The 115,343-nt window shown below is 57.2% G+C and carries 94 protein-coding genes, 1 tRNA gene and 2 other RNA genes (2 of these 97 running past the window's edge); 65 read left to right on the top strand and 32 right to left on the bottom strand.

Annotated features, from left to right (window positions below; translation table 11 throughout):
* A protein-coding gene (gene glyS, locus BLS30_RS08600; RefSeq protein WP_046479509.1) for a glycine--tRNA ligase subunit beta crosses the window boundary here: on the top strand, positions 1 to 379 show its 3' portion. Its footprint begins 1,832 nt before the window's first position; the window shows 379 of its 2,211 coding nt (coding positions 1,833-2,211); its start codon lies off the left edge, out of view; its stop codon occupies positions 377 to 379.
* 240 nt (positions 380 to 619) lie between these two features.
* Entirely contained in the window at positions 620 to 1,036 is a 417-nt protein-coding gene (locus BLS30_RS08595; protein ID WP_090228083.1) for a gamma-glutamylcyclotransferase family protein, read from the top strand.
* A gap of 355 nt (positions 1,037 to 1,391) precedes the next feature.
* On the opposite strand, the gene BLS30_RS08590 is transcribed toward BLS30_RS08595, so the two are convergent.
* Both BLS30_RS08590 and BLS30_RS08585 read right to left on the bottom strand, forming a co-directional pair.
* The gene (locus BLS30_RS08590; RefSeq protein WP_090228081.1) at positions 1,392 to 3,299 is read right to left on the bottom strand and encodes an ABC-F family ATP-binding cassette domain-containing protein; all 1,908 of its coding nucleotides are present in this window, start codon (positions 3,297 to 3,299) and stop codon (positions 1,392 to 1,394) included.
* 85 nt (positions 3,300 to 3,384) lie between these two features.
* A complete protein-coding gene (locus tag BLS30_RS08585; RefSeq protein ID WP_046500987.1) occupies positions 3,385 to 4,842 on the bottom strand; it encodes a DUF4339 domain-containing protein in 1,458 nt (485 codons plus the stop codon).
* Positions 4,843 to 5,187: 345 nt separating this feature from the next.
* On the opposite strand from BLS30_RS08585, the gene ndk reads away from it, so the two are divergent.
* Entirely contained in the window at positions 5,188 to 5,610 is a 423-nt protein-coding gene (gene ndk / locus BLS30_RS08580; RefSeq protein WP_090228078.1) for a nucleoside-diphosphate kinase, read from the top strand.
* Positions 5,611 to 5,661: 51 nt separating this feature from the next.
* The gene (locus BLS30_RS08575) at positions 5,662 to 6,180 is read left to right on the top strand and encodes a dihydrofolate reductase family protein (protein ID WP_090228076.1); all 519 of its coding nucleotides are present in this window, start codon (positions 5,662 to 5,664) and stop codon (positions 6,178 to 6,180) included.
* Positions 6,181 to 6,242: 62 nt separating this feature from the next.
* Here the strand turns inward: BLS30_RS08575 and BLS30_RS08570 are convergent, their stop codons facing one another.
* From BLS30_RS08570 to purM, 3 genes are all read right to left on the bottom strand, one after another.
* Positions 6,243 to 7,598, bottom strand: coding sequence for a cytochrome P450 (locus BLS30_RS08570; RefSeq protein ID WP_090228073.1), 1,356 nt, complete (start codon positions 7,596 to 7,598; stop codon positions 6,243 to 6,245).
* A 438-nt stretch (positions 7,599 to 8,036) separates the two neighbouring features.
* Positions 8,037 to 8,714, bottom strand: coding sequence for a phosphoribosylglycinamide formyltransferase (gene purN / locus BLS30_RS08565; protein ID WP_090228067.1), 678 nt, complete (start codon positions 8,712 to 8,714; stop codon positions 8,037 to 8,039).
* Positions 8,711 to 9,829: a phosphoribosylformylglycinamidine cyclo-ligase gene (gene purM, locus BLS30_RS08560; protein WP_090228065.1), complete on the bottom strand. Its 1,119-nt coding sequence runs from the start codon at positions 9,827 to 9,829 to the stop codon at positions 8,711 to 8,713. Before purM ends, purN begins: the two co-directional genes overlap by 4 nt.
* Positions 9,830 to 10,078: 249 nt before the next feature.
* Here purM and BLS30_RS08555 point away from each other — a divergent pair, with 249 nt between their 5' ends.
* The 7 genes from BLS30_RS08555 to BLS30_RS08525 all read left to right on the top strand — a co-directional run bounded on the left by BLS30_RS08555 (position 10,079) and on the right by BLS30_RS08525 (position 18,760).
* The gene (locus tag BLS30_RS08555; protein ID WP_170832440.1) at positions 10,079 to 11,191 is read left to right on the top strand and encodes a DUF2066 domain-containing protein; all 1,113 of its coding nucleotides are present in this window, start codon (positions 10,079 to 10,081) and stop codon (positions 11,189 to 11,191) included.
* A 154-nt stretch (positions 11,192 to 11,345) separates the two neighbouring features.
* A complete protein-coding gene (locus BLS30_RS08550) occupies positions 11,346 to 11,879 on the top strand; it encodes a CDP-alcohol phosphatidyltransferase family protein (RefSeq protein WP_090228058.1) in 534 nt (177 codons plus the stop codon).
* 32 nt (positions 11,880 to 11,911) lie between these two features.
* Positions 11,912 to 13,000 carry an AI-2E family transporter gene (locus tag BLS30_RS08545; RefSeq protein WP_090228055.1) on the top strand — a complete coding sequence of 363 codons (1,089 nt, stop codon included), beginning with the start codon at positions 11,912 to 11,914 and terminating at the stop codon, positions 12,998 to 13,000.
* Positions 13,001 to 13,043: 43 nt separating this feature from the next.
* Positions 13,044 to 13,730, top strand: coding sequence for an HdaA/DnaA family protein (locus tag BLS30_RS08540; protein ID WP_046479521.1), 687 nt, complete (start codon positions 13,044 to 13,046; stop codon positions 13,728 to 13,730).
* Positions 13,731 to 13,983: 253 nt separating this feature from the next.
* On the top strand, positions 13,984 to 16,203 hold the full coding sequence (locus tag BLS30_RS08535) for an RNA degradosome polyphosphate kinase (RefSeq protein WP_082101207.1): 2,220 nt from the start codon (positions 13,984 to 13,986) through the stop codon (positions 16,201 to 16,203).
* Positions 16,200 to 17,735: a Ppx/GppA phosphatase family protein gene (locus BLS30_RS08530; protein WP_046479522.1), complete on the top strand. Its 1,536-nt coding sequence runs from the start codon at positions 16,200 to 16,202 to the stop codon at positions 17,733 to 17,735. Before BLS30_RS08535 ends, BLS30_RS08530 begins: the two co-directional genes overlap by 4 nt.
* Before the next feature lie 119 nt (positions 17,736 to 17,854).
* Positions 17,855 to 18,760: a DnaJ C-terminal domain-containing protein gene (locus tag BLS30_RS08525; protein ID WP_046479523.1), complete on the top strand. Its 906-nt coding sequence runs from the start codon at positions 17,855 to 17,857 to the stop codon at positions 18,758 to 18,760.
* A 13-nt stretch (positions 18,761 to 18,773) separates the two neighbouring features.
* Here BLS30_RS08525 and rnd read toward each other — a convergent pair whose 3' ends face one another.
* On the bottom strand, positions 18,774 to 19,943 hold the full coding sequence (gene rnd / locus BLS30_RS08520) for a ribonuclease D (protein ID WP_046479524.1): 1,170 nt from the start codon (positions 19,941 to 19,943) through the stop codon (positions 18,774 to 18,776).
* A gap of 226 nt (positions 19,944 to 20,169) precedes the next feature.
* Here rnd and aspS point away from each other — a divergent pair, with 226 nt between their 5' ends.
* The 4 genes from aspS (at position 20,170) to map (ending at position 23,812) form a co-directional block, all read left to right on the top strand.
* Positions 20,170 to 21,963: an aspartate--tRNA ligase gene (gene aspS / locus BLS30_RS08515; protein WP_090228562.1), complete on the top strand. Its 1,794-nt coding sequence runs from the start codon at positions 20,170 to 20,172 to the stop codon at positions 21,961 to 21,963.
* 79 nt (positions 21,964 to 22,042) lie between these two features.
* Positions 22,043 to 22,804, top strand: coding sequence for a ceramidase domain-containing protein (locus BLS30_RS08510; RefSeq protein ID WP_090228052.1), 762 nt, complete (start codon positions 22,043 to 22,045; stop codon positions 22,802 to 22,804).
* An 83-nt stretch (positions 22,805 to 22,887) separates the two neighbouring features.
* Positions 22,888 to 22,974, top strand: a tRNA-Leu gene (locus tag BLS30_RS08505).
* 88 nt (positions 22,975 to 23,062) lie between these two features.
* Complete coding sequence (gene map, locus BLS30_RS08500) at positions 23,063 to 23,812, top strand: type I methionyl aminopeptidase (protein ID WP_090228050.1); 750 nt, start codon at positions 23,063 to 23,065, stop codon at positions 23,810 to 23,812.
* A 46-nt stretch (positions 23,813 to 23,858) separates the two neighbouring features.
* On the opposite strand, the gene BLS30_RS08495 is transcribed toward map, so the two are convergent.
* Positions 23,859 to 24,446, bottom strand: a complete 588-nt coding sequence (locus BLS30_RS08495) for a TetR/AcrR family transcriptional regulator (RefSeq protein WP_090228047.1) — start codon at positions 24,444 to 24,446, stop codon at positions 23,859 to 23,861.
* 114 nt (positions 24,447 to 24,560) lie between these two features.
* On the opposite strand from BLS30_RS08495, the gene yghU reads away from it, so the two are divergent.
* The 3 genes from yghU (at position 24,561) to BLS30_RS08480 (ending at position 27,299) form a co-directional block, all read left to right on the top strand.
* Positions 24,561 to 25,448, top strand: coding sequence for a glutathione-dependent disulfide-bond oxidoreductase (gene yghU, locus BLS30_RS08490; protein ID WP_090228045.1), 888 nt, complete (start codon positions 24,561 to 24,563; stop codon positions 25,446 to 25,448).
* A gap of 158 nt (positions 25,449 to 25,606) precedes the next feature.
* The gene (locus BLS30_RS08485) at positions 25,607 to 26,518 is read left to right on the top strand and encodes a VHL beta domain-containing protein (protein WP_090228042.1); all 912 of its coding nucleotides are present in this window, start codon (positions 25,607 to 25,609) and stop codon (positions 26,516 to 26,518) included.
* Between the two features lie 79 nt (positions 26,519 to 26,597).
* Positions 26,598 to 27,299: a class I SAM-dependent methyltransferase gene (locus BLS30_RS08480; protein ID WP_046479531.1), complete on the top strand. Its 702-nt coding sequence runs from the start codon at positions 26,598 to 26,600 to the stop codon at positions 27,297 to 27,299.
* Between the two features lie 14 nt (positions 27,300 to 27,313).
* Here the strand turns inward: BLS30_RS08480 and BLS30_RS08475 are convergent, their stop codons facing one another.
* Positions 27,314 to 28,246 carry a DMT family transporter gene (locus BLS30_RS08475; RefSeq protein WP_244512396.1) on the bottom strand — a complete coding sequence of 311 codons (933 nt, stop codon included), beginning with the start codon at positions 28,244 to 28,246 and terminating at the stop codon, positions 27,314 to 27,316.
* A 295-nt stretch (positions 28,247 to 28,541) separates the two neighbouring features.
* Here BLS30_RS08475 and BLS30_RS08470 point away from each other — a divergent pair, with 295 nt between their 5' ends.
* Genes BLS30_RS08470 through BLS30_RS08460 form a run of 3 tightly spaced genes read left to right on the top strand, consistent with a single transcriptional unit; the run spans position 28,542 to position 31,670 of the window.
* On the top strand, positions 28,542 to 29,696 hold the full coding sequence (locus BLS30_RS08470) for an MlaE family ABC transporter permease (protein ID WP_090228036.1): 1,155 nt from the start codon (positions 28,542 to 28,544) through the stop codon (positions 29,694 to 29,696).
* A 9-nt stretch (positions 29,697 to 29,705) separates the two neighbouring features.
* Positions 29,706 to 30,482, top strand: a complete 777-nt coding sequence (locus BLS30_RS08465; protein ID WP_090228033.1) for an ABC transporter ATP-binding protein — start codon at positions 29,706 to 29,708, stop codon at positions 30,480 to 30,482.
* A gap of 9 nt (positions 30,483 to 30,491) precedes the next feature.
* Positions 30,492 to 31,670 carry an ABC-type transport auxiliary lipoprotein family protein gene (locus tag BLS30_RS08460; RefSeq protein WP_046479535.1) on the top strand — a complete coding sequence of 393 codons (1,179 nt, stop codon included), beginning with the start codon at positions 30,492 to 30,494 and terminating at the stop codon, positions 31,668 to 31,670.
* Positions 31,671 to 31,748: 78 nt separating this feature from the next.
* Here the strand turns inward: BLS30_RS08460 and BLS30_RS08455 are convergent, their stop codons facing one another.
* On the bottom strand, positions 31,749 to 32,978 hold the full coding sequence (locus BLS30_RS08455; RefSeq protein ID WP_046479536.1) for a pyridoxal-phosphate-dependent aminotransferase family protein: 1,230 nt from the start codon (positions 32,976 to 32,978) through the stop codon (positions 31,749 to 31,751).
* Positions 32,979 to 33,559: 581 nt separating this feature from the next.
* Positions 33,560 to 33,850: a GlsB/YeaQ/YmgE family stress response membrane protein gene (locus BLS30_RS08450; protein WP_046479537.1), complete on the bottom strand. Its 291-nt coding sequence runs from the start codon at positions 33,848 to 33,850 to the stop codon at positions 33,560 to 33,562.
* Between the two features lie 362 nt (positions 33,851 to 34,212).
* On the opposite strand from BLS30_RS08450, the gene BLS30_RS08445 reads away from it, so the two are divergent.
* Positions 34,213 to 36,609 (top strand): arylsulfatase, encoded by a 2,397-nt coding sequence (locus tag BLS30_RS08445; RefSeq protein WP_090228030.1) that lies wholly within the window; start codon positions 34,213 to 34,215, stop codon positions 36,607 to 36,609.
* A gap of 188 nt (positions 36,610 to 36,797) precedes the next feature.
* The gene (gene sugE, locus BLS30_RS08440) at positions 36,798 to 37,130 is read left to right on the top strand and encodes a quaternary ammonium compound efflux SMR transporter SugE (RefSeq protein ID WP_046479538.1); all 333 of its coding nucleotides are present in this window, start codon (positions 36,798 to 36,800) and stop codon (positions 37,128 to 37,130) included.
* Here the strand turns inward: sugE and BLS30_RS08435 are convergent.
* The 4 genes from BLS30_RS08435 to BLS30_RS08420 form a co-directional block, all read right to left on the bottom strand.
* Entirely contained in the window at positions 37,099 to 37,641 is a 543-nt protein-coding gene (locus BLS30_RS08435; RefSeq protein ID WP_090228028.1) for a DUF1772 domain-containing protein, read from the bottom strand. The two genes, sugE and BLS30_RS08435, sit on opposite strands and share 32 nt — an antisense overlap.
* Before the next feature lie 37 nt (positions 37,642 to 37,678).
* Entirely contained in the window at positions 37,679 to 38,230 is a 552-nt protein-coding gene (locus BLS30_RS08430) for a TIGR00645 family protein (protein ID WP_076605358.1), read from the bottom strand.
* A 116-nt stretch (positions 38,231 to 38,346) separates the two neighbouring features.
* Positions 38,347 to 39,015: an extensin-like domain-containing protein gene (locus tag BLS30_RS08425; RefSeq protein ID WP_076605359.1), complete on the bottom strand. Its 669-nt coding sequence runs from the start codon at positions 39,013 to 39,015 to the stop codon at positions 38,347 to 38,349.
* A 483-nt stretch (positions 39,016 to 39,498) separates the two neighbouring features.
* Positions 39,499 to 40,251, bottom strand: a complete 753-nt coding sequence (locus BLS30_RS08420) for an alpha/beta fold hydrolase (protein WP_046479541.1) — start codon at positions 40,249 to 40,251, stop codon at positions 39,499 to 39,501.
* A 139-nt stretch (positions 40,252 to 40,390) separates the two neighbouring features.
* On the opposite strand from BLS30_RS08420, the gene BLS30_RS08415 reads away from it, so the two are divergent.
* Together BLS30_RS08415 and BLS30_RS08410 are read left to right on the top strand one after the other, a co-directional pair.
* Positions 40,391 to 40,645 (top strand): zinc-finger domain-containing protein, encoded by a 255-nt coding sequence (locus tag BLS30_RS08415; RefSeq protein WP_046479542.1) that lies wholly within the window; start codon positions 40,391 to 40,393, stop codon positions 40,643 to 40,645.
* A gap of 91 nt (positions 40,646 to 40,736) precedes the next feature.
* Positions 40,737 to 41,921, top strand: a complete 1,185-nt coding sequence (locus tag BLS30_RS08410; protein WP_090228025.1) for an FAD-dependent monooxygenase — start codon at positions 40,737 to 40,739, stop codon at positions 41,919 to 41,921.
* Here the strand turns inward: BLS30_RS08410 and BLS30_RS08405 are convergent.
* The gene (locus BLS30_RS08405; protein ID WP_244464964.1) at positions 41,918 to 43,363 is read right to left on the bottom strand and encodes a TrkH family potassium uptake protein; all 1,446 of its coding nucleotides are present in this window, start codon (positions 43,361 to 43,363) and stop codon (positions 41,918 to 41,920) included. The genes BLS30_RS08410 and BLS30_RS08405 overlap by 4 nt on opposite strands.
* A 296-nt stretch (positions 43,364 to 43,659) precedes the next feature.
* Entirely contained in the window at positions 43,660 to 47,313 is a 3,654-nt protein-coding gene (locus BLS30_RS08400; RefSeq protein ID WP_090228022.1) for a hydantoinase B/oxoprolinase family protein, read from the bottom strand.
* A 414-nt stretch (positions 47,314 to 47,727) separates the two neighbouring features.
* On the opposite strand from BLS30_RS08400, the gene BLS30_RS08395 reads away from it, so the two are divergent.
* The 3 genes from BLS30_RS08395 to rnpB all read left to right on the top strand — a co-directional run bounded on the left by BLS30_RS08395 (position 47,728) and on the right by rnpB (position 49,673).
* Positions 47,728 to 48,435: a TerB family tellurite resistance protein gene (locus BLS30_RS08395; protein ID WP_046479545.1), complete on the top strand. Its 708-nt coding sequence runs from the start codon at positions 47,728 to 47,730 to the stop codon at positions 48,433 to 48,435.
* Positions 48,428 to 49,210: an N-acetylmuramoyl-L-alanine amidase gene (locus tag BLS30_RS08390; protein ID WP_244464965.1), complete on the top strand. Its 783-nt coding sequence runs from the start codon at positions 48,428 to 48,430 to the stop codon at positions 49,208 to 49,210. The genes BLS30_RS08395 and BLS30_RS08390 overlap by 8 nt, the downstream gene beginning before the upstream one ends.
* Positions 49,211 to 49,244: 34 nt before the next feature.
* An RNA gene (gene rnpB, locus BLS30_RS08385) (RNase P RNA component class A) lies at positions 49,245 to 49,673 on the top strand.
* 36 nt (positions 49,674 to 49,709) lie between these two features.
* Here rnpB and BLS30_RS08380 read toward each other — a convergent pair.
* The gene (locus tag BLS30_RS08380) at positions 49,710 to 50,498 is read right to left on the bottom strand and encodes an alpha/beta fold hydrolase (protein WP_160298736.1); all 789 of its coding nucleotides are present in this window, start codon (positions 50,496 to 50,498) and stop codon (positions 49,710 to 49,712) included.
* 552 nt (positions 50,499 to 51,050) lie between these two features.
* On the opposite strand from BLS30_RS08380, the gene BLS30_RS08375 reads away from it, so the two are divergent.
* The 21 genes from BLS30_RS08375 (at position 51,051) to BLS30_RS08275 (ending at position 77,715) form a co-directional block, all read left to right on the top strand.
* Complete coding sequence (locus BLS30_RS08375) at positions 51,051 to 51,539, top strand: division/cell wall cluster transcriptional repressor MraZ (protein ID WP_046479546.1); 489 nt, start codon at positions 51,051 to 51,053, stop codon at positions 51,537 to 51,539.
* Positions 51,536 to 52,606 carry a 16S rRNA (cytosine(1402)-N(4))-methyltransferase RsmH gene (gene rsmH, locus BLS30_RS08370; RefSeq protein WP_046479547.1) on the top strand — a complete coding sequence of 357 codons (1,071 nt, stop codon included), beginning with the start codon at positions 51,536 to 51,538 and terminating at the stop codon, positions 52,604 to 52,606. The genes BLS30_RS08375 and rsmH overlap by 4 nt, the downstream gene beginning before the upstream one ends.
* Before the next feature lie 25 nt (positions 52,607 to 52,631).
* Entirely contained in the window at positions 52,632 to 52,946 is a 315-nt protein-coding gene (locus BLS30_RS08365) for a cell division protein FtsL (protein ID WP_210184021.1), read from the top strand.
* On the top strand, positions 52,943 to 54,631 hold the full coding sequence (locus BLS30_RS08360) for a peptidoglycan D,D-transpeptidase FtsI family protein (RefSeq protein WP_090228020.1): 1,689 nt from the start codon (positions 52,943 to 52,945) through the stop codon (positions 54,629 to 54,631). The genes BLS30_RS08365 and BLS30_RS08360 overlap by 4 nt, the downstream gene beginning before the upstream one ends.
* Before the next feature lie 131 nt (positions 54,632 to 54,762).
* A complete protein-coding gene (locus tag BLS30_RS08355; protein WP_090228017.1) occupies positions 54,763 to 56,256 on the top strand; it encodes a UDP-N-acetylmuramoyl-L-alanyl-D-glutamate--2,6-diaminopimelate ligase in 1,494 nt (497 codons plus the stop codon).
* The gene (locus BLS30_RS08350; protein WP_244512395.1) at positions 56,222 to 57,706 is read left to right on the top strand and encodes a UDP-N-acetylmuramoyl-tripeptide--D-alanyl-D-alanine ligase; all 1,485 of its coding nucleotides are present in this window, start codon (positions 56,222 to 56,224) and stop codon (positions 57,704 to 57,706) included. The genes BLS30_RS08355 and BLS30_RS08350 overlap by 35 nt, the downstream gene beginning before the upstream one ends.
* Before the next feature lie 52 nt (positions 57,707 to 57,758).
* A complete protein-coding gene (gene mraY / locus BLS30_RS08345) occupies positions 57,759 to 58,841 on the top strand; it encodes a phospho-N-acetylmuramoyl-pentapeptide-transferase (RefSeq protein WP_046479550.1) in 1,083 nt (360 codons plus the stop codon).
* Between the two features lie 36 nt (positions 58,842 to 58,877).
* A complete protein-coding gene (gene murD / locus BLS30_RS08340; protein ID WP_090228011.1) occupies positions 58,878 to 60,353 on the top strand; it encodes a UDP-N-acetylmuramoyl-L-alanine--D-glutamate ligase in 1,476 nt (491 codons plus the stop codon).
* On the top strand, positions 60,350 to 61,534 hold the full coding sequence (locus BLS30_RS08335; protein ID WP_046479552.1) for an FtsW/RodA/SpoVE family cell cycle protein: 1,185 nt from the start codon (positions 60,350 to 60,352) through the stop codon (positions 61,532 to 61,534). Before murD ends, BLS30_RS08335 begins: the two co-directional genes overlap by 4 nt.
* Complete coding sequence (gene murG, locus BLS30_RS08330) at positions 61,534 to 62,658, top strand: undecaprenyldiphospho-muramoylpentapeptide beta-N-acetylglucosaminyltransferase (protein ID WP_090228009.1); 1,125 nt, start codon at positions 61,534 to 61,536, stop codon at positions 62,656 to 62,658. The genes BLS30_RS08335 and murG overlap by 1 nt, the downstream gene beginning before the upstream one ends.
* Positions 62,659 to 62,785: 127 nt before the next feature.
* On the top strand, positions 62,786 to 64,216 hold the full coding sequence (gene murC / locus BLS30_RS08325; protein WP_046479554.1) for a UDP-N-acetylmuramate--L-alanine ligase: 1,431 nt from the start codon (positions 62,786 to 62,788) through the stop codon (positions 64,214 to 64,216).
* A gap of 2 nt (positions 64,217 to 64,218) precedes the next feature.
* Positions 64,219 to 65,199, top strand: a complete 981-nt coding sequence (gene murB, locus BLS30_RS08320; protein WP_170832439.1) for a UDP-N-acetylmuramate dehydrogenase — start codon at positions 64,219 to 64,221, stop codon at positions 65,197 to 65,199.
* Positions 65,200 to 65,316: 117 nt separating this feature from the next.
* Positions 65,317 to 66,264, top strand: a complete 948-nt coding sequence (locus BLS30_RS08315) for a D-alanine--D-alanine ligase (protein WP_090228006.1) — start codon at positions 65,317 to 65,319, stop codon at positions 66,262 to 66,264.
* Complete coding sequence (locus BLS30_RS08310; RefSeq protein ID WP_090228004.1) at positions 66,252 to 67,178, top strand: cell division protein FtsQ/DivIB; 927 nt, start codon at positions 66,252 to 66,254, stop codon at positions 67,176 to 67,178. Before BLS30_RS08315 ends, BLS30_RS08310 begins: the two co-directional genes overlap by 13 nt.
* Positions 67,179 to 67,235: 57 nt before the next feature.
* Complete coding sequence (gene ftsA, locus BLS30_RS08305; RefSeq protein WP_160298737.1) at positions 67,236 to 68,507, top strand: cell division protein FtsA; 1,272 nt, start codon at positions 67,236 to 67,238, stop codon at positions 68,505 to 68,507.
* Between the two features lie 124 nt (positions 68,508 to 68,631).
* Entirely contained in the window at positions 68,632 to 70,266 is a 1,635-nt protein-coding gene (gene ftsZ, locus BLS30_RS08300) for a cell division protein FtsZ (protein WP_090228001.1), read from the top strand.
* A 322-nt stretch (positions 70,267 to 70,588) separates the two neighbouring features.
* Positions 70,589 to 71,533, top strand: a complete 945-nt coding sequence (lpxC, locus tag BLS30_RS08295; protein WP_090228000.1) for a UDP-3-O-acyl-N-acetylglucosamine deacetylase — start codon at positions 70,589 to 70,591, stop codon at positions 71,531 to 71,533.
* 542 nt (positions 71,534 to 72,075) lie between these two features.
* Positions 72,076 to 72,963: an outer membrane protein assembly factor BamD gene (locus tag BLS30_RS08290; protein ID WP_046479563.1), complete on the top strand. Its 888-nt coding sequence runs from the start codon at positions 72,076 to 72,078 to the stop codon at positions 72,961 to 72,963.
* A gap of 199 nt (positions 72,964 to 73,162) precedes the next feature.
* On the top strand, positions 73,163 to 73,645 hold the full coding sequence (locus BLS30_RS08285; protein WP_170832438.1) for an Mpo1 family 2-hydroxy fatty acid dioxygenase: 483 nt from the start codon (positions 73,163 to 73,165) through the stop codon (positions 73,643 to 73,645).
* Positions 73,646 to 73,704: 59 nt separating this feature from the next.
* The gene (gene ligA / locus BLS30_RS08280; RefSeq protein WP_090227994.1) at positions 73,705 to 75,825 is read left to right on the top strand and encodes an NAD-dependent DNA ligase LigA; all 2,121 of its coding nucleotides are present in this window, start codon (positions 73,705 to 73,707) and stop codon (positions 75,823 to 75,825) included.
* A 105-nt stretch (positions 75,826 to 75,930) separates the two neighbouring features.
* Positions 75,931 to 77,715, top strand: coding sequence for a hypothetical protein (locus BLS30_RS08275; protein WP_090227992.1), 1,785 nt, complete (start codon positions 75,931 to 75,933; stop codon positions 77,713 to 77,715).
* Between the two features lie 531 nt (positions 77,716 to 78,246).
* Here BLS30_RS08275 and BLS30_RS08270 read toward each other — a convergent pair.
* Positions 78,247 to 78,918 (bottom strand): GntR family transcriptional regulator, encoded by a 672-nt coding sequence (locus tag BLS30_RS08270; protein WP_046479570.1) that lies wholly within the window; start codon positions 78,916 to 78,918, stop codon positions 78,247 to 78,249.
* A 243-nt stretch (positions 78,919 to 79,161) separates the two neighbouring features.
* Between BLS30_RS08270 and BLS30_RS08265 the strand changes: the two genes are divergently transcribed.
* The 4 genes from BLS30_RS08265 to BLS30_RS08250 all read left to right on the top strand — a co-directional run bounded on the left by BLS30_RS08265 (position 79,162) and on the right by BLS30_RS08250 (position 83,426).
* Complete coding sequence (locus tag BLS30_RS08265) at positions 79,162 to 80,160, top strand: TRAP transporter substrate-binding protein (protein ID WP_046479572.1); 999 nt, start codon at positions 79,162 to 79,164, stop codon at positions 80,158 to 80,160.
* A gap of 177 nt (positions 80,161 to 80,337) precedes the next feature.
* A complete protein-coding gene (locus BLS30_RS08260; RefSeq protein ID WP_244466781.1) occupies positions 80,338 to 80,865 on the top strand; it encodes a TRAP transporter small permease subunit in 528 nt (175 codons plus the stop codon).
* The gene (locus BLS30_RS08255; RefSeq protein WP_046479578.1) at positions 80,865 to 82,181 is read left to right on the top strand and encodes a TRAP transporter large permease; all 1,317 of its coding nucleotides are present in this window, start codon (positions 80,865 to 80,867) and stop codon (positions 82,179 to 82,181) included. The genes BLS30_RS08260 and BLS30_RS08255 overlap by 1 nt, the downstream gene beginning before the upstream one ends.
* 75 nt (positions 82,182 to 82,256) lie before the next feature.
* Positions 82,257 to 83,426, top strand: a complete 1,170-nt coding sequence (locus BLS30_RS08250) for a CaiB/BaiF CoA transferase family protein (protein ID WP_046479581.1) — start codon at positions 82,257 to 82,259, stop codon at positions 83,424 to 83,426.
* 27 nt (positions 83,427 to 83,453) lie between these two features.
* On the opposite strand, the gene BLS30_RS08245 is transcribed toward BLS30_RS08250, so the two are convergent.
* The 3 genes from BLS30_RS08245 to BLS30_RS08235 form a co-directional block, all read right to left on the bottom strand.
* Complete coding sequence (locus tag BLS30_RS08245) at positions 83,454 to 85,268, bottom strand: aminopeptidase P family protein (protein ID WP_090227989.1); 1,815 nt, start codon at positions 85,266 to 85,268, stop codon at positions 83,454 to 83,456.
* A 118-nt stretch (positions 85,269 to 85,386) separates the two neighbouring features.
* Entirely contained in the window at positions 85,387 to 86,340 is a 954-nt protein-coding gene (locus tag BLS30_RS08240; RefSeq protein ID WP_090227987.1) for a 50S ribosomal protein L11 methyltransferase, read from the bottom strand.
* Complete coding sequence (locus BLS30_RS08235; RefSeq protein ID WP_244512394.1) at positions 86,340 to 87,836, bottom strand: TMEM143 family protein; 1,497 nt, start codon at positions 87,834 to 87,836, stop codon at positions 86,340 to 86,342. Before BLS30_RS08235 ends, BLS30_RS08240 begins: the two co-directional genes overlap by 1 nt.
* Positions 87,837 to 88,272: 436 nt before the next feature.
* Here BLS30_RS08235 and BLS30_RS08230 point away from each other — a divergent pair, with 436 nt between their 5' ends.
* Positions 88,273 to 89,652, top strand: a complete 1,380-nt coding sequence (locus tag BLS30_RS08230; RefSeq protein ID WP_139165308.1) for a J domain-containing protein — start codon at positions 88,273 to 88,275, stop codon at positions 89,650 to 89,652.
* A 38-nt stretch (positions 89,653 to 89,690) separates the two neighbouring features.
* Here the strand turns inward: BLS30_RS08230 and BLS30_RS08225 are convergent, their stop codons facing one another.
* The gene (locus tag BLS30_RS08225) at positions 89,691 to 92,171 is read right to left on the bottom strand and encodes an ATP-dependent helicase (RefSeq protein WP_090228552.1); all 2,481 of its coding nucleotides are present in this window, start codon (positions 92,169 to 92,171) and stop codon (positions 89,691 to 89,693) included.
* Between the two features lie 369 nt (positions 92,172 to 92,540).
* Between BLS30_RS08225 and BLS30_RS08220 the strand changes: the two genes are divergently transcribed.
* On the top strand, positions 92,541 to 96,530 hold the full coding sequence (locus BLS30_RS08220) for an AsmA family protein (protein ID WP_090227980.1): 3,990 nt from the start codon (positions 92,541 to 92,543) through the stop codon (positions 96,528 to 96,530).
* Between the two features lie 12 nt (positions 96,531 to 96,542).
* Here the strand turns inward: BLS30_RS08220 and BLS30_RS08215 are convergent, their stop codons facing one another.
* From BLS30_RS08215 to ssrA, 6 genes are all read right to left on the bottom strand, one after another.
* Positions 96,543 to 96,818, bottom strand: a complete 276-nt coding sequence (locus BLS30_RS08215; protein WP_076605360.1) for a ribbon-helix-helix domain-containing protein — start codon at positions 96,816 to 96,818, stop codon at positions 96,543 to 96,545.
* On the bottom strand, positions 96,818 to 97,069 hold the full coding sequence (locus tag BLS30_RS08210) for a DUF4169 family protein (protein ID WP_046479592.1): 252 nt from the start codon (positions 97,067 to 97,069) through the stop codon (positions 96,818 to 96,820). The genes BLS30_RS08215 and BLS30_RS08210 overlap by 1 nt, the downstream gene beginning before the upstream one ends.
* 134 nt (positions 97,070 to 97,203) lie before the next feature.
* The gene (locus tag BLS30_RS08205; RefSeq protein ID WP_046479595.1) at positions 97,204 to 98,148 is read right to left on the bottom strand and encodes a CysB family HTH-type transcriptional regulator; all 945 of its coding nucleotides are present in this window, start codon (positions 98,146 to 98,148) and stop codon (positions 97,204 to 97,206) included.
* Positions 98,149 to 98,789: 641 nt separating this feature from the next.
* Complete coding sequence (gene fumC, locus BLS30_RS08200; protein WP_046479599.1) at positions 98,790 to 100,199, bottom strand: class II fumarate hydratase; 1,410 nt, start codon at positions 100,197 to 100,199, stop codon at positions 98,790 to 98,792.
* A gap of 177 nt (positions 100,200 to 100,376) precedes the next feature.
* Positions 100,377 to 101,063, bottom strand: a complete 687-nt coding sequence (locus tag BLS30_RS08195; RefSeq protein ID WP_090227977.1) for an SspB family protein — start codon at positions 101,061 to 101,063, stop codon at positions 100,377 to 100,379.
* A 58-nt stretch (positions 101,064 to 101,121) separates the two neighbouring features.
* Positions 101,122 to 101,513, bottom strand: a transfer-messenger RNA (tmRNA) gene (gene ssrA, locus BLS30_RS08190).
* 206 nt (positions 101,514 to 101,719) lie between these two features.
* Between ssrA and BLS30_RS08185 the strand changes: the two genes are divergently transcribed.
* From BLS30_RS08185 to BLS30_RS08150, 8 genes are all read left to right on the top strand, one after another.
* Positions 101,720 to 102,460 (top strand): CPBP family intramembrane glutamic endopeptidase, encoded by a 741-nt coding sequence (locus BLS30_RS08185; protein ID WP_052744075.1) that lies wholly within the window; start codon positions 101,720 to 101,722, stop codon positions 102,458 to 102,460.
* Between the two features lie 60 nt (positions 102,461 to 102,520).
* Complete coding sequence (locus BLS30_RS08180) at positions 102,521 to 103,315, top strand: thymidylate synthase (RefSeq protein ID WP_090227974.1); 795 nt, start codon at positions 102,521 to 102,523, stop codon at positions 103,313 to 103,315.
* 51 nt (positions 103,316 to 103,366) lie between these two features.
* Positions 103,367 to 103,876 (top strand): dihydrofolate reductase, encoded by a 510-nt coding sequence (locus tag BLS30_RS08175; RefSeq protein WP_046480864.1) that lies wholly within the window; start codon positions 103,367 to 103,369, stop codon positions 103,874 to 103,876.
* 249 nt (positions 103,877 to 104,125) lie between these two features.
* Entirely contained in the window at positions 104,126 to 105,295 is a 1,170-nt protein-coding gene (gene hflK / locus BLS30_RS08170) for an FtsH protease activity modulator HflK (protein WP_046479608.1), read from the top strand.
* Positions 105,296 to 105,300: 5 nt separating this feature from the next.
* Positions 105,301 to 106,242, top strand: coding sequence for a protease modulator HflC (gene hflC / locus BLS30_RS08165; RefSeq protein WP_046479613.1), 942 nt, complete (start codon positions 105,301 to 105,303; stop codon positions 106,240 to 106,242).
* 14 nt (positions 106,243 to 106,256) lie between these two features.
* Positions 106,257 to 106,442 (top strand): DUF2065 domain-containing protein, encoded by a 186-nt coding sequence (locus BLS30_RS08160; protein ID WP_090227972.1) that lies wholly within the window; start codon positions 106,257 to 106,259, stop codon positions 106,440 to 106,442.
* 203 nt (positions 106,443 to 106,645) lie between these two features.
* The gene (locus tag BLS30_RS08155; RefSeq protein ID WP_090227969.1) at positions 106,646 to 108,142 is read left to right on the top strand and encodes a Do family serine endopeptidase; all 1,497 of its coding nucleotides are present in this window, start codon (positions 106,646 to 106,648) and stop codon (positions 108,140 to 108,142) included.
* Positions 108,143 to 108,295: 153 nt separating this feature from the next.
* Positions 108,296 to 109,009: a phosphatidylserine decarboxylase gene (locus BLS30_RS08150; protein WP_046479618.1), complete on the top strand. Its 714-nt coding sequence runs from the start codon at positions 108,296 to 108,298 to the stop codon at positions 109,007 to 109,009.
* Between the two features lie 43 nt (positions 109,010 to 109,052).
* On the opposite strand, the gene BLS30_RS08145 is transcribed toward BLS30_RS08150, so the two are convergent.
* Positions 109,053 to 111,032, bottom strand: a complete 1,980-nt coding sequence (locus BLS30_RS08145) for an ATP-binding protein (RefSeq protein WP_046479622.1) — start codon at positions 111,030 to 111,032, stop codon at positions 109,053 to 109,055.
* 46 nt (positions 111,033 to 111,078) lie between these two features.
* A complete protein-coding gene (locus BLS30_RS08140; RefSeq protein ID WP_244512393.1) occupies positions 111,079 to 111,939 on the bottom strand; it encodes a sensor histidine kinase in 861 nt (286 codons plus the stop codon).
* A gap of 315 nt (positions 111,940 to 112,254) precedes the next feature.
* Here BLS30_RS08140 and BLS30_RS08135 point away from each other — a divergent pair, with 315 nt between their 5' ends.
* On the top strand, positions 112,255 to 113,187 hold the full coding sequence (locus tag BLS30_RS08135) for a hypothetical protein (RefSeq protein ID WP_052744077.1): 933 nt from the start codon (positions 112,255 to 112,257) through the stop codon (positions 113,185 to 113,187).
* Here the strand turns inward: BLS30_RS08135 and BLS30_RS08130 are convergent.
* Together BLS30_RS08130 and BLS30_RS08125 are read right to left on the bottom strand one after the other, a co-directional pair.
* Positions 113,159 to 114,181, bottom strand: a complete 1,023-nt coding sequence (locus BLS30_RS08130) for a GumC domain-containing protein (protein WP_170832437.1) — start codon at positions 114,179 to 114,181, stop codon at positions 113,159 to 113,161. The two genes, BLS30_RS08135 and BLS30_RS08130, sit on opposite strands and share 29 nt — an antisense overlap.
* Before the next feature lie 252 nt (positions 114,182 to 114,433).
* Positions 114,434 to 114,808, bottom strand: coding sequence for a hypothetical protein (locus tag BLS30_RS08125; RefSeq protein WP_046479634.1), 375 nt, complete (start codon positions 114,806 to 114,808; stop codon positions 114,434 to 114,436).
* A 237-nt stretch (positions 114,809 to 115,045) separates the two neighbouring features.
* Between BLS30_RS08125 and BLS30_RS08120 the strand changes: the two genes are divergently transcribed.
* On the top strand, positions 115,046 to 115,343 hold the 5' end (the start) of the coding sequence (locus BLS30_RS08120) for a 2-hydroxyacid dehydrogenase (RefSeq protein WP_046479637.1). The gene runs 662 nt beyond the window's last position; the window shows 298 of its 960 coding nt (coding positions 1-298); its start codon is at positions 115,046 to 115,048; the stop codon falls past the right edge of the window.

Raw genomic sequence — 115,343 nt, 5'->3', positions numbered from 1 at the left:
CTTCCTCGAAACGGATGACGGCGCGAACCTTCTGGCAGGCGTTAAACGTGCCAACAACATTCTGGCCATCGAAGAGAAGAAGGACAAGGCGAGCTATTCGGGCGAGCCGAAGGGCCGGCTGCTTGTTGAGCCCGCTGAGCGCGAACTTGCGGCTGCCATCGCCAAGGTAAAGTTCGATACGCAGGCGGCCATCAATGTCGAGAATTTTGAAGGTGCCATGCGCGCGCTCGCGGAGCTACGAGCGCCTGTCGATCATTTCTTCGATAAAGTGATCGTCAATGCCGAGGATGCGGCCTTGCGCGAGAACCGGTTGAAACTGCTCTCGGAGATCCGGGCCGCGACGTTGACGGTTGCGGACTTCTCGAGGATTGCGGGGTAGAGACGGCACTCTCGCTGTGCGCTGAGCCGTCATGTCATACTCGTGCCCAAGGTTTGGCTGGGTCTTTATTGCGAAGGTTCTGCGCATGCCGCAGAGGTCTCCCGGTGGACAGCTGGATCCCGGCATTTATTGCCGGGATGACAGGCTTGGGGATGGGAGCCAAAATTCCCCGCCATGTGAGGAGCTAGCGGTGAGCGATGCTCGCAATTCGATCAGCGTGGGACTGGAGACTGTCCCGGCATGAGCGAGGACGACCGATATCACTTGTTCGTCTATGGCACGCTTATGCGCGCTGCTAGTGGCGCCCTCGGTGCGCGGGAGCGGCAACGTCTCGCGTGTGGAGCGACGACGTTGGGCGCAGCTTGGGTAACCGGTCAACTTTATGATCTTGGCGGCTATCCCGGTGCGGTGCTCGCGGATGAAAATCGCGGCGTTGTGATGCACGGCGAAGTCATGCGCCTTGCTGATCCCGATGCTGTGTTCAGGTGGCTCGATCCGTATGAGGACGTCACTCCTGGTGGCAGTCCTTCGGATCTCTATCGACGCATCCTGACGTGCGCGACTCTGGCCAATGGTACGCGCAGAGGTTGCTGGATCTACACGCTGCGTCGCGCGCCTGATGGATTGAAAGTTCTCTCCAATGGTCGGTGGCAATAGGCCCGCCGCTACAGTTGGGTCGGCTCGATCATGAGCCGGACTGCAACTCAATTCTGATGAAGAGAAGGCCGCGGCGGGGAGCCCTGACGAACCCGCTTTTGCCCTCTAAACAAATTCGGCACGTACCCCGCTATACGCGGTCAGGGCTTCCTCGTCGCAAATCCGTCATATCGGAAAAGGAGTGGGGTGACTATCTCACGGATGGCAAAACTGATTAGTTCTTTAGATTCGAAAAGCGTCTGGGGAAAACGTTGGTGATAGCTGTGTGTAAAGCGTCTTAAACCGCTCTGCGGAGGTATGAAGTATCCCAGATCTTATCCGTTGTTTTTAAATGATAAACATCATGATCCGCACGTCAGCTAGCTTGCTTCTGAAGTGCTTCGGCGTTTTCGTAAGCCTCGCTTGCTTCAAGCCAAGTTTCCTCAGCCTGTTGTAACTCCTTGGCTAAACGTCCGCGCTGCTGAGCCGTGCTCTGTGCGCGCGCCGGATCGGTCGTGTAGAGGGTTTCGTCGGCCAGGATTGTATCCAGTTTTACAATCTCGGCGTTGAGCTTTTCGAGTTTCTGTTCGGCGCTGCGGACCGCCTTCTTCAACGGCGCCAATTCGGCGCGCCGGTCGGCTGCCAATCGGCGTTCTGCGGCACGGTCGGTCTTGTCGTTTCCACTGTCACCTGATTTTGCAGCGGGGGCGCGCGTTGCTCGCTCTGCGAGCAAGTCCGTTCGGTAGCTCGTCATGTCGCCGTCGTAACTTTTGACGGTGCCGCCGGCGACGATCCAAAGCCGGTCGGCCGTCGCTTCGACGAGGTGACGGTCGTGACTGATGAGAATGACCGCCCCCTCATAGTCACTCAGCGCATGGATCAGGGCCTCGCGGGAATCCACGTCGAGGTGGTTGGTGGGCTCGTCGAGGATCATCAGGTTGGGACGGTGAAACGCTGTCAGGGCGAGAAGCAGCCGGGCTTTTTCGCCGCCGGAAAGATCGTCGCAAGCGGTGTCGGCCTTGTCCGCGCCGAAGCCCCAGGTTCCCAGGCGCGCGCGTTTTGCGGCCTCGGTAGCCTCCGGCATCAAGTCCGCGATGTAGTGGTAGGGCGTCCACGCGGGATCGAGTTCGTCGAGTTGATGTTGCGCGAAGTACCCGACTGAAACTTTGGCCGCGCCGAAAACTTCGCCTGATAGAGGCGCGAGCTTCCCGGCGATCAGTTTCGCAAATGTCGATTTCCCGTTGCCGTTCTGGCCGAGCAGGGCGATGCGATCGTCATTGTCGATGCGCAGATTGAGTTTTGTCAGGATAGGTTGGTCCGGTGCGTAACCGACGGAGGCTCCCTCCAGACGTAGCAGTGGACTTGCGATCATCTTTTCCGGAGCCGGCAGTGCGAAGGGTACGACCCGGTCTTCCGTCGCAGCTGCGATAGGCTGCATCTTCGCGAGGGCTTTCATGCGGCTTTGAGCCTGACGCGCCTTGGTCGCTTTGGCGCGGAAGCGATCAATGAAAGCCTGGATGTGCCGACGCTGTTCGTCTTGCTTCTTTCGCAGTTTCAACTGCAGGCGTTGCTGTTCGCGTCGAGCTTCCTCGAAGTCATCGTAGCCGCCGGCGTACATGGTGATCTTACCGCGATCGAGATGCAGGATGGCGCCGACAGCCTGGTTGAGAAGGTCGCGATCGTGGCTGACAATAAGAACGGTGTGCGGGTAGGTCCGCAGGTAGTTCTCAAGCCAAAGCGTGCCTTCGAGGTCGAGATAGTTCGTCGGCTCGTCCAGCAGAAGAATTTCGGGTTCCAGAAACAGTACGGCAGCGAGCGCTATCCGCATGCGCCAACCACCGGAATATTCTTTGCACGCACGCCGCTGCGCGTCTTCGTCGAAGCCGAGGCCGGACAGGATTTGTGCGGCACGTGCTGGTGCTGAGTGCGCGTCGATGTCCACCAGCCGTTCGTGGATCGCCGCGATACGTGCCGGGTCCTGAGAAACTTCGGCCTCTGCCAGCAAGCTTGAGCGTTCTGTATCGGCAGTTAACACCCAATCAATCAGACTGAAATCGCCGCCGGGGGCTTCCTGAGCAATGTGGCCGATACGGGCGTGGCGTGGCGCGTTGATGGTGCCGTCGTCTGGGCTCAGTTCTCCGGTGATCAGTTTGAGGAGCGTTGTCTTGCCAGCGCCATTGCGGCCCACGAGCCCGCACTTGTGGCCAGTGGGGATCGCAACCGTCGCGCCTTCGAGGATGGGTTTGCCCTCGACCCGATATGTCAAATCGTTGATATGAAGCATGGTCTACATGCAATAGAGCATATTCGTCCGACGCGAAATCGGGATGGTTGCCCTTAGCTGGAGATGCATGGAAACCGCGCCGTTTTTAGCCTGCCACGATGGGGCGCAAGGTCTCAAACAGCAAGCGCTCCTGAACTGCGGCATCGGAGATTGCAAGGTGTGCGGAGAACCAATCCTGGACCATCTTGCAGACCTTCTCGTGCTCAGTCTGAGCCAGTGCTTTTGGATCAGCAAACACGCGCAGATCAGCTTTTGACCATCCCAGCTTGGTTAGCTCGGCAGCGAGAACATCATAATCGGATTTTGTCGCTCGTACGCGTGACACCGGCGACTTGCGGCCATCGGAGACGGCTTCAAAAATCGCTGCAATTTGAGCTTCGATCGCTTCGCCATAACCGCGTTGTGGGAAGAGTTCGATTACTGCAGGACTCGATTCCCCCTGGCCAATAAACGAATAGCAGGTGGCGGCGGAATGGCTGGCCAAGCTCTTCAAATTCGCGAGAAAGGATTGTGCGACGTTGATGAGTTTCGATGTGTCGGCCGCGAGGGCATGCTCAGCGTTCTTGCGGCGCAGTTCGACAAGCTGAACGATCAAGTGCTTCGACATGTCGGCTTCTGTGCCTGCCGAGACGATCCGTGCTGCCTCTTCGATATTCGTCTGGTACCACTCCGGGAAGTCGGCCTTAAGCTGCTGCCAGAGCTGTGAGCGCTGGAAGTTCTCGTCGATCATCTGCGGCGTTACAGTCGGCTTTTGCGTGGACTGGCTCGGAGGTGTCGCCGGAGTAGGTTGAGGCGCGGGCGAATTGGCTGCTGACTGGCTGTTATCGAGCGCGGCCGTTTTGGTTTCGCCCTCAGCTTTCACGACCGGTGGGCCGTTGTCGCCGTTCGTTGTCATATTTGCCATCGCGAGGATGGTGTCCTGGTTCGTCGCAGCGAGCCAGCCGCCTGCGCCGATCAGCACCAGAATTGCGACGAGGGCGATCGCGCCGCGTGAGCGGCGGCGCGGCGGTGGCGCTTCGTCTTCAAGATATTCTTCTTCGTTTTCTGTCGGCGCGACATGTGTGCTTGCCGGATGAGGTCCCGCTTGTCTTGCAGAATAAGGGTCCTGAGATGCTCTGTTGGGTGCACCCGTGGTGGTGGGGCGATGACCTGGATGACCTCCAGCTCCTGCGTGTCCTGGCGGATTGCTGGCTGGATTGCCTGCGGCGGGCCGTGCTGCTGCCGGACTGGAAGGAGCTTGTGGAGACCGTTGTTCGGGTCTTGGCTGTGATGGCTCGCTATGATGAGGCCGCGGTCCTGGTGCCTGGTGGGCAGAAGGACTTTGCGGGGCTTGTTCTGATGGTGCCGCTGGTGGTGTGGGGGCCGGTGGCGGAAATACGCTCTGTGCCGGTTGCCACTCGGCAAAGCCGGGGCGCCAGACGAGGTCTGTCGGGCGCATATGCCCCGATTGCACGAACATGCGGATTTCAGCATCGGACAAGGGGCCATGCTGCGCACCGTCGCGGGCGATGTACCACTGAGTTGCCGTGGGTGTTTCGGTCATCCGTTTCTCACAGCCGAGCCGGCGTATTTTAAGCGATATCGCTTCATGAATATTGGGACCACTGGTGTGCCGCTTCGTTTTCCTCCGATCGGCGCGCCGCGTCAACGATCAGGCCTGAATGCCATTCACCCATTTCAGGCGCGAATGGCATGAATTTGAGCGCCCCTTCTGCTTCATCACATTAAAAACCGGGCTTTTACATGGCCATCGCGCTTAGGTTGCGATCGCAAGTCCAAACATATTGCCTCGATCCACTCGGTGCCTTCTATCGAGCCTTGTGATCAAACCAGGGCACAGCTATAAACCGCGCCGAGCCTTCAACAAACAGAAACGAGAGAGCCCGAGATGACCATCGAGCGGACCTTTTCCATTATCAAGCCGGATGCGACGAACCGGAATATCACCGGGGCTGTCAACGCCGTTATTGAGAAAGCTGGCCTGCGTATCGTCGCGCAAAAGCGGGTTCTCTGGAGCCGCGAGCAAGCTGAGAAGTTCTACGAGGAGCACGCTCAGCGCTCATTTTACGGTGAACTCTGTGACTTTATGACGTCGGCACCAATCGTGTGCCAAGTGCTCGAGGGCGAAAATGCGATCGCGAAGTATCGCGAGGTTATGGGCGCCACGGACCCAGCTGAAGCTGCCGAAGGTACGATCCGGAAGCTTTTTGCTCTTTCCAAGGGTGAGAATTCAGTGCATGGGTCAGATAGTCCGACATCGGCACAACGCGAAATCGCTCTCAACTTCAGTGATAGCGAGATTGTCGGATAATTCAGGGGTCCGGCGCCTGCTGCGGGGCAGTGCTAACGGCACGGAGTCTCGATGGCGAAGGTAAGGCTGTACGCAGCAACGAGTCTGGACGGATTTATCGCCGATAACACAGGCGATACCGATTGGTTGCTGCCTTACCAAGGTTCTATTTTCGGCACCGGCTTCATGGGAGAAGTCGGTGCCGTTATTTTAGGACGGCGTACCTATCAAATTATGCAGGCATTCAATGGTTGGCCGTATGCGGGCAAGCGCGCCTACGTCCTGAGCTCTTCGCAGATTTCCAGTTTGCCCGAGAATACAATGGTGGTGAAGACTGGCATTGGGGCGGCGGTTGAGGCTGCGCGTTGTGTCACGACGCAAGACATCTGGGTGGTTGGCGGAGCTTTGACCATGCAGTCCGCTCTTGAGGCCGACCTTGTGGATTTGGTGGAAATCTGCGTAGCACCGGTCCTGCTTGGTGCAGGCTTGACGATGCTCATGTCGCTTGAGCGGCGTGCCGATCTCTATTTCGACGGTATTCAGACGTTTGAGAATGGGGTTGTGAAATTACGCTACGTGACAAAGCGTTGACCTCGTGAAAAATAAAGGGCGACCGAAATATCGGTCGCCCCTCGTAAAAAGTTTGATGCTTTTTAGCTTAGTTCACGAATGCGGAATTTGAGTCCGCCTTTCGGCGTCAGGGTCACCGTCGCGTTGAGCGGTGCCGGTTCGGGACCGACGTACTCAGGACGGAAGCGACGCAGCAGAACAGAGAGTGCCAGGGTGTTTTCAACCTGGCTCATGGCGCCGCCGATGCACGAGCGTTTCCCGGCTCCGAATGGGATGTAGGAGTATTTGACGCGTTTTTTAGCCGCGTCACCCATCCAGCGTTCGGGGCGGAATTCCTCAGGGGCGTCCCAGAAGCGCGGGTTGTGGTGTGCTCCGTAGCTAAACAGCACGATGCGGTCACCAGCTTCGATTTTCTTGCCGTCGATCTCGTCCGGGCCTGCCGCGGTGCGGATGAGACTCCAGACCGGCGGGTACATACGCATCGTTTCCTGGATGACTGCGCGCGTATAGACGAGTGCGGAGTAATCGTGCGCCGTTGGTTCGCGGTCGCCGCAAACCATTTCGCCTTCGCGGCGGATGCGTTCGGCAGCTTCAGGATGTTTTGATACGAGATAGAGCGCCCACGCCAGGGCCAGAGCTGTGGTTTCGGTGCCGGCCCATAGGTATTGCTTGAGTTCGTCGATGGCTTGCTGATGATCGAACTCTGGCATCTCGGGGTCAGCTGCGGCAGCTTCGATCATTTTCAGGAGCGTCTGCTCGCGTTCTTCACGCGGATCGGCGCCCATAACGGCCGGCGGAACGCTCCACCAGCTCTCGACCGCTTTCGCAGTGTCGGCACCCGCAACTTCAAAGAGTTCGCCATGCTGTTTCTTAACGCGAATTTCTTTGTGGCTGCTGACGTCGGTATAGGTTTTTACGCATTTGAAAATGAAATGCGGGTTGAACGGCATATCGCGGTCGAATAGTGCCTTGCAGATCATGTCGGCTGCAAGGGTCCAGGTTTGTTCGACCATCTCGATTTCTTCACCGGACTTAGCGAGATCAGCCCATCTTTGTAGCTTTGCCTGGATTGCCTGATTGAAATACGGGATGTATTCCGCAAACATATCGGGATGAAACGCCGCCTGTTGGGGCATGCGGATCTTCTGCCAAAGAGCGCCATCCAAAGTGATCATCGATTTACCGAAGATCGGAATCAGACCGTCGAAATACTTCACGTAATTGTCGGTCTTGGTGACGAGCACATGCTTGAAGTATTCCGGCTCGCTAATAAACACGACCCGCTGCCGGGCCATGTTGACCGGAATGACCGGTCCATAGCGCTCCGACATTTGCATGAGCATGCCCATCGGATTGGTGGGATCTTTGAGAAGTGGCGACAGTTTGAACCATATGCTCTCCTCGCCAAACTGGCTGGAAGGGCTTTCGATCATACTCATGGTTCATTCTCCTAACGGGCAGGCGCGGTCTTGCATACGAGTTATCGGCACTGCAATGGCCGGGCCAACTTGAGATGCTGGCGGGGCCATGTGAAACGCGCGGTTGAAACGCGCGGTGTTACTTCGCACAAAGTAACTAATGGCGTCGTTAACGAGCGGTCGTGGACCAAGATGGAATCTAATGCCAAGTCCGCAAAAAAAGTGTGTTACGCGCGGCACAGTTAGCGAAATCATCGAACGGCAGGCATGGTTTTTCGACGTTTCCAAATTGGAAAACGGTGGAACGTGATGCGAAAGGCCCCCAATGATCCGCATTTCAATCGTGCGAAACAGACAGGCTCTATCACCTGAGGGTTGACAGAGTCTATTAGTCTCCTGGCTTCCGCTACATTTTGGCGCAATAGATTAAGTAAAGTCGTTAAGATGTTGAATGTACGGTTAAATATTCGGGGAAAATATTGCCGGAGACTCTGGAAATGAATGTTTCGTGATTACGGCATTCTCATCCAACAGGATTTGATCTGAAGCAAATAGCCGCAGTATTTGGGGATAGAGCTTGTGCTCCGCCGCCAGCACCCGCGCAGCGAGAGATTCTGCGGTGTCATTTGCAGCTACACAAACCGCTGCTTGGCCAAGAATCGGGCCCGTGTCCATTTCATGTCGAACTGCGTGGACGGTACAGCCCGATATTCTCACCCCTGCTGCGAGCGCGCGTTCGTGCGTATGCAAGCCTTTGAAACAAGGTAGTAAAGAGGGATGAATGTTGATCATCCGATTGTGCCAGTTCGCAACAAGTTCTGGGGTCATCAAGCGCATGAAGCCGGCACAGGCAACGATCTCAACCCGGGCGGCGAGTAATAGCCGGTGGAGCTGATCATCGAACTCTTCACGGGACCGAAACGTGCGGTGATCCAGCGCGATTGTTGGAATGCCGCGGTCCTTTGCCCAGGCAAGCCCCGGAGCCTCCGGACGATTTGAGACAACAACGACAATCTCAGCAGGATAGTCAGGTGCCTTTGCGGCTTCGACCAGGGACATCATGTTGGAGCCGCGGCCGGAGATTAGCACGCCTACGCGCTTTTTGACGGGTTTGGAGCCCGCTTCGGTCGAGCTCATGATGCGAATTCCAAACGACCGATATACGTTACGGCTTCTGTCTCGCCGTGGCCCTTGGCCTGCGTGCGCTGCCCGGTCGGTTCTGATATTTCCCCGATGATACTCGCTGTTTCACCAGCTTGCGCGAGCACTTCCAGCACAGCGGGCGCACCGGCCGGGTCAGCGACGATTACGAGTCCGATCCCGCAGTTGAAGGTACGTAGTAATTCGGTTTCATCGAGCCGACCTGTGCGCGCGAGCCATCCAAAGACAGCCGGTGCGTTCCAGCTGGACAGATCGATCCGTGCTCCGACGCTAGGTGAGAGAACCCGTGGCACGTTCTCTGTAAGACCGCCGCCAGTGATATGCGAGATTGCCTTGATTGGTCCGTCGATGCCGCCGGTTTCGCGTAGCGCGCTGAGGATGGGCTTCACGTAGATGCGTGTGGGTGTCAACAGCGCTTCGGCGACGGACGTGTTGGGTTGCCAAGGAGCGGGAGCCGACCATTTCAATTGTGCTTCGTCTACGAGCCGGCGCACGAGGGAGTATCCATTGGAATGTACCCCGGAAGAGGCCAAGCCAATGAGCACATCGCCAATGGCGATGTCTCGGCGAGGCAAAAGATCGCGGCGTTCGACTGCTCCGACAGCAAACCCCGCTAAGTCGTAATCGGAGCCCTGGTACATGCCTGGCATTTCAGCGGTTTCACCGCCGATGAGCGCACATCCAGCCTCACGACATCCCGAGGCAATGCCTCCAACGACGTCGCGTGCGGTTTCCACATCTAGATGGCCGGTTGCCAGATAATCGAGGAAGAACAGAGGTTCCGCGCCCTGAACGATCAGATCGTTCACGCACATTGCGACTAGATCTATGCCAATCGTATGATGGCGCCCGGTTTCAATGGCGATCTTGAGCTTGGTGCCTACGCCATCTGTTCCTGCGACCAGGATTGGATCGCTATAGCCGGCGCGCTGGAGGTCGAAAAGACCACCAAAGCCGCCGACGTCACCGTCAGCACCTGCGCGCTGGGTGGCGCGTACCAACGGTTTGATCGCGGAAACGAGCTGGTTTCCGGCATCGATATCGACGCCAGCGTCGCGATAGGTGATGGGTCGTTCGGTGTTATCTGTCATCGCGTCAGGGGGACCTCGCGTGAAGTGCGCAGGTTCTGTTATAGCAGCGGGACTGCGGAGACGGGTTAAGCTTATCGGAGTTCGATGGCTCACCCAATTTGGCCCCAAGTCCGGCGATATAGCTGGCCGGGACCGATTTGCGGAAGTTGGACGGCATGAAGCTTAATCGACGCGATCCGTCAATCGTCGAGTTAGAATTCGCGTGCACGATTGGGGCGCTTCGAGGCGTGGCAGAGGGGAGAAGGCGACGTGAAATACTGCGGGCAGTTGAACACAATCCTGCGGAGCTTGCTGCTTCTTGCCGTCGTTTTCGTGCCGGTAAGCCGGGTTCTGGCGGCCGAATCGCCTGTCTTTACTGTTGCGAATTATCCAGTGCAGGGGCAGGCCAAGGATGCGGTGACCGCCAAACGCCTGGCTATCGAGGATGGTCAGACGGCGGCTTTCAAGTCGTTGTTGAAGCGAATTGTCCCGGTGACGGCCTATGCTGGGCTGGATCGCGTCAAGGCGGTGCAGTCGTCAAAGTACATTTCGGGGATGTCGGTACGCTCGGAGCAGAACTCATCGACGCAGTATTACGCATCCTTGGATTTTTCCTTTTCCGCCAACGCCGTTCGCGACCTGCTTCAGCGTGAGGGCGTTCCATTCGTTGATGAACAGGCGCCTTCTCTTACGCTGGTGCCGATCGTTATCCCTTCGCAAGGTGGTGCCCCGGCTCAAGGGGCAAACAACTGGGCCAGCGTTTGGTCTGGGCTAGATATCGTCAATACCGTTTCGCCTTTGCGGGTGACGGGCTGGAAGGACAGTCTGCCCCCCAACACGCTGCAACAGCTCAAGAATGATGGTGCGGGCGAGGCCATGCGTCATCTCGGGTCTGCTTATGGCGGTGATCGGGTTATTGTGGCTGAAGCGGAGGTCGATCAGGCTGCGGCGCGGCTTCATGTGACGTTGAGCGGCCGCGACGCGGCCGGTCCGATCTCATGGAAGCACAGCTATCGGATCAGTGACGGCGATGTGGCGTATGCTATGGAGTACGCGGCTGTGGTATCTCTCGGCGTGCTTGAAGGGCGCTGGAAGGCGATAAAGGCACGCGATATGGGCGGGCTTGATGTAATGGCCAGTCCTGCGGCGCAGATACATATTCAGGTGCTTTTCAACAGCGCTGCTGAATGGTATCGTCTACAACAAAACATCTCGGGGCGGCCTGGCGTGCAGGATTTTCAGGTTGGGTCGGTTTCGGCGCGTGGGGCTGAAGTTGTGCTGCGTTTTCCGGGGGGCGGACAACAACTTGCCAACGCTCTGGCGCGTGAGGGTATTTCGCTCACCAACAACGGTGGACAGTGGGTTATGCGTAAGAGCTACTGATCTCCACGCTTACGCCTGCGCCAAATGCGGCATTAAACTTCAATAAGTCTCGACACGGTGGTTCAACCGGGGTGACAATTCCGGTTACAGGGCCGCGCGCCGACAATGATGGGATCTGATCGATGAATCGCAATTGTTTTTGGACCGCCGACACGTGACCATACCCAATTTGATCACGCTCATGCGGGCCATTCTGGTACCCGTCGTGTTTTGGCTGCTTCTTGCGGGCTATATCAAAGCGGCGTTCGTCGTCTTCGTTATTGCTGGTGTATCGGACGGGATTGATGGCCTGCTCGCACGGCGTTTCAATTGGCAGACGGAACTTGGTGCGTATCTCGATCCACTTGCTGACAAGCTTTTAATTGTCAGCATTTTCCTGGCCTTGGGCGTGCGAGGAGATTTGCCGTCCTGGCTCGTGGTGGCGGTTGTTTCGCGAGATCTGTTGATCCTCTTGGCGATCATCGTGTCGTGGCTGTTGAACAAACCGATCAAGATTGATCCGCTTGCGGTCAGCAAAGCGACAACCTTTGCGCAATTGGCGCTTGCGGCATTGGTGCTGGCGGATGAAGGCTTTATGCTTAATGTTGGCGCCTATCGACAGGGGCTTGTGTGGGTCACTGCAGTTTTGACCATCCTGTCGTTGGTAGCGTACCTGCGCAGTTGGCTGGTGCATATGTCGCGGGATTAAACTTCTAGCCTGGCATACGGGGGGCTTGGGCAATGCGTGTTGAGCAGCAAGCTCTGTTCTGGCTGATTGCGGCGGTGGTCCTTGTTTTGCTTATCGGACTTCTGCAAGAGATTCTTCTACCTTTCGTACTCGGCATTTTGTTTGCTTATGGGCTGAATCCGGTAGCGGATGCGCTTGAACGGATTGGTTTGCCGCGCGTGGTCAGCTGTCTTGCGATTGTCGCGCTTCTCGTCATCGCGATTGTGCTGGTGATTGTGTTTGTCGGGCCGGTTCTTGTGGAGCATGTCACGCAGTTTGCGAATGCTTTACCGACCGAGCTGCAACGGCTGCAGGACCTTCTCCAAACGTGGGCTCAAGAGAAATTGGGAACGCATTCTCCTGCAGCCCTTCAGGCTTTCAACTCGGTGCTCACCTCTTTGTCCGAGAACTGGGAGGGCGTTGCATCTTGGGTTGCTCAATCGCTGTGGACGCAGGGACGCGCGCTTTTCAACGTGCTGTCGTTGGTCCTCATCACGCCGCTTGTTGTGTTTTATCTTCTGGTCGACTGGAAGCGTATGCTGGGCGAGGTTGACCGATGGTTACCGCGAGGGCATGCGGCACCCTTGCGTCAGATGGCACGTGACATCAACGGTGCAGTCAGTGCGTTTATTCGCGGGCAAGGCACGGTTTGTCTGATCCTTGGCTGCTTTTATGCGCTCAGTTTGTGGGCCGTCGGCCTGCACTACGGGGCGCTTATCGGCTTTGCTACAGGAGTGTTGGCGTTCGTACCGGTGCTCGGCTGGGCGATTGGTACACTCATTGGGATGACGTTGGCGGTGCTGCAGTTCTGGCCCGATACACTGCCGGTGATGTTGGTCCTCGGTGTTTTTCTGGCAGGTCAAGCGCTCGACGCCGGCATCCTTAGTCCCAATATCGTAGGTTCAAAGATCGGATTACATCCGGTGTGGCTGATCTTCGCCCTATTTGCGTTTAGCTATCTATTTGGGATTGTCGGGGCGCTTGTTGCAGTACCGCTGGCGGCCGCAGTGGGTGTTATCGTCCGATATGGGCTGAAAGCCTATCTTGCCAGTTCGGTATATACGGGAGAGGCACCTGCTGCTCCGGGCGATCCGCCTGTTTGATGAACAGCATTTCGCTTGATCTAAGATTTATGCAAACGAAGCCATGACGACCGCTCCGCGCCAACTGACTCTGGATTTGTCTCATCGTTCGGCTCTGGATCGGGAAGACTTTCTGATCAGCCAGTCGAATGCTGCGGCGGTCGAACTCATTGATGAACCTCAGGCGTGGCCGCATAGCGCGTTGCTTCTGATTGGCCCACAAGGCTCTGGAAAGAGCCATTTGGCGAATGTCTTTCGCTTGTCGCACAGCTCTGATCTGATTGCTGCATCTGACCTCAATGAACAGGCGATTGGTAAGCTGGAGACGGCCGGCGCGTTGGTGGTGGAGGATTTGGAACGGGGAGTTGCCAACGAGCAAGTCCTGTTCCATCTGCTCAACATGGCTCGCCAGGGACGTGGATTGGTGCTCATGACGTCGCGTGTCGCACCCGGGCAGTTAACGTTGGCGCTGCCGGATCTTCGGTCGCGGACACGTGCTTTACCAATCGCAGAGATACAGGCTCCTGACGATTCGCTCTTGCAGGCCGTTCTGGTAAAATTGTTTGCCGACCGGCAACTGGCAGTCGAACCGGCCGTTGTGAAGTTCCTGACGCTACGTATGGAGCGGTCGATGCAGGCAGCTAACGCTGTGGTCGATGAAATTGATCGATTGGCACTCGCGATGCATCGGAAGGTGACTAAGCCGCTTGCGCAGACGGCATTGGAGCAGATGGCAAGCGGCGGTAAATAGTAGCCGGGACTTCGTCCTCGCGCCCGGCCACCGGAGGCTTAGAAATTCCCCAGCTGGCAATTGGGTGGCCCGATATTCACTTCGATTAAACGGGTCGAATACTCCCGAGTCCCAATTGAGAAGCCGATGCCGTAAGAAGGCCGGGTGGTGACGCTTGGTCTGGCTTTTGAGCGCGGGGAACCTGGCCAATCGGTAGGTGGCGGGTATGCTCGATATTCAGTTCAAGAGACGATCTTTCTGAGCGGAGATAACAATGCCTGTTAGCAAAGGAACGCCTCCCGTCAGACCGGAACCGCAAGTGATACCTGAGTCAGGGGATGTCGCACTTGAGGGTAGGTCACGCTATTACAATCGGGAGTTATCCTGGCTTCAGTTTAATAGCCGAGTGCTGGAGGAAGCGAGCAATGAACGCCATCCGCTGCTCGAGCGGCTGCGCTTTCTTTCTATTTCCGCTTCAAATCTCGATGAATTTTACATGGTGCGTGTGGCTGGTATCCACGGCCAGATAATCAATGGCGTGACCTCCTTGTCGAAGGATGGACTGACGCCTTCGCAGCAGCTTGTGCAGATCAATGCATTCGTCAACGATCTCGTTGCCAAGAAGCAGGAGACGTGGAGCCGACTGAACACAGAGCTGATAGAAGCCGGCATTTTCATTGTGGGACCTGATGAACTGACCGAGCAGGAAGAGACGGCGCTGCGTGATCAGTTCTTGTCGAACATCTACCCGCTGCTCACGCCGATTGCGGTCGATCCGGCGCACCCGTTTCCTTTCATCCCGAACAAGGGGCTGACGTTAGCTGCCTTGATGGAGCACAAGACCAAAGGGAAGCGGCAGAACGGCCTCGTTCCGATATCGAGTCAACTTACACGCTTCATTCGTCTGCGAACCGACAAGGATGACGCAAATCAGATGCGGTTCATCCGGGTCGAGTCCGTGATCGGCATGTTCATGGATACGCTGTTCCCAGGATTTAATATCCTGTCTCAGGGGGCGTTCCGTGTCTTGCGTGATAGCGATATCGAGCTGGAAGAAGAAGCGGAAGATCTGGTCCTTACCTTCGAGGAGCTGCTGAAGCAGCGCCGGCGTGGCAATGTCATTCGCCTCGAAATCGATCAGGGGATGCCGGAGAATTTGCGGCATCTTGTGATCCAGGAACTCGACGTGAGTGACGATGCGGTGTTTGTGAAGTCAGGTCTTTTAGGCCTTGCCGATACGACACAGCTCATCACACCTGAGCGTCCTGATCTGCTCTTCAAGCCGTTCAATATCCGTTACCCGGAGCGTGTCCGCCAGTTCGACGGCAACATCTTTGCGGCGATCAAGGCGAAAGATTTCGTTGTTCATCATCCCTACGAGTCGTTCGATGTCGTGGTGCAATACCTACGACAGGCTGTGAACGATCCCAACGTGATGGCGATCAAATGGACGCTTTACCGGACATCGAATGACAGTCCAATTGTGGAAGCGCTCAAGGATGCTGTCGAGGCAGGAAAGTCCGTTACCGCTGTCGTAGAACTCAAGGCACGGTTCGACGAGGCGGCGAACATTCGTTGGGCGCGCGATCTCGAAAAGGCGGGCGTCCACGTTGTCTATGGGTTCATTGAGCTCAAGACCCACGCCAAGCTGGGCATCATTGTGCGGCGGGAAGGCAGTGACCTTGTCACTTATTCGCACATTGGGACGGGCAACTATCATCCACAAACCGCGAAAATTTACACCGACCTCTCGCTTTTTACCGATGACCCCAAAATTGCGCGCGATGTCACACGTGTTCTGAATTTCGTGACCGGTTATGGAGAGCCAGGTGAGCTGGAACTCATGGCCGCAAGCCCGTACGGAATTCGGCGCCGCATTCTCGATCACATCGAAGAGGAGATTGAGTATGCCAAGGCCGGCAGGCCTGCGGCTATGTGGCTCAAAATGAACGCGCTGGTCGATACGCAGATCATCGATAAACTCTATGAGGCGAGCCAAGCAGGCGTGGAGATAGATCTGGTCGTACGCGGCATCTGCTGTCTTCGTCCGGGGGTGCCAGGGCTGTCGGAGCGAATTCGCGCGAAGAGCATGGTTGGCCGGTTCCTGGAGCACGCGCGAATCTATTGCTTCGGACGAGGCAAGGGGTTGCCATCGCCACAAGCCGCCGTCTACATCAGCTCCGCGGATCTCATGCCGCGCAATTTGGATCGGCGGGTTGAGGCATTGACCCCGATTATCAACGCGACAGTCCATGAGCAGGTGCTCAATCAAATTATGGTTGCCAACCTCAAGGATAATCAGCAGAGCTGGCGCATCCTGCCTGATGGCTCGTCGCAGCGCATAATGCCGGAACGCGGAGAGGAACCCTTCAACGCGCATGAGTATTTCATGACGAATCCAAGTCTTTCCGGGCGGGGAGAGGCTCTGCAGAAGCACTTCCCGCGTCGCTTTAGCGGTGTGGCAAAGGCGGCTGAAGTGGGGGGAGACGCGTGACGCTGGTGAAGCAGTTGTTCGAGGATCGGCGTCGGTCTTCGAATCTATCCCCTCTCGCTGTGATCGATATCGGTTCGAACTCCGTTCGGCTGGTTGTCTATGAGGGGGCTTCACGCGCACCAGTCGTGATGTTCAACGAGAAGGTGCTGTGCGGTCTTGGACGGAATGTTGCGACGACGGGTCGGTTAGGTGACGAGGCTGTCCAACGTGCTATCCGGGCCCTTGCGCGATTCCGCGCGCTTGCCGACGTTCTCAAGGTCAAGTCGTTGCAGGTGTTTGCTACGGCTGCAGCTCGTGAAGCGGAAAATGGCGCTGCATTTATCGACGAGGGTGAAAGCGTATGTGGCGCGCCTATTCGCGTGCTTACAGGTGAAGAAGAAGCACGGCTTGCCGCTCAGGGTATCGTCATGGGGATTTCCAACCCTGATGGTATCGTTGGCGACCTGGGCGGTGGCAGCCTCGAACTTATCGATCTGCGAGATAATGACTTTCGCCGAGCGACGACATTACCGCTCGGCGGTCTGCGTTTGATCGACGCAACGGGCAACAAAATCGACAAGGCCATGAGTCTGATCGATGAACAGCTCGATCGTGTCGACTGGCTCCCGGAGGGTCGGGACCGTACATTCTATGCGGTGGGCGGCACCTGGCGCGCGATTGCTGCCATGCATATGGCGCAGATCGATTATCCCCTCCATGTCATGCACGGTTATGTGGTCCCCACCCAGGAACTGATCGACTACGCCGGGATGATCCGCAAGGCGAAGAAACTCACCAGTCTGCGCGGCATTTCAGAGGTGGCCAAAGCGCGGCGTGAGGTGCTTCCCATGGGGGCGGCTGTTCTTGAGCGCCTCTTAGTGCGGCTGGCTCCACAAAAGGTACAGATCTCCGTTTTCGGCGTGCGTGAGGGCTACATCTACAATCTTCTGTCGGCAGCGGAGATGGCCCGAGACCCGCTTCTGAGTTTTTGCCAGGACTACGCGAAATTGCGCTCCCGCTCGGCGGAGCATGCACAGGAGCTTTGCAGCTGGACGGACCCGCTATTCGAGGGACCGGGTTTTGATGAAACACCTGAGGAACGCCGCTTACGCTGTGCCGCATGCCTCTTGTCGGACATCGGTTGGCGTGCGCATCCCGATTATCGCGGAGAACAGAGCCTCAACGTGGTGGCGCATGCTGCGTTGAGCGGCATCGATCATCCAGGGCGTATTTTCCTGGCACTTGCCGTTTATTTCCGGCACGCAGGGCAATCAACCGGGGGTAACGATCAACTGTCCGGACGGCTCAAAGCTGCCGCCAGCCGGCGTTCGCTTTTGCGCGCCCGGGTGCTCGGCGCGGCAATTCGCGTTGCACATATGATGTCGGCGGGCATGCCGGGAATTGTTTGTCATACGCCTCTGTCGTACAACGGCGACTCTTTGGTCCTGTCAATTCCGCGTGCGCGAGCTGCTCTTGATGGCGAGCGGTTGCGTCGGCGGTTTGCGACTTTGGCCGAACTTGTCGCGCGTAAGCCAGAAGTGCGTATCGTCTAGCCTCAGAAATGTGTGTGGACTGATTGCATTGCGGCTCGCTGGTAGATGTTAAGCGCAGGTCCGCCACAATTGTTGTTACATTGAGGCAATGCCGACTTGATCGTTTCGGGGCACGTTAGATGACGGTGATAGATCCGTATGAGGTTCTGGGCGTTGAAAGGAACGCTTCGGACGAGGATATTCGCCGTGCCTTCCGCAAGCTCGCGAAAGAGCTGCATCCCGACCTTAATCCACAGGATCAGACGGCGTCCGACCGTTTCCGGCAGGTCTCGGCTGCCTATGAAATCCTCGGGGACCCGCCAAAGCGGAAGCTATATGATACCGGACAAATCAATGCACAGGGCGAGCCTCGGCGCGGGTTTCAGCATCCGCAATACAGCGGGGCGCAAGGTGCGAGCGCTGGGTCCGGGTTCGCTGGCGGGTTTGGTTTCGGTGACATTTTTGACGAGATGTTTTCCGGACGCCGTAATGCCGGCGCTGGTGGCGGCTTTACCAAGCGTGGTGCCGATGTTCGCTATACCCTTGATGTCGAGTTCGTCGAGGCGATAACCGGCGTCAAAAAGCGAGTAACTATGCCGGAGGGCGGCGTCCTGGATCTGACGGTGCCTGAAGGGGTTCACGATGGCCAGGTTCTGCGCCTAAAGGGCAAAGGCGGTCCAGGCCTTGGGGGCGGTCAGCCGGGCGACGCGCTGGTGGAAATCAAGGTTCGGCCGCACACACGATTCCGGCGTGTTGACGATGATATTCACATCGACGTTCCGATTACGATCGACGAGGCTGTTTTGGGGGGCAAAATCGAAGTCGCCACCATTAATGGCCGCGTTCAGCTCACGTTGCCTAAGGGTACGTCAGGCGGACGGGTATTTCGTCTCAAGGGGAAGGGTGTAAAGAACCGTCAGACCGGTCATACGGGCGATCAAATGGTGACGGTACGCATCGTGCTCCCGAATGAGATCGATGACGAGCTAAGCTATTTCTTCACGGTCTGGCGGCAGAAGCATCGCTACGATCCAGGGCCGCGCTAATACACCGGTGGTGTCAGGTTTCAACGCGGATATCGTTGGTGGTCACGATGCGCACGTCTCCGGCCTTCAGGGTTAGAGCCAGTTCGCCGTTCTTCAATCGCAGGGCGTCTTCACCGAAAAGCTGACGACGCCAGCCCGTCAACGCCGCTACGTCAGGCTCGTTTTCGCGCGCAAGTCGTTCCAGGTCGCTGGCATCTGCGATGAGGCGTGGGGCCACGCGATGACGCGCAGCAGCCGATTTCAATAGAACTTTTAGGAGTTCGAGTGTGGCCGTCGCTTCCGCCGACAGGGGTTGCCCCTGACTTAGTGGCGGTACGGTCGACGGATCGCGATCGAGGCCGCGACGAACGGCTGCGACGATCTCCTTGGCGCGGGCCGATCGCGCGAACCCATCGGAGAGTGAGCGCAATCCCGAGAGTTGTTCTACCGACGTCGGCGATTGGTTGGCGATATCGTAAAGCGCGTCATCGCGCATAATCCGTTGGCGGGGAACGTCCTGGTTTTGGGCCGCGGTTTCGCGCCACGCGGCAAGCTCCATCAACACGCCCAGGGCCTTGCGGTTACGGACCTTGAGTTTTAGGCGCCGCCAAGCGGTTTCCGGGTTCTGCTCATAGGTTTCGGAAGCGGTGAGGGTCCCCATTTCCTCATCCAGCCAAGACGCCCTGCCTGTCGTCTCAAGCTCGTTTTTCAGATGCCGATAGATATCCCGCAGGTGCGTGACGTCTCCAAGAGCGTAGTTAAGCTGTTTTTCGCTGAGTGGCCGTCGAGACCAATCGGTGAAGCGCGAGGATTTGTCGAGGTCAGCGCCGGTAATCTTCTTGGTCAGGTTGATGTAGCTGATTGATTCTCCGAAGCCACAGACCATGGCAGCGACCTGCGTATCAAACACAGGGCTCGGCACGCGGCCAGCCGCGATGTGGACAATCTCGATGTCCTGACGCGCCGCATGAAAAACCTTCATGATCTTGCTGTCGGTCATAAGCGACCAGAGCGGCGTCAGATCCAAGTCCGGCGCCAACGGATCAATGATCGCCTCGACATCGTCGCTGGCGACCTGAATCAGGCACAGCTTGGGCCAATAGGTCTGTTCACGCATAAATTCCGTGTCGACCGTGATGAAATCGGCGGACGAGAGCGTGTGGCAGAGTTCGTGAAGGGCGGAGGGCGTCGTGATGAGTTTCATGCAATGTGGCATATATACCAAGGAAATCGGTTTGTCGCGGGCTGAACGCGTTATTTTCCCACGGGGATGGGTTTCAGTTAAGAGCCTCCATCGGCCTTGACTTTCGGCCACCTACATGCGCTGTTCCGCGCCGGATTTCATGTGTCGACACACCATGTCGCGGTCCGGGTTCAAGGCCGCCTCAGAGGCTGAGGCGGATTCCACCAAGTTAGAGGAATTTCAAGCGATGACACATCGCTATCGTACGCATACATGCGGCGCGTTGCGTGCCGCCGATATCGGGGCTGATGTGCGGCTTTCGGGCTGGGTTCACCGCGTACGCGACCACGGCGGCGTGCTGTTCATCGATTTGCGTGACCACTACGGGCTTACGCAGGTTGTCGCCGATCCTGACAGCGCAGCGTTCAAGGTTGCCGAATCAGTTCGCTCTGAATGGGTTATTCGGGTGGACGCCCGCGTGCGGGCACGGCCAGAGGGAACCGTCAATGCCGAGCTACCGACCGGCGAGATCGAGCTTTATGCGACCGAGATCGAAGTTTTGTCGGCAGCCAAGGAGCTTCCGGTGCCGGTTTTCGGTGAGCCGGACTATCCCGAAGACCTGCGTTTGCAGTACCGCTTCCTCGATCTGCGCCGCGAGACGTTGCATGAAAACATCATGCGCCGTCTTGCTGTCATCAAGTCGATGCGGCGGCGCATGGAAGATGCCGGTTTCTTCGAGTTCTCAACGCCTATTTTGACAGCCTCTTCGCCGGAAGGGGCGCGCGACTTCCTGGTGCCGTCGCGTCTCCATGTCGGCAAGTTCTACGCGCTTCCGCAGGCGCCGCAGATCTACAAGCAGCTGTTGATGGTTTCGGGCTTCGACCGGTATTTCCAGATTGCGCCCTGTTTCCGCGATGAAGACCCGCGCGCGGACCGGCTCCCAGGCGAGTTCTATCAGCTCGACGTCGAGATGAGCTTCGTTGAGCAAGAAGAAATCTTCTCCACGATGGAGCCGATCATCCGCGGTGTGTTCGAGGAATTCGCTGAGGGTCGTAAGGTCACTGAGACATTCCCGAGGATAGCGTACGACGACGCCATCGCCAAATACGGCAGTGACAAGCCCGACTTGCGCAATCCGATCGAGATGCAGGACGTGACGGAGCATTTCCGCGGTTCTGGTTTCAAAGTCTTCGCGGGGATGATCGAGAAGGATCCGAAGGTTCGCGTTTGGGCTATTCCGGCGCCGACGGGCGGCTCGCGTGCGTTCTGTGACCGGATGAATTCGTGGGCGCAAGGCGAGGGTCAACCCGGCCTTGGCTACATCTTCTACCGTGACGAGGAAGCGGCCGGGCCGATCGGCAAGAACATTGGACCGGAACGGTCGGAAGCCATTCGCATGCAGCTTGGTTTGAAGTCGGGTGATGCGGTGTTTTTCGCTGCCGGCACGCCGTCGAAGTTCTACAAGTTCGCGGGCGCAGCCAGAGACCGGATCGGTCAGGAGTTGAAGCTGATCGATGAGGATCGCTTTGCCCTTGCCTGGATCGTCGATTTCCCGATGTACGAGTGGAACGAAGACGAAAAGCGGATCGAGTTTTCGCACAACCCGTTTTCGATGCCTCAGGGTGGATTGGCGGCGCTGGAAGCGGCGACCTCGGACGAGGATCTGCTGGCGCTCAAGGCTTATCAGTACGACATCGTCTGCAACGGCTTTGAGATCGCGTCCGGCGGCATCCGCAACCATCTGCCTGCGGCGATGGTCAAGGCGTTCTCCATCGCGGGGCTGGGGCCGGAAGTCGTCGAGGAGCGATTCGGCGGTCTTTATCGTGCGTTCCAGTACGGTGCGCCTCCGCACGGTGGCATGGCCGCGGGTGTCGATCGCATGGTGATGCTATTGGTTGACGCGAAGAATCTGCGTGAAGTCTCGTTGTTCCCAATGAACCAGCAGGCGCAAGATCTGTTGATGGGTGCTCCGGGCGACGTGGATTCCAAGCAACTCCGTGAGCTTTCACTTCGCGTCGCAGTGCCGCCGAAGGCGAACTAGCCTACGAAACCTCGGCTGCGGCAGCTCGTTGCCGGCTGCAGCCGTAGGTGCGAAGTGAGGGGCAAGCGAAGAACCGGATATGGACGCGATCGAGACACTTGCGCGCGCGCTTGATGATGCGGTCCCGCCGGGACATTGGCATCAGTCGATCTTTTCGTATTGTGAGCGCGGAAGTGACGCGCAGTTCTGGGCTGAGCCCATTAATGCCGTCACGAATGGTGCGTTCTATGTGGCGGCTTTAGCGGCGCTCTTTCTGTGGCTCCGTGGGGCCGGTGGACAGCGCCGCATTGTCGATCTGGTGCTGATCGTTCTTGTGTTCGTCATCGGAACAGGAAGTTTTCTGTTCCACACGCTGGCGAACCGCTGGTCTGCGATCTCCGATACCGCGCCGATCGGCCTCTTTATGCTGCTCTACTTCGGCTACGTTCTGAATCGCTTTTTCCGGTTGAACTGGTTCTTGTCTCTGCTGGGCATGGCGCTGTTTGCCGGGATTATCTGGCAGACGCTGACGCTACGGTGTGGCAACGGTCCGTGTTGGAGCGCTTCGGTGGGGTATCTGCCGGCTCTCGTGGCGTTGCTGGCGCTTGGTCTGGCTTTGGCCTGGAAGCGTCATCCAGCTTGGCGGCCGATCTTTTTCGGCGGTGTCGTTTTCGCCCTTTCCCTCACTTTGAGGTCGGTGGATCGCTCGCTTTGCGCTTCGACGTATCTGCAAGGCTACGGACGGGTGGGGACGCATTTCATGTGGCACGTGCTCAACGCGACGCTGCTTTATCTGCTGTTGCACGCGGCGGTGCTTTATGGCGGCACGAAGGATGTCGACGAACGTAAGTCAACGGTATAGTTTGCGCGGCTCTCGCGGACACTCTTGTGTCGGTGGCGCAGGATGAGTATCGGATAACGCTTCGGCTTTGCGTGCCGAGCTTAGCGGACGTGGTGGAACTGGTAGACACACAGGACTTAAAATCCTGAGGCTTAACCGCCGTGCGGGTTCGACTCCCGCCGTCCGCACCAATACTCTTTGAGCTTGGAATTCATCGCGCGCGCATCTTCGACGGGTTGTGCGGGGAGATATCTTGCGTAGGCTCACAGGACTAGAGACTTGACCATTTCAGACGACGACAGCTTGGAGCTGCTCAAGGAGATTGGACGTATCGTAGCCAATACGCTTGAGGCCATGGGCAAGGCTATAGAGCCAGGCATGACGACGGCTGAGCTTGATCAAATTGGCCGTCGTCTGTTGGACGTTGAGGGTGCACGGTCAGCTCCGGAACTCGACTACGCATTTCCGGGAGCGACCTGCATCAGCGTGAACGAGGAGATCGCCCACGGTATCCCGGGGCCGCGCCGTATCGCGGAAGGTGATCTCGTCAACATAGACGTTTCCGCTGAAAAGGGCGGCTTCTATGCAGACACCGGTGCCTCCTTTGCCGTGCCGCCCGTTACGCGCTCAATTGAACGTCTGTGCCGAGACGGGCGACGGGCCATGTGGACGGGGTTGCGGCAGGTGGGAACCGGCAAACCGATCGCTGGGATTGGGCAAGCCATTGGCAATTTTGCACGCAAGAACCGGTACACCCTCGTGAGGAACCTTGCGAGCCACGGCGTCGGCCTGTCGTTGCATGAAGAGCCGACGGAGATCGCAACGTGGCCGAACCCTTCCGAGCGTCGTATCATGGGTGACGGGCTTGTGTTCACGGTCGAGCCGTTCCTGTCCTTGGGTGCCGAATGGGCCGAAGACGGTGATGATGACTGGACGCTTTACAGCAATCCCCGGGCCCCGACAGTTCAGTACGAACACACCATCGTCGTGACACGAAACGGCCCGTTGGTCGTTACAACGCCGGGGTAATGGCTGCCCCTCGGGTGGCCGAGCAATGACGGGAGGTCCTTCCGCTTCAGTCGCGGGGAGCCAACAACGCGAGGGTTGGGGCTAGGACGCCTTCGAGGAGGGCGCGTTCGGGGCGGGCGCGGGCGAGAACGCGAATACCCATCAGGACGCCGAGGAGGTGCCTTGCGAGATCGTCGGCCTCGATTGACCGTGTAATCGTGCCGCTTGCCTGGCCGGCTTTCACACAGTCGAGAAAGAAGGTTTCGACGCGTTTCATGGCTGTGGCGACGACTTTGCGGAATTCCGGATCGTGTGGGGCGACTTCGAGGGCTGCGTTCACGACCATGCATCCCTTATGCTGACGGTCGCTCAGTGAGCGCTTCAATACTTCTTCAAAGAATGCGCCGATCGCCTCGCGCGGCGGCAGAGCTTCGCAACGCTGTATCCGGTCTGCAATGCTGTCCTCGATGTAGTAATCGAGCGCTTTCTGATAGAGCGCGCGTTTGTCGCCGAATGCATTGTAAAGGCTTGCGCCGGTCAAGCCCGTGGTCTCGATCAGATCGCGGACCGAGGTTGCTTCATAGCCCCGGCTCCAGAAACATTCGGTTGCCGCGTCGAGGACAGCCTCTTCGTCAAACTGTCGCGGTCTTGCCATTTCGTCGCCTGCTCACATTTGCGCTATCAGAGTCTTGTCAGAAGGCTCGTTGCATTGCATTTTAGAACGATAGAACTAAAACACAAGCTACAGGCGGCTCAAAAGAAGCGAACCATGGCAAACGCTCCCGAATATGTACCTCCGAAGGTCTGGACCTGGAACAAGCCAAATGGCGGCAAGTTCGCAAGCACCAATCGGCCGATCGCTGGACCGACGCATGAGAAGGCGCTGCCTGTCGGGCGGCATCCGCTTCAGCTCTACTCGCAGGCAACACCGAACGGCCAGAAGATCACAATCATGCTGGAGGAGTTGCTCGCGCTCGGCCACAGCGGTGCTGAATATGACGCGTGGCTCATTCGGATCGGTGACGGCGAGCAATTTGGAAGCGGGTTCGTTGAGGTCAATCCGAACTCGAAAATTCCGGCGTTGATGGATCGCTCGGGTCCGGAGCCTATTCGTGTTTTCGAGTCCGGTGCCATCTTGCTTTATCTCGCGGAGAAGTTCGGTGCGTTTTTACCGACAGAGCTGCGCGAGCGAACGGAATGCCTGTCCTGGCTGTTCTGGCAGATGGGGAGCGCGCCTTATCTTGGCGGCGGCTTCGGTCACTTTTACGCGTATGCACCCATCAAGATTGAGTACGCCATCGACCGCTTCGCCATGGAAACGAAGCGTCAGCTGGATGTGCTCGACCGCCGCCTCGGCGAAAGCCCGTACCTTGCCGGCGACAATTATACGATTGCCGATATCGCGGTGTTTCCATGGTACGGCGGACTTGTGAAGGGCTGGCTCTACGATGGAGCCGAGTTCTTATCGGTCCATGAGTACAAAAACGTGATGCGTTGGGCTGATGCAATCTTTGAGCGCCCGGCCGTGACGCGCGGACGTAAGGTCAACCGCATCTCCGGAAGCCTGTCGAGCCAGCTCCACGAGCGGCACGATGCTGATGACTTCAATACGAAGACGCAGGACAAGATTGCAGGGCAGGAAGCAAGCGCGTCCTGATCAGCAACGAACGTGCGAACGGATTGAAGGCACCCCTTTCGGGAATTTTTTGCGAAAATGAGTTCGTCGACGATGCTGTGGAGACACCACCGCGTTGTTGATCGTTCTTATGCTGACTATGGTCACATATGGCGTGGCCATAGTCAGGATATTCAATAATGCAGTGGTTTTTCTCGCGTTCTGTTTTGTTCCTGCTGTTTTTTTCAGCGATGGTTTCTCAGCCCTGGAGCGCAGGCCAGGATTTGGGTCGCGGTTCGGCGTTTGCGCAGGATGCGGACGCCGTTGCCGCGAAAGAAGCATTCGAAGTCGCTAAGGAGCTTGGTACGGCAGATGCCTGGAACGCGTTCCTAGCAAGCTACCCGACAGGCTTCTATGCCGATATGGCGCGCGCTTACTTGAAGAAGATGGGCGGGCAGTCGGAACCCGCCACCGTCCCCGTCGTGTCGTCAGGTAAAGCGTCCGAACGCCAATGTTCTGAGCGCGCGGAGTTGCGCTCGCAAAGCTCCAGCGAGCCAACCAAGATCACATTCGTCAACAAGTCCGGGATGTATCGCGCCTTCCTGTGGATCGACTTCGAGGGCAATCTGCAGGACTACGGCGGCCTGAACCCCGGCGAGCAAATTACGTTCGATACGTATCGCACTCATCCCTGGATGGTCGCCACCGGTCCGGGAGACTGTCTGCAGATCTTCCTGCCTGCAGCCGAGCCGGCCACGGTAGAGTTGTTCCGTCTCGATGCGGATAACCCAAAGCCTTCAACACCGCCAAGAGCCAAGCCGACGGAGGCAAAGAAGAAGCCCCTCGTGTGCGGCAAGAACTACAAACTCCGGAACGGTGAGTGTGTGCTGCTCCAGAATTGCGGAAAGAACGCTTATCGCAGTGCGGAGGGTGATTGCTATTGCAAGAAAGGCTACCAGCTGCGGAATGGCAAATGCGTCTGGCGTCAGGACAAGCAGGGCTTTGAGGTAGAACCATGGAAGAAGCCGGGCTGCAAAACCTGGCAGGCTCAATGCAATAAGGGCAATGGTAATGCCTGCCGTAAGTACGAGGAAACCTGTCAGGTTAATTGAGCGCCTGTTGCATCGCATTGACCGCTTCCAAATCATGTAATATCAAATGTTACATGATTTGGAACTCGAGAGGTCATGTATGCGAGCCGACGATTCCGTTAAAGCGATACTGGAAACGTTCTCCGATCCGGAGCATGTGGCGACATACGCAGAAGGGCCGCCGCGTTTTGTGCCGGGCTACAGCTCCCTTCATCGCATGACCGGGATCATGCTTGCGGAGAAGGCTCCCGCGGATGCGCGTGTGCTCGTCCTTGGTGCTGGGGGTGGTCTTGAGATCAAAGCACTGGCTGAGGAACAGCCGGGTTGGTCATTCGTCGGGGTCGATCCGTCGGCAGAGATGCTGAAACTGGCCGAACACATGCTGAAAGACCATTCACCGCGTGTGCATCTGATACAGGGATATATCGACGACGCGCCGGATGGGCCTTTCGACGCCGCGACGTGCCTGCTGACTTTGCATTTTCTCGATGCCGACGAGCGGCGGCGTACAGAGGCCGAGATTCAGCGCAGGCTCAAGCCCGGTGCGCCCTTCGTCGCTGCGCATTCGAGTTTCCCCCAGGGCGATGGTGAGCGCGGCCGGTGGCTGTCGCGATATGCTGCTTATGCGGTTGCCTCGGGCGCAGATCCGGAGAAGGTGGAGCAGGGACGTTCCAAGGTCGAGGCTAGCCTTTCCCTGTTCTCCCCGGAGCAGGACGAGGCGCTTCTGCGTGAGGCGGGCTTTTCGAACGTGACGCTCTTCTACGCGGCGTTTACCTGGCGTGGCTGGGTTGCCTACGCTTGACGGGTGTTCGGCGGCTAGGGGGCAGGTGGTGCAGGGTGGCGCCGTTGCAGGAAGCGGAGATTCTCTTTCCGGAGAGTCGTCAGCAAGACAGCGAATGTCGCGAGCACGAGACCGAAAATTTGCATCAGGTCCAGCGTTTCGCCGAACATGAAATGAGCAATGAGTGCAGTGACACCCGGTACGAGGTAGAACAGGCCGGCGACGGTCGCTACCGCGTTTTGGCGGATGAGCAGCATCAAAAGCGAGATGGCCCCGATCGAAAGGACGAGGACCAGCCACGCGAGTGCGAAGATGAAGTTCGGCGTCCAGTTCACTTCGCGCGTTTCGAATAACAGCGCGCCAGCGCTAACGATGATAAGGGCTCCGATGTACTGCCACACGGCACCGACCAAAAGATCGATGCGCGTAGCGAAACGCTTTTGGTAGAGCGTTCCCATGGTGATGGCACAGAGGGCAATCACGCTCGCCAGGATCGTGTAACCGTTGATGCCCGTGCCCGCAGAAGTTGCGAGATCAAACTTTGGGGCGAGGATTAGGATCGCCCCGACAAGACCGATCGCCAGACCGAACCAGTTCTGTGCCGAAACACGTTCGCCGAGCAGTGGCCCAGCAAGAACCGAGGTCATAATGGGCTGTAGCGATACGATGAGGGCGGCAACCCCGGCAGGCATTTCCCGATGGATGGCCCAGAATACTCCGCCGAGGTAGAAGCCGTGTATGAGGGCGCCTACGACGATTGCGTGCCCGCGTTCGTGCCAGCCGCCAGCTCGCTGCTGAAAAAATAGTGCAACGGGCAGCAATAATCCCAGCACGAGCAAGAATCGAAGCGAGAGGAATGTGAACGGCTCTGCGTCCGGCGCGCCAAGCCGAGAGCCGATGAAACCGGTCGACCAGAGAACCACGAACACCAAGGGCGCGACGCGCATCAACATCTGTGAAGTCACCACTCATGATCCTCAGAGCGACGGGGTGAATGTTTGCTCGACCGTCCATGATTCTTTGGGCTGACTGTACAGCCGCAGGAACAGTTCGGCGACTGCTTCTGCATCCTAGGAGCCAGGCGCGTGTCAGCCGATAGGGGGAGGACCTCTACGTCGAGGCCGGGTCCTAGGTTGGCCGCACGAAGACGTGAGCAGATTACGGCGCTTTTTTAATGTTACTCTCGCCCCACCTAGGGCGCTGCGCTGTCTAGCGATAAGATCATTCGTCGTCCGCATATCTTGTACACGGAATAGAGCGCGCATGGACTCTGCGCTGGTATCGAGCAGTTCTCCGACCCTAACCTTTTCGCGACGGGAAGGACGCGTGGTGTTTGTCGCGGCAGGCAACTGGACCGCCGCGTACGCCGATGCTCTTGAAGACCTTGTTGAAGGAGCCTCGGCCCGGATTGCTGAGGAACCACTTTCCGCTTTGGACCTGAACGCGGTCGCGGAACTCGACACCTTTGGCGCCGTCTTTCTAGAGCGGTTGCGGCACCAGGGTGGTAGGCCTGAAAAGAATATCCCAGTCAATGGCCTCGCTGAGCGCCTTCGCCCTCTTTTTGAAGAGGTAGACAGTTCCATAGTCGCGCCGCAGGCCGTCAATGTTCGCGGCAACGCCCTCGTCGACTACCTGTCAAATGTCGGAAGAGCCATAACGGGAATCTGGAGTGACCTCGTCGCGCTTGCTGCGATGCTTGGCGCGATCTGTGCATCGGTGTGGCGCATTGTTTTGCATCCATTGCGTTTTCGATTGACGTCTGCCGTTCATCATCTTGATCGCGTGGGTTGGCAAGCTGTGCCAATCATACTTCTTATTACATTTCTTATTGGCGGGATTATCGCCCAACAGGGGATCTTTCACTTTCGCAAGTTCGGTGCCGACGTCTACGTCGTGGACATGGTCGGCATTCTTGTGTTGCGTGAGATCGGCGTTCTGATTGTTGCGATCATGGTCGCAGGGCGTTCGGGAAGCTCCTACACAGCTGAGCTTGGCTCGATGAAGATGCGTGAGGAAATCGATGCCCTAGAGACTATGGGGCTCGATCCGGTCGAGGTGTTGGTTCTGCCGCGTGTCGTTGCGTTGGTCATTGCGCTGCCGATCCTGACCTTTCTCGGTTCGATGTCGGCACTGTACGGCGCGCAGTTGGTGGCGTGGCTCTACGGCGGAATGAGCCCCGAAATTTTTCTTACGCGGCTCAAGGAGGCAATCTCGATTACGCACTTCAAGGTTGGAATGATCAAAGCGCCGTTCATGGCACTGGTCATAGGGATTGTGGCGTGCGCTCAAGGCCTTCAGGTTAAAGGCAGTGCGGAATCGCTAGGATTGCAGACTACGGCCTCTGTTGTGAAGGCCATCTTCTTGGTCATCGTGCTTGATGGGCTTTTTGCCATCTTCTTTGCGTCAATCGATATGTGAGCCAAGCGCATGGATCCAATCATCAGGATACGGGATCTTGTGGTGGGCTTCGGTGATCGCACCGTCCTTGATCACGTAGACTTGGATGTGAACCGCGGTGAGATTTATGGACTGGTGGGCGGTTCGGGCAGCGGAAAGTCTGTCTTATTGCGAACGATCATTGGTCTTTTATACGCGCGGCAGGGAACGATTGAAGTTTTGGGCGTACGCTTGAATGGGGCAACGGAAACCCAGCGTCGAGCCATCAATCGACGATGGGGGGTTCTGTTTCAGCAGGGTGCGCTGTTCTCCTCTTTGAGCGTTCTTCAGAACGTTCAGTTTCCCATGCGCGAGTATCTGAATCTCACGCCTGACATGTTGAATGACATCGCGCGGGTGAAGCTCGAAATGGTGGGGCTCAAGTCCACCGATCACGACAAGCTCCCTTCCGAGCTTTCGGGGGGGATGATCAAGCGTGCCGCGTTGGCGCGCGCCCTTGCTATGGACCCTGAACTTGTATTTCTCGATGAGCCGACGTCGGGTCTCGACCCCATCTCTGCTGGAGATTTCGACAGTCTGATCCGAACGCTTCAGAAGACGCTAGGGCTTACCGTTTTTATGATCACCCATGATCTCGACAGCCTCTATACGGTTTGTGACCGTGTTGGTGTCATTGCTGACGGCAAGGTCGTGGCGTCGGGGTCGATCCAGAGCATTTTGGAATCGCCGCATCCCTGGGTGAAGTCTTACTTCCGTGGACGTCGGACGCGTGAGCTTGGCAGTCATGTCTCCGATGCAGCCAGTTGAGATCTGAAAATGGAAACAAGAGCACGATACGCGCTGATCGGTTTGTTCGCACTCGGTGTGATCATTGCTGGATTTGGTTTCGTGTATTGGCTGCAGGGTGCAGGTGGCATTCGACAACGAGCGACCTACCAAATTCGCTTTGAAAGTCCGGTTTCAGGTTTGCTCGTCGGTTCGAATGTTCTGTTCAATGGCATACGGGTTGGTGAAGTGACGTCTCTCGATCTCGACCCCAAACAACCTAAGCAGGTTATGGCAACGATCGCTGTTGATCCGTTCACACCGGTTAAGCGCGACACCACGGTCGGTATCGACTTTCAAGGATTGACGGGAGCGCCTGTGGTTGCTCTTTCCGGGGGGAGCGCTGAAGCTTCAGTCTTGACGGCGTCTGATGGTAAGACACCACTTCTTCTGGCGGCGCCCAACGTCGGTGAGACGCTGACTCAGTCGGCACGCGACACCTTGTCGAACCTTGACAAAATTCTTTCTGACAATTCGGCGCCTCTGCACGACGCTATCAGTAATATCAGCACGTTCTCGCAGGCTTTGGCGCGAAACTCCGACAAGGTTGATGGGATATTGGCGGGGTTGGAGCGGATGACGGGTGGCACGGCTGGTAAGCCGCCTGTCCCCGTCTACAGTTTGACTGGTGTACGTGACCTGCCGCCCTGCACACAGACGATCGACAAGCAGCTTGTCGTTCCTGATCCGAGTGCGTTGATGTCCCTTAGCAACAATAAGATTCCCGTGAAGGGGGCTTTGTCCGATCCTCATGCGTTCGACAATGGAGAGCTAGCGGACGCTATTCCGGCTATTGTTCAGGCCAAGGTCATCGAAAGTCTTGAGAATACGAAGTGCTTTCGGTCTGTGACCCGGCCGATAGACGCGTTGGAAAGTGACCTGCAGTTGGTCCTGGATATTCGGACCTTCGCGATACTCGCCGGACCGGATCTCAAGGCCGATGTCGACATCTCCGCCAATCTCGTTTCGAGTGACGGCAAGGTTCTAGGATCGCGAGTTATCCATGAGATGGCAGGTCTAACAGCGCCGGACGCATCGGACGCTGTCGCAGCGCTGGATGGTGCATTCGGGAAGGCGCTGAGGGTTTTGATCCCTTGGGCGACGGGCTTGGCGCGTTCTGCTCATGCGAACGCGGAGCCGTTGCCTTCGTCGAAGGCAGGTGAACGCTGATAGGTGTTTGGTGGGTGAGTGGTCGTCTGCGGGTTTTGAGTGGCAGGCCGGGCGCGTCAACGCCCGGCCCTTCAGCGCTTAAGCGGCTTGTGCGTAGTAGGACTTGAGACCGTTCAAAACGTTCTGCTTGTCGAAATTTGCGCCCATTTCGAGCATTTCGTCAGCGAAGCGGTTGACGATTTCCGCGATTTGCTCTGCTGAAAGCTGGTTCAGGATGCCAATGCGTACCTGGACAGGCTCAGACAGAGTTGGCCAGATGCCGAAGCCTTTGGCGCGTGCATTCGCGACGAGGTCCTTTTCTTTGCCCCGCAGCTTGTCTGGGAGGTTCAGAACGACGAGGCTCGTCATGTCGGAGGTTACTTCGCAGCCCATGCTCTCAACGGCCTGGCGCAGCGCTTTCTCGTGGTAGGCGTAGTCGGAAGCCTTCCGACGACGTCCGTAGCCGAGGATAATGCGCAGCGCTTCATGGAACGCGGCGATCGCGTAGCACGAATGCGTCTGGTGATAGACGGCATTCGGCACGTCCTTACCATCGACGATGCCCCAGTGACGCGCGTCGAGGATTGGGTGGTGCACGTAAGTGCGGCAGCCGCGCTTCTTGACCATATCGATGGCCTTGTCGGTGAAGCTCACTGGCGCGTAGGTGAGCGGCAGGGACAGAACCCCCTTTTGCGGACACGACGCCCAAGCGACAACGCCAGGATAGTCATCGATGTTGAAGTCGGCGACGCCGAGGCTGGAGACGGCGTCAACGATGCCCATTACGCCATGCTTAAGGCAGGCATCTGAGAAACCTTTGAGGTCGTTGATGCGGCCGGAGCCTGTTTCCCAGTGCGCCATGAAGGCCCACATCGGCTTATGCTCAGCCAATGCCGCATCGACGGTTGCGCCCGTCACGGACTGGCCATGTGGCGTTTCAATGATGCTGACGCTCGCCGGCTTTGGATTGAGCGGGTCGGCGGCCAATTCTTCGGCAGTCGCAGCCTTCATGCGAATGGTCAGGCTGTCGATGCCGGAGAACGTACCGTTCGGGAACGCGACGACCTTGTCGCCTGGCAGGATCATCGAGAGCACGCAATCGAGACCGGAGAAGCCGGTGCCGGCGACGCCATACGTGTAGACGTTCTTGGTTCCCCAGAGGTCGCGCAACATCTCTTTGGCTTCGATCATGCCGCGCACAACGTCTTTTTGCATGTGGTCGGCAATGCCCGTCTTGGCGAAGCGTTCGAGCACGCGTGGATCGGTATTGCCCGGGCCCGGCCCGGCGGCGAGTGTTGCCGGAATCTCGAGGGATGGGTATATCGTCATAATAACCTCTGGTTGCATTTCGTTCGACAGTAGGTCTGAGGCTGTCCGCGATCATCCGATCTCTTCAGCTGCGCAACCCAGAAGAGCCTTGAAATGCGGATGGCCATCGGGCCGCTCATACTACGAAAGCCTAATGAGATGAGTTGCACAAGTGCAATTCTCGGGAATAACGCGCGACCCATTGACAGCTGCTTGGTCCGAATGGCGCGGTACCCAGGGAAATAACCCTCAGTTATCCCAGTAGATCGTGACATTTTGGCCGATAGCGATGCCCGCAGACGCGTTTTCGCGCCCCATACAACCTGCTGTTCCAGTTGCTGATCGTATGCGTGCGATTGTCGGGGTTTCGGCCGATTACGCTGATGTAGGCAGGGGCGCGGGTCGCTTGATTCCCGCTCTCGTAGGGGCCGCGCCAGGTCTGGGTAACTCGACCGTCGGGCTACTGTGGCGTGGCCTGTCAGTGCGTCGAGAGCCAAGCGCCGGTAAGATGTGCCATGTCTATCATCTACATCTAATCTGGGGCGGCTTATGGCTAAATGTGGTCAAGGGACAGAGGCCGTGACATGTCCTTTTGCTCTATGTCACGGGGTGGATTTGTAGCGATCGTAGAGCCATTTCGCCAAGAGCACTAGGAGAGAGCCTAGGACAGCCGCGAGTATGTCGCGCAGTGAGATCGAGATTCTGTCGAGGTCTGGCCAGATGCCAAAGAGGCGGAACAGCATTCCTCCGACCAGTGCGCCCACGAGGCCCAGGGCGATATTCGAGGCTAGGCCGAATCCCTTCTTGTCCCAACGCACAATCAGGCCTGCAAGGCTTCCGCCGATGATCCCGATGATCACCCAGACGATGATTTGGTCGATGGAAATGGACATGGTTGTTTTCCGATAAGCTGATTGAGCTGGACGTAAAGTAATTTCGCTCGCGATTTTGACGCGGTCAATTCTCCGTATTTGAAATTAGTTAGCCGATCTAATTTTCCTAAATCTTCGGCAGGCTTGTCGGACACTTTCGTATTCAGATTGACGTTCAGAGGATGTCCACCAGTTTTACGTGGTGGGTATGAGGGTGTTCGCACGCTATTGCTATGGCTTTTTAAGTCGACGTCGTAACTGCAGTCTATTGCGTATATAATTTGTTTCATCAGACGCGTGATTTTTGCGGAACCCTTGAACTCGAACGGCGTTGGGGCGGCAGGGAAGGGGATGGGCGCTACCGCTTCGAGCGGAGTTTTCCCATGCGTGAAAAGTTTTCGGCTCTCCTGGCTGGAGCTGCGACCCTCGCCTTATCGGCTCTCTTTTTTCCTGCTTCTGCCCAGACGTCGGGTGCTGGTACCGACACGGTATTGCCTCGACCTGAGGCGCCTTTCAAAGGGGAGATCGGCGAAACGTATAAGGACTCGACGCCTGACTTTCCGCGCCAAGTGCATGCACCGGAGGGGGCTCCGAACGTCCTTGTAATTTTGCTCGACGATGTGGGTTTCGGTCATGCCGGAACGCTCGGAGGTGCGGTGAAGACCGCGACGATGGATCGCCTCGCACGCGACGGCATCGTGTTTAACCAATTTCATACCACGGCCCTTTGCTCCCCTACACGCGCGGCGCTTTTAACGGGGCGCAATCATCACAGCGTTGGAACGGGCGTTATTATCGAGATGGGGACAGGGTACCCCGGCTATACCGGCATTGTTCCACCTTCTGCTGCCGGATTGCCGGAGGTTTTGCGGCTCAACGGGTACGCGACTGCCGCCTTTGGAAAATGGCATAATACGCCTGCAAACGAAATTTCGCCGGCCGGGCCTTTCGACCGTTGGCCCACGGGACGAACATGGGGATTTGAGAATTTCTACGGCTTCATGAATGGCGAGACGAGCCAGTTTTATCCTGTTCTTTATCAAAATACGTCACCCGTCGCGCAACCGAAGCAGCCCGATCAGGGATACCATTTCACTGAGGATATGACCGATCAGGCCATCGGTTGGCTTAACCGGATCAATGCAACAAACCCTCAAAAGCCGTGGTTTCTCTATTATTCGACGGGGGCGATTCATGCGCCGCACCACGTGCCCAAAGAGTATCGGGAGAAGTACCGCGGCAAGTTCGATGCGGGATGGGATAAGTACCGCGAAGAAACCTTCGCACGGCAAAAGCAGCTCGGCGTCATTCCGGAAAACGCAAAGTTGACACCACGTCCTGATGAAATTCCAGCGTGGGACGATCAATCTGCAGATGCCAAACGCATCTATGAGCGTTTGATGGAAAATTACTCCGGATTTCTGGAGCACACCGATGTTCAGGTCGGACGCCTGATTGATACAGTCCGGGCTGCGGGTGAACTCGATAACACGCTCATCTTCTTCATTGTCGGGGACAACGGAGCTTCTGCTGAAGGCGGATTAGAAGGAACGGTCAACGAAATTGCGAGCATAAACGGCATTCAACTTGGGCTTGAGGGCTTGAAGGAAAAATTCGACGAAATTGGCGGGCCGGAAACGGAACCGCATGTTCCCGTCGGTTGGGCCTGGGCTGCGGATGCCCCTTTTAAATGGACGAAGCAGGTAGCTTCTCATTTTGGGGGGACCCGCAACGGACTGATTGTTCACTGGCCTAAGGGCATGAAAAGCAAGGATGGGTTACGCACGCAATTTCATCACGTCATCGATATTGCTCCGACAATTCTTGAAGCCGCGGGTATTCCGGAGCCCACCATCGTCAATGGCGTTGAGCAGAAACCCATTGAAGGTGTCAGCATGAAATACGCCTTCGATGACGAGGCCGCACCATCTCACCGTACGGTGCAGTATTTTGAAATGCTTGGGAACCGAGGAATCTATAAGGACGGTTGGATGGCGACCACACGACACGGGCGCCTGCCATGGGAAACGGCAGGAGCTCAGGGAAACTTCGATTCCGACAAATGGGAACTCTACAATTTGAATGATGACTTTACACAGGCGAATGATTTGGCGCAGCAGTTCCCAGATAAGGTCGAAGCCTTGAAGTCCGCGTTCATGGAAGAGGCCCGCAAATATAATGTTCTGCCCCTCGATGACAGAATGTCGGAACGGTTCGATGTGACGTTGCGACCTAATCCGTTGGCTCATCTTAATTCGGTTGAATACGGAGCGGGTGTGACCGGGATAAATGAAGCCGCGTTCCTAAATACGCATGGTGTTCCATTCAAGATTACAGCGAATGTGGAGGCGAATGACTCGGATGCCGAGGGAGTAATTGCCGCTATCGGCGGTATCACTTCGGGCTGGTCACTTTATGTGGCCGATGGAAAGCCGGTATTCACATACAACTTTTTCGATGTTGAGAAATATTCCGTTCAGGCATCGGAAGCCCTTCCGGCTGGCGCGGCAACAATCGAGGTGGACGTTGTGCCGACTGAAGCTGGCGCAGGCAAACCGGCGGACGTCACGCTTCGGATGAATGGCCAGCACGTTGGAGAAGGGCGGGTGGAGCGAACCGTTCCCTTTGCCTATGGGGTTGAAGGTTTTGACGTTGGGATGGATACCGTATCCCCCGTAGACAGCGACGAGTACCAGTCACCGTTTGCATTCACTGGGATGATCAAAGGCGTCACTGTAGAGCGTCAGCCGGAGAGTGTTTTGGAACGCGCAATAAAATAGGTTTGGGTTCGAAACGCACTCTTCAACTGGGAGAGTTGGTCCACACCGGCGGCATTATGTCGGTGTGGGCTCGTTTGTCTTGACCCTGCGAATAAGGTGGTTATCTAGCTTGGTGTGCCCGCGAGGACGACCTCGCGTTTTTCTGGGCGCTTTAGCCGGGACGACCTGGCTGACGGTAGAGGTCAGTCATGGCTCAGCAAACGGCGTGGATTATCCTTATCATTGCCGGCGTTATCGAGATCGGTTGGGCGATCGGGTTGAAGTACACCGAGGGCTTTAGCCGACTCGTTCCTTCGCTTCTGACGATATCGGCGATGGTGATCAGTATGTACCTGCTGTCGATCGCCGCGCGGCATCTTCCTATCGGTACGGCTTACGCCGTGTGGGTGGGTATTGGCGCTCTTGGCGCAGCAATCCTCGGAATGTTTCTTTTCGGTGAGTCTCGCGATCCGATCAGACTGGCTTGCCTTGCTTTGATTGTGATCGGCGTCATTGGTCTGAAGACGTTTTCGCGTAGTTGATGGTTACGTGATGCGTGCTTTCAGCCTGCCGGTCGCGTCCGCGCGCGAGGGCCGCTATGATCAAGGCGCTCATTGCCAGAAGCTGCAAAGCTGCACCGGCTAGGTGGGAGTATTCCCATTGCCGGCGCAATGTCTCCCAGTTCGGCGGAATGCTCGTCCAGTTCACGGTCGCTACGTTGGCCGGGTAAGTATAGATCCAAAATAGGGCCTGGGCGGCAATCAGACATAACAGAGCGAGAATAGCGAAGCCGCGCACATAGGGAGCGTGTCGCGCCAAGATGATGACCGACATTATCGCGATAAGTTGGAGAAACAGCACGTAAGCGAGCTGGTTCCAGCCGCGATAGGTTTGCTGGACCGTGAAGTACTCGCTGACCGATAGGCCGATTTTGTTGGGTAATTCCAACGCATGAGCGAGTGCCGCCCCGAGTGCGATGGCTGTTGCAAGCAGAGCGAAGAAAAGCGCGACGTCACAGCTTATCGAACGGCGCCGTATCCCATGAACGTGCATGGGCGAAGAACGTCCTGTGGATGTCTGCGTTCCACGATCAGTTTTTCTTCGCGGGTTTTGCGGTGAGGGCGATGCGATCGACGATTGCTAGAGCAATGGCACTGGCGACGAAGGCCAAGTGGATGAGCGTCGACCACATAATTTTGCTGTCCTCATACTGAGGCGCGTTGAGAAACACCTGCAGCAGATGAATGGATGAGATCGCAACGATCGCGGACGCGATTTTGACCTTCAAGCTGCCGGTATCGATCTTGCCAAGCCATCCGAGTTCGTTGTTGCTCGCTTTATCGAGGCGGCTGACAAAGTTCTCATAGCCGGACAGCATCACCATCACCATGAGGCTTGCAACGAGGCAGGCGTCGATCAATCCCAGCATCGCAAGGATGATTTCGTTGTCGTTGAGTACAAATATTTTCGTCGCGACTTTCGCGGACTTTGCGATGAAGGAGATCGCGTAGACACCAAGAGAAATGGCTAGGCCGAGATAGAATACGACAAGGATCCATCGGCTCGCTAGCAGTGAGTTCTCGATAAATGCCTCTATGAGGTCGCCCGTTTTGCGAGGCGTCTCAGGGGTGGGGTCGCTCATGCGCTTCTCCGGAAACAACAGCCCGCCCTAATAGCTTGCTGCTTTTTTCCAAACAAGCAGGGTGCGGCAGCGCGGCGCGCTCGCACTGCGTTATATTTCTGGCGCCGTTCATTCTGCTAGCGGCAGACTTTTCGCGTGCCGCCGCGACGGGCGAGGTCCATGTGGAAATGATCGTGGTGATTGCTGTCGTAGTTGGGCCCGAGCACTGTTGTGAAACGCTGGCAGGCGCCTTGATGTACAACGCGAAGGAAATCTCTTTCGTCAGGTCTCCCTCCCCAGCCACGCGTGACGCTGATGGTACGGCCATTGGAAAGCTCGAAGCCCGATACATCCAAAGCGTTGGCGTGGCCGTGTTCTGAAAGCTTGGCACCTGAAACGTGGTTCATGGGGCGACAGCCGTAAGAGGCGGCGACTTTTATGCTCACTAGGTCGGCGTTGAAATAGTGACGCGCGGCCGGAATAACCGATCGGCGGACCCAATCGTCGACTGGGTTGATCATCGGGCATCGCAAGAGGGCAGCGGGTCTCATTGCGACGCGCCCGTTATCGGCAGCCGACATCTCAAAGGGACGCTCCGCTCCGCAGACACTCGGTCCGCCCAATGCTGAGCGTGTCCGAATAAAGGGACTTTCGCGCACGACGCCGGCAGCCAGACACGCTCTTTCGCTCTCCGCGCGCCAAGGTTCGTATTTGGCGACGAAGTTCGTGGATGTGCCACAGCTGGCTGCGAGAAACGCAACGAGAAGGCAGGCTGATATGTTTACGCTTTGTATACGGACTGACATCGGTGGGGAGTTTACTGAAATCTGCTAAATATCCGGTGAACGCCCACCTTCCCCAAACGATGAAATGACCTAAAAATCCGGCTTTACTTCGGCCTTACGGCGGCATGAATCAGTATGCCGCATTCATCAAATATATTGTTTGGCAACGCGAGAGCGCCGCTTATCCACAGCCGAATGTGGCGTGGTGTTCGCAGCTCAGGACTCTGGGGACCGCTTGTGCTATTTTTTCTCTTGTCCAGGCTTGCGATTAGGGTGCGGCGTTCGCAGGGTTCCACTGGATGGCTAACACACTCGTATTGCGTTGCAGGTATCGCGTAATGTGTGAGCGAATGGTGTAAAGGCTCCGGCTGTTTTGCTACCGGATGATCTGTCGACATTCCCCGCGTTTGTCTTTGACGGATCCCCATGGTGGCTTGGCTGGGGCCTTTACTGCGTTCGTTTGTGCAGGAGCCAGTCTGTCGAGGGTGTTGCCGCCCCGGTTTGTCAGTCGTTGCGCGAAAGAAATTCCAAGACAGCTTTTTTGTAACCCGCGTCCCCGACGGCCTTCATATGGTCGCGCCCTGCAATTTCGTAAGCTTCGGCCCCTGGGATCAGCTTAGCTAATTCAACTGCGGAACCACCGATTACATCGTCACTGCCGACGGCCACGAGGACGGGACACGAAATCCGTGCGATATCCTCTCGTGTTATGGGGTCGCGACTTGAGCGAATGCAGGCGGCGAGCGCCTTCAGGTCGCTTTTCGTCTGCTCGGCGAATGCACGGAAGGTTCGTGCCGTCGGGTTTGCAACGTCGTCAATGCTGTCAGCTTCGAGCGCATGGGCGATCGGCCCGGTTCCGGCCATCCCGCGGACCATGTTGAAGCCCAATCCGGCGAAGATGGCGGTGCGGACCCGCGTTGGATGCGCCAGGGCCAGGAACGCACATATGCGTGCGCCCATCGAATATCCCATAACATCAGCGCGTTCGATCTGGAGATGGTCGAGCAGACGGCGGCAATCCTCCGCCATCAGGGGAGCCCCGTATTGTGCTGTGTCGTAGAGCTTTTCGCTCTGTCCGTGGCCACGATTGTCGATGGCGATAACGCGCCTTCCGGCCTTTGTGAGGGTCGTGAGCCAATTCGTTGCGGCCCAGTTCATGGCGACATTGGATGCAAAACCGTGTACGAGCAGTATTGGTGGTCCGTGCCCTTCGTCGAGATAGGCGATTTCGACACCATCGGACTGGAAGGTCTGCATAAATCTCGGGCCTTTTTGGTTGAGAACGATGGGATGTTATGGTTCCCGGCGACGTAGCGGCGCATGTGTTCCCCTACCATCGCGATCGCCTGGCGGCTATCGTGTATTGGACGCAAAAATTTCGAGAGCAGCGAGAGACATGGCTGGCAATATCATTCCACATTTCGCTAACGATGAGGGTGTTGAGAGAATCTCCATCGGCGTAAAGGAATTTAACTGCATGGGTGCGCGGGACCCGTACGATCATCCTCACGTCTATCTCGATATGGGCACAGACAACGAGATCATCTGTCCCTACTGCTCGACGCTTTACGTTTATGATGCACAACTCGGGCCTGAAGAGAGCGTTCCGGCTGGTGCTATTGTACACGAGGCCGCCGGTCGCGCGGCCTGAGCATTCGAGTGACGTCGCGGTAGGGAGCGGTGATGGATCAAGAGCTGCGCGGTGCGTTGGAAACCGCCGCTCGTGATGTTGTGCAGCCCCGATGAGCAAATTTGATAGTGTCTTACTCATCGCCGGTGGCGGTATTGGTGGGTTGGCAACGGCTTTAGCCCTGGCTCGGCGTGGTTTCGCTTCGCATGTCTTCGAAAAGCGAACGGTATTTTCAACCGAAGGCGCCGGCATTCAGATTGGTCCTAACGGTGGGCATGTGCTCGCTCTTCTCGGGCTTCGTGAAGCGCTGCGATCCAAGGCTGGAATTCCACACGCTGTTCGTGTCCATGATGGACGTAGCGGTGGGGTGCTTTGCCGGATACCACTGGGTGATCACATCGCACGGCGCTACGGAGCGCCCTACTGGGTCTTTCATCGTGGCGATCTTCATGCTGCGTTACTCGATGCGGCACGTGATTGCCCATTGATCACGTTGAGCTCCGGCGCGGAGGTAACGGGTCTCTCCCAGGGTGCGGACACGGTGTGTGCCGAAACAGCAGATGGGAGCCGGCTAGAGGGTGCGGGGCTAGTTTCAGCGGACGGCCTGTGGTCCGGTTTGAGATCGCAATTTTTCGGTGAACGAAGGCTGGTGTTCTCAAATCGTAGCGCGGCGCGCGCGGTCCTGCGGATCGAGGACGTACCCTCAGGGATTTCCAGTAGCGACGTTGGGCTTTGGCTCTCGGACAAGGCTCATGTCGTTCATTATCCCGTGCGCGGTGGAAGCGAACTCGCACTCGTTGTCGTTCGGCACGATGAGTCCTCCGCACCGGGTTGGAGCGCGGACGTGTTGCCGATGTGGGTGCGGGAGGGTGTGCGAAGTTTTGCGCCTGTTCTTCAGGATCTTGTCTCTGCTGTCTCAGATTGGCGGAAGTGGGGACTTTATGATTTGCCCGAACCTCCCGCGTTCGTGAATGGGCGTGTGGCGTTGCTTGGTGATGCAGCGCATCCGGTTCTGCCATTTTTGGCGCAGGGTGGTGTGATGGCGCTCGAGGATGGTTTCGTGCTCGCTCAGTGCGTGGCGGCACATGAGGACGTTAGCGCGGCGTTTTCGGCCTATCAGTTCGCTCGCCGACAGCGTGTCCTTCGGGTGCAGGGGGCCTCACGGAAGAACGGCCGCATCTATCATTTGCAAGGGGCCTTGGCGACGGCGCGTAACCTTACGCTGAAGGCTGCGCCTCCCGGTATGCTTTTGTCTCAATATGATTGGCTTTACGGCTGGCACCCCGATGAGGGCTAGCCCCGCCAAAATTCAATCCGGAATAGAACGAGCACGGTGAACAGTTCGAGCCGGCCGAGCAGCATCGCGAAGGATAAGACCCATTTTGCTGCGGCAGGCAGGCTTGAGAAGTTGCCTGCTGGACCGACGATATCGCCGAGACCGGGGCCGACGTTACCAATAGCCTGGGCGGACGACGACATGGCGGTCACGAAGTCGAGGCCCATAGCCGACAGGACGACGGTGAAGATGCCGACGGTCGACATGTAGATTGTCAAAAACGCGACGACGGAGAAGGGCACGTCGGCTGGCAATCGTTTGCCATTGTAGACGAGAGTGACGACCCGGTTGGGACTCATGAGGTGGACGAAGTGGCTTCGCGTCAAAAGCGCGGTGACCTGAAGCCGATAAATCTTAATGCCGCCTGCCGAAGAGCCAGCGCAGCCGCCGATAAAGGTTACGAGGAAGAACAAGCCAACGGCGAAGGGGCCCCACTGCATGTAGTCGGAGCTGGCGTAGCCCGTGGTCGTCATGATGGAGGTGAGGTTGAACGCCGACATGCGTAGCGCAGTTGTCGGCTCAAGGCCGCGTGCCGTGATCAGCCAGAATGTCATGATCAGCCACAGCCCAATGAGAAACATCAGGAAGCCGCGAACCTGCGTGTCGCGCCACAGCGCTTCAGGGTGATTGCGCATCGCTTTGACGTAAACGACGAACGGCAGCGCGCCGAGAATCATGAAGAGGACACAAGCCCACTCGAGCGCTGGCGAGCGGAAAAATCCGAAACTCTCATCGTGGGTTGAGAAGCCCGCGGTCGAGACTGTCGAAAGGCCATGACAGATGGCATCGAATGGCGTCATGCCGAGTGCCATGTAGACCGCGATGCACGCGACGATGAGCCCGACGTAAACGCCGGCGATCGCCAATGTCAGCTCGATGGCACGCGGGAGAACTTTTTCGGATTTATCTGAGCTTTCCATCTGGAACAACTGCATGCCGCCGACCCGCAGGAACGGCAGCATGATGATCGCGGTCAGAATGATACCGATGCCGCCAAGTCCCTGGAGAATGGCTCGCCAGAGAAGGATACCCCGTGGAAGCTGGTCGAGCTGGGTCAGGACTGTTGAACCCGTGGTTGTCAGTCCGGACATCGCTTCGAAATATGCATCGGCGAATCCGAGTCCGAGCCCGGCAAAAGGTGCAGCGGCGAAAGCAGCCACCGTTACCCAGCATAGCGTCGTCAGAAGGAAGCCTTCCTTGATGCCAAGAGGGGCGGGCTGGTCCTCGTAAGCGACGAGGATCAGGAGACCTCCGATGAAGAACGTCGCTACGGCTGAGGTGAAAAAGACGCGCCAATCCTCGTGGCCATCGGCCACGTCCACGACGGCCGGGAGCACCATCGCGGCGGCAATGGTGCACAGGATCAGGCCCAGTGCGAAAAGAATCGGACGAAATTGGATCAAATCAGGACCCCATATCGGCGCAACGGCCCAGAACCTGCGAGGTCCGTTTGCTGAACGTCAATAGCGTGGTTTACGCCGCTGATATCAAGCATGTTTTCTATCCGCTGCTCGATCTCCGGCAAAGCGTTTGCCCCCTAAAGCCATATCTGATGAGGGGAAGTTGCCCATTGGCGACGGTTTAACTTGCATCCGGCGCGCCCCGTGCAGTGTCTCGGATATTGGTAAAGCGCCCGTCAAGAGGAAGGTTAACAATCTATTGCCGCGCTTGGGTTGAAGAGGACATGCAAGTCAGGATGTCAAGCGCTGCTCGCCGGGCCGAAGCCACCGCCTGTTGGCGTTTCAATGATGATGGCGTCACCGGGGTTCAGAGCCGCTTCGTCACATCCCTTAAGATGTTCGATGTTTCCGTCGACTCGTCGCACGCTATTTGCGCCGATCTGGCCGGGTTCACCTCCTTCAAGACCGAACGGGTGCACGCGACGGTAGCCCGACAAGATTGCGCTGTGCATTGATTCTAGAAAACGGATCACACGGCGAGTGCCATCGCCGGCGCGATGGCGTCCAACACCTCCAGATCCGCGCCGGATTGAAAACTCTTCAAGAACGACTGGATAGCGTAGTTCCAGAATTTCCGGATCGGTCAACCGTGTATTGGTCATGTGGACCTGGACAGCGGCGGCTCCATCGAAATCAGGTCCTGCTGGGGCGCCAGAACAGATGGTTTCGTAGTACTGACGATTTTCGTCACCGAAGGTTAGGTTGTTCATTGTGCCTTGCGAAGATCCCAAACCGCGTAAGGCCGCGAACAGGCAATTGGTTACGACCTGACTGGTCTCTACGTTGCCTGCAACGACGGCGGCCGGATAGCGCGGCTTCAACATGGAGCCTTCCGGTACAACAATTTTCAACGGCCGTAAGCAGCCTGCATTCAGAGGTATGGGCTCATCGACCATAACGCGGAAGGCATAGAGAACAGCAGCCCGTGTCACGGGTTCGGGGGCATTAAAATTATCATCGCGTGCGGGAGATGTGCCGGTGAAGTCGATTGTGGCTTCGCGCGCTTCGCGATTGATTTTAATTGTCACCTCTACGACAGAACCAGAATCTGTTTCGACCCGGTGGTGCCCGTCGCTTAGTCGTGAAATCAGGCGGCGGATGCTTTCCTCCGCATTGTCCTGCACGTGACCCATATAGGCCTGGACAACTTCGCGACCGTAGAGGGCGAGCAGTTTTCCGATCTCGGCGGCCCCACGGGCGTTGGCGGCAATTTGTGCTTTCAGATCGGCGATATTTTTGTCGGGCCGGCGGGCTGGATACTTGGCTTCCGTCAGGAGCGCCATGACTTCGGCTTCGAGGAAGCGGCCATCGTCAACAAGCTTTACGCAGTCGATCAGCACGCCTTCTTCCTCAATTGTCTTGGCGCGTGGGGTCATGGAACCGGGGGATAGGCCACCGATGTCCTCATGGTGGCCCCGGCTTGCAACAAAGAACAAGATTTCGGAACCCGCGTCGTCGAACACCGGCGTGATGACGGTGATATCGGGTAGGTGCGTGCCGCCATCGTAAGGTGCGTTCAACATATAGACGTCACCGGGACGCATGTTAGCTCCTTGCCGACGGATGACTGTTTCGACGGAGGCATCCATCGAGCCGAGGTGCACCGGTACGTGCGGTGCGTTGGCGACGAGTGCGCCTTCGGGTGAGAATACGGCGCAGGAAAAGTCGAGACGTTCCTTGATGTTCACGGATTGCGCTGTCAGGCGGAGAGCTTCTCCCATCTGCTCGGCCACAGCCATGAACAGGTTGCTGAACACCTCAAGGAGTACCGGATCGACGTTCGCATCCGCTGCTTGACGACCGCGGGCTTCCTGGCGCGCAAGTACAAGATGCGACCTTGCCGTGACATCGAGGCGCCAGCCGGGTTCAATGACGACTGTCTGGTGCGGTTCGATGACGATTGCGGGGCCAATGAGGTGGTGGCCGGGTGCGAGGTCGGCGCGGGTGAAGACGTTCGCATCGTGCCACGCGCCATTTGAAAAGAAGCGCGATTTGCGTGTGATCACCGGCGATGCCGTCCCAGTGTTTGTTCCGGCATTTGCTTCTATGGTTTCAGGATCGTTGCCGCCGCCGACGGCTTCGACTTCAATAGCCGCGATGAACAGGCGCTTTTCCGGGGAAAGAAATCCGAAACGCTGTTTGTGGGCCGCTTCGAAGTCGTCGCGCATGATGCCAGGTTCGGAGAGCGGCACCGCGAAAGAGGTGTCGGAGCCTTCGTATCTCAGATGAGCGAATGTGCTAATAGCGATGTCATCATGCTCGACATCTTCATCGAGAAGTTCTTCGGTGACGTCATTGCCGAGACGCCAAGCGATGTTTTCGACATCGTGCATGGCGGCTGGTTCGAGCAGTTTTTCCAATGATTGCTCGCGACTGGCGCGGACCTTGGCTAGGCCGATGCCGTAAGCGGATAAAAGACCCGACAGCGGATGAACGAGGACGGTGTCGATCCCGAGATTATCGGCGATGAGGCATGCATGTTGGCCTCCAGCAGCGCCGAAGCAATTGAGCGCGTAGCGGCTGACGTCGTGGCCGCGTTCGACCGAGATCTTTTTGACGGCATTCGCCATGTTCTCGATGGCGATGCGGATGAAGCCGTCGGCCACCTGTTCAGGAGAGCGGCCATCGCCTACTTCGTCTGCCAGCGCCGTGAAGGCGGCTTTAACGGCATTGTGGTCGAGTCGTTCGTTACGGCCAGGTCCGAAGATCGCGGGAAAGAGGTCCGGGATTAGCTTGCCCAGCATGACGTTGGCATCAGTCACCGTGAGGGGGCCGCCGCGGCGATAGCTTTTGGGGCCGGGATCGGCGCCGGCGCTATCGGGGCCGACCTGGAAGCGCTGGCCGTCGAAATGCAGTATCGAGCCGCCGCCTGCCGCGACGGTATGGATCAGCAACATGGGTGCGCGCATACGCACACCGGCAACTTCCGTTTCGAACGTACGTTCGTATTCGCCGGCAAAGTGGGACACATCGGTCGAGGTTCCGCCCATGTCGAAACCAATGACGTGTTCGAAACCCGCCAGTCGTGCGGTTTCCGCCATGCCGACGATGCCGCCTGCGGGTCCTGACAAGATGGCGTCACGGCCCTGGAAGCGGTCTGCAGCCTTGAGGCCGCCGGATGAAGCCATGAACATCAAGCGTGAGGCTTCTGACGTGGCGCCGTCATCATCGTTGTCGGATAGCAAGGCGCCGGCCACGCGATCTACGTAACGGCGGAGTATTGGGCTCAGATAAGCGTCAGCCACGGTGGTGTCGCCACGGGCGATGAACTTGATGAGCGGTGAAACCTCGTGACTCGCTGAAATCTGGGTGAAGCCTAATTCGCGGGCAATTTTTACGGCTCGGGTTTCGTGGTCTGGATGCGCATATGCGTGCATGAAGGCGATGGCGACGGAGGTGAAACCGTCTTCGCGAGCCTGCGTGAGGTCTTGTTTGAGGCGCTCTTCATTGAGTGGGGTTAGTACAGACCCGTTAGGGAGGATGCGTTCGTGCGCGCCGATGGCTCGCGCATACAGCATCGACGGCTTGACGATGGATTTGGCGAAAATCTGGGGGCGGGCTTGATACCCGATTTCGAGATGATCTTCGAGCCCGGCGGAGATGACCAATACTGTCGGTTCGCCTTTGCGCTCCAACAGAGCGTTTGTCGCGACCGTTGTTCCCATCTTGACGCTGCGGATGCGATCGGAGGGAATCGCGGATTCCGAGCTCAAGCCGAGAATTTGGCGGACGCCTTCAAGTGCTGCGTCTGAATAAGCGCCAGGGTTTTCGGAGAGGACTTTGCGTGTCTCGATCCGGCCTTCCGGGCCATATGCGACGATATCTGTGAACGTTCCGCCGCGATCAATCCAGAACTGCCATCTGGAGGTGCGGCTCGATGCAGTGTTCGTCATTATCTAGCCGCCATCCCATCATGCCAATCTGCTGAAGACCAGCTAGCTGGTGACGGTATGACAGTCAACGTTGAGGGGGCGCCTTGATGGTCGTGAATTGAGTGATCTCCCCTTTTGGGGTGCTCAAATCTGAGGCTGGAAATTGGGCGCGAGCATTCAGAGTCCAGATCGCTACAACCGCCGCAAAGGCTACTGCCAGAAAAAGCCCCTTCATCATTACCCTCCACTCAACGCACGCTTGGAAGACAAGCTTGCGCTGAACCCTTAATAATTCCTAACCGGCATGGTGATTGTTGAAGACGATCACGGTCAAATCACGAAGAGCGAAATTGTGACATAAAGCTTCACATCCATTTGTTCTGAGGGAAACATGTTCACTTTGAGGGCATTGGGAAAACGGGTTATCAACAGGCAATGAACTGGAGTACGTTGATTGGTGGTGGCCGGACAGGCTGGCTACGCGGTCTTTGGGCAGGGCTGCGGGCCCGCGTTGATTCCTGGTTGACGCCCGCCACTGGCGGCAAGCAAGTTGCCTTCACGATCGCTCTCGTCGGGCTTGCTGCGAAAATGGCAAAGGCGGATGGGGTGGCGGTCAGCGTAGAGTCGCAGGCCTTTGAGCGCTGTTTTTATGTGCCGCCGGAAGAGCGGCGCAACGTGATGCGGGTGTTTGAGCTGGCGTCGCGCGACGTCGCTGGATATGACGCCTATGCGGAACGGATCGCGCATATGCTCGCCGACGACCGAGCACTTCTTCGGGATGTGTTCGAATGTCTTTTCAATATCGCTGCTGCCGACGGTGTTCTGCACAAGGCGGAGGAGCAGTTCCTGCGTACTGTGGCGGAGAAGTTCTCCTTCAGCGAACGTGAGTATCTGGCTATCCGGAGCCTGTTTGTACGTGATGAGCAGTCGCCCTATAGCGTGCTCGGTGTCGCGCCGGATGTTTCCGACGAGGATTTGAAGGCGCGTTACAGAGCGCTTGTGCGCGAGACGCATCCCGACAAGCTCGCTTCCGAGGGTGTACCTCAGGAATTTCTTGTTCTTGCAGACCGCAAGTTGGCCGCCATCAATGCTGCCTACGATTCGATCGTAAAGGCACGCGAGCTGGAGGCGGCGTGTGAGTGAATTGCGCCTTGCGGATTGCGATAGTCCGCTTGTTACCTGTATCCATCCTTCACCGAACTTCGAGGCGCGCCGCCATGGGGTGCGCGCCTCGATCCTGCTGATGCATTATACGGGGCTCGCGTCATGTCCGCGGGCAATCGATTGGCTCTCGCGGCCTGAGAGCAAAGTGTCCTGTCACTACGTCATCGATACCGACGGGACGGTCTGGCAGATGGTGGCGGAGTCGCAACGGGCCTGGCATGCAGGCGTCGGCTCATGGCAGGGCGATTGCGATATTAATTCGGCGTCGATCGGCATTGAGATCCACAATCCCGGACATGACGGCGGCTATCCAGAGTTTCCCGAAGCGCAGATGCGTGCGGTCGAGGCGCTTTCGGCCGACATCATTGGGCGCAATGGCATTCCGCCGGAACGGGTGTTGGCGCATTCGGATATTGCGCCGGGACGGAAGATTGACCCCGGCGAAAAGTTCGATTGGGCGCGATTGGCGCGTGCTGGAATTGGTCATTGGGTCGATCCGGAGCCTGTCGGGCCCGTTTTGGAGGCCGTCTCTAACCCTGCGCACGCGGATCGTATTGCCCAGGCGCAGACGCTTCTTAGACGCTACGGGTATGGGATCGAGGTTACGGGCGAGAGCGACAAGCAATCCCGAACGGTCGTAGCTGCATTTCAACGTCATTTTCGACAGGAACGTGTCGATGGGCTGGTCGACGTATCGACATTTATTACTTTACAGCGCCTGATCGCAGCGCTCGGCGAGCCGATTGTGTCTTGACGTTGCCGCGTCACGGTCCCTTATGTGATTTCTGCCAGTCGGCTGGACGGCCGCTGTTCCGGCATGGGCTTTGTGGCCCGTCAAAATGTCGGAATGGAGGAAAGTCCGGGCTCCATGGAAACACGGTGGCGGCTAACGGCCGCCGGGGGTGACCCCAGGGAAAGTGCCACAGAAAGCAAACCGCCGCTGCTCGCTTTGCGAGGTACGGTAAGGGTGAAAGGGTGCGGTAAGAGCGCACCGCGCGGCTGGTAACAGTCGCGGCATGGTAAACCCCACCGGGAGCAAGGCCAAATAGGGGCGACCGGAGATGTGTGGCGCGCAAGCGACGTGCGATCTCAGGCCCGTTTTCAGGTTCGTCGCCCGGGTTGGCTGCTTGAGGCGTCTGGTGACAGACGTCCCAGATGAATGGTCGTCGCGGAGGGTGACCTCCAGACAGAACCCGGCTTACAGGCCGACTGGCAGAATTATCTTCACCTCTTGATAAGCTATTCGGGCCGCCTCAATAGAGAAAGCGGCGCATCAGGTTCCATACGGCGCGGGGGCGATCATGTTGCGGGGCATGGCTGCAGCCGTTCAGTACCTGCAGTTTCGCGTTGGGCAGGGCCTTGGCGAGATGTTTGCCTGTTGCGAGCGGGACGGTCGTATCTCCATCGCACCAGATGATCAAAGTGCGCTGTTTTATTGTGGGGTAGCGTGCGGTTAGTCGTTTGAGGTCTCGAGGGACTATTTGACGGGCTGTCGTGATCAGAGCGTGCCGGGCTGCGGGATCATAAAAGGGTTCCGCATACGCGCTGATATCATCCATGCTTATGTGCTGTGCTTCGGTCGCGTCGAGCGAGAGCCAGATGGAGAGTTCTGGCGGTATGAGCGTTAGCGCTGCGTAAGGCAACACCGGTGTTTGCATGAAGCGGACAAACTCAGTCGATGGCTGATTGTAGGCCGGTGCGCTCATGAGGATGAGATCGCGAATGCGGCCGGGGTCTTTCCGGTTGAATTCCAGCGTGACCATCAAAGCGACTGCGCCGCCGAAGGAATGCCCGATAAGCGTGACATCACGCAGGCCGCGTTTGCGAATGAAGGCGCTCACCAATGCGGCGTGGTCATGGATGGAATAGGCATTATTGTAAGGTTTTTGCGAGCGGCCAAAGCCCTTCAAGTCGATGGCAATGACGCGATGCTTTTGTGCAAGGCTCGGAATGAGATTGCGCCACGTGTAGGTGGATGCACCGAGGCCGTGTAACAGCAGCAGCGGACGACCTTTGCCATACTCCTCGGCGTATAGGGCCACCTGTTCTTGCCCGGGCACCGATAGCGCGACCATATATCGTCGCGGGCCGGCGGACGCATCCGGCGCCGTCCATAGCATTCCAGCGCAAATAATTATGCACACCAACCTCACGAGGGTGCTCCCCGTGAACCGGCGCCCCATCGTAGTCGGCATTCCCAACCCCAACGCCACGCAACAGCCTTTCCCTGTCCCATTGCGATTTACGCGAGGAATTCATGCCAAGCCCTTAACGGCTGCAGCATTCTTGCGGTTGCCGTGAACAGTGTGCGGCTTTTCTGCGACGCTCAGGTTGAAAGCGCGATAGCCCGCTTTGGCCCGTGTAAATTGCTTAAGAAACCATTGACACCCATAAAATTCCATGTGATCCCATATATGCCCGTCCGCACCGGGCAAGGGCCGTGGCAGGGCGCGTACCTTGAGAGAGGGCCAAGGCACTCGCGACCGCCACGGTCTCCGGCCGGTGCGCGGGTCATCAAGCGGGCCGGTGACGGGCATGTGAGGTGGCTTCAGGAGTTTAAGTGATGCGTCGAGGTTGAGGTCGGCAATCAGGGGATGGACCGTTTTGTCTCGACATTCGTCAATAAGATCGACAGCAAGGGACGGGTCTCGATTCCTGCTCCCTTCCGCGCAGTACTTGAACGTGACGGCTACGCCGGCGGCATCTACTGTTATCCTTCACTTGATGCTCCGGCACTCGATGCAGGCGGCGAGAGACTTGCGAAGAAGATCGATGGTCTGCTCGCGGATCTGCCGGACTATTCAGATGAGCGGGACGAGCTATCTGTCGCGCTTTACGGCGACGTCCAGGTTCTCTCGATCGACGGGGACGGACGCATCGTCCTTCCTGAGGGGCTTAGGGCGCACGCGGGCCTCACGAGCCACGTCGCCTTTGTCGGTCTTGGCGAGAAGTTTCAAATGTGGGAACCGGGCCAATTCGAAGAGCGGCGCAATCGCGCCCGCGCAAAAGTTAGAGAAACTCGCAAGCTATTCGGGCGCAAGCCAGGGGCAGACGACGGCGGGGACGAGGGAGCACGGGAATGACGCCGCGACGCGGGTCGGACCAGCGGGGAAAGGGCGATCCAAATCGGGATCGGCACATTCCCGTGCTTCTCTCGGAAGTCCTCGAGGCTCTTCAGCCTAAGAGCGGCGAGCGCTACATCGACGCCACCTTTGGGGCCGGCGGCTATACTTCAGCAATTCTGGACGCGGCCGATTGCCAAGTGTTGGCGTTCGACCGCGATCCTTCCGCGGTAGCGGCCGGAGCTGATCTGGTGGCTTCTCGCGGCGGAGCCTTGGAGCTTCGCCTGGCACCGTTTGGCCAGCTTCTCGATTGGGCAGAAGATCCGGAGACACAAGATCGCTTCGTGGGCCAGTTCGACGGGGTGGTTTTTGATCTCGGCGTTTCGTCCATGCAGCTCGATGAAGCCGAGCGCGGCTTTTCTTTCCAATCAGAAGGTCCTCTCGACATGCGCATGTTTAGCGCGCCGGGCGAGGGCCTCGCGGAAGAAGGGTTGTCAGCGGCGGATGTCGTCAACACGTTCGATGAAGCGCGCATTGCGGACATTCTCTTTCAATACGGAGAAGAGAGGCGCTCCCGGGCAATCGCGCGGGCAATTGTTGCGCGGCGGGTGCAGGAGCCGTTCACGCGCACCCTCGATCTGGCAGATGTGGTTGCGAAGGTTTTGGGGGGCGGTAAGCCCGATGGCCGGCACCCCGCAACGCGCACGTTTCAGGCACTGAGAATTTTTGTGAACGATGAACTGGGGCAGCTCCTGAGGGGGCTCTTCGGAGCTGAACGCTTGCTCAAACCGGGCGGCAGGCTCGTGTTGGTAACCTTTCATTCCCTGGAAGACCGGATCGTTAAACGATTTTTAGCATCACGTGGCGGCAGGTCCGGCCAGGGCTCGCGGCACATTCCGCAAAGTTCAATCGAATTGCGCGCTCCGAGTTTTCGAATTGTTAACCCTCGGCCGTTAACCTCTTCTAAAGGTGAAACGCAGGTCAATCCGCGTGCCAGATCGGCGCGTTTGAGGGCGGGCGTGCGGACAGCGGCTGAGCCGTGGGAAATCGAGTTTGCCGATCTCGGCGTTCCGGGGCTCGCCAAGTAGCGTTTGTAACGGCGAGGGTACCGCCATGCGTATTTTGATGATTGGCGCAGCGGCGCTTATGCTGATTAGCGCCTTCCGTTTGTATGCCATCAATTACGATACGCGCGATTTTGCCGAGCAGGTTCAGGCGCAAGAGCGGCGTCTCGAGAAGATCCGGCAAGACATTGCAATTCTCAAAGCCGACCGGGCACTCGCAGCAAGACCCGAGGTTATCGGGCCGGCAGCGCGCGCTATGGGGCTCGCACCGGCACGCGAAGACCAATTCACGGAGCCTGACGTTGAGAGCCATTTGGCAGCGCTGCCAAATGAGACGCGGGAGGCTGCAGGGTCATCGCGATGACGAGCGGGATCATCATCACGCCCGGCTTGCCGGACCGTGCTCTTGCCGCGAACGCGAAGAGAGACCGTGTAAGTGAGGCGTATCTAGTGCGGATTCGCGCTGTCGCGGCCATCGCGGGCGTCATGCTGGCTTTTGCACTCGTCGCTGGTCAACTCGTTCGTCTGGCGATCCTGGGACAGGGCGAGGTTTCTGTCTCAATGAGCCAGCCAATGGCGATTGCCTTTGCGCGGCCTGACATTGTCGATCGCAATGGTCAATTGCTGGCCAGCGATCTCATTATGCCTTCATTGTTCGCTGATCCGGCTCTGGTGGTCGATAAGGACGAACTGGCGGAAAAGCTTGGGCATGTTTTGCCAGGACTTAATCAGGCAGAACTGCGCAAAAGCCTTGCGGATCGCGACAAGCGCTTCGTTTGGATACGGCGAGGAACCTCCACGCGGCAAGCGGAGGCTATTCACAATCTGGGTCTGCCGGGCATCGAATTCAGGAATGAGCTCAAGCGCGCTTATCCGAGCGGAACGCTTGCGGGGCATGTGCTTGGCTATGTCGATATCGACAATAAAGGCATTGCCGGAATTGAACGTTTTCTAGACGAAAATGGACAGGTCGATCCCGTTCATACGCCCAACCTCTCGAACCGGCCGCCGGTGCAGCTATCCCTTGATATTGGCGTTCAACACGCGGTTGAGGAGGAACTCGCTGCGGCAATGGCAACGTATGAAGCGCGGGCTGCCGTTGGACTGGTGATGGATGCCAAAAGTGGGGAGATCCTGGCGGCAGCCTCGCTGCCCGGTGTCGATCCGCTCGTTCCATCGCTGGAGCGTGAAACGATGGATCGTCTGAGTGGTGGTACTTTCGAACTTGGATCTATATTCAAGATGTTCACGGTGGCGATGGCGATGGACTCGGGAAAGTTCACGCTGGATACGCCCGTTGACGTCCGTAAGCCGCTGAGTGTTGGTGGTTTTACGATTACGGATAGTCATCCTATTGGACGAATCCTAAGTGTTGCCGAGGTGTTCCGGCGGTCATCGAATGTGGGGGCTGGTATGCTGGCGCTTGATCTTGGCGCCGGGCGGCAAAAGGAATTCTTCCAGCGCATTGGTCTTACAGGTGCGATGAAAACGGAGGCTGGAAGTGTCGCGGATGTCCAGTTGCCCGAGCGTTGGGAAGCTGTAGAGACCGTCACTCGCTCCTATGGTCATGGGATTGCGGTTACGCCTCTACAGTTTGCGGCGGCAGCTGCTTCTCTCGTCAATGGTGGCAAACGCATTCAGCCGACCTATCTGCGCCGTCCGACTGGGAGCGAAAGCGATGGGGAACGCGTAATTTCCGAAGAAACAAGTAGACAATTCAATGCGTTGATGCGCAGTAACGTGACGGAAAGGGATGGGACCGGGCGGCGCGCCAACGTGCCTGGTTTGGAAGTTGGAGGTAAGACGGGGACCGCGGAGCTACCGGGCAAGGGCGGTTATAAGGAGAAGTCGGTAATCTCTTCTTTCTTCGCTGCTTTTCCGATGAGCAATCCGAAATACGTGACGTTGGTCTCCTTGTTCGAGCCGCAGCCAATAAAGGAGACGTCCATGCAGATTACTGCCGGACGGAACGCTGCTCCGGTCACGGCCAAGATCATTGCCCGGATTGCGCCGCAGCTTGACGTCATGTCGCGCTCAGAAACGCCCTAAAATGATGTTTTGAAGTATCGTGGCGCGTTTGACGCCTCAGGCGCGCCACAATAAGAGATTGATTGCCGCCGTAAACCGGTCGCTTGTCGAGAGCGGCTCGAAGCGCCCCAACGGGTTTTTGATCGACGCTGATGCAGCTCTCCCATCTTCTCGAACCTGAAATTTCCGTGTCGCCTGGCGCGAAAGAGATCTTTATTCGCGGATTGAGCCTGGATAGCCGGACGGTTTCTCCGGGCTTTCTGTTCGCGGCGTTGCCCGGTGCGCGTGCCGATGGCGCGCAGTTTGTCGGCAAGGCGGTGGAAGCGGGGGCGGCTGCGGTTCTTGTCGGGACTGGAGCGGATGTCGGTGAGTTGAGTGTGCCGGTCCTCCGCACGGATAACCCGCGGCGTACCCTTGCGAGGATAGCAGCGCGGTTCTATGGCGCGCAGCCAGATGTGGCCGTCGCGGTTACAGGAACCAGCGGCAAAACCTCCGTTGTGGAATTCACGCGCCAGATTTTTGCGTCGCAAGGCCTCAAGGCAGCGTCGCTGGGCACGATTGGCCTCGTGAAGCCGGATGGTGGTGTTTATGGGTCTTTGACGACGCCAGACCCTCTAAGCCTGCATCAAAGCCTCGCGGGGCTTGCGGACGAGGGCGTCACGCATATCGCCTTCGAGGCGTCTTCGCATGGTCTTGATCAGCATCGCCTCGATGGTGTGAAGCTGACTGCCGCTGCGTTCACAAATCTGGGGCGGGATCATCTCGATTATCACACTGATACCGAAGCTTATTTCGCAGCCAAGATGCGTCTTTTCACAGAGCTTTTGGCCAAGGGGCAGCCTGTCGTCATCAATATGGATGGCGCCCGTAGCGGCGACGTTCGCGATGTTGCGCGTGCATGCGGGCTCGATGTGCGTACGGTTGGCCGCGAGGGGGAGACGATCCGTTTGCTTGAGGCGATCCCGGAGGGATTTGCGCAACGTCTCCATCTGGCTGTTGGTGGTGACGAGGTTTCGATTTGGTTGCCTCTGGTCGGTGGTTATCAGGTCGAGAATGCCTTGGTGGCGGCGGGGCTTGCGGCTGCGACAGGTCTCGACATTAAGGCTTGCGCACAGGCGCTTGAGGGTTTGACGGGTGTGAAAGGGCGCCTCGACATCGTGGGTGAAGTCCGAGGTGGTTTGGTGGTCGTTGACTATGCGCACAAGCCAGAGGCCCTTGCAGCGGCGCTCGATGGGGTGCGACCCATGGCTGCCGGTCGTGTGGTATGTGTTTTCGGTTGCGGTGGGGACCGGGATGCTGGAAAGCGGCCCATCATGGGGGCGATTGCAGCGGAGAAGGCTGATGTTGTGATCGTGACAGACGACAACCCGCGTAGTGAATCGGCAGCGGCCATCCGTGCTGCTGTGCTCGTAGGCGTCGGGACCTCATCAAGCGCGATCGTCTGGGAGATCGGGGATCGCCGCGAGGCCATCGAGGCGGCCATCACGGATCTTGGACGCGGCGATATTGTCGTGATTGCGGGCAAGGGTCACGAAACCGGCCAGATCATCGGTGATTGCGTTCTGCCGTTCTCTGATCATGACGTCGCGGAGGGGGCGATCGAAAACAATTTTGGCGAAATCAGAAGGGTACCGCGTGGAAGTTGATGTGCGAAACGAGCGCGGGCCGCTTTGGGATTGGGACGCGCTGGTCTTGGCCGCGGGCGGCGAACTTGACGGTACGCCCGAGAAGGACGTCTTTGGTTTTTCGTTGGATAGCCGGGAAATTTCACCGGGTGATGTTTTCGTTGCGCTGAAAGACAAGCGCGATGGCCATGACTTTGTCTCCAAGGCCTTTGCAGCTGGAGCTGCTGGGGCAATTGTCGAGACGCAGTATCAGCGCAAAGCGGGCGACGGTCCGCTGATCCGGGTCGCTGACACGTTGGTGGCACTGGAGAATATCGGTCGTGCGGCTCGTTCACGGCTAGCTCCGGAAGCGCGCGTTGTCGCGGTGACGGGTAGTTCCGGCAAGACGACCACCAAGGATATGTTGCGCGCTGCGTTCGGCCGGCTCGGTGTTACTCATGCCGGCGATAAGTCATTCAATAATCATTGGGGGGTGCCGTTGACCCTGGCGCGAATGCCTGCAGATACCCGTTTTGGGGTGTTCGAGATCGGCATGAGCCATGGGGGTGAAATCACGCCGCTGACTAAGTTGGTGCGGCCTCATGTTGCGATTGTTCTGAATGTGCTTTCGGCGCATCTGGGTAACTTCGCGAGCGAAGAGGAAATCGCAGACGCGAAGGGAGAAATCTTCGCCGGGCTTGAACCTGATGGCGTTGCTATCCTCAATCAAGATAATCTGCATTTCGAGCGGCTGCGTACACGGGCTCAGTCCAGCGCCAGCCGAATCCTGACATTTGGGGATGCTGAGGGGGAGCCCGATGCGGCGCTGATTGATTGCGGGCGGCGAGCGCGTGATGGCATGGAAGGACAGAGGATCCTCGCGGAGTTTCCGTCGAGCGATACCGTGACTTATCAGATTGCGCTCGCCGGTCGGCATATAGCAGAGAACTCGCTCGCCGCCCTTCTTGCGGTGGATGCCGTGGGTGGAGATGTCGCGTCGGCTGCGAAGGGACTGGCGGAGCTTCCGGCTCTGCATGGTCGTGGTGAGCGAACGCTTCTTTCCCTCTCCAGAGGAAACATCCTGCTGATTGATGAGAGCTACAACGCGAACCCGGCTTCTATGGCCGCGGCTATAACGACGGCAGGGCAAGCGCGCAGCGATGAGCACGGCCGGCTGGTTCTGGTGTTGGGCGATATGCTGGAACTAGGTGATAAAGCCGAAGAATTGCACCGAGGCCTGAAGGAGATCATTGACGCGGCTAAGGCTGATCTGGTTTTTGCGTGCGGATCGAACATGGCAGCTCTGTATTACGATCTGCCTGCAGATATGCAGGGCCAGTGGGCGGCGACGTCGGACGGATTGCGGGAGCCTTTGCTGGAGACCTTGCATTCTGGCGACATCGTGATGGTGAAAGGGTCCAACGGGTCGGCGATGGTTCCTCTCGTGGGGGCGCTGAAGCAGCACTATGCCACTGTGGCAGACGGCGTGTGACAGATAGGTAGGACTGAATACGGAATGAAGCGGGCAGGGATGTGAGGCCGGGATGCTCTATGAACTGGTGAACTTCTCGGACAATATCGGTCCGCTCAACGTCTTTCGTTACATCACATTCCGAACCGGTGGGGCGATCTTCACCGCGTTGGTCTTTGTGATGTTGTTCGGGCCCGGCATCATTGACATGCTGCGCGTCAAACAGGGCAAGGGTCAGCCGATCCGAGAAGATGGTCCGCAAAGCCACCTTGCCAAACGTGGTACGCCGACCATGGGCGGCCTGATGATCCTTTCGGGGGTGCTGGTATCCACCTTATTGTGGGCGAACCTGCAGAATGGCTACGTCTGGATCGTGCTCGGAGTGACGATGGCTTTCGGCGCCATCGGCTTTTATGACGACTATCTCAAGGTCACCAAGCAAACGGCATCCGGCTTTTCGGGGCGGGTCCGGCTCGGTGCGGAATTGCTCGTCGCGGCTGTTGCGGCCTATGCCTTTACTCAGATCGCCGCGCCTGAGTTCGCTACGAGCCTTGCGGTGCCGTTCTTTAAAAACGTGCTCGTTGAGTTGGGGCCGTTCTTTATTTTGCTCGGCGTGCTGGTCATCGCGGGAGCTGGCAACGCTGTCAATCTCACCGATGGCCTTGATGGTCTCGCCATCGTGCCGGTGATGATCGCTGCCGCGACGTTCGGTTTGATCGCTTACCTTTCGGGCAACGCGAAGTTCGCCGGCTATCTCCAGATCCATTTCATCAATGGTACGGGTGAGCTCGCAATTATCTGCGGGGCGTTGATCGGGGCGGGCCTTGGGTTCTTGTGGTTCAATGCCCCGCCAGCAATGATCTTCATGGGGGACACCGGCTCTTTGGCTCTCGGGGGCGCGCTGGGGTCGATCGCGGTTATCACCAAGCATGAAATCGTTCTGGCTATCGTCGGCGGGTTGTTCGTCTTGGAAACACTGTCGGTGATTATCCAGGTGGCTTCGTTCAAGATGACCGGCAAGCGCGTGTTCCGAATGGCCCCACTGCATCACCACTACGAGCAGAAGGGCTGGAAGGAATCGACGGTGGTCGTTCGCTTCTGGATTATTTCTGTTGTTCTGGCCTTGATCGGGCTCGCGACGCTGAAATTGCGCTAACCCAGGGTTCCAGCGGAAATCGGATAAAATACGCTTATGATTCGCGCGATGACGTTTGCGGGCAAGACGGTTGCCGTCTTCGGGCTGGGCGGTTCGGGCGTGGCGGCTGCGCAGTCGCTGGTTGCGGGCGGCGCTGACGTCGCGGTCTGGGACGATGGCGTTGCTGCGCGCGAGGCGGCGGCAGCTTCGGGCTTCAAGGTTGTCGATCTTTCCTCAGCTGACTGGACAACATTTGCAGCGCTCATTCTGGCGCCGGGCGTACCTCTGACACATCCGGAGCCGCATTGGACCGTCGTGAAGGCACGCGAAGCGGGTGTTGAGGTCATCGGCGATGTTGAATTGTTCTGCCGCGCGCGTGCGATGGTTGCGCCGAAATCTGCTTTTATCGCGATCACCGGCACGAACGGAAAATCGACGACAACGGCTCTCATCGCACATCTGCTTCGCGAACTTGGTTTCGACACTCAGATGGGCGGCAATATCGGTAAGGCGATCCTCACGTTAGAGCCGCCCGCGCAGGATCGTGTGTACGTCGTTGAAATGTCATCTTATCAAATTGATCTGACACCCTCGGTTCATCCGAGCGTTGGTGTGCTCCTGAACGTGACGCCGGATCATCTCGATCGCCATGGAACGATAGAGCACTACGCCAGCGTTAAGGAGCGCCTGGTCTCCGCAGCTGACGCCGCTGTCGTCGCGATTGACGACAAATGGACGGGGCAGGTGGCAGCGCGTCTGGAAGACAGCGGCCGGCTTTATCCGATCACCGTAGGTCGGGGGGCGGTTCTGGTGCCCAGGCTCTACGCCATTGGCTCAAGCCTTTTTGTGCACGAGAAATCAGGTTCCTACGCCACCAGCGAGGAGGTGGTGCAGCTCGATGGCATCCCGTCATTGCGGGGCGCACACAATGTGCAAAATGCGCTGGCCGCTTTGGGGGCATTGCGGGCTCTGCAGGAACTGGCGGATCGAGGTGAGGTCGAACTCACCGTGAATGGGGTTCCGCACCGGATCTGGGATATCGAGAGAATCGCTCAAGCGCTGAAGAGTTTTCCAGGTCTTGCGCATCGCATGGAGCAGGTCGGACAGACGGACCAGGTTCTTTTCATCAACGATTCCAAAGCGACCAATGCTGACTCGACAGATAAGGCGTTGGCGTCGTTTCAAGGTGATATCTATTGGATTGCCGGGGGACGCGCAAAAAGCGGGGGAATTACGTCGCTCGCGCCGCATTTCGGGCGAATTAGACGCGCCTATCTGATTGGTGAAGCAGAGGACGCGTTCGCTCAGACTTTGGAGGGGCAGGTCGATTACGTCCGTTGTGGTTCTCTGGAAGCGGCCGTGACGGCGGCGGCCCATGATGCTGGGCTTGAGCGTGGGTGTGAGACGGTTGTCCTGTTTTCACCGGCGTGTGCGTCTTTTGATCAGTTCCGGAACTTCGAGGAACGCGGAGATGCCTTTCGCAGGATCGTCGAGATGCTACCAGGGGTGAGCAAAAGCCGAGGAACGGTATGAGCTTCTCGCGGGCAGACCGAAGCAAGCTTGCCGCGTGGTGGTTTACTGTCGACCGGGTGCTCTTGTCAGCGATTCTCGCGTTGATGTTGATTGGGTTGATGCTGTCTCTGGCGGCTAGTCCGGCTGTTGCGATCAAGAAGAACCTGCCAACGTTCTACTTTTTCAATCGTCATCTCATTTTTTCGGCAGCCGGGCTCGGGATCATCCTGTTTCTGTCTTTTCTTAAACCAGAGACCATACGGCGACTGGCCGTCGCTCTCCTGTTCATCTCGTTTTGTACGTTGGTGTGGGTCTATTTTCAAAGTCCGCTTATCAACGGAGCGCGTCGATGGCTATTCGTCGGTGGTTTCTCGATGCAGCCGTCAGAAATCGCTAAGCCCGCTTTCGTTGTCGTGTCCGGATGGCTGCTGGCAGAAGCGCACAAACGTTCGGATATGCCGGCGTTACCATTGGCGATTGTGCTGCTGGTTATCCTCGCAGGGCTGCTGATGCTGCAGCCTGATTTCGGGCAAACTCTCTTGATCGGTCTGGTCTGGGGGCTGATGTACCTGCTGGCTGGGCTTCCGGCGATTGGCGCGGGAGTGCTCGCTGGCGTTGGTCTCGCGGTTGCAGCTAGCGGATATGTATTATTTGACCACGTGCGTGTGCGTATCGAACGTTTTCTTGCACCGTCGCCCGAGGAGAATTCTCAGCTGGCGCGTGCAATGCAGTCCTTCACGGAAGGCGGGTTCTTTGGTCGCGGACCGGGTGAAGGGACAATCAAGACAAAGTTCCCAGATGCACACACTGATTTCATTTTTTCGGTTGTTGCCGAGGAGTACGGAGTGCTCGCGTGTCTTGCCCTACTCGCTTTGTTCGGCTTCATCGTTATCAAGGCGCTTTCGGTTGCTGGACGGGAGCCGCGGGGCGGGGATCGGTTGGCCATCCAAGGACTGGCGCTGATGTTTGGCTTGCAGGCCTTGATCAATATGGGTGTAAACGCGGGAATGCTGCCGGCGAAAGGTATGACGCTGCCTTTCATTTCGTCGGGAGGCTCTTCTATCCTTGCGATTTCCGTCACCCTGGGCATGTTGCTGGCGCTAACGCGGCGACGGGCCGATCCGGCACGCTTGACGATGCCCAAGGTCGTTGCGCGCGTGGAGGGGTTTGATATGGGCAACGAGAGGCGGAGAGAAGCGTAATGGCTCAGGAGCTACGCGTGCTGTTAGCCGCCGGAGGAACCGGGGGGCATTTGTTTCCGGCTTATGCGCTGGCCCAGGAATTAGGCCGCCGGAACATCGTTGTCGATCTCGTGACCGATATGAGGGGGGATCGCTACGGCACCGATTTCCCTGCGCGGTCTATTCATCAGATTTCGTCCGCAACGTTGGTGAGCAAGGCGCCGACCGAAATTGCCCGGACAGGCTGGATGCTGTCGAAAGGCATAGGTTCAGCGCTCAAGCTGCTTGGGGAGATCTCGCCGGACGTTGTAGTTGGCTTTGGCGGTTATCCGGCGTTCCCACCTCTTGTGGCGGCGAAACTGCGCGGCGTTCGTACGATGGTGCACGAGCAGAACGCTGTTTTAGGGCGGGCCAACCGACTCCTCGCGCGCCGTGTCGACATTGTCGCGACGTCGTTTGAGCGTGTGAAATATATCGATGAGCGCAACGCGGACAAAGTCCGGCTGACGGGTAATCCCGTGCGCGATCAAGTTCTTCAGGCTGCCGAGCGCCCTTACTGGGCGCTGATGGCCGGTGACGTGATTCAGGTTTTGATATTCGGTGGTTCGCAGGGTGCGCGTTATTTCTCCGATGTACTTCCATCTGCTCTGGCGTTGTTGCCTCAGGAACTGCGAGTACGGTTGTCCGTTGTGCAGCAGGCGCGTGAGGAAGATGTCGACCGGGTTCGCGCTGCGTATCAGGAGAGCGGAATTGCTGCGGAGGTTGCCAGTTTTTTTGGGGCTTTGCCTGATCTTATGGCACGATCGCACCTTGTGATCGCCCGGGCCGGTGCCTCTACTGTCGCCGAAGTGACCGTCATCGGCCGTCCCTCGATTCTGGTCCCCTTGCCGCATGCCGTCGACAACGACCAGTTGTACAATGCGACACGGTTGGTTGAGGCGGGGGCTTCCTGGTGTTTCGAGCAGGATAAGTTGACGCCTGAGATTTGGGCCCGAGAAATTGGTACGTTGATTGCTTCGCCGACCCATCTTGTTCAGGCGGCGAATGCGGCCAAAGAGCTTGGACGGCCGGACGCCGTTGCCAGGTTGGCGGACGTGGTCGAGGAATTGGCCGCACATCGCGAAAATCTGGCGCATGGGGCGTGATAGGAAATAATTCGGCCGGATTGCGGTGCAATCTGCACCGGGATTTGCCAGCGGATCAGAAGTATTTCATGAGAGTCTGAAACGCAGGGGGCGCGATTCGGATCATACTGAGGGGAAAGTCAAAGACATGCAGATGCCCCGTGAGTTCGGGACTTTTCATATTATCGGCATTGGCGGCATCGGGATGAGCGCCATCGCCGAAATTCTGGTCGCCATGGGCTATTCGGTCCAGGGTAGCGATCAGAAAGATAGTCCGAACGTCAAACGTTTGCGGGACAAAGGCGTCCGGGTCTTTATCGGCCATGATGCGATCAATCTCGTCGGCGCCAAGAACGTCGTTATCTCTAGCGCTGTCAAAGCTGGTAATCCGGAATTGGAAGCGGCGCGCGCCAAGGGACTGACGATTATCAGGCGCGCTGAGATGCTCGCTGAGCTTATGCGGCTCTATTCGACGGTGTCGGTGACGGGCACGCACGGAAAAACGTCCACGACGTCGCTCATCGCGCACATCTTTGCGGAGACTGGGCTTGATCCGACGGTCATCACCGGGGGTATCGTCAACAACTGGGGGTCGAACGCCCGGCTCGGTAGTGGGCCCTGGATGATCGTGGAGGCTGACGAGTCAGACGGTACGTTCACGCGACTGCCGAGCCAGATTGGCGTCATTACGAATATCGACCCGGAACATCTAGACTTTTTCGGCAGCGTTGAAGCCATGCACGCGGCCTATGAGACGTTTATACGGCAAGTGCCGTTCTACGGACTGCTTGTTGCATGCGTCGACCATGGGGTTGTCGCCGACATGCTGAGGCGTCTCAATTTGCAGCACGATGGGCGACCTATCGTTACGTACGGGTGCGGCGAGGATGCCGATGCGCGGATGTTGACGCTTGCCAGTGATGGTCATTCCAGCGTGTTCGATGTTGCTTTCAATGCGCGCGTACCGGGTGGTGCGCGAACGCTTAAAGGTCTTCGGGTTCCGGCACCCGGACGTCACAACGCGCTCAACGCACTGGCTTCGATTGTGGTCGCTGCGGCGGCAGGTGCGAGCGACGATGAAATTCGTGCCGCTCTGCTAACCTTCGCGGGCGTTAAACGGCGGTTTCAGTTCATGGGCGAATGGAACGGTGTCTCGATCTTTGATGACTACGGACACCATCCGGCGGAAATCGCGGCTGTTCTGGAAGCAGCGCGCGCTGGAGCGCGAGGACGGGTCATCGCGGTCGTCGAGCCGCACCGTTATACGCGGGTCCGCGACCTGTTCGATGACTTCTGTGGCTGCTTTTACAACGCTGATACGGTGGTGGTCGCGCCGCTCTATACGGCGGGCGAAGCTCCAATCGACGGGATCAACCAGCACACGTTGGCGGAAGGTATCCGTAGCCGGGGGCATAAGGCCGTTCTGGCTATTGATTCGCCCAGAGAGCTTGTGCCGATGATCCAGCGCAACGGGCGCGCCGGAGACATGGTGGTTTGTCTGGGTGCGGGGAATTCGACTGAGTGGGCCAATGCCTTGCCTGACTGGCTGGGTGAGGCGCCGCGTTTGGCTGGAGAGTAATCGTGGCCTTTGCCGATCCCACTTCCGATTGGCTGCAAAACCTGCCAGATCTGCGCGGTCGGCTATCCGCGAATGCGATGTTATCGGACATCACGTGGTTTCGCGTGGGTGGGCCGGCTCAGGTTTTGTTCACGCCTGCAGATGAAGCCGATCTCGTCTATTTCCTGAAATCTATTCCGGCCGACGTTCCGGTTTTTACGATGGGCCTCGGTTCCAATCTCCTTGTTCGCGATGGCGGCGTTCGCGGTGTTGTCATTAGGCTTGGCCGGGGATTTGGAACCATTGAGGTTCTCGGGCCGGATCGTCTAAGAGTCGGGACTGCGGTGCCGGATGTCAAAGTTGCGCGGGCGGCCGGAGAAGCTGGGATTGCGGGACTACATTTCTACCGTGGCATCCCCGGTTCAATTGGCGGGGCCTTGCGGATGAATGCCGGTGCGCATGGTGTCGAAACGAAGGATGTTCTGGAATACGTTCGCGCCGTGGATCGGGCCGGAAACGTTCATGAGCTCAGCGTCGCGGACATGGGGTACACCTATCGCCATTGTAGTGTTCCGGCCGACTATATTTTCACGCAAGCAACGTTCCGTGGCCAGCCGGGAGAGCCATCCGAAATCCTTAAGCAGATGGAAGAGGTCGCAGACTATCGCGAGCAGAATCAGCCGATCCGTGAACGGACGGGGGGATCGACCTTCAAAAACCCGAATGGTCATTCGGCGTGGAAGCTGGTCGACCAGGCGGGGTGTCGCGGGCTACGTGTCGGCGGGGCAAAGGTCTCCGAAATGCACTGCAACTTCCTCATCAATGACGCCGAAGCGACCGCGGAAGATGTCGAACGTCTTGGCGAAACCGTCCGGGCACGTGTGAAGGCGACGTCGGGAGTGACGCTCAACTGGGAAATTATTCGGCTTGGTGAGCCCGTTGAAGGGCGCCCTACCGGTGAGGCGTTAGCTGAGCTTTCCAACACGGGCGCTGGGAAACAGTAATCACGCTGCAGCTCGATTGTTCTCGGCGACCTCTCAGGGGCGGGCTGTTCCTCCGTCCCGTTCCCAGTTTAAAAGAGCTGTAGCAGCTTCCACTCAGATAACGAATGCGGAGACCAAATGATCGGGCCAGCGCCAGCGCGTACGTTTGAGCATATTGCCGTTCTCATGGGCGGATGGTCGGCCGAACGGGAGGTCAGCCTTAATTCGGGTGCAGCGGTGGCTGATGCGTTGGAGGGCGAAGGCTACCGGGTCACACGGATCGATGTCACGCGTGACATCGCTCAGCGGCTCGTCGAGGTGAAGCCGCAAGCTTGTTTCAACGCGCTTCACGGAAAGTTCGGTGAAGACGGCTGCGTGCAAGGCGTTCTTGAATGCCTTGAAATTCCTTATACTCATTCGGGCGTTCTTTCCTCGGCACTCGCTATGCACAAAGAGCGGGCCAAAGCCGTGATGAAGCCGGCCGGCATCCCTGTTGCGAACGCAGTCATCGTCACACGACGGCAAGCCATGGCAGAACATGCGCTACCGCCGCCATACGTGGTCAAGCCGCTGACGGAGGGCTCCAGCGTCGGCGTCGTTATCGTGCAGAAGGCCGACGAACCGCCTCCCGTTCGGATCGGTGAGGATGGCGACCTGGACGACGTGGTGATGGTCGAGCGTTATGTGGCTGGTCGGGAACTGACGTGTGCGGTCATTGGTGATTTCGTGACCGACGTCACCGACATTTTGCCCGCCGAAGGTCTCCAATTTTATGATTATCAGGCAAAATACGGGGCTGGCGGGTCTCGCCATCAAGTTCCTGCAAAGCTTTCACCAGATATTTACCAATCTATACGGAAATGCACATTGGCGGCGCATCAGGCGCTGGGGTGCCGCGGCGTGAGCAGAGCTGATTTCCGCTTTGACGATACGCCCGGCGGTACCGGTGAACTGGTGTGCCTCGAGGTTAACACCCAGCCAGGTATGACGACGACTTCTTTGGTGCCGGAGCTCGCAGCCCACGCAGGATGGTCGTTCGGTGAGTTGGTTCGCTGGATTATCGAGGACGCAAGTTGCAACAGGTAGGTGCGTTTTCCGGATTGTTTAGGAGCGCTCGCGCAGCGTCGCCTCATTCGGATGATGCTGGTTCCCTTCCTGATTATGACTGGCCCAACGAGCGGGCGCGTCCACGCCGGGTTTCTGTGGCTTTGCGTGTCACAAGCATCGCCATTGCGGGGCTCGTCGGGATCGGTTTGTTCTGGATACTGACGCAAGGCGGAGAACAGACTCGGACGATGTCTTCAGTCAGTGCTGAGTTGGATCGCGTTGTCGGTTGGAGTGGATTCGGCATCGATCAGGTCACGCTTAAGGGTCATCGTTTTACGCCAGATGGCGATGTCTTTGATGCCTTGGGACTCGATAAGGCCCGATCTGTTCTGAGCTTCGATTTTGCGGCGGCGCGTCGTGCGGTTGAAGAGTTGTCCTGGGTGGAGCGGGCGTCGATCACGCGCGTTTACCCGGATCAAATGATTGTCGAGATAACAGAACGGGTTCCGTATGCGTTGTGGCAGCATGGAAAGGATCTGTTGATCGTTGATCGCGAGGGACGGGTCTTGTCGGCTGCCGAGCGGCATACCGCTCCATCCGGCCTTGTTCAAATTGCCGGGGAGGGTGCGGCGAAGGAAGCCTCGGCACTCATGGCGCTTTTATCGGCGCATGCCGATCTTTCCGGAGCGCTGCAACAGGCGGAGCGTGTCGCCGGCCGTAGATGGCGGTTGCATCTGGTGGATGGGAATCAAATTGAGTTGCCTGCAACTGGCGAAGCCACGGCTCTGGCGGATCTCAAAGCGTGGCCGGACTTTGCCGCGGTGTTGGCCGCGGGGCATTCCGTAATCGATGTGCGGACCTCTGGCCGTATCGCTGTTCGGACTCTCGTGAAAGAAGCCGGTACGGATGTCGAGCCGCGGAGTATTCGTGAGTTGATCATGCGGGCAGGCTAAAGCAGAGGGCGCGAGGCTGATAGGCGTCCCAGCGTGCTCAGATCATTGAGGTGGAACGTGCTGAGAGCAGATCGTCAACAAGTAAGAGGGCGCGGTGTCATCGGCGTCGTCGATGTCGGCAGCTCCAAAACCGTTTGTCTCATAGCGGCTATATCTCCCGGAGAGGCCGGGCCAGCAAATATACGGATCGTTGGCCTGGGTGTGCAGCCTGCGCGCGGTACTCAAGCGGGAATCATCACGGATCTAGACGAAGCAGAGCGTTGCGCGCGTGCGGCAATCGGCAAAGCTGAGCGCATGGCGGGCGTCACCCTGGAAGGTGTGCACGTCAGCGTTGGTTGTGGTGAGCTCAAGTCTCAGACGTTTGCAGCTAATGCGGAGATCGAGAGCGGTGTCGTTGAGGCGGGGGACATAGGCCGCCTGATGGCTGGAGGACGCTCGTTCGCAGAACGTGACGGACGGCGCCTCGTGCATATGAACACCATCGGTTATCGCCTCGATGGCAACACGGGTGCCAGCGATCCCCGCGGAATGGCGGCGCGCCGTGTGACGGCCGATCTGCATACGGTGACTGCGGAAGAGGCACCTCTTCGCAACCTGATGGTCATGATCGAACGTTGCTATCTGTCGATTTCCGGTGTCGTCGCGTCGCCCTATGCAAGCGCTTTGGCTGTCACGACCGAAGAAGAACAGCGACAGGGCGTGACGTGCATTGATATCGGCGGCGGCACAACCAAGATCGCCTGTTTCGCAAATGGCCAATTTCTGCACGCGAGCGTCATTCCGCTCGGAGCCGACCTGATTACTTACGATATCGCTCGCGCATTGCAGACGCCACTTGCAGAGGCCGAGCGAATCAAGGCGCTTTATGGTTCAATGATCGGAGCACAATCGGACGAGCACGAGACGTTTTCTTACGCGCTCGCGGACGAGGAGGACGGGGGGCTGTATCAGGCGACGAAGGCGCAACTCGCCCGTGTCGTGGCGCCCAGGGTCGAGGCGTTGCTGGCCCGCGTGGCCACGCAGCTCGACCGTAGTGGCATGCGTCCGTATGCCTGCGGGCGAATCGTTCTCACCGGCGGCGGCAGCGAACTTGTCGGAATTGGTCCCTATGCAGCAAATATTTTTGGCGCACCGGTTCGTGTTGGCCGGCCTATGGCCATTTCAGGATTGCCGCAGAACGTGTCGACACCTGCTTTTTCCACCGTGGCTGGTTTGCTTATGGCCAGCACGGTCTCTGGGGCAGAGACGATGGCCTATGATGTTCCGAAATCAGCGCCGCCAAAGAGCTATCTGGGGCGTGTCGGTCAGTGGCTCATGGAGGCCTTGTGAGGCGCTCTCTACGGGAGTGCCGGGCTTGTGACGTTAGCGCGGGGTAAGCCGTGGGCTGTAGACATAAACAACGAGGCCGGTCGTCATTTGACCGGGCGGCCGCTTCAGGCAAGGCGGGAACGCGATGAGCATTGATCTGCAACTGCCAAAGCTCACGGATCTGAGACCCAGGCTAACCGTGATTGGTATCGGCGGTGCGGGCTGCAACGCGATCAATAACATGATCGCGGCGGGGTTGACCGGCGTCGATTTCGTGGCGGCGAATACCGACGCGCAGGCTTTGGCTGCCTCCAGTGCAGAACACCGTATACAACTTGGCACAAACCTTACGGAAGGTTTGGGTGCCGGCGCGCGTCCCGAGATCGGCCAAGCTGCTGCGGAAGAAGCGATTGATGAGATTCGCGCGCAGATTACCGGTTCCCATATGGTGTTTCTCGCTGCCGGTATGGGTGGTGGTACGGGCACCGGTGCAGCTTCCGTGATTGCGCGCATCTCGCGTGAACTTGGTATTTTGACCGTTGGCGTCGTTACAAAACCCTTCCAATTCGAGGGAAGTCGCCGCGCGCGGATGGCCGAGACGGGTATCGCTGAGCTGCGCGAGAACGTCGATACGCTGATCGTCATTCCGAACCAGAATTTGTTCCGCATCGCGAATGAGAAAACGACGTTCGCAGAAGCGTTTTTGCTGGCGGACCAGGTTCTTTATTCCGGTGTTGCCTGCATCGTCGATCTGATCGTCAAGGAAGGCCTCATAAATCTTGATTTCGCGGATGTTCGTGCTGTCATGAGTGGCATGGGCGCTGCCATGATGGGAACGGGCGAAGCTGAAGGCGAGAGCAGGGCGATAACCGCGGCCGAAGAGGCTATCCACAATCCGCTGCTCGATGATGTCAGCCTTCAGGGCGCCAAGGGGTTGCTGCTTTCGATCAGTGGCGGGCCGAATCTCACGCTTTATGAAGTCGACGAAGCAGCGACACGGGTTCGCAAAGAGGTTGATCCCGACGCGAATATCATCGTCGGCGCGACCTTCGATGAAAGCCTTGGTGATCGCGTGAGAGTTTCGATTGTCGCTTCAGGCATGGTCAATAGGGTTGGCCAATCGGGTGAAGGCGATTACGGCGACCAATATTCCGATCAATATCAGATGCCGCCACCGGTCCCGGATAGGTCCGGTGGTGTGTTCGGATCTGGTGCATTCAATCCGCCGCCCTTGCCCGAGCAGGGGCAAAAAGATTTCGAGCGTGAGCTCGCTGCGGCTATGCAGCAAACACTTTCCGCACCTGCGAGCAGTGGCGGACAGCGGGGTGAGCGGGGAGCTTGGACGGCTCCTGGGAATGTCGTCATCGAAGAGGGGTTGCCACCTTTCCCTGGTGGTGCTCCCAAACAGGGGCAGCCTGACGGTGGGCACCAGAACTCCGCGGGGCAGGGGCAATTCACACCGCAGCGCCCGAGAGAGATTCGACGCGGGCCACGGATGCCGCAAGTCGAGGATTTTCCAATCGTCGGACAGCGCGAATATCGAGCTAAACGTGGGGGGACCGGAGATGAAGAGGCGCGCTCACCTGCAGCGGCGCGGATGAGCTCGTTGTTCGGACGGCTGACAAATTTGGGCTGGCGGCAAGGTGATTCGTTTTCTGACGACGCACAGGCAAGCGAAGAAAGCTTTCAGGATGCTGGCGATCGGGATGATTTGGTCGCTGGAAGTGAATTACCTTCAGTATCCGGACAGTCGCGTTCTGATACGCGTAGGCGGTCGTAACATTCTGTAATGTCACGGTAATTTAACGCTCGCCGGCGCTCTCTCCGGTGATGCGGAGAGCTTTTCTGTCCCTCAATCCACGCTGAAACGATTAGGTAACACAGTGTAAGAAAGCGTGATTTGTGCGGGCTGTGGCTGGCGGGTATCGTTCAATTGTTAACGGTCAAGTTCACTCTTCCTGAACCTTCTTGAGCAGCGCCGGGAAGCGCCAATCAAGAACCAACACCAAAGGGTTTAGGCAGGGAATTTCGACCGGGGGTGGCAGGTCGCCGGGGCTGGGAAGTGGCGACCTTTGCCGGGGCAGATACGAGGGACGACAGACATGTCGAATCGATTCATCGGCGCGCGTCAGACTACAATTGCGCGCGAGATCGAGCTCACAGGCACGGGGGTGCACAGTGGAGCGCCAGTATCGGTTTCGCTTCATCCAGCAGAAGCTGATACTGGCCTCCGTTTCTTAGTCACGAAACGCGGTAGAGTCATCGCAGACATCCCCGCTAACGTGCAGCAAGTTAAAAATCTAACCTTATGTACGGTTATCGGCGACGATCACGGCAATACTGTGAGTACCGTCGAACATCTTCTTGCCGCTCTTCGCGGACTTTCCATCGACAACTGCTACATCGAGATCGATAGCAAGGAAGTGCCGATCATGGACGGTAGTTCCGCCATGTTCGTCGAGGCGATCGATGAGGTTGGGGTAACTGAGCTTCAGACTCCACGGACCTACATCAAAGTCTTGAAGCCTATCCGAGTCGAAGATGGTGATTGTTTCGGCGAAATTATGCCGCACTCGGGCTTCCATCTCGACATCGAGATTGATTTCGACACGCCGCTTATTGGCCGTCAGCGCCTCGCTTACGAAATGACGCCGGGTGTGTTCCGCAATGAGCTGTCGCGGGCACGTACGTTCGGTTTCATGAGTGATGTCGAAAGGCTCTGGAAGAACGGTTTGGCTCTGGGTGCCAACCTCAACAACACGGTGGCGATCGGCGACGATAAGGTGATGAACCCTGAGGGGCTTCGATATCCTGAAGAGTTCGTGCGTCACAAAATGCTCGATGCGGTTGGTGATCTTTCGTTAGCTGGCCATCCGCTGCTCTGCAAATACCGTTCAGTTCGTGGTGGTCACCGCCTGAATGCTTCCGTTTTGCAGGCGCTTCTCGCAGACGAATATGCATGGACCATCGTTCACGCTCCGCGCGTCCGCGATGTTGTCCCTGTCAATGTCAGCTTCCCTGAAGTTTTTGCCGAAGGTACGCATTAAACCCGGCTTTCAAAGCGCCGGCGTGTCGCTACGTGGCAATCCAGGTCTCTTGATTTACTTAGCCGCCTCCCACTGGGAGGCGGTTTTTGTTTGTGGGCGGTTTCGTCCTCTGTGGCGGGCTTTCAAGATGAGCCAACGTCGTGCGCGCTTTGATTGGCTTTGAGGCTCGTTTTTCGTCGCCGGAGCTGTTTCCAGGATGCATCAAGGGACGCGTGAATTTTACTTTCAACGCGATTTTTTACGCGTTGCCATAGTGTTGCTGCTTTGGGATCGTCTCAATTGACATAGGATAATCGTTGTTCTGGGGCGCGACCCGGGTCCACTGGATAACGTGATGGGTACGGGGTAAATGCTTTGCTTCGGAGCAGAATGCCCTTTAAATGACCTCGATTAGGCGCTTGGCATGTCGAGTCACGGCGTCATGCGGGCTGGCTGGGAAGAATTTGAAAAGAGGCGCAGTTTTTTGAAACTTCCGGTCTTGGGTGAGGCTTTGGGCTTTCCCTTGGATCGCGGGACTTTCAAGGCCGCGAGGTAGGGCAGGGATGATCTTGCATAATCGGCAAAGTCCAGTTCACGTCCGCGGGGCCAGCGTTGTACGCCTGCGGCAGCTGACAGGGGGCGCCGTAATTGGCCTCGTCCTGGCGCTGGCTGGATGTGCATCGTCCAATGATATCTCAAAGGCGCTCAATCCTGATCCTCCGGGAAAGATGTACGCGGAGGCCGACTCGCTATTGTCGCGCGGCAAGTACGAACGCGCGGCTAAGAAGTTCGAAGATCTGGATCGCGATCACCCTTATGCCCCGGAAGCCCGGCGGGCGATTGTGATGGCCGCCTATGCTTATTACAAGGCCGGTAAGGCGCCTGAGGCGGTTGCTTCGGCACAGCGCTACACGACCATGCATCCCGGTACGAAAGAAGCGGCGTTGGCCCACCACATTATCGCGTCGTCCTACTTCGACGAGATGAAGGGGCCAAACCGGGATCAGTCCGCTACTCGGAAGGCGCTGGCCGAACTTCAGACATTGCGAACACGCTATCCCGACAGTCCCTATGCCAAGGATGCGGAGAACCGCATTCGCGTCGCCCAAGATACTTTGGCTGGCGCGGAGATGGAGGTCGGACGCTATTATCTCAAGCGTAATAACTACATCGCGGCCATCAATCGCTTTAAAACCGTTGTGACGGATTACCAGACGACCGCACACGTTGAAGAAGCTTTGATGCGTTTGACGGAAGCCTATATGGCGTTGGGTATTAAGCAGGAAGCGCAGACAGCGGCTGCTGTTCTTGGCCACAACTTCCCGAATTCGAAGTGGTACAAGGACGCTTATGCGTTGCTCGCTTCGGATGGTCTTGCGCCGCGTGAGGATAGCGGCTCCTGGCTATCACAAGCGTGGAAGAGCCTTCCTAAGCTGTCGTTGGGCGGTTGACGCGCCCATTGACTGCCGTGTCGGAAGACCAAATCTACTAAAAGCGAACCTGCCGATGTCGCGCCAGAGTTTGGCTCTGGGCGGCAATGGTAATGAGTCTATCATGGCGCGATGCGTTCTGGGTTTTCCCGGTCATTTGCGGGAGCCAGATTCAGAGCGACGTGCGTAGAGAGGCTCGCTTTTGAGAGGTGCTTGTCCCGTGTCCTCACCGCAGACAGAGCGTCGTATCGATCGGCTGCTTGCCGAATACGAACGCGATCATCGTGACCCGACAAATCGTCGTCTTCACTATCTTGCAGTACCGCTCATCTTCTTTTGTGTCGTAGCGCTCGTGACGGAATTACCCGTTCCGGATGCGTTGAAACGGCTTCCAGGCGGATGGCTTCTGTTTGCCGCGATACCGGCGGCTATCTATTATTTTAGGCGTTCAGTGTCGGCAGGGCTTGTGATGGTTGTGTTTACGTTGCTTTGCCTGGGCGTCATAGAGTTATTGCACGCCTATGTTCCCGTTCCGGTTTGGCTGATCGCACTGGGACTGTTCGTCATCCTTTGGGTGGTCCAGTATGTCGGCCATAAAATTGAGGGCCGACGGCCTTCTTTTTTCAAGGATGCGCAATTTCTGTTGATCGGCCCCGTCTGGGTGTTCGATAAGCTATTGCGGCCGTTCGGTTTTCGCTACTGACGTCAGATGGTGGTGCCGTGTGCGGACCGGCACTGAATCGAACACATCGGGCGGTAAGCATGGCTGACGAGGACTTGCGCAAAATCGATGTTGAGGCGCTGACGCCGGGGCAAGCGGCTAGCGAGTTGGAGCGGCTTGCGCGAGAGATCGCCCACCACGATGCGCTTTATTATGCGCAGGATAATCCAGAAATATCGGACGCGGCCTATGATGCCTTGCGTCGCCGGAACGAAGCTATCGAAGCGCGATTTCCTGAACTCCGGCGCGCCGACTCTCCCTCAGAGAGAGTCGGTATGGCGCCGTCTGAGGGTTTTGGAAAGATTCGCCATCGTGTGGCGATGCTCTCGCTCGATAATGCGTTCGAGGATGAGGATGTTGTTGAATTTGTTGGCCGGGTTCGCCGTTTTTTGGGCTTGGTAGAGGACGCGCCGCTCGAACTTGTGGCAGAGCCTAAGATCGATGGTTTGTCGATATCGTTGCGTTATGATCGGGGCCGGTTTGTCGAAGCGGCAACACGTGGTGACGGGACCCAAGGTGAAAACGTAACAGCCAACGTGTTGACCATCAAAAGTATTCCGCATGTGCTGAAGGGCAAGGATGTCCCGGAGACCATCGATATCCGCGGCGAGATATTTATGGATCACGCCGACTTTCAAAATCTCAACGTACAGCAGGCGGCTTCCGGGGCTAAGATTTTTGCGAATCCGCGCAATGCGGCGGCAGGGTCCCTACGGCAACTGGATCCGAAGCTTACCGCGAAGCGACCGTTGCGGTTTTTCGCTTATGGATGGGGCGAGGCGAGCAGTCTACCTACGGAGACGCAATCCGGCGTCGTTGAGGCTATGGGACGCTGGGGATTGCCGATAAATCCGCGCATGACGCTGTGTGCCGGTGCGGAAGAACTCCTAGCTTACTATCAGCAACTGGCCATGGATCGTGCGCGACTCGATTACGATATCGACGGTGTCGTCTACAAGGTCAATCGGCTCGATTATCAATTGCGCCTGGGGTTCATTTCGCGGTCACCGCGATGGGCAACGGCTCACAAATTCCCCGCCGAGCAGGCGATGACGATCCTGCGGGACATTGATATTCAGGTGGGTCGCACAGGCGCACTCACGCCTGTTGCCAAACTTGAGCCGGTTACGGTTGGTGGGGTGGTTGTTTCAAACGCCACGCTGCATAACGAGGATGAAATCGCGCGTAAGGATATCCGTATTGGCGATACCGTAGTCGTGCAGCGGGCCGGTGACGTGATCCCGCAGATCGTATCGGTCGTTTTAGAGAAGCGGCCGGAAGGTGCTGAAGCCTATCAATTCCCGAAAGTCTGCCCCGTGTGCGGCAGCCATGCTGTGCGGGAAACGGATGAGAAATCCGGGCGCCGAGACGTTGTCCGGCGGTGCACAGGAGGGCTCATCTGCGAGGCGCAGCAAGTCGAGAGGTTGAAGCACTTCGTTTCCCGCAACGCCTTCGATATCGAAGGGCTCGGGGAAAAGACGATCGCGGCTTTTCATCGTGACGGTTTAATTCAGTCTCCTGCCGATATTTTCCGGCTGCAGCACAAAGATACGCAAGCTGATTTGAAGATCGAAGAACGGGAAGGCTGGGGGCCGCAATCGGCGCAAAAGTTGTTCGCCTCCATCGAAGCGCGCCGTGAAATTGGATTGGATCGTTTCATTTATGCGCTAGGTATCCGGCACGTGGGGGAAACGACAGCCAAGGTTCTCGCGCGCAGCTACGGCACCCTAGAAAATTTTGAAGCGCAGATGCGTGCCGCCGGGCAGGACGAGGCCAGCGAGGCGTTTGCCGATCTCGTCAATATCAATGGCATCGGCAAGGTCGTTGCCGAAGCGATTGCCGAGTTCTTTGCGGAACCCCACAACATTGAGGTTTTACGGGAGCTCCACAAAGAAGTGCGGACCGTACCGGTCGAGACCGTCGCGAGCGATACCGCCGTTGCAGGCAAGACTGTCGTCTTTACAGGAAGCCTCGAGAAAATGACTCGCAGCGAGGCGAAAGCACAGGCGGAACGTCTCGGAGCTAAAGTGGCGGGATCGGTGTCTAAGAAGACCGACTATGTCGTTGCCGGTGCGGATGCGGGCTCTAAGTTGAACAAAGCACGAGAGCTTGGCGTTACCGTGCTTTCGGAAGATGATTGGCTTGGTTTGACGGGCGGCTAGTGTGGTTGCCCGTTTATCCTGCTCCCTTAAATTCAGCGGCCGTTTGGATGGACTGGCGCGTCGTGCAATACTTGTTTTTCATTCATTGCGGTCGCACATCCTGAAATGATCCGCTTTCGTCATGTGGTCGAGACGACCAGTCCCGCCGATGTAGAGATTCTTCGTTCGGCGCGGCTTCTTTTTCGTCATGCCTTTCCCTACGAGCCCGAGGGAATTGATCGGATCGTTCGATTTCTCGAGAATCGCGCGCAACTCGATTTTGAGCCGATCCTGCTGGTTTCTCTTGACCGCAAGAACTCGCTCACGGGGCTATGCTTCGTTTTTTATTTTCGCGAGATCCGGTTTGGTTATCTCCAGTACATCGCAAGCGATCCTGAACGACCGCAGCGTGGTATCGGAGGAGCGCTTTACGAAGCAATTCGGGAGCTGCTCATTGCGAAAGGCGCGCGCGGGCTTCTTCTTGATATTCCTCCGGTGGATGCCGACAAGCTGGAAGATGTTTCTCGATTACCAATCAATCGTAAGCGTTGGAAGTTTTACGAGCGTTATGGCGCGCGGATTATCGAGGGAACGGAATGGGACGTTACACCTAACCCGCGCAATGCCTATTATCTGACAACGCTCGTTCTTGACCCGCTGGGACGTGTGCCGAAACTTTCGCGTGCACAGGCGCGACGCGCCGTCCGGCGGATTTTACAGACGCAATATGGCTACGAGCCTGGCGATGCTTTCGTCGAGCGTGTCGCGAATTCGTTCCGCGACGATCCGGTTCGGTTGCGTATTCCTAAGCGTGTTTCCCCGCCCAAGCGCATCGCGACGGTGGGGCGTATTCGACCAATCAAGATCGTCGTTTCAGATGGTCACGTAATCCATCATCTAAAAGAAAAGGGGTACGTCGAGAGGCCTGTGCGGGTCCGCCAGATCTTGCGTGGGCTGGAAGGCGTGGCCACCGAGCGGATACCGGTTAAACATTTTCCGGACCGGCATATCCTTGCTGTGCACGATCCGAAACTCGTTTCTTACTTGCGGGCCGTTTGTGCGCGGCTCGATGAGAAGGCGATCGTTTATCCCGAGGTATTTCCTATTCGCAGACCGGAAAGGGCTCCGAAGGCCCTTGAAGATCGGGCGGGGTATTTCTGTGCAGATACGTTTACGCCATTGACCCATAACGCGTGGCCAGCAGCACGACGTGCCGTCGACGTGGCGTTGACTGCGGCTGAGTTGGTCGCTGATGGTGAGCGCTTTGCTTATGCGATTTGCCGGCCGCCGGGCCACCATGCCGAGCGGCGTATCTTTGGAGGTTTTTGTTTTCTGAATAATTCGGCAATCGCTGCCAATTATCTTGCTGCCGGTGGGAAACGCGTCGCTCTTCTGGATATCGACTATCACCACGGCAATGGGGCGCAGGACATCTTTTACAATCGTGCAGATGTGCTGACACTTTCGATTCACGGTCATCCGCGACACGCGTATCCGAACTTTTCAGGATACGGCGATGAGCGCGGAGAGGGGGCAGGGGAAGGTTTCAATCGCAATTGGCCCTTAGAGCCGCCCGTCGATGATGCGCGGTATTTACGCGTTCTTGACGAAGCTCTTCGTGCGGTTTTGCGGTTCCGCCCCTCGTATCTTGTCGTGTCGCTCGGTCTCGACATCATGAAGGGAGATCCGACGGGTTCGTTCGAGGTTTCTACTGCGGGTCTGAAAAGTATTGCCGAGCGCATCGGCCAGCTCTACTTGCCGACATTGGTCGTGCAAGAAGGTGGTTATGCTGTGCGAAATCTCAGGATCGGGGCGCGCAGCTTTTTCGGTGCTCTAGAGGACGTTTGGTTTCAGGATAGAGCAGTGGCGCGTTCTCCTATTCCTCTGGAGAAAAAACCAGCGCGCGGATGATCGGGGCGCGGCGAGAGCACTTTTTTCTTGAAAGTATGGATCCTTATGGCCGTGAGTTCGTTATGGGCGCATCGCCAACTCATGTGAGGAGTTCGAGGATGCGTGCAATTGTTGCTAGTGCCGTGGCCGGTCTGATGTTCTCGATTGGTTACGTTGGTCCTTCAATCGCAAGTCCTGCGCAGTCGGCTATTCAAAGCCAAGCAAGTGGGTATTCGGCCCCCGTACATAAAGCTTTTTGGGGCTGCAACCGGGCAGACCGCTCGGCTAGAGTCGTTGAGCCTCGGGTCTATGGTTACACGGAACGTGCCTACAGACCTCGTGTGTACGGATACACGGCGCGAAGAAACTGGAATAATCGGCGTTATTGGAACGGTGACAACCGCCGTTGGCGTGATGGCCGGCGCGACAGTTGGAAATAAGCTCGCGCGCTAAGTAATCGATAAACTAGTTAATGGCGCCAAGTAAGCCCATGGGCGAATGGGATGATAAGGCATATTCGCGAGGTCGCGCGACCTGAAAAGGTGGCGCGGCTTACGTCGTTTCCGGCACCAGGCGGGTGGCGTTCAGTCCAGAAACCCAGTCTGCGAAACGATGGCTTTGGATGGATATATGCGCCTTGAGTAGTCGTCCGGCGGCTTCTTCTTCTCCCGCGTCGAGAGCTTCGACGATTGCTTGATGCTCGGCGAATGAATCGGCAATGCGTCCCTTCAGGCGCAATTGCAGCCGTCGATAGGGTTGCAACCGCCGTCGCAGTCGTTGGACTTCCTCGATCAAAAATTCGTTGTGGCAACCGGCATAAATGAGTGCATGGAAGCGAGCATTTTCCGCGTAGTAATGGTCAGCATCACCGGACTGCGCGGCTTCCGCGCAGATGAAGTGCTGATGACGCAAGAAAGTGAGTTCGGACGTCGTCATGCGGCGGGCGGCAATTGTTCCGCATACTCCTTCCATCTCCGCCATCACCTCGAACATCTCCACAAGACGTTCCAAGCTGAGTGGTGCAACGGTTGCACCTTTGCGTGGTTTCAGTTCGATCAACCCTGAAGCGGACAGAATGCGCAACGCTTCGCGTACGGGTGTTCGGGAGACTCCAAAACGTTTGGCTAAAACAAGTTCTTCGAGGCGGGTGCCCGGAGCGTGCTCACCGCTCGCGATCTCGTCTTCCAGGGTCTGTCTTATATCATCGGCGTTCTTGTGAAGCATGGCGCGCCTTTCGTGTCTGTATACATAAGTCTTATATCAGAGTGCCGACACGCCCATCTCATAATATATTGATTTTTCAATGTATTTTATTTTGCCATATTTCTTTGTCTGGAAATTTTGTTGCAATGTATCGGCTTTTATCTTGCTATGTATACACCCGGACGCTACGAATACCACCCATGCGCTGCACTATACCGCATTCAAGGTTTCGATAAATAAAAGCGTATCTCAAGGGAGGAACCAATGAGATCCACACTGGCCGTACTTGGCCTTGCCGGCACGACTCTGCTAGCCGCCGCTACTGTTGCCCAGGCGGATACCGTTCTTAAAGCTTCCCATCAGTGGCCGGGCGGTAAGGGCGATCCCCGCGATGAGATGGTTCAGATCATCGCGCGTGAAGTCGAAAAGGCGAACGTAGGGCTCAAGATTCAGATTTATCCGGGGGCTTCGCTGCACAAGCCTAAAGAGCAGTGGGGCGCGCTGACGAAGGGCCAGCTCGATATGTCCGCATTCCCGCTGGACTATGCATCGGGCCGTCATCCGCAGTTCTCGGCGACGCTTATGCCGGGTCTCGTCCGAAACCACGAGCGCGCGCAGCGCATGAACAGTTCCGACTTCATGAAGGACATCAAGAAGATCATCAACGATGCTGGCGTCGTGGTGATTTCGGATGCGTGGCTGGCCGGCGCCTTTGCTTCAAAGAAAAATTGCATTACGGATCCCGACAGCATCAAGGGGCAGGTAACACGCGCGGCAGGTCCGGCGTTTGAACAGATGCTCGTTGCTGCAGGTGCTTCGATCTCGTCCATGCCTTCGTCTGAAATTTACACTGGTATGCAAACGGGTGTTTTGGATGCGACGAACACGTCATCGGGCTCGTTCGTTTCCTATCGCCTTTATGAGCAGGTGAAGTGCCTAACGGCGCCGGGCGCGAATGCTCTTTGGTTCATGTATGAGCCGATCCTGATGTCGAAGCGCAGCTTCGACAAGCTCAATGATGCGCAGAAGAAGGCCGTTATGGACGCCGGCAAGAAGGCTGAAGAGTACTTCGTTGGAGAGGCGAAGAAGCTCGACGACAAGATGATCGAGGCCTTCAAGAAAGCGAATGTCGAGGTCGTCGAAATGTCGAAGAGCGACTACGATGCTTGGCTCGAGAAGGCTAAGGAAAGCTCGTACAAGGTATTTGCCGAGAAGGTCGAAGGTGGCAAAGAGCTGATCGACAAGGCGTTGGCCGTCGAGTAGGCACGGCGTTGCCGAACAAAAACTCTGCAATGCAAAATATTAGCCGGTGGGCACAGGCAGATGGCCCACCGGCTAACTTAAATCTAGACGTCATTGTCGCTTGGCGGGCTCGAACATCTTGAAAGATTTCCTGTCGTCCCGATGGGATTATCCGCGATCGGCCCCACGGAGGATGAGTTGAATCTGTTCACCCGCGTCGTCGACGGAATTTCCCGCCTCATGGGCGCGCTGTCGATGCTCCTTCTTGCAGCGGCGGTGATCGTCGTGTGCCAGTTGATTACCTTGCGATATCTGTTCAACGAGTCCACCGTTTGGCAGACAGAGTTCGTCATCTATTCGCTGATGGCCTCGACGTTCCTGGGAGCGCCCTATGTGTTGCTGGAGCGCGGCCATGTTGGTGTCGATCTACTACCGTCTATGCTGGGTGGACGGGCAAGATTTGTGCTTGAGCTGACTGGCGGGATTATCAGTCTCATATTCTGCGCCTTGCTCGCCTATTCTGGGTGGACCTATTTTCACGAAGCTTGGGCGCATGGTTGGCGCACAGATACGGTGTGGGCTCTACCGTTGTGGATTCCGCTGGCTCCGCTGCCTCTCGGCATTGGTCTTTTGTGCCTCCAGTATATCTCTGAGCTGATTAAGCTGTTCCATGGCCGATCGCTGACAAGCTCGGAATTGGAAACGTCGACGCGGGAGGCCTCTTGATGGAACCGATTCAAATTGGCGTCCTGATACTTCTCGCGCTCCTGTTTCTCATTTCGACGGGTATGCCGATCGCGTTTGCGCTTGGAGCAGCCTCCATTGGCACGCTCTTAATTGTTGAAGGTCCGCAGGCTCTCGGAATATTGGGCGAGACCTTCTTTGGCGGCCTCAATTCGTTCAGCCTCGTCTCGATTCCGATGTTCATCCTGATGGGTGCGGCTGTTGCGTCGAGCCCGGCAGGTAAGGATCTTTACGAAGCGCTGGACCGTTGGCTCAATCGTGTTCCGGGCGGCTTGGTGCTATCCAATATCGGCGCGTGCTCAATCTTTGCCGCTCTCTCCGGTTCGTCGCCCGCGACGTGCGCTGCTATCGGCAAAATGGGCATCCCGGAGATGCGCAAACGCGGCTATCCGGATGACATTGCGACCGGTTCGATCGCGGCGGGCGGTACGCTTGGAATTCTTATTCCGCCGTCCGTGACGATGATTGTCTACGGTATCGCCACCGAGACATCTATCGGCCGATTGTTCCTGGCCGGGTTGCTTCCAGGCTTTATGCTAACCGCCCTGTTCATGATCTGGACGCTGATTGCGTGCCGCATGAAGGGACTTGGCCTACGCGATCTGACGCAGAACTTCACGTTGAAGCAAAAGTTTGAGGCTTTGCCGCGCGTGTTGCCGTTCCTGGCAATTATCGCAGGTGTGCTGTTCGTTTTGTATGGCGGTGTCGCTACGCCTTCGGAGGCTGCTGGTGCGGGGGCTATGTTCTGTCTGCTGCTGGCGGTGATCATCTACCGAATGTGGCGCGCAGGCCCTATCGTCGCAATGTTTCGGAGTTCGGTCCGCGAGTCCGTCATGATCATGATGATCATCGGGACGGCGGAGCTGTTTGCTTACACCTTGTCGTCAACGTTTGTTACGCAAACGATTGCGCAATGGATCAGCGATCTCGAAGTCAATCGGTGGGTGCTGTTGGCGGCTGTCAACGTGTTCCTGCTCGTTGCGGGTATGTTTCTGCCGCCGGTCGCCATCATTCTTATGACGGCGCCCATCCTTTTGCCGATCATCACGTCGGCTGGTTTCGACCCCTACTGGTTCGCGGTGATCCTCACCATCAATATGGAAATCGGTCTGATTACGCCGCCCGTAGGATTGAACCTTTACGTCATCAATGGGATAGCACCAGACGTACCGTTGTCGTCGATCCTGCGTGGATCTCTGCCCTATGTGGTGTGCATGGTGTTGGCAATCGTCATTCTCTGCATCTTTCCTGAGATCGCGACATGGCTGCCTGACCTTCTCATGGGGCCGGAACTTTAAACACGACACACGACCTGAGACGCACAGTTCGCTTCATATGTGAACTGTGCGTCATTTGAATTGGAGACAATAAGAATGACCAGAACCGGCCCACTAGACCGCCTGTTGGTAATTGATCTTACGCGGGTCCTCGCAGGCCCTTATGCGACGATGGTGCTGGCGGACATGGGTGCACGGGTTATCAAGGTCGAAGCTCCTGCTACCGCAGATGACGCCCGTGAATTTGGACCTTTCATCAACGGCAAGTCGGCCTATTTCATGTCGCTTAATCGCGGCAAGGAGAGCATTGCCCTTAATCTCAAAGATGATCATGACCGTGCGATTTTCGAGAAGCTTGTCGCCAAGGCAGACGTGCTTGTTGAGAACTACCGTCCAGGAACCATGGAGAAACTCGGTTACGGATGGGACCGTCTGAAGGATATCAACCCCAAGCTTATTTATGCTGCTATTTCCGGGTTCGGACATACGGGCCCTTATCGCGCGCGCGCGGCTTATGACATGGTTGTCCAAGGTATGGGCGGCATCATGAGCGTTACGGGCTATCCGGAGGCAGGCCCAACGCGCGTGGGGACTTCCATCGGTGATATCACGGCCGGTTTGTTTGGTTTCGCCGGTATCATGTCGGCGTTGTACGATCGCGAGAGGACGGGCAAGGGCGCGATGGTCGACGTCGGTATGCTCGATTGCCAAGTCGCTATCCTAGAGAATGCCATTGGGCGCTACCTCGCAGATGGGGTTGTTCCTCAGCCGCTGGGTGCCCGCCATCCTTCCATAACGCCCTTTGAGGCGTTCGCGACAAAGGACAGCCACATCATCGTTGCTGCAGGTAATCGGACGCTGTTTGAAAAGCTGTGCGGAGCGTTGGAGCGGCCGGACATCATGGCTGATCCGGATTTTGAAACTAACGATCTCAGAACGCAAAATCACGAGCGTTTGAAAGTTGAGTTGGAGAAGACGCTCGTCACGCGTTCCGCTGAGGAGTGGCTTCGCGTTATTGGGGATGCCGGCGTACCATGCGGGCCGATCAACAACGTCGAACAGGTCGTCAACGATGCGCATATCGCAGCCCGGAATATGATTATTCGTACGGACGATCCCGTGGCGGGAACGGTTCGCATGGCTGGCAACCCGATCAAGGTCACGGGGTTCGACGATCCACGTAAGCGGCGGCCGGCGCCACAGCTTGATGGCGACCGTGAAGCGGTGCTCGAGTTGATCGGAATGGCTGATGCGTCTGCGCGTTAACTTGGTCGCATAGACGTACGTTCTGTATCAAATGACAGCTGTGGCTGCTTTCAGCCAGGCCTTGGTTTCACGATCTACCAACGGAGACAGAGTTTTGCGTACTCTGTCATGGTAGGCATTGAGCCAAGCCCTTTCTTCGTCCGTCAGCAGCGCGGGATCGATGAGGCGCCGATCAATGGGCGCCAATGTCAGTGTTTCGAACGACAACATCTCACGATCGCCGCTGCTGACTTTTTTCGGCTCCTGAACAAGAACCAAATTCTCAATACGGATGCCGTAGGCGCCTTCTTTATAATAACCGGGCTCGTTGGAGAGGATCATTCCGGGCTGCAGGGGTACTGCGCCGGCCTTAGAAATTGAAGCGGGGCCTTCGTGCACAGAGAGGAAGCTCCCCACGCCGTGGCCTGTGCCGTGGTCGTAGTCGAGGCTGGCTTCCCACAATGCGCGGCGGGCCATAGGGTCAAGATCGCGGCCGCATGTGCCCTTGGGGAAACTCGCGGTTGCGATGGCGATGTGCCCCTTGAGGACGCGGGTGAAGCGTTCGATCATCTCACGGGTTGGCTTTCCGATTGCGATCGTGCGGGTGATGTCTGTCGTACCGTCTTGATATTGTGCACCGGAATCGACGAGGAACAGTTCTCCCTGTTTCAGCTGGCGGTTGCTCTGCGTGCTGACGCGGTAGTGGACGATAGCCCCATTGGGGCCGCTGCCGGAGATGGTGTCAAAGCTGATCTCGCGCAGCAGGTTTGTTTGACGCCGGAAGTCTTCCAGGGTCTGAGCCGCCGTGATTTCGTCGAGGGAGCCCTTCGCCGCCTCTCGGTCAAGCCAGCATAGGAACTGTGAGACAGCAACGCCGTCGCGTTCATGCGCCATCCGCATCCCTGCTATTTCCGTAGCGTTCTTGATGGCTTTCAAAGCAGTGCACGGATCGGACCCGCGGGCTATCCGTCGCGCACCGCCAAGCTTTTGGGCAAAGAACCAGCTTGCCGCATTGGGATCCAGCCGGACCCGTTTCTTTTGCGATTTAAGGTCAGAGAGACGTTCGGCGAGTTTGTCGGGCGCCAATATCTTGGCTACCGGACGCAAGTGTTCGCGGAGTGATTTGTCTACCTTCTTCGGGTCGACAAACAGCTCGACCTTGCCGCGACGCGGCACGATCGCGAAAGACAGGAAGACTGGGTTGTGCGCGACATCGCTGCCGCGGGCGTTGAGCAGCCAAGCGATGGAATCCGGACTCGTCAGAACAACGACGTCCTGTTCATCATCAGCTAGGCGCTTCTGCACTTCTTCGACCTTGTCTGCGGATGACGTTCCGGCGAATTCCAAAGGGTGCGGAATGATGGGGCCGGCTGGCGGGGCGGGGCGATCCTTCCCCCAGAGCTTGTCGATAAGGTTGGTCGCGACGGGTGTCACCTTGATGCCGTGTGGTTTCAGCCGGCTTTGCAGACGTTCTATCTGCGCGATCGTGAACAGTTTGGGATCGAAGCCAATGCGCGCGCCGAACGATAAATTCTGCGGAATCCAATCTTCCGCCCGTGTTTTGGCCATAGGCACGATCTCAAAGATTTTCGTGTCGACCTCTTGCCGCGCCTGAACCGTATAGCGCCCATCTACGAAAACCGCGGCGGTGTCGTGCGTCACCACAGCGGATCCGGCGCTTCCCGAAAAGCCCGTCAGCCAGTGCAGCCGTTCGGCGCACGGGGGGACATATTCGCCTTGGTGTTCATCGGCGCGCGGAATGAGATAAGCGTCCAGCTTACGGCGTTGCATCTCTTCACGCAGCCGCGATACGCGAGCCGCGGCTAAAGTTGGATCGCTACGTGTTTCAAAAGTCTGGAACATGGATGGCACTTCAGTTCACGGCGCAAGTGCCGTTGGCTTGGGGAGCGTGATGGTAGAGCGAGATGCGCATCTATCGCAATATCCGCGCATGGCGAAGAGCCGTTACGACCCCGCCGGTTTAGTGATGCGGTGATATCGGTCTGTCGTTGAGGCGACGCATGACGAGGGTTGACCACCCGGCGATGCGGCTGTGTTGCTCAAGATAGAAACCGCGCGCCCGGTAGGCTGCGATGATTTCAGGAGCCTGATGCGTGAGGAGGCCGGAGAGGATGAGATGGCCGCCAGGTTTTGTCGCGCGCGCAATTGATCCGGACAGCATGATGAGCGGGGCTGCGAGAATATTCGCGATCAACAGGTCAAAGTTTTGGGGGGCCCGTAGTCGCGGGTGCTCCAGTCCGGAGGCGACGATTGTTGAGATGCGATCGTGAGCCCTATTTGCAGCGATGTTGGCCGCGGCGACGTGGACGGACTGCGCATCGAGATCGCTCGCCAGGATCTTTGTTGCGGGAAGTGCACGAGCCACCGCAATGGACAGCACGCCGGAACCACATCCCAAATCCAGGACGTTGGCGTATCGCCGCCGCCGGGTCAGACGGTCGATCGCAAGAAGGCAGCCGTAGGTCGTGGCATGATGCGCGGTGCCGAAAGCTTCGCCCGCGTCAATCAAGATGGCGCCAGGGCCCCGTCCGACGCGATGGGCGTCGTGACTGCCGTGAACCGTGAAGCGACCTGCTGTGACTGGGGGAAGTGCTGCTTGAGACAACGCCACCCAGTTGGCTTCAGGCACAGGTGCGAGGGTAAATTGTGGTGCAGGGACTCCCAGAGCGGGTTCGACGCCGGCAGCCGCAGCTTCCGCGTCGCTCTGGCTATCGTAGTAGGCCTCGATGCGCCAGCCCTTTCCGGCTTCTTCGAAGAGGCTCAGAGCGGTGGGTTGAGGTTCGATCAGATTTTCCAGTACGCCGGCCAGTCGATAAGCCAGATCCCGGTCTGAGATGATCGCGGAAAGGGTCGTCGCGCGGTGTTGGGTCAGGTCGTTAGAGGTGTCGGTATCGGTAGGCGCGTTTGCGTACATTATGCGTGTTGTTCCGCCGGCGTGGCTGTTGCAGTTGGTTCCGGGACCGGGTCCGCCGTCCGGATTTCCCGACCCTCGTTATGCTCAATATCGGGGAGCAGATCCAAGAACATGTCCCACTTGGCATCAAGGTGTTGGGCCGCTTCGCGCGGCTGCAGCGTATGCAGGTAACCGTTGGCGTCCTCGGTAACGAGGCCGTCTGCTATCAGTCGCGATAAGGCGTCTTCCAGATCGAAATCGACATCAACGCCGAAGCTCGAATTGAGGTATTGCTCTATCGCAAGATCGATAGCTTTCAGATCGTTGCGATGTGCCTGTTCTTTGGCCAGGACGCAATACAATAAAATTTCTTCCTTTACGTCTTCCTCCGCGGCGCGGTCGACGAGCTTGATCATAACGCCGCGGTTGTCGGCCATGGAGTGGAAGTAAAGGTTCTGCGCCATGATGACCATGTAGCGCTGCTTTGTATTGAAGAAGTTGCTGACCTGGCGGAACAGGGCCGCACCTAACCCCAAGATCGCGCCGCCTGCAACGATCGGGTTGGTGAGTAGGAGCCCAACTTTACCGGCGGCGGCGAACGTGCTCATGCCGACGCCAAACGCGCCGGTGCCACCTAAAGTAATTTTATCCATCAAACGGAATTTTACGGTGGTGTTCGGAAACACCATTTCGACATCCGACCGCGGGATGTTTTTGAAGAGCTTCATGTAGATGTCGTCTTCATTGACGGCGGAGGGCAGATTCGCGCGCAGACGTTTTGCCATGCGTTCTGCTTCCTTCCGCGAGATCTTTTCCTTTTCCATAATCTCGCGGATGTGTCGGTCGAGCGGCTTTAATTTGAAGAGCAGGAACAGTCGCTGAAAAATCGGCACGTGAAATTCTTCCTTGCGGAGGAATTTGCGCAGGTTGCGGCGTTGATCTTTGCGTGTTGAAGCGCCGCGATAATAGATCAAGCATTCTTCGAACAACGAAAAGTCTACCCGCAAGTCGAGGCCGTAGTGGGTCGCCTCGCTCAGGATTTCTGTGATCACGGACGGGTCAAGGCGCTCGTAATTTGCTTGTTCGAGAATCGACTCCATTTCCGAGACGAAGCGTTTTTGCATCTGTCGCAGTTCATCGCGGCTGTATTTGCGTGTCAGCAACAGATCGGTATCTGGGCTGAACGGTTCGTAAGTCTGCTCCAGCTCAAGCAGACGCGCGCCGTAAAGCTGATGACGCCAGTAGTCGAGATAATGAAAGAAACGACGGGCCACTCGTGCTTCTTCCGCGCCCCAGGCCTGTGGTGATGTCAGCCGGTCGATGAGGGCGAAACGCGTGATCGGAATAAAACGTTCGCGCGGGCGTTCGTCATCGGGTTTGAGGATGTCTACGCCGTTTTGGGGTAGCGCAGTTGCCATGTAGGTGCTGGTAGGCGGGGTCAATGGTGATCCCGAGGGCGAATCCTCACGCACGACGATTTGCGGTTCTTCCTGAGCCGCAGCGTTGACCGGGGACATGACACACAACCTCCCGATAAGTCTCAGACGCAATAATATGACGTTCGGAACGGGATTCCTTCGGCCGGACCGTCAACTGTTATCGCTGTTTCCCTCTCCCACGAGGGTAGTGTTTAGGATGCAACTCCGCTGCTGTCGAGTTTATGCGAGCGACTATACATCCTAAAACAAGCGATCTCTGTGACGGTTTGATCGGATAAACGCGGTAGTTATGCAAGACTCCGTGATTTTCCCGTCGAACTTATTTGGCGTGTAAAGACGATTCATGGTGTCATAGCGTTGCTTCGACGGCATTCCTGTGGCGTCGGATCATGTAGTATTTGGCAGAACAGTGATTCACAGCTTCATGCAATTTTGCGTGAAACTGCCTTAGTCGTGCCTAGGTTGGAACACAGAAACGGCGGTGCGGAAGCGTTCCAGTGATAGGGGGGTCTGGGTGCGTCGCTCTCTGACAATCTGTGGCATTTTGTCGGTGACGGCGTGGAGCGCCCTCCCCGCGTCGGCGGCTGATCGCCTAGAGATGCCCTATTCCTGCACGACGCGGGCAAACGAAGTTGTCCTTAAGGCAGCCGCACCGCAGCTGTACGAAATTCTCGGCAACAAAGAGCAGCGGACTTATACGGCATGCCGGGAGGCTGGCTCTCCTAATTGCAAAACGATGACGATCTATCGCTTCGCGATCTCTTGCGGTGGAAAAAGTGTTTCGTGGGTTGAAATTGCCGCGAAGATACGAAGTGAAACGATTGGCGCTTCCTGGTTGGAGGCAGATCAGCTCAACTTGTTGATACGTACCAACAAGGGAAATGCGCAGCGGACAGCGCGTTTCATTATTCCCAGGGGGTATGCCCCCATCGAAGAGGTGGGCGCACGTCTCAATTCGCACGATGATCTCTCAGATATTGCGCAAAATCTGGTGGATCACCCCACGGTTCCGAACCCTGTTTCCGTACCTCCTGACGCCATCGCCGCGGACGCGGCGGATGCTGCTATAGCTGCAGCAGCTGATATGGCCGCGCGTTCGGCGGCCAGCTCCGCGATTTTGGTGGCAGATACGGCTCTGATTTCGGAAGAAGCTTGGCAGACGGTGGTTTACGAGCATGATGTCGGTGCGGCTGTTTCCCCGGCGGCGGGCGGGCTGGTTTATGCCTATACGTTAGGTGCTTTGGCGCTGACGTTGCTGGCGGCAATGTTTGGGTTTCTGGGACGCCACCGGTGGCGCACTCCGTTCAGTTTTGCGCGGTTGCGGACTGTAATTGGTGGAAGTGCAACACGCAGTTGGTGGCGATCAAAGCTTTCAGCGAAGCTTCCGCGGACGGATAATCAGACCTTTTTCAACGGTGTCGATTCTGTTGCGGCCCTCCTGCTTCAGGTCGAGTCCCTCGTGTACTCCCTGAAATCTGCCGGGCCGTTGCGTGATACGCTTTCCGGTGAATTGAAGGGCATTCGGCAACGGCTTGCTTCATTGAAACAGGCGGATAAGGGCGAGCTTTCGGAAGCGCGCACGTCGGCCGGGCTTCGTGCGATTGTCCGTGATCTCGAGCGCATTCGCCGTATCGCCGATAGTGCGGCAATCAGCATGTCGAAAGGGGCGCGTGTCGGCCGGGGAGCGGTGCCGAAGACGGCCGCGGAAGCCTACGAGTTGCTCGGGATCAACGCTAGCGTGTCTGAAGCTACGTTGAAAAAGATCGTTGATGGGTTGCGGATGAGTTGGCATCCGGATCTCGCCCGTGATGCCGCCGATCGCGATTTGCGTGAAGAGCGCACCAAGTGCATCAACATTGCTTGGGATCTGATCACGGGCAAGCGTGCGGCTTAACGAGCCGTTTCTCGCAAAGAGATTTCATTGTTTCTGTGTCAGTGGCGCTCGACGAAAGAGTCGACGACGCGCTTGCGTCCCGATTTCTCAAAATCAATGGTGAGCTTATTGCCGTCGATTTCCGAGATCCGGCCATAGCCAAACTTTTGATGGAAAACCCGCTCTCCCATTTCAAATGAGGACTCGCTCGTTGAGGATGCGACGAGTTCGCCTTCAATCGTGCGTGGGGCTGCGCGACGGCGTGGGGGCGTTGTCGAATCTGATTGCCACTGTTTTTGCGCGCGCTGCCAGCCCGGCGTCGCGTAGCTCGATTGGAATGCCGCTGGGGCCTCATCGAAGCGGCTGGCGCCGTAAGGGTTGCCTCCGAAGCGCCCACCAAAATTCTGATATGCACCACCGAACGGTGTTTTAGCTTCGACAACCTCGACGTGAGCTTCCGGGAGTTCGTCGACGAAGCGTGAGGGGATCGCGGATTGATAGAGACCACGATTGCGCCGGTTCTGAGTGAAGGAGATATGTGCACTGACCTTGGCCCGGGTGATGCCGACATAAGCTAGACGACGCTCTTCCTCCAGTCCGGCCTGTCCGCTTTCATCGAGCGTACGCTGGCTCGGGAATACGCCTTCCTCCCAGCCAGTTAGAAAGACGGTATCAAACTCCAGGCCCTTGGCGGCATGCAGCGTCATGATGGAGACGCGATCACCGTCGCTCGCGTTGTCGATATCCATCACCAGGGACACGTGCTCAAGGAACCCTTGTAGCGTATCGAACTCGTGCATGAAGCGTACGAGTTCTTTGAGGTTTTCCAACCGGGATTGAGCTTGCGGGCTTTTGTCCGCTTGCCACATCTGAGTGTAGCCTGACTCGTCCAGGATCAGTTCGGCCAGCTCTGTGTGGGGCATGGTTGCGGCGCTTGCTCGCCAGCGCTCGAACTGCCTGACGAGATCGCTCAAAGAGCGACGGGCCTTGCCCGACAACTCTTCGGTTTCGATGATGGATTGTGCCGCGGCGAAAAGCGGGATCTCGCTGGCGCGTGCCAATTCGCGAACGCGTTTGACAGACGTATCCCCCAAGCCGCGTTTGGGCACGTTGATGATGCGCTCGAACTTAAGATCGTTAGCTGGATTGGCGGTGACTTCCAGGTAGGCGATCGCGTCCTTGATTTCGGCTCGTTCATAAAACCGTGGGCCGCCGATGACACGGTAGGGCAAACCTGTCGTGATGAAGCGGTCTTCCAATACGCGCATCTGGAAAGATGCGCGTACGAGGATCGCGATCTCGTTCAGCCGGTGCCCTTGCTTGCTCAAGGCTTCGATGTTGCTGGCAATGGTGCGGGCTTCCTCTTCGTCATCCCATAGTCCGGTCACGGTGACTTTGTTGCCGGCTGCGCCATCCGTGAAGAGCGTCTTGCCGAGACGGTTCTCGTTGGCGGTGATGAGATGTGAGGCGGTTGCCAGAATATGCGCGGTAGACCGGTAGTTCCGTTCTAGCCGGATGACGGTTGCGCCGGGGAAATCCTGTTCGAACCGCAGGATGTTGTCGACCTCGGCTCCGCGCCAGCCATAAATAGACTGATCGTCATCGCCGACACAGCAGATGTTCGGCTTTTCGGAGCCCTGAGCCAACAAACGCAGCCACAAATATTGGGCGACGTTGGTGTCCTGGTATTCATCGACGAGGATGTAGCGGAAACGGTTGTGATACTGCGCCAGAATATCCGGATTCTCCATGAAAAGCCTGAGGCTTTCCAATAGGAGGTCTCCAAAATCGGCGGCGTTCAATTCCTTCAAGCGGCGTTGGTAGGCGGCGTAAAGCTCGCGGCCTTTGCCGCCTGCAAACGCGTGAGCTTCGCCGGCGGGCACCTTTTCTGGCGTGAGGCCACGGTTTTTCCAGCTGTCTATGTAGGCGGCGAGCTGACGGGCCGGCCAGCGATCCTTGTCCAAGCCTTCAGCTTCGATCACCTGCTTCATCAGGCGGAGCTGATCATCGACGTCCAGGATCGTGAAGCCTTGCTTCAAACCGACGAGTTCGGCGTGGCGGCGCAGGATTTTCACGCCTATCGAGTGGAAGGTGCCTAGCCATGGCATGCCTTCGACGCTGCCGCCGACAAAGCGCTCGACGCGCTCTTTCATCTCCCGCGCTGCTTTGTTCGTAAATGTTACGGCGAGGATTTGGGATGGGTAGGCGCGACCGGTTTCGAGGATGTGGGCGATTCGGGTGGTGAGCACACGTGTTTTGCCGGTGCCGGCCCCCGCAAGCACAAGGACGGGCCCCTCAAGAGCTTCAACGGCAGCACGTTGTTCCGGATTGAGCGCATCGAGGTACGGCGCAGCCGATGATGACATCGGGCGTTTTGCAAGCGCACGTTGCGATATGGAGCCTTGCGCGTGCGCAGGTGCGGCCTGCCCAGGTGTTCCTGCGCCGGACTCTGTGTTCGGCGGGAGGTCAAAGGGTGGGTCGTCTTGCGGTTCGATCGGCATATGAGCCGATGCTGTGTTCGTCTTATGATTCGTGCTCATTGTTTGCCAATATAGCACGCTCAGCTGGGCGGCAATCGGGCGGAGCGGCCGTTCCACAGAGGTCACGAGACGCCCAGTGGGTATTTGGGAAGGGTTGCCACCAGCGATTTATGCCGCGCTGCCGCAAAATCAAGCAAACTCCGGGGCGCTGATTGTCGAAGTCTTGATTGGCGTTGCACCATTTTAGAGTCCAAAACTCAGCGTAAGACTTGGCAAATCCGTCCAGGCATCCGACTGTGACGTGTCGCGATATGGACGGATAAGCTATGGTGTTCGTTGACGGCGAGAATGTCGGGGCTGAGATTTTGCGTTAGCAGTTCGTGCGTGGTTATTGCTCCAGGCACGTAGGCAGGCAGGCGGAGGCAAATTTTGAACGCATTACTGACGTGGATCGGTAGCCTCCTGATCCTGGCACTTGCGGCTCTATTCGCCGGTCCGCATTTCGTTGATTGGAACGTTTATCGCGGGGTCTTCGAAGAAGAGGCTTCGCGTATTCTCGGCCGGGACGTACGGGTTGGCGGGGATGTCAATTTGCGGTTGTTGCCCGCGCCGTACGTTCGGTTTGAAAAGCTGCGTATTTCCGATACGACGGGCATCGCTGGTGCGCCGCTGTTCAGCGCAGAAAGCTTTACGATGTGGCTGTCTGTGCCGCCCTTGCTGAAGGGTGCGCTAGAGGCCAAGCGAATTGAGTTGGAACGGCCCAGCGTCACACTTGCAGTCAATGAAGACGGATATGGGAATTGGCGTTCACTTAACGCCGGTTACGGGTCTTTGCCGTTCGTTCCGACCGGCGTCGAACTCCAATCTGTTCATATCAGCGATGGCGCCGTTGCGCTGAACCTGCAACGTGGTGGCGAGGTTGCGCGGCTTTCGAAGATTAACGGTGAACTTGCCGCAAAGCAGCTCGCGGGACCGTATACGTTTCGCGGATCGGTTGACTTGAGTGGGACAGAGCGGGAGATCCGGCTGGCGACATCTGAGCCGGATCAGGCTGGCACCGTCCGCCTGAATGGACAAATCCGGACACCGTCGAGCAAGGATCGTTACACCGTCGATCTTCGACTGAGCAATCTCTGGGAACAACCGGCTATCGAGGGGGATCTCTCGGGGCGGGTTCAGATCAACAAAATGGGGGATGATGCTTTCGCCGAACTCAAGGCGAAGATGAAAGGCAGTCCCCAAGGCGCGCAATTATCCGAAATTGTTGCTTCGTTTGAAAATTCTGGGCAGCCACAGATTGTCGTCGGTCAGATGGCTGCGGAATGGGGCGGGCGACACCAGATTGATTTGTCTCTCAGTTCGCGCTGGCTTGATCTTGACCGATTGGCAGGCGGGACGCCGTCGCAAGCATCGGCAATGCCTACAGGTGAAACCCCTGCGGGAAGGGCACCTGGAAACGGTGAAGCAATCGGCGCCAAACCTCAAGCTTTTACTGGCCCCGTTCAAACGGCTCAATCACTTCTTGCCGGATTGATCGACGTCTTTCCTGAACGCGTCGACGTGAGTGCGGACCTTAGGGTCGATCAGGTCAATCTCGGCGGCGATGCCGTGAGCGATGTCTTGTTAGAGATGCAGCGCAACGGTGGTCCTCTTGAGATGAAGACGATGCGCGCTGTGTTGCCGGGCGGCGCGCGGTTTGATTTTTCCGGACAGGTTGAGGCGACAGAGGGTGTGCCGGTTTTTTCAGGTGATCTCTATGTCGGAGGCGTGAGCGCGGCACACGTGATTTCCTGGGCGCTTGGCCCTGGAGCAACCAGTGGCATCAGTAGCGATGGGCCCTTTGCCGTTGATGGAAAGATGCGGCTGGGTGGTTCCAGCCTCCAGCTTTCTAACGCGCGTGCCGAATTTTCCGGCGTTCCCATCCGAGGTAGCGTGAGCTGGCGTGAGAACAAAAATGGTAAGCGGCTCGCCGTGGAGATCGAAGGCCGCGAGATTGATACGCGCTGGGTCGGACTCAATGATTTTCAAATGCCTGCCATTGTCGACATCTTGAGCAAGAGCATTGAGACTGCTTCGGGCGATAATGTCCTTCCCGCTTGGCTCTCTGGAGATTTTGGTGACGTGCGCTTGCGTGTGCGTGCGGACACGTTGCGTAACGGTTCCAACGAACTGAAGGATGTGAATGCCGACATTGCCTTGCGGGATAACCGCATAGAGATCGCCACCGCGGACTTTAAAACTCCGTCCGGCCTGTCGGTTTCCATGGAGGGCAGCATTGCCGAGCCTTCCAAAGCACCGAAGGGGACCTTGCGGTTCGTTATTGGAGCGCAAAACCAAGAGGCGGTGACTACGCTTGCGAACGCGCTAGGCGGAGAAGCTTCTCGGGGGCGCTTTACCGAACGGCTGTCGGATCTTGCGCCGTTTCGGCTTGCAGGCAACCTCGCTCTTTCGCAACGCCTGCCCAATGCCGCTGATATTGACGTTGATGGAATGGCCAGCGGAGGGTCAGTCGAGGCACAGCTTCGGCTCGATGGCGGCATTGATCATTGGCGTGAGAAGTCCGCGGATATCCTTGTGCGCGTCAAGGATGGCAAGGCGGCGCGTTGGGTGGCAAATTGGCTTGGCGGAGCAGAGGGCTTTGAAACATCCAATTCAGCGCTGAATGGGGGTAGCGGGCTGTTGAAGGCTGTTGGCGTTCCTAATGATGGCATGCTGACGATGGCGACGCTGGATGGCGATGGGTTTTCGCTGATTTACGACGGCAAGAGCGGGGTTGCTGGCGATATGCTGAGCGCGATCTCCGGAGAGTTTGTCGTCAACGCCCGGCAAAGTAACGATGTGCTTGGCTTGGTCGGCATTGAGCTGGCGGATGGCGCGGAGTTGGGCCCGGCGCAGGGTGTTGTTGAGTTTACCCGGAGCAACGGGCGCTACGTGTTTACGCCGCGGGATATGATTTTTGCCGGCTCGCGGCTTGCGGGTTCGATTGCCGTTTCGCGCCAGAAAGGCGACGGTCGCCGGCTCGAAGCGGACTTAACGACCGATGCAGCATATCTGCCCGGCCTCATGTCCGCTGTTCTGGCGCGTCCCCGACAGGGATCGGAGGCGCCTGAAGACACGGATCCCGGGCAACAACGTTCAGCAGCAGGCGAGAAGGGCCTTCCACAGGTTGCCCAGGCGGCCGAAGGATTGGTCACGGATGCCGCGGTCTTTTCAGATCAGGCTTTCGACATGTCTCCACTCGTGGACCTCTCCGGTCAGCTCAAGCTGAAGGCCAGCCGGTTGATGTTCAATGAAGAGCTGCATGCCGAGAATGCTGATCTGACAGTTTCGTTTGGCGGATCGCGTGTTGAGCTCACACTCAAGGAAGCAACGGTGCTCGGTGGCGGGGTCAGTGGTGAACTGTCACTGGAGCGTGCGCCGGCGGGGGTGATCGCCAGTGGTAACGTTGCTCTGCAAGGTGGGAATTTGGCTGAGGTCGTTTCGCAGAAGGCCGGAGGCCGTGTGCTCGCAACAGGCACAGTCGATGCGAATGCCAAGTTCACGGGGCGCGCGCTGGGGCCACGCGGGCTTGTTTCTGCACTTGTCGGTTCGGGAGAACTGACTTTTACCGACGCCAAGGTGCACGGGCTTGATCCGGCTCTTGTTACCGGCTCAGCGCTGTCCCTGGTGGCCTCGGATGATCCGATCGACAACTTCGCGGGGACTTTGCGTCAGGAACTGAGTAAGGGCGTACTGCCGGTAGGAAAGCGCTCCGTCGCCCTTGAGATTATCGACGGTGCTGTTCGGGTTAGTCCGATCAAGGTTGATACGCCGAAGGGAAGCACGCAGATCGTTACGACGTTCGATATCGCCGCATTGGCTGTTGATAGTGAATGGCGCATTCAGGCGAAGTCAGCTGTCAATGGCGAGGCTGATTGGCCTCCGGTAACTGTGACGTTTGTCGGTCCGGTCGCGGAATTGGCGTCGCTTGAGCCCAAGGTGACGGCGGATACCTTGGAGCGCGAGCTGACTGTGCGGCGTATGGAGCGCAACGTTAACGAGCTGGAACGCTTGCGTCGCCTGGATGAAGAAGCGGCGGCGCGTGAGCGCGCTCGGCAGCGTAAGATTGAAGAAGAGCGGGCTAAGGCTGCGGCCGCCGCTGCCGCCGCGCGCCCTCAATATCCGATTACGCCTAACAGCATGAACGGGGTGATCACTTCAGAACCGTTGCCACCTATCGAGACGGCTCCGGGGCAAGGTAGCAATGCCGGTGAATTTGCTCCGGGAGCAGGTCAACCCGTGCCGCCGGAAGCAGTCATCAACGAACCACCACCGCCATCCGTTCAGGTACAGCGGGCTCCGCGTCCGCGACCCGCGCGGGAGATACCCCAACTCTCGCCGTCGGACATCATGCGCCAGCAATTGCTCGGCACGAACTGACGAGCCAAAGCGTCAGTGGGGCGAACGTTCGATATTTTCAGTTGAATGAGCCGGCTCTTCGTTCGGCTTGTTGGTGCGTGCTGCTTCGCGATAGCGCTCAAGGACGTAGAGCCGCACGGCTGACGATAAACCTGTGTCGCCGCGTTGTGCGTCGATGCTTCCGACCATATCGGCGAGAGACCGATCATCCGAGGCCGCGATCTCCTTCAATGCCGCCCAGAATGGCTCTTCCAGCGAAAGCGATGTGCGGTGCCCCTTAATTGAGAAAGAGCGCTTCTTAGGCCGCATCAGGCCGCACCACCTGATGGTGGGATATCGTCTTTGGGATTGCTGGGTGGGGTCGAGGGTTGGTGGTCTGGCGATCCGACACGCTGAGCACCGTCGAGTTGGCGGTTCGCGTGTTCTGCTTCTAATGAGCGTTTTTGGCGCTCGGTTTTCGACTGTCCGAATTTTGCGCGATTTTCTTCAGCCTGCGCTTCTTTACGCGCGCGTTCACGGGCTTTGCGGACTTGGCGCAAATTGATGATTTCGGCGGTCATGAGCGTCGATCCGTTCCCAATTCTGGCGTCTTGGGAATTTTGATAGCCTGTAAAACCCGGGATTGCCAAGTTACATGCTGTCCACCCTCTTTGGGGTGGCGACGGATTTCGAACCTTCAGACTTTGCTTTTAGCTCATTCGCCGGAGGTGTTGCTGCCCGATGGTGAGGTTTCCGAGCGGACGAGGCCTTCGGTCAATTCGGGCGAGCAGAATTCGATGAAACGGTAGACGAAGCCGCGCAGATATCGGCCGCGGCGAAGTGCGATCCGCGAGGTGTTCTTTTGAAAGAGGGGGGTGGAATCGAGCAACGTCAACTTGGTATCGCGCGTGGGATCGAACGCCATCGAGGCAATGATCCCTACGCCTAAGCCGAGTTCGACGTAGGCCTTGATCACGTCTGCGTCCAGGGCTGCCATGACAATATCGGGTGAGAGACCTGCGGATGCGAAGGCTGCATCAATACCGGCGCGGCCGGTGAAGCCGGGATTATACGTGATGATCGGATATTCGGCGATCGCTTCCAACGTCAGCGGCGTGACTTTTTCGAGCGGGTGTCCCTTCGGTGCGATGACAGCATGGTGCCAGGAATAGAACGGGAATGAGATCAGGTCGGGATTGTCGATCAGAGCGTCGGTCGCGACACCAACATCGGCTGAGCCATCAAGAAGCATCGAGGCCGTTTCGGCCGGACTGGCCTGGTGAAGTACAAGATGCACATCGGGAAAGGTCTGCTTGAACTTTGCGACGATGGGGGGCAGCGCATAGCGAGCCTGCATATGCGTGGTCACTACAGTGAGTTCGCCGCGATCTGTTTGTGAATATTGATCAGCGATGCGTTTGATATTCTCGGCTTCTAGCAGGAGCCGCTCGACAAGTTCTAAAAGTTCTTCGCCAGGGCCAGTCAGGCCGGTCAGGCGCTTGCCGCGCCGTACAAACAACTCGACGCCAAGCTCATCCTCGAGGTCCTTGATGTGTTTACTGACGCCGGATTGAGAAGTGTAGAGTGCGCCCGCAACCTCTGTCAGGTTGAAGCCGCGCCGCGCGGTTTCCCTGATGATCCGAAGCTGTTGGAAGTTCATGTATGGCTCGCGGCATTGAGGCTGGGACGGACGTATCTAGTATTTTATAACCCGGCTTCGACGATAGAGGCTTGATCGTCCGGTTTGCCAGAGATCTACGTCAGTTCAATGCGTGCAAAAGGCGAAAGCCAACATAATTTCTGGCAATTTGCGCTGAGATTGTTGGGGCGATGGCTCAGAGAGCGAAACGCAACACATCAGTTTGCTGCGCCATCGCATATCCTACAACTCAGATCGAAATGCTGATCGCGATCACGACGGCGATGGAGAGAAAGAAACCTAACCAGGACAGTGTCTGGGTTGTGGTCATTGCGCGTTCCTCCGGTCTGGCTCATTTTGTGTTTGCAAACTGTAGCCAGCGCGCATGCTCATCCTAACCAAGAAGTTCTGCTGTGCTTATTCCTCCGCGTGCATAAGGCGACAGGTTAATTCGCTAGTGCGAAATAACTTTCCGAGACGTGTCGCTGAATTACTTGGCTTCTTCCAAAATTTATCGAGCGGTGATGCTGCATTTGCGAAGTGGTCTGTGTGGAATAGTATATTTTTTGGTGCAACGCCGCGTATGTCCGCAAATTAGATAATGGTTTGGGTGCCTATCCGTAGGGGCCCCCTGTCATGGGCGGCCCCTAGGCTCCTAAGGCTCACTTTGGGCCGATCATCTTGGACGGGTCGACAATTTCGTCGAATTCGGCATCCGTCACATAGCCGCCGCCGACTGCTTCCTCACGTAACGTGGTGCCGTTTTTGTGCGCCGTCTTGGCAATCTTTGCTGCGTTGTCGTAGCCGATCTTGGGCGCCAAGGCGGTGACGAGCATGAGCGAGCGCTCGAGGCCGGCCTTGATGTTATCTTCGCGCGGCGTGATGCCAACCACGCAGTTTTCCGTGAACGATACGGTGGCATCGGCCATGAGACGTACCGATTGCAGGAAATTGTAAGCCATCACCGGATTATAGACGTTCAATTCGAAGTGGCCTTGGCTGCCTGCGAACGTGATTGCGGCGTTGTTGCCGAAGATCTGCACGCAGACTTGGGTCATGGCCTCGCACTGCGTGGGATTGACCTTGCCCGGCATGATGGATGAGCCCGGCTCATTCTCCGGGAGCGACAGTTCGCCCAGACCGGAGCGCGGACCACTACCGAGGAAGCGAATGTCGTTGGCGATCTTAAAGAGTGAGGCGGCGACGGTGTTGATGGCGCCGTGACTGAAGACCATCGCGTCGTGCGCGGCTAGGGCTTCAAACTTATTGGGCGCGGTTGTAAACGGCATCTGGGTGATTGCCGCAATCTTTTCCGCAACCATTTCGGCAAAACCGATGGGGGCATTGAGCCCCGTACCGACGGCGGTGCCGCCTTGAGCCAGTTCCATGAGGCGCGGGAGCGTCATTTCAATGCGTTGGATACCGTTTTCTATTTGTTGTGCGTAGCCGGAGAACTCCTGACCAAGAGTGAGAGGCGTTGCGTCCTGCGTGTGGGTGCGGCCGATCTTGATAAGTGACTTCCAGGCCTGCGCTTTGTCGTTCAGCGCATTGCGCAACTGTTGGAGCGCGGGCAGCAAGCGATGCTGGATTTCTTCGGCACATGCGATGTGCATGGCTGTCGGGAACGTATCGTTCGACGACTGGCTCATGTTGCAATGATCGTTGGGATGGACTGGGGACTTCGTGCCCATCTCGCCACCCAGCATCTCAATCGCGCGATTGGAGATCACTTCGTTGGCGTTCATGTTGGACTGAGTGCCCGAACCCGTTTGCCAAACGACCAATGGGAAGTGCTCGTCCAGCTTGCCTTCGATCACTTCCTGGGCCGCGTTGACGATGGCTTTGCCGACGTCCGGCTTAAGGCGTCCCAACTCCACATTCGCTTCGGCGCAGGCGCGCTTAACAATGCCAAGAGCGCGAACGATGGGCGCCGGCTGCTTCTCCCAGCCAATCTTGAAGTTGCCGAGTGATCGCTGGGCTTGTGCGCCCCAGTATTTGTCGCCAGGAACTTCAATGGCGCCGAATGTATCTGTTTCGGTGCGGGGCGTTGCCTTGGGGGCTGTGGCGGTCATGGGCGGCTCACTGCTGGTTTCGTTCGTCGGAAAGAGTTGTTTGCAAGCGCATTTATACTGGGACGCACGAGATGCGCCACCTCAGGCGGTCCCCGCCGTTGGTATTATGCCAGACAGGACAAATCCGGCCGCGGCGGGTGGTGCCACGGAGCCGAACATGTTTAGGGGTAAGCTGGCTTATTTTTTGCGGAAAGCGTCGAGGCTTACGATTTCAGCGCCGACAGTCGCAGGCAGTTCTGCTTCTTCTTCATTCGCCTCGGCTTCGAGGCCGTCTGATTGCTCTGCGTTACCGTTCAATGCGCGTTCTTGGGCCGGCGCGTGCTTTTTCACGACATCAGCAGCCGGTTCTTTTGCGTTGTCATCGCGGCGGCGGTTGTGCGAACGCCGATTGGCGGCATTTGCAAGCGATGTCGGCTCGGCGTGCTCGGGATCTGAATCGCCGTTGAGGCTGGAATAGTTCGACTCCAGCGAGCTTACCGATTGGTCCACGCTGTCCGCAGTGAAATCCGGTTCCTCGAACTGCAGACCGTAGCGCACACTCGGGTCGAAGAAGACTTTGATGGCTGAGAAGGGCACGACGAGGCGCTCGGGAATGCCATCAAACGTGAGCTTCACTTCGAAGCGGTCGTCCGAAACGTTCAAGTCCCAGAAGCGGTGCTGGAGAACGATCGTCATTTCGCTGGGATATTTCTCCTTCAGCCTCTTAGAGAGAGCGACACCGGCGGCTTGTGTCTCGAAGGAGATGTAGAAGTGATGATCGCCCGGCAAGCCGAATTTTGCCGCCTTTTGCAGAACGGTGCGCACGACGCCGCGCATGGCTTCCTGCGCCAGGGTCTCGTAGTCGATCGTTTGCTCGGTCGTCATCTCGTCTCGCGCAACCTTATTATTTTGCGCCCCGCTCGCCAAAGGTGCGCCAAGAATTAGTGGAGGGCTTCTGTTGCCCGGTGCCCTCCGATACCGCGCCTTACCCAGCTAGGATAAGGACTTCAAGTTCAGGCTTTTGGCACTGCATTACGCAGCGACAGCGGCCTCAGCATAGTTGTCATTTGCAACTATTATGATCGGCCCGATAACGGCGGAACCATGCCGAGCAAAAGCTAAGCCCTTTACACCTTCGTCGATCCTATTTCGCCCCCATCAGATACCCACGCACACGCGGCCAAACGGCTCTTTCGCATTTTGCGCGTGGGCATGTGGTGGAGGCGCCGGGTACCGCCCCCGGGTCCGAACGGCTTATTACGACCGCGTTTATCGCCATAGCTGGATCGCTCCAGCGATTTGAATATATGACGGCTGCAAGTGAAAAAAAAGTGTCGTTGCAAGGCAGGACCGCTACACAGGCGATAGTTCGTGTGAGCGAATGCTTCAGGGTGACATTTCTGCCTTCGCTTTATCCTCAGAATTCAGCGTCCGGTATTATGATTCGCCGGGTCTTCACGGATCCATAAAGCTTGTCCGTTTTAGCCCGTTATCTGGGCGTCCTAAGGGATAACGGATAGGTAGAAGAAGGGTTTCAGGGCATGCCTCTCGCATATTTGGCGCGCGCCTTTCCATATACACCGGCCTATCACGCGCGCACCGGGTGGGGCCCAGTTCTGGCGGTATTGGCCACGTTCGTGATCTTCATTGGTGCTGCAGCGGCGGGGTTTGGCATTCTTGTGCTGGCCAATGAAGGCCAACCTGATTCGCAAGGCCGATCGCTCTGGGTCGAGCTTCTGGTACAGCTTCTTATTATAGGGCTTACGGTTCTCGCTGCCGGCTTCTTCGGGGGGCGGCGCGCCGATGTTCTAGCGTTGCGCCAGCCTGCGGGAGGGTGGCGAGATGTCGCGAACGGCCTCGCGTTCATAGCGGGTGTCACGCTTGTCTATACTTTGCTGACTTTTCTTATTTTTCCTGACGACCTGGTCGGCGATCTCCGACCGTTGTGGGAAATCATGCAGTCCCCGTGGGGGTGGGCATTAGCGCTGGTCGCCGTGATTGGCGCTCCCCTCTCGGAAGAACTGTTGTTTCGGGGGTTCCTTCAGTCGGCGCTGGCGAAATCGCGGTTGGGATTTGTGAATGCGGCGGTGATTACGACGGTCGCCTGGACGGGACTGCACGCGGGCTATTCGCTGGCTGGTCTGGGAGAAGTGTTTCTCGTCGGACTCGTGCTGAGCTGGCTCCTGTGGCAGACGGGGAGCCTATGGGTGCCGATCATTTGCCACGGCGTCTATAATGGTGTGATCATCTCCTATCTCGCGGCGTTTCCCGTGCCCGCGTAGAGATTGATCGAAACCGATGGACCGATGTGGTCCTACTGGGAATCGGGCTAGGCTGACTTCATGCAGAATTATCTCGATTTGCTGGCGCGTGTGCTCCAGCACGGCACGCGGAAAACCGATCGTACTGGAACTGGCACGTTAAGCGTGTTCGGACACCAGATGCGTTTCGATCTCTCCGAGGGTTTTCCGTTGGTGACGACCAAAAAGCTGCACGTGAGGTCGATCATCCATGAGTTGTTGTGGTTCTTAACCGGCGACACGAACGTCAAATACCTGCGCGAGCATGGCGTAACCATCTGGGATGAATGGGCTGACGAAAACGGCGAGCTCGGCCCGGTCTATGGTAAGCAGTGGCGTTCATGGGCGACGCTCGATGGGCGTGCGGTCGATCAAATCAGCGATGTTGTCGATCAGATCCGGACCAATCCCGACAGTCGCCGGTTGATTGTGTCGGCATGGAATCCAGCGGACGTCCCGGATATGGCTTTGGCGCCGTGCCATTGCCTCTTTCAGTTCTATGTCGCGGATGGACGCTTATCCTGTCAGCTTTATCAGCGTTCGGCGGATATTTTCCTGGGGGTTCCGTTCAATATCGCGTCTTATGCTTTGCTGACTATGATGATGGCGCAAGTCACAGAGCTGCAGCCTGGTGACTTCGTTCACACGCTGGGAGATGCGCATCTTTATCTGAACCATCTGGAACAGGCTGATCAACAATTGGCTCGCAGACCGCGGCCTCTTCCGCAAATGTGGATCAATCCCGACGTCGGAGACATTTTTGATTTCACGTATGAAGACTTCGAGATCCAGGGCTACGATCCGCATCCGCATATCAAGGCCGACGTAGCGGTTTAGCCGCATCGCGTGTCAGACACGCCCATCGGGGCTGAATTGCCAGAGGAGTTCATGGTAAAAGTCGCATTTGTTGTTGCCGTGGCGGAGAACGGTGTCATTGGCCGCGATGGGGAACTGCCCTGGCGTCTTTCTTCCGATCTGAAGCTGTTTCGTCGTTTGACGATGGGTAAGCCCATCGTCATGGGGCGCCGGACGTGGGATTCCCTACCGAAACGGCCCTTGGATGGACGCGACAATATCGTTGTAACCCGCAGCGCTGATTTTAAGGCTGATGGCGCATATGTCGTTACCAATGTTGACGCAGCGCTTGCTCTCGCGCGAGAGTTGGCGGAGGCGCGCGGCGCAGACGAGGTTGCAGTCATCGGAGGTGCGCAGATTTATAAGGATACGTTGGATCATGCGGACAGAATCTACTGGACGCAGGTGCACGGGACGCCAGAAGGCGACACAATATTTCCTCCGCTCGATGCTGAAATATGGCGAGAGGTTGGCCGGGAGCCCATTCCCAGGACCGAGCGGGATCAGTACGCAGCAACCTTAAAAATTATGGATCGGATCTAATTGCTGCCTCTGCAACCGTATTTTTTGACTGTTTGCATGGATTTAGGTCGCAATATCGTCTTGACGGCAGCGTCTGCATCACCAAATTCGAAGCGGTTGTTTGCGCGCGCAGGGTTCGATGCCCTATAAGCGGGCGGACAATATTTTTTGATCCGATGTCCGCACGGATCATGAACTTCTCACGTGGTGCTGCCATCGCTATGCGAAATTGGCGCCCATGCCTTCCAACAGACATGAGGCTTAAGACGTATGCCCTGGAATAATCAAAATGGCGGCGGCGGTGGTTGGAAGAGCGGAGGCGGCCCCTGGGGACAAGGTCCTGGAGGCGGCGGTCAGCATGGTCCAGGCGGCGGCGGTCAGCAGCCAGATCTGGAAGAAATGCTCAAGCGCGGCCAAGACCGGATGAAGCAAGTCATGCATTCAGGTGGGGTGCCTGGACCGCTCTTGTTGCTTATTGCGGCGATTGCCGCTGCGTTCGTTGGTTTCTTTGCTTTCACGTTCACGGTGCGGCCAGACGAACTCGGCGTCGTTTTGCGCTTCGGTCAGTTCAATCGTCAGGAAGGCCCAGGTCTGCATTTCCGTCTGCCTTATCCGCTTGAGGAAGTGATGTTGCCCAAGGTGACACGTGAGAACTCCATTGAGATCGGTATGCGCTCAGTAAGTAGCATGCGCGGGGTCGCTAAGCGGGACGTCACCGAAGAAAGCCTGATGCTTACGGGCGACGAGAACATTGTTGACGTGGATTTCGTGGTGTTCTGGCGCATTAAGGCAGAGGACAAGGATCCGAACACGGGACAGACAGGCGCCGAGCAATATCTTTTCAACCTGCAATTCCCGGATGAGACGGTGAAAGAGGTTGCCGAGGCAGCGATGCGCGAGGTTGTCGGCAAGAGTGATATTCAGCCGATCCTGACAGGTGCACGTCAGAAAACCGAAGATGACGTGCGCGTGCTTATGCAGAAGACGCTGGATAGCTATGGTTCCGGTATTCGTGTGACGCGCGTTCAGCTCCAGAAAGTGGATCCGCCGCTGAAGGTCATCGACGCGTTCCGTGACGTCCAGGCGGCTAAAGCTGACAACGAACGCATTCAGAACGAAGCTTTCGGGTACGCAAACAAGGTTGTGCCTGAGGCGCGTGGTCAGGCTGAGCGTATTCTCCAGGCTGCGGAAGGTTACAAGCAGCAGGCTGTTCAGGAAGCCACTGGTCAGGCTGCACGCTTTGAAAAAGTCTACGAGGAATATCGCAAGGCTCCCGACGTGACACGCAGGCGCTTGTTCTTGGAAACCATGGAACGGGTCTACCAAGGTACGGATAAAATCATCATGGATTCAAAGGGCAACACTTCTGGAGTGGTCCCCTACCTGCCACTTGAACCGCTGCGCCAACGCGCCGGTACTGCAGCTAAGGGGAGCGAATAACGCCAATGCGCACGCTATTAGCCATTCTGATCATTCTGGCAGGTCTCAGCGCGGCCGTCGTTTACCTGTCGGCATTTATCGTACGGCAGACCGAGCAGGCGATCGTTCTCGAGTTCGGTAAGCCAGTAAACGTGATCAATGAGTTTGAGGTTGGCCCGGATGGTCAGCCAGTGAACGACGCGGGCCTGTATTGGAAAATTCCGGTCGTCCAGACGGTGGAGTTCTACGATAAGCGTATCCTCGACCTTGAGGCGGAGCCGTTGGAAGTTATCGCTTCGGACCAGAAGCGTCTTGTCGTTGATGCTTTTGCGCGTTTTCGAATCATCAATCCGCTGCTGTTCTACCAAACGGTGCGGGACGAGCGGATTGCACGGCAACGCCTCAGCAACGTGATCGAGTCCTCGCTGCGTAATACGCTCGGTAACGCGACATTCCAGGAGCTTGTCCGCGATAAGCGCGAAGAGCTCATGACGTCGATTCTGGAGCGTGTGAATCGCGAGGCTAAGGACCTCGGCATCAGCGTCGTGGATGTGCGCATTAAGCGTGCCGATCTGCCAGAAGCGAACTCGGAAGCCGTCTATCGGCGCATGCAGACCGAACGCCAGCGCGAGGCGACGGAAATTCGATCGGAAGGTAATGCCGCTGCGAACCGCATTCGGGCGACGGCTGATCGTGAAGCAACGGTGATTCTGGCTGAAGCGACGAAAAAGGCCGAGATCACTCGAGGTGAAGGCGATGCCGAGCGGAACAGAATTTTTGCGGAAGCTTACGGCAGAGACGAAGACTTCTTCGGCTTCTATCGATCGATGCAGGCTTACGAGAAGGGTATGTCGCCGGGTGATACACGTATGTTGATTTCGCCCGACTCGCAGTTCTTCGAATATTTCAACAACCCACAAGGGGCGCAGCCAAGTGGGCCGGCGTCGAGATCGCCTGCTCCGCAATAAGTGCGTTTTGAAATATGACGGACCTTGCTGTCGCGATAGGCCTTGTCCTCGTCATCGAAGGGCTATTGTGGGCAGTCGCTCCTGGGGTTGCACTGTCGATGCTCAGCCGGGCTGCCCAGACGCCGGAGAAGTCGTTGCGTCTGGCTGGCTGGGTGGCGGTTGCCATTGGTTTTGCCATTGTTTGGCTGATCCGGGGATGAGTTCGTTCTAACCATATCTTGACGCCGCCACGGAAGGTTTCGTGGCGGCGTTTCTCGTTTCAGGCCAAGAGTGAATTCTCCGGATTGACAGGGTCGCTAGGTTAGCCAAACCTTCTTTTGGTCCAGTGGCAGAGTGAACAATATCCGCAGAGCTGTACTCCGCCACTTGCGCTTGGGGCCGCTAACCTGGGAGTGTCAACCGTATGCGAGGTTTTGGTTTTTGTTCGCCCTTGCGTGGTTTGATGGTTCTTGCCGTCTTTATCGCGGCCCTATCTGTCCTTGCCGCTGATGGGGCAAGGCGAGGAGCGATAGCTCAGAATGGTCCAAAGAGCGTTGCGCCTATTGCGGGCCGCCTGATTGATGCAGTCGTAAACATTTCCACCAGCCAGCATGCAAAGGGACCTCGTGGCGTGCCGCTGCCAAAGGTACCTAAGGGCTCGCCGTTCGAAGAGTTTTTTGACGATTTTTTCAATCAGCCAGGTGCTGACGAAGGGATCGAACGACGCGTTTCGTCCCTTGGTTCGGGATTCGTCGTGGACGGTAAGGAAGGTCTTGTCGTCACGAACAATCACGTGATTGCGGATGCGGACGAGATCTATGTAAACTTCGCCAATGGGTCGAAGTTGAAGGTCGAGAAGATCGTTGGCAAGGATACCCAAACGGATTTGGCGTTGCTCAAAGTCAATCCGAAAACGCCACTGAAAGATGTGAAGTTTGGGTCATCTGAGACGCTTCAGGTCGGTGATTGGGTGATGGCGATCGGGAACCCCTTTGGTTTGGGCGGTTCGGTCACCGTGGGAATCATTTCAGCCAAGGAGCGGGACATAAATTCCGGCCCATATGATGATTACCTGCAGACTGACGCAGCCATAAATAAAGGAAACTCGGGCGGCCCTCTGTTCAACATGGATGGTGAAGTCATCGGAGTGAACACGGCTATTATCTCTCCGACCGGCGGATCCATTGGTATTGGCTTTGCCGTACCCTCAGATACGGCTCTGAATGTTATTGAGCAGCTCAAGCTGTATGGTGTGACACGGCGAGGTTGGCTCGGCGTGCGTATCCAAACCGTGGCTGACGAAATTGCGGAGGACCTGGGCGTTCCGCCCAATAAAGGCGCGCTCATTGCAGCCGTTGAGCCGGATAGCCCAGCTGCGGTGGCGGGCCTCCAAGCGCGAGATGTGATTGTGTCGTTCGATGGCAAAGACGTTTCGACGATGCGCGGGCTTCCACGGATCGTAGCGCAGACGCGGATTGGGAAGACTGTTCCGGTCGAGATATGGCGGCAAGGCAAGGCCATGTCGCTTTCGGTCAAGGTGGGGCAGCTTGCGGAGGAAACCGGAGACGCAGGCATCCTTCCGTCAGGTGATGAGCCAAGTGCCGAGGATGGGGAAACCGGGCCGATTCTGGGTATGACGCTGAGCGAACTTACTGACGACCTTCGCTCCAAATATAGCGTCGATGCCCATGTCGATGGCGTGATCGTCACGGAGGTTGCGCCAGAAAGCGTGGCGGCGGGCAAAAACATCAAACCTGGTGATGTCATCGTTGAGGCCGGCCAAGAACAAGTGCGCACGCCGCGGGAAGTTGCCGAAAGTGTTGAGCGTGTTCAGGCGAGCGGCCGGCAGGCGTTGTTGCTACGTATCGAAGGTAAACGTGGTGAGGTGCGGTTCGAGGCCCTTCCGATCAAGTCGCGCTAACGTTTTATCTGTGGCGCGCGGGAGAACTCACGTGACAAGGTTCAGGTTTGAAAGCCGGCGGATCCGCAAACGGATTGTCGGTTTTCGAATTGAATAGCGTTTCAGCTTTCCAACGGGTATGCGGGTTGTGATTACCTGAGAGGAGTTTGCCACGTGCGCGAGCAATCGAGCTTTTTGGAAAGTTTGGCAGGTCATTTCGTTCCGGTTCATCGCGACGGACATAAGTTTATCGCTGTCGCGGCAATCCTGGCTCTGATCCTGTTTTTCATTTGGTCGCCGCTTGGCTGGTTGGCGGTGCTTGCCACGATTTTCATCGCCTATTTTTTTCGAGACCCTGACCGCGTGACGCCGCTCCGTGATGGTTTTGTCGTTGCGGCTGCAGACGGCATGATCGCTTCGATCGAAAAGGTTCGCCCGCCACCTGAGCTTGCGCTTGGTGATCGTGAGCGTGTGCGGATCGAGACACACCTTTCGCCGTTCGACGTGCACATCAACCGGGTGCCCGTGGCCGGACGCGTGAAGCGTTCCGTTTATATTCCCGGTGCATTCGTCAACATCACTTCCGATAAGGCAAGCGAGGACAACGAACGCCGCGCTCTGGTCATCGAGATGCCAACCGGAGATGAAATCGCGGTCGTGCAAATCGCGGGGATGGTTTCTCGGCGCATCATTACGTTTGCTCATGAGGGCGACAGTGTCGGGGTCGGGCAGCGATTTGGACTGATCCGCTTCGGATCTCGCGTCGACGTTTATCTGCCCCCGGGAAAATCTACGATGGTTGCGGTTGGCCAGAGGTCGATCGCAGGCGAAACGCTGCTCGCCGATTTGAGCTCGGATGCGCCAGCCATGGAAGCTCGGCGGAGCTGAAACCGCCAAGCTTATCGTAGCTTTGAATTAGATCTCGCAAGCTTCAACGCTGTGGGCGTTGCATAAGGCGTTCACGCAATGACTTCAGGGCTGCGCTCGTGGCGGGCGGGGCATTGGCGCGCTGTGGTTGGGGGACTGCGCGGAGCTGTGGGGGTGACGTCTGCTCCGGCGGCCGCAGAGGCTTGGCGGTGCTCGCCGGGGCCGGTTGCGCGAAGCGTGGTGCGTAAGGGGCGTGCTCGGGCAGTTCGTGGATGTTTTCGAGCGCTGGAAGGACTTCGTCGAGATTGTCGGTGCTGGTCGATGCGTATGAGGGGGACGTTGCCGACCTGTCATCCATGTCGGAAACAGCTAGACTTTCAGCAAACAATTCGTGGGTTGTCGCGGTTACTTGGCCGCTGCCCAATGAGCGCCAGCGCTCTACGATGTGCTCTAGAAGTTTCTGATCTCCGATAGATTGCTGCCAGCAGTGGGTAAACCGCGCGGCGGCTGAGCGTGGCAGACAATCTTCTGGCAGCTCATCAAAATGGATACGTACGGGGAGCGACACACCATCGCCAAATGCGATTGCTTCGCGCTGCCCCAACGCGGGTAGAAATTCGAGAAGGCCTGAACCGGGATCGGAAACTGCGGCCTTCACGATATTCTGGTCTCTATCATTGGACATGCGCAACGCGAACACGGTGTTGCACTGAGAGAGGATCGTGGGATCGATCTCGGCGGGGCGCTGAGTGACGATGCAGAGAGAGGCTCCGTACTTGCGTCCTTCCTTGGCAATGCGGGCGATGGCGCGTTTGCACGGTTCGAAGCCGAGGTCGGTGTTTGCGGGAATGTATCGATGTGCTTCTTCGCATACGAGTGTCACGGGGACTTGGCCTTCACCCCAGAGTGCGAAGTCGAACGTCATACGGCAGATGACGGAAACGACCACGTTTATGATTTCGGTCGGAAGGCCCGTGAGTTCCAGAATTGTAATCGGCTTGTTGTCTACCGGTACACGGAAAATACGACCAAGGATTTGCGCCATTCCGTCATAGACGGTGACTGATCCGAACATGAAGGCATAGCGGACATCGGAGGATATGCTCTCAATGTGTGCTCTGAGCTGACGATAGGGCGCAAGATCCCGCTTGTTCTCGAGTTTACCCATGCGTTCGTCGATCAGACTTACGAGGTCCGAAATACGATAAGGAACGGGTGAGTCGATTGTGTAGCGGCTGGGATCAATCGATGGGCGTCGTAGCCGTTGGTTCACCGCGTCCGGGCTTCGGCCGATGCCGTAACGTGCTTTCGCGAGTGGGATCAGTTCCTGAAGGATTTCGATTTCTGCTTTGCGTGTAACGTCACCAATCAGAACTTCGACTGCTTCCTCGAATGTCAGAAGCCAAAATGGAAGTTGCAGATTTCTTGGAGAAATGACCTCGGCCCGGCCCTGGAACGCGCTCGCGTATTCGTTGTGTGGGTCGAGCAGCACAATATGGGCGGCGGGATGTTTGTCGAGAATTGCGCGCAGGATGAGTGCTGTGCCGCAAGATTTTCCGGTACCTGTCGTGCCGAGGATCGCAAAGTGCTTTCCGAGCAAATCATCGACCTTAATGATAGCCGGAATCGTGCTGTCCTGGCGGAGCGTGCCGACGCGAACGCTGTCTGAATCGAAGCCGTAAAATGCGAGCTGCAACTCACTCTTTGCGGCAACGCGAACGCGATCACCAAGTGCAGGGTAGCTCGTAACACCACGATTGAACCTCGTCTCGCTATGGCGATCTCTGGAGAGCTCTCCAACGAGGTTGAGTTCAGCGATCCAAATCTCGCCTTCGCCGTCCCGTTGTGCAGGGACGGGCACACTTAATGCGGATACGATGGCGAGCACGATCGTATTCGAGGTGTCGATAGCTAGCAATGTGCCCATTTCGGGCCGATTGCCGGCCATAGCTGGGCTGCCTTCGGCCGGAGGATCGAGCATAAGGATCGCCTTGCCACCGGTAACGGATACGATGCGTCCAATGGAGCTGTCGCCGTTCAGCATTTTAGATGCTCCGCGTTTTTGTTCAGACCGGGCGTCATTGTTCCGGTCACCGGCTCGAAGGGTCGGGGCCCGACATAAAAGTGCCGAGGGCGGCGCCGCGTCCCTGAGTTATGGAAACGTGATGAGGTGAGGGGAGGTGCACCGAGACCTGGGTGCCGCGCTCCTTCTCGCTTTCAATTTGCAGTTGGCCACCGTGGAGTTCTGTTAGCGCCTTGGCGATCGTGAGGCCGAGGCCGGTTCCTTCTTGCCAGCGTGCTCGTGATCCATCGACCTGACCAAAGGGGGTCAGCGCTACGGAAAGTTCTTCTGCACTCATGCCGACGCCCGTGTCCCGGACAAGGACTGTTACGCTCTGGTCAGGATTGCGCAGTGCTTCAATAACAACCGTGCCACCGGGCGGCGTGAACTTGATGGCGTTGGAGATGATGTTGTTAAAGATCTGCGCGAGCTTGTTTTCTTCCCCGCGGATCGTAGTCAGGCTCGGGGGGGACAGGAACACGAGCGTGATGTTCTTGCTATCGCCCAGCCGTTTTGCCGACTTTGCGCATTCCTCGAGTACAGCAGCGAGATCAATTTCGTGCTCATTGAGTGCGTACTTGCCACTCTGCATTTTCGAAATGTCGAGAATGTCGTTGATGACAGATAGCAAATGCACGGCGGCGTCATGGATCAGTGACGCGTACTCGGCGACATTCTCATCGCTCAGTTTGCTTCGGTTATTCTCAGCTAGGATTTTGGAGAAACCGATTACGGTGTTGAGTGGCGTGCGCAGCTCGTGGCTCATATTCGAGATGAACTCGGATTTGACCTTATTCGCCAGCTCAGTCTCGATACGCGCCGAGTGTTCGGCCACACGCGTTCTATGCCGTAATACCGCATCACCAAGCAATGATGCGTATTCAGACATTAATGACTTCGTATTCTGATTGTTAAACGAGCCGTTGAGCATGTTCTGGTTTGTCTCGATCGGAATGAACCGTCATGAACTCTAGGTATTAACCGATAACTACGGGTTAACAGTTTCGCGGCGGCAAGATCTTCTTTGGATGCCAGATATTGTGCTCAGATTAAGTGCAAGATGGCTGGCTTTCTGTGAACTTGTTGCACTATTGCGCTGGCTGAGTTGTGCAAAATACGCTTTGATCCGATCGTCGGGAGCTTTTGTAAGAAAAATTCGGGAAGACTTGGGTGTCTTCCGGTCTTCGCTGAACCGGGGGGGGGGATGAAGGCGTCAGCGTGCTGGCTAGTCGGTGGCCTGATGGCCAGCCTATGCTTTTTGGGTGCAGGCGGGGTGCATGCCGGGCCGGCGATTGGGCAATTCGAGATCAAGGATCTTGAGGCTGAGCCGGGGACCGTCGAGTTTCAAAGTCAAAATGCTCATTCGTGGGGGCTGCCAAAGCGCCAGTATCAGGAAGTGGCGCCTGGTGAATTCGCGTATGATGACAATAGCGTAGCGCAGCAGCGCCATGCGCTCGAAATTGAGATGACGCTCACCCACTTCTTTCGGATGCGTGTCGGCATCGAATATGAAAAAGAGCGATTGGACGACCCTGAGGGGCCGGTGTTTGCTAATGACTTTGGGGGGCTTACGCTCGACGAAATCGCTGTCGAAGGCGTGGTGATACTCATTCCGATCAAAAACAAACATGGGATTGGGTTGGGAGCCCTGACAGAAGTCGAGCACCCTCTCGAAACGGGTAGCGCTAATTCGGTCGTGTTTGGTCCAATCATTGAGGCGCAGTATGGACCGTGGTCGGCGGTAGCCAACCTGACGCTCGTGCACTTCTTTGGTGGAGATCCTGACGAACGCGATCCGAAATGGGATTTCGCCTATGCGACGCAGATTAAATACGATGCCACGGAAAACTGGGCATTCGCTCTGGAGGCCTACGGTACGGTAGACCGGCTCGGGAATAGTGGGACGCCGGATGAGACACGGGTACTGTTTGGCGACTTCGATCAACACCGCATGGGGCCGTTGATCTATTACACCTACCGTTCCGAAAACAACGCAATAGACATCGATACAGATGCAGAATTTGGTGAAGAGAAGGACGAGGGCACGACCGTTACGATCGGGGTCGGATTACTCGCCGGGCTCAATCAGAACACGCCAGAAGCCACGCTCAAGTGGAGCGTTGAGGTCGAGTTCTAACCTTTCGCGCAGTGGGCGGCATCTGGTGAGACATTGGTAGATTGCGTGGTTGGGTAAGCGCCAAATCGATATAGGCCGGTGGCCAGATACTCTTTCGTTTTCGAGGCGAGAGTAATGCAATGACTAGCGCGAAAACGATTGCACACAGTAGCCCGGTGACCAAGGAACCGATTGCTGCGCGCATTTGTGAGGTGCGTGAAACCGGTCGATCTGCCGCCTGCTCGACAATGCGTGCATCCGGCAAGTGCAGCCCAAAGCTCGTGTCGGCTTGCCGCCCGGTTTCCATTTCTTCGTTGAGTTGCTGGGTGAGCGCATTGATCTTTAATGTGGGATCTGGCGCATCGATTGGATTTGCGAGTACCGTTGCTTGAGGCTGAGGGGAGGCCTTGGCCGCTCCAATCTGTGCACGCAATTCCGCGATGCGGTCTTCCGCGGCGCGCATGCGCTCTTGAGCGAGGCGTTTCTTGCGGGCTAGCTTCCGGGAAATGTAGACGTCGGCTGCAGTATCAGCGATCCGGGCGGCCAGTTCGGGATCGCTCGCTTTTGCTGTGATTGTTATCAAAAGGGTATTCCGCAAGCGTCGCGTTTTGATGAGCGCCGCTACAGTGGCCGCAGAACGGCTCAGTTTCGGATCAATAGCGAAGGTTTTGCCGTCGTCGTTTTCTCTGGCTTCGTCCATAAAATCGAAGCGCGAATTCTTTTGCTGAATCTGAGAGCTATCGCGTTGTGATGTCTCTTGCCCGCGGAGAGACATGAGGGTGGAGGGTATGCGTTGCCACAGCGGAGCCTCATCAAGAAACTCCGGTCTCTCCTGTAATTTGAGATGGACGACGACGGCCAAGGCCAGTTCGTGAGAACGGATGTCAGAGAGAGCTTTTGCGGCAACTGCATCGTCGGCTTCGATGACATCATACGAGGCGTCGTTTGAAAGGGTGCCGTGTTTTGGATCAAGCTGGAGCGTCGTTGTTGCGGAGTAACGGGTTGGCGTTGTCAAAAAAAGGGTCAGCGAAAAGCCCGTTGCGAGAGCCGCGATGACAATAAGTCTTCGCCACTTGATGCGCGATCCCCATTTGGCGTTGGGCCAGCGGAGCAGTTGGCCTGACCCTTTTCGCGGAAGGTTCCTAGGGTTTCGGCACTGGCGAGATGAGTTCGTCATTCAGGTTGACAGGTGAACCAGCGGCGCAAGTGCGCGAGATGCATGGTAACTGGTGGGAAACCAAGGTCGCTTCTATTGAGGTGTACGTTTTCAAGCACCGCTTCGTCGCACGCTCGCGACGTTGATATTGATGTCATAGGTACATCTCAGATTGGTTTGCGGGTCCGCAGGTGCGAGCACCAGATAGGGCTGCTTGTATGCCGCATCCCAACGCGTATCGCTGATCTCCCAAAGGTTTACCCCGAGATCGCCGCGACCAATCTGCAACGCAATTGATGATGGTTTCGACCAAGCGAGACCGGCAAATTCGGCGGATTGGTTGAGCCGGTCGCGTTGACACGCGGCGATGGCATTGTTGCGGTAAGCGGCGATCAGCGCATCGGCTGTTGCAGAGCGATAAATCTGATCCTGGGCGTAGACCTTGAGAACGGCCAGAAGCGCCAGGGCAGCGATAATATATTTCATCGGTCTGATCCCCTTGGCTGGCCCGGCGTGGGTCTTGGTGGGACGGACGCCGGCTTGCGAGAGCGGGTGAGCGTGTTCCGTAATGCTCAGAGGCAAGATTCCGAATTCTTGGTAAAGAAAGCGTCAAGCTGCGGCCTTCCGCCGTCTGTTAGCCGAAATACTTGTCAGGGCCTGCCGCATGCGGCACAAGCTGCTTGGTTGAACTAAAAATCCTTATTTGAGGGAGGAGTTACGGCTATGAAGAAGCGCCTGCTAATTACGCGCCGCCTGCCGAGCGCCGTGGAAGAACGGGCCCACCGGGACTATGAGGTGGTGCTCAATGAAGACGATCATCAGATGACTCCAGAGGAGATCGCCGAGAAGGCGCGTGACGTCGACGCTGTGATGATCACGATCACGGACAAGATGCCTGAGGCCGCGGTTATGGCGCTGCCGGAGCACATCAAGATCATGTCGACGTTTTCGATCGGTTTCGACCATATCGATCTGAACGCTGCCAAAGCACGCGGCATTAAGATCGGTAACGCACCGCATG

This window comes from Filomicrobium insigne (genome assembly GCF_900104305.1).
In the GTDB taxonomy this organism is placed as follows: domain Bacteria; phylum Pseudomonadota; class Alphaproteobacteria; order Rhizobiales; family Hyphomicrobiaceae; genus Filomicrobium; species Filomicrobium insigne.
This window is presented reverse-complemented; position numbering and strand designations above follow the sequence as displayed.

Coding starts and splice junctions, on each gene's coding strand:
- BLS30_RS08585 (WP_046500987.1), bottom strand. CDS start 4,842: ATGACCGAAACACCCACGGCAACTCAGTGGTACATCGCCCGCGACGGT.
- BLS30_RS08540 (WP_046479521.1), top strand. CDS start 13,044: ATGACGACCGCTCCGCGCCAACTGACTCTGGATTTGTCTCATCGTTCG.
- BLS30_RS08450 (WP_046479537.1), bottom strand. CDS start 33,850: ATGTCCATTTCCATCGACCAAATCATCGTCTGGGTGATCATCGGGATC.
- BLS30_RS08175 (WP_046480864.1), top strand. CDS start 103,367: ATGGTAAAAGTCGCATTTGTTGTTGCCGTGGCGGAGAACGGTGTCATT.
- BLS30_RS08435 (WP_090228028.1), bottom strand. CDS start 37,641: ATGCACGTTCATGGGATACGGCGCCGTTCGATAAGCTGTGACGTCGCG.
- BLS30_RS08465 (WP_090228033.1), top strand. CDS start 29,706: ATGGATCCAATCATCAGGATACGGGATCTTGTGGTGGGCTTCGGTGAT.
- BLS30_RS08245 (WP_090227989.1), bottom strand. CDS start 85,268: ATGTTCCAGACTTTTGAAACACGTAGCGATCCAACTTTAGCCGCGGCT.
- BLS30_RS08420 (WP_046479541.1), bottom strand. CDS start 40,251: ATGCAGACCTTCCAGTCCGATGGTGTCGAAATCGCCTATCTCGACGAA.
- fumC (WP_046479599.1), bottom strand. CDS start 100,199: ATGACCGCCACAGCCCCCAAGGCAACGCCCCGCACCGAAACAGATACA.
- BLS30_RS08225 (WP_090228552.1), bottom strand. CDS start 92,171: ATGAGCACGAATCATAAGACGAACACAGCATCGGCTCATATGCCGATC.
- murG (WP_090228009.1), top strand. CDS start 61,534: ATGGCTCAGGAGCTACGCGTGCTGTTAGCCGCCGGAGGAACCGGGGGG.
- BLS30_RS08265 (WP_046479572.1), top strand. CDS start 79,162: ATGAGATCCACACTGGCCGTACTTGGCCTTGCCGGCACGACTCTGCTA.
- BLS30_RS08135 (WP_052744077.1), top strand. CDS start 112,255: ATGAAGGCGTCAGCGTGCTGGCTAGTCGGTGGCCTGATGGCCAGCCTA.
- BLS30_RS08270 (WP_046479570.1), bottom strand. CDS start 78,918: ATGCTTCACAAGAACGCCGATGATATAAGACAGACCCTGGAAGACGAG.
- BLS30_RS08160 (WP_090227972.1), top strand. CDS start 106,257: ATGACGGACCTTGCTGTCGCGATAGGCCTTGTCCTCGTCATCGAAGGG.
- BLS30_RS08455 (WP_046479536.1), bottom strand. CDS start 32,978: ATGACGATATACCCATCCCTCGAGATTCCGGCAACACTCGCCGCCGGG.
- BLS30_RS08140 (WP_244512393.1), bottom strand. CDS start 111,939: ATGTCTGAATACGCATCATTGCTTGGTGATGCGGTATTACGGCATAGA.
- rsmH (WP_046479547.1), top strand. CDS start 51,536: ATGACGCCGCGACGCGGGTCGGACCAGCGGGGAAAGGGCGATCCAAAT.
- BLS30_RS08400 (WP_090228022.1), bottom strand. CDS start 47,313: ATGACGAACACTGCATCGAGCCGCACCTCCAGATGGCAGTTCTGGATT.
- BLS30_RS08575 (WP_090228076.1), top strand. CDS start 5,662: ATGGCGAAGGTAAGGCTGTACGCAGCAACGAGTCTGGACGGATTTATC.
- BLS30_RS08525 (WP_046479523.1), top strand. CDS start 17,855: ATGACGGTGATAGATCCGTATGAGGTTCTGGGCGTTGAAAGGAACGCT.
- murD (WP_090228011.1), top strand. CDS start 58,878: ATGATTCGCGCGATGACGTTTGCGGGCAAGACGGTTGCCGTCTTCGGG.
- hflK (WP_046479608.1), top strand. CDS start 104,126: ATGCCCTGGAATAATCAAAATGGCGGCGGCGGTGGTTGGAAGAGCGGA.
- BLS30_RS08485 (WP_090228042.1), top strand. CDS start 25,607: ATGCAGTGGTTTTTCTCGCGTTCTGTTTTGTTCCTGCTGTTTTTTTCA.
- BLS30_RS08185 (WP_052744075.1), top strand. CDS start 101,720: ATGCCTCTCGCATATTTGGCGCGCGCCTTTCCATATACACCGGCCTAT.
- BLS30_RS08255 (WP_046479578.1), top strand. CDS start 80,865: ATGGAACCGATTCAAATTGGCGTCCTGATACTTCTCGCGCTCCTGTTT.
- BLS30_RS08250 (WP_046479581.1), top strand. CDS start 82,257: ATGACCAGAACCGGCCCACTAGACCGCCTGTTGGTAATTGATCTTACG.
- BLS30_RS08235 (WP_244512394.1), bottom strand. CDS start 87,836: ATGTCCCCGGTCAACGCTGCGGCTCAGGAAGAACCGCAAATCGTCGTG.
- BLS30_RS08335 (WP_046479552.1), top strand. CDS start 60,350: ATGAGCTTCTCGCGGGCAGACCGAAGCAAGCTTGCCGCGTGGTGGTTT.
- hflC (WP_046479613.1), top strand. CDS start 105,301: ATGCGCACGCTATTAGCCATTCTGATCATTCTGGCAGGTCTCAGCGCG.
- BLS30_RS08410 (WP_090228025.1), top strand. CDS start 40,737: ATGAGCAAATTTGATAGTGTCTTACTCATCGCCGGTGGCGGTATTGGT.
- ftsZ (WP_090228001.1), top strand. CDS start 68,632: ATGAGCATTGATCTGCAACTGCCAAAGCTCACGGATCTGAGACCCAGG.
- lpxC (WP_090228000.1), top strand. CDS start 70,589: ATGTCGAATCGATTCATCGGCGCGCGTCAGACTACAATTGCGCGCGAG.
- BLS30_RS08275 (WP_090227992.1), top strand. CDS start 75,931: ATGATCCGCTTTCGTCATGTGGTCGAGACGACCAGTCCCGCCGATGTA.
- BLS30_RS08510 (WP_090228052.1), top strand. CDS start 22,043: ATGGACGCGATCGAGACACTTGCGCGCGCGCTTGATGATGCGGTCCCG.
- BLS30_RS08425 (WP_076605359.1), bottom strand. CDS start 39,015: ATGTCAGTCCGTATACAAAGCGTAAACATATCAGCCTGCCTTCTCGTT.
- BLS30_RS08395 (WP_046479545.1), top strand. CDS start 47,728: ATGAACTGGAGTACGTTGATTGGTGGTGGCCGGACAGGCTGGCTACGC.
- BLS30_RS08180 (WP_090227974.1), top strand. CDS start 102,521: ATGCAGAATTATCTCGATTTGCTGGCGCGTGTGCTCCAGCACGGCACG.
- BLS30_RS08195 (WP_090227977.1), bottom strand. CDS start 101,063: ATGACGACCGAGCAAACGATCGACTACGAGACCCTGGCGCAGGAAGCC.
- BLS30_RS08375 (WP_046479546.1), top strand. CDS start 51,051: ATGGACCGTTTTGTCTCGACATTCGTCAATAAGATCGACAGCAAGGGA.
- BLS30_RS08590 (WP_090228081.1), bottom strand. CDS start 3,299: ATGCTTCATATCAACGATTTGACATATCGGGTCGAGGGCAAACCCATC.
- aspS (WP_090228562.1), top strand. CDS start 20,170: ATGACACATCGCTATCGTACGCATACATGCGGCGCGTTGCGTGCCGCC.
- BLS30_RS08595 (WP_090228083.1), top strand. CDS start 620: ATGAGCGAGGACGACCGATATCACTTGTTCGTCTATGGCACGCTTATG.
- BLS30_RS08360 (WP_090228020.1), top strand. CDS start 52,943: ATGACGAGCGGGATCATCATCACGCCCGGCTTGCCGGACCGTGCTCTT.
- BLS30_RS08495 (WP_090228047.1), bottom strand. CDS start 24,446: ATGGCAAGACCGCGACAGTTTGACGAAGAGGCTGTCCTCGACGCGGCA.
- BLS30_RS08145 (WP_046479622.1), bottom strand. CDS start 111,032: ATGCTGAACGGCGACAGCTCCATTGGACGCATCGTATCCGTTACCGGT.
- BLS30_RS08545 (WP_090228055.1), top strand. CDS start 11,912: ATGCGTGTTGAGCAGCAAGCTCTGTTCTGGCTGATTGCGGCGGTGGTC.
- BLS30_RS08460 (WP_046479535.1), top strand. CDS start 30,492: ATGGAAACAAGAGCACGATACGCGCTGATCGGTTTGTTCGCACTCGGT.
- rnd (WP_046479524.1), bottom strand. CDS start 19,943: ATGAAACTCATCACGACGCCCTCCGCCCTTCACGAACTCTGCCACACG.
- BLS30_RS08535 (WP_082101207.1), top strand. CDS start 13,984: ATGCCTGTTAGCAAAGGAACGCCTCCCGTCAGACCGGAACCGCAAGTG.
- BLS30_RS08445 (WP_090228030.1), top strand. CDS start 34,213: ATGCGTGAAAAGTTTTCGGCTCTCCTGGCTGGAGCTGCGACCCTCGCC.
- BLS30_RS08570 (WP_090228073.1), bottom strand. CDS start 7,598: ATGAGTATGATCGAAAGCCCTTCCAGCCAGTTTGGCGAGGAGAGCATA.
- BLS30_RS08155 (WP_090227969.1), top strand. CDS start 106,646: ATGCGAGGTTTTGGTTTTTGTTCGCCCTTGCGTGGTTTGATGGTTCTT.
- sugE (WP_046479538.1), top strand. CDS start 36,798: ATGGCTCAGCAAACGGCGTGGATTATCCTTATCATTGCCGGCGTTATC.
- BLS30_RS08210 (WP_046479592.1), bottom strand. CDS start 97,069: ATGACCGCCGAAATCATCAATTTGCGCCAAGTCCGCAAAGCCCGTGAA.
- mraY (WP_046479550.1), top strand. CDS start 57,759: ATGCTCTATGAACTGGTGAACTTCTCGGACAATATCGGTCCGCTCAAC.
- BLS30_RS08315 (WP_090228006.1), top strand. CDS start 65,317: ATGATCGGGCCAGCGCCAGCGCGTACGTTTGAGCATATTGCCGTTCTC.
- BLS30_RS08480 (WP_046479531.1), top strand. CDS start 26,598: ATGCGAGCCGACGATTCCGTTAAAGCGATACTGGAAACGTTCTCCGAT.
- BLS30_RS08240 (WP_090227987.1), bottom strand. CDS start 86,340: ATGTACGCAAACGCGCCTACCGATACCGACACCTCTAACGACCTGACC.
- BLS30_RS08290 (WP_046479563.1), top strand. CDS start 72,076: ATGATCTTGCATAATCGGCAAAGTCCAGTTCACGTCCGCGGGGCCAGC.
- BLS30_RS08355 (WP_090228017.1), top strand. CDS start 54,763: ATGCAGCTCTCCCATCTTCTCGAACCTGAAATTTCCGTGTCGCCTGGC.
- ndk (WP_090228078.1), top strand. CDS start 5,188: ATGACCATCGAGCGGACCTTTTCCATTATCAAGCCGGATGCGACGAAC.
- BLS30_RS08430 (WP_076605358.1), bottom strand. CDS start 38,230: ATGAGCGACCCCACCCCTGAGACGCCTCGCAAAACGGGCGACCTCATA.
- ligA (WP_090227994.1), top strand. CDS start 73,705: ATGGCTGACGAGGACTTGCGCAAAATCGATGTTGAGGCGCTGACGCCG.
- yghU (WP_090228045.1), top strand. CDS start 24,561: ATGGCAAACGCTCCCGAATATGTACCTCCGAAGGTCTGGACCTGGAAC.
- BLS30_RS08415 (WP_046479542.1), top strand. CDS start 40,391: ATGGCTGGCAATATCATTCCACATTTCGCTAACGATGAGGGTGTTGAG.
- BLS30_RS08365 (WP_210184021.1), top strand. CDS start 52,632: ATGCGTATTTTGATGATTGGCGCAGCGGCGCTTATGCTGATTAGCGCC.
- BLS30_RS08470 (WP_090228036.1), top strand. CDS start 28,542: ATGGACTCTGCGCTGGTATCGAGCAGTTCTCCGACCCTAACCTTTTCG.
- purN (WP_090228067.1), bottom strand. CDS start 8,714: ATGAGCTCGACCGAAGCGGGCTCCAAACCCGTCAAAAAGCGCGTAGGC.
- murC (WP_046479554.1), top strand. CDS start 62,786: ATGCAGATGCCCCGTGAGTTCGGGACTTTTCATATTATCGGCATTGGC.
- purM (WP_090228065.1), bottom strand. CDS start 9,829: ATGACAGATAACACCGAACGACCCATCACCTATCGCGACGCTGGCGTC.
- BLS30_RS08215 (WP_076605360.1), bottom strand. CDS start 96,818: ATGCGGCCTAAGAAGCGCTCTTTCTCAATTAAGGGGCACCGCACATCG.
- BLS30_RS08205 (WP_046479595.1), bottom strand. CDS start 98,148: ATGAACTTCCAACAGCTTCGGATCATCAGGGAAACCGCGCGGCGCGGC.
- BLS30_RS08125 (WP_046479634.1), bottom strand. CDS start 114,808: ATGAAATATATTATCGCTGCCCTGGCGCTTCTGGCCGTTCTCAAGGTC.